This window comes from Bizionia myxarmorum (genome assembly GCF_008086205.1).
GTDB lineage: Bacteria > Bacteroidota > Bacteroidia > Flavobacteriales > Flavobacteriaceae > Algorimicrobium > Algorimicrobium myxarmorum.
The window spans coordinates 1-115,343 of record NZ_VSKK01000001.1 but is presented as its reverse complement, the minus strand read 5'-3'; the positions used below and the strand labels follow the sequence as shown (position 1 = coordinate 115,343).

At 34.1% G+C, this 115,343-nt stretch carries 100 protein-coding genes, 2 tRNA genes and 1 riboswitch (1 of these 103 running past the window's edge); of the genes, 58 read left to right on the top strand and 44 right to left on the bottom strand.

The features are described 5' to 3' along the window. A protein-coding gene (locus ES674_RS00510; protein WP_148402033.1) for a hypothetical protein crosses the window boundary here: on the bottom strand, positions 1-31 show its start. 269 nt of this gene lie to the left of the window's left edge; 31 of the gene's 300 nt are visible here — the first part of the coding sequence; it begins with the start codon at positions 29-31; the stop codon falls past the left edge of the window. 111 nt (positions 32-142) lie between these two features. Beyond that, a complete protein-coding gene (locus ES674_RS00505) occupies positions 143-1,375 on the bottom strand; it encodes a 3-deoxy-D-manno-octulosonic acid transferase (protein ID WP_246125943.1) in 1,233 nt (410 codons plus the stop codon). An 82-nt stretch (positions 1,376-1,457) separates the two neighbouring features. On the opposite strand from ES674_RS00505, the gene ES674_RS00500 reads away from it, so the two are divergent. From ES674_RS00500 to ES674_RS00490, 3 genes are all read left to right on the top strand, one after another. Continuing rightward, on the top strand, positions 1,458-2,615 hold the full coding sequence (locus ES674_RS00500) for a DegT/DnrJ/EryC1/StrS family aminotransferase (protein WP_148402032.1): 1,158 nt from the start codon (positions 1,458-1,460) through the stop codon (positions 2,613-2,615). Then, on the top strand, positions 2,608-3,630 hold the full coding sequence (gene galE, locus ES674_RS00495) for a UDP-glucose 4-epimerase GalE (RefSeq protein ID WP_148402031.1): 1,023 nt from the start codon (positions 2,608-2,610) through the stop codon (positions 3,628-3,630). The genes ES674_RS00500 and galE overlap by 8 nt, the downstream gene beginning before the upstream one ends. A gap of 186 nt (positions 3,631-3,816) precedes the next feature. Continuing rightward, on the top strand, positions 3,817-4,008 hold the full coding sequence (locus ES674_RS00490; RefSeq protein WP_148402030.1) for a hypothetical protein: 192 nt from the start codon (positions 3,817-3,819) through the stop codon (positions 4,006-4,008). A 118-nt stretch (positions 4,009-4,126) separates the two neighbouring features. Here the strand turns inward: ES674_RS00490 and lspA are convergent, their stop codons facing one another. The 11 genes from lspA to ES674_RS00435 form a co-directional block, all read right to left on the bottom strand. Beyond that, complete coding sequence (gene lspA, locus ES674_RS00485) at positions 4,127-4,630, bottom strand: signal peptidase II (protein WP_148402029.1); 504 nt, start codon at positions 4,628-4,630, stop codon at positions 4,127-4,129. Then, entirely contained in the window at positions 4,630-5,523 is an 894-nt protein-coding gene (gene fabD / locus ES674_RS00480; RefSeq protein ID WP_148402028.1) for an ACP S-malonyltransferase, read from the bottom strand. The genes lspA and fabD overlap by 1 nt, the downstream gene beginning before the upstream one ends. Positions 5,524-5,685: 162 nt before the next feature. After that, positions 5,686-7,236, bottom strand: coding sequence for an NAD(P)/FAD-dependent oxidoreductase (locus tag ES674_RS00475; protein WP_148402027.1), 1,551 nt, complete (start codon positions 7,234-7,236; stop codon positions 5,686-5,688). 29 nt (positions 7,237-7,265) lie between these two features. Next, positions 7,266-8,543, bottom strand: coding sequence for a chloride channel protein (locus ES674_RS00470; RefSeq protein WP_148402026.1), 1,278 nt, complete (start codon positions 8,541-8,543; stop codon positions 7,266-7,268). A 24-nt stretch (positions 8,544-8,567) separates the two neighbouring features. Next, positions 8,568-9,470, bottom strand: a complete 903-nt coding sequence (locus ES674_RS00465) for a dihydrofolate reductase (RefSeq protein ID WP_148402025.1) — start codon at positions 9,468-9,470, stop codon at positions 8,568-8,570. A gap of 58 nt (positions 9,471-9,528) precedes the next feature. Then, a complete protein-coding gene (locus ES674_RS00460; RefSeq protein WP_148402024.1) occupies positions 9,529-10,347 on the bottom strand; it encodes an energy transducer TonB in 819 nt (272 codons plus the stop codon). Between the two features lie 9 nt (positions 10,348-10,356). Then, the gene (locus ES674_RS00455; protein WP_148402023.1) at positions 10,357-11,181 is read right to left on the bottom strand and encodes a thymidylate synthase; all 825 of its coding nucleotides are present in this window, start codon (positions 11,179-11,181) and stop codon (positions 10,357-10,359) included. A 546-nt stretch (positions 11,182-11,727) separates the two neighbouring features. Then, a complete protein-coding gene (locus tag ES674_RS00450) occupies positions 11,728-13,449 on the bottom strand; it encodes a nucleoside transporter C-terminal domain-containing protein (RefSeq protein ID WP_148402022.1) in 1,722 nt (573 codons plus the stop codon). A 16-nt stretch (positions 13,450-13,465) separates the two neighbouring features. Continuing rightward, on the bottom strand, positions 13,466-14,083 hold the full coding sequence (locus tag ES674_RS00445) for a bifunctional nuclease family protein (RefSeq protein ID WP_148402021.1): 618 nt from the start codon (positions 14,081-14,083) through the stop codon (positions 13,466-13,468). Between the two features lie 118 nt (positions 14,084-14,201). Further along, complete coding sequence (locus ES674_RS00440) at positions 14,202-15,161, bottom strand: electron transfer flavoprotein subunit alpha/FixB family protein (protein WP_148402020.1); 960 nt, start codon at positions 15,159-15,161, stop codon at positions 14,202-14,204. Between the two features lie 108 nt (positions 15,162-15,269). After that, a complete protein-coding gene (locus ES674_RS00435; RefSeq protein WP_148402019.1) occupies positions 15,270-16,016 on the bottom strand; it encodes an electron transfer flavoprotein subunit beta/FixA family protein in 747 nt (248 codons plus the stop codon). Positions 16,017-16,176: 160 nt separating this feature from the next. On the opposite strand from ES674_RS00435, the gene ES674_RS00430 reads away from it, so the two are divergent. After that, a complete protein-coding gene (locus ES674_RS00430) occupies positions 16,177-17,154 on the top strand; it encodes a pyruvate dehydrogenase complex E1 component subunit beta (protein WP_148402018.1) in 978 nt (325 codons plus the stop codon). A 64-nt stretch (positions 17,155-17,218) separates the two neighbouring features. Then, positions 17,219-19,720 carry a DUF5686 and carboxypeptidase-like regulatory domain-containing protein gene (locus ES674_RS00425; RefSeq protein ID WP_148402017.1) on the top strand — a complete coding sequence of 834 codons (2,502 nt, stop codon included), beginning with the start codon at positions 17,219-17,221 and terminating at the stop codon, positions 19,718-19,720. A gap of 85 nt (positions 19,721-19,805) precedes the next feature. On the opposite strand, the gene ES674_RS00420 is transcribed toward ES674_RS00425, so the two are convergent. Further along, the gene (locus ES674_RS00420; RefSeq protein WP_148402016.1) at positions 19,806-22,034 is read right to left on the bottom strand and encodes a M1 family metallopeptidase; all 2,229 of its coding nucleotides are present in this window, start codon (positions 22,032-22,034) and stop codon (positions 19,806-19,808) included. Between the two features lie 212 nt (positions 22,035-22,246). Here ES674_RS00420 and ES674_RS00415 point away from each other — a divergent pair, with 212 nt between their 5' ends. From ES674_RS00415 to ES674_RS00405, 3 genes are all read left to right on the top strand, one after another. After that, positions 22,247-22,774, top strand: a complete 528-nt coding sequence (locus ES674_RS00415; RefSeq protein ID WP_148402015.1) for an inorganic diphosphatase — start codon at positions 22,247-22,249, stop codon at positions 22,772-22,774. A 115-nt stretch (positions 22,775-22,889) separates the two neighbouring features. Then, on the top strand, positions 22,890-25,328 hold the full coding sequence (locus ES674_RS00410) for a sodium-translocating pyrophosphatase (RefSeq protein ID WP_148402014.1): 2,439 nt from the start codon (positions 22,890-22,892) through the stop codon (positions 25,326-25,328). Between the two features lie 85 nt (positions 25,329-25,413). Continuing rightward, positions 25,414-26,412, top strand: coding sequence for an App1 family protein (locus ES674_RS00405; RefSeq protein ID WP_148402013.1), 999 nt, complete (start codon positions 25,414-25,416; stop codon positions 26,410-26,412). 95 nt (positions 26,413-26,507) lie between these two features. On the opposite strand, the gene ES674_RS00400 is transcribed toward ES674_RS00405, so the two are convergent. Together ES674_RS00400 and ES674_RS00395 are read right to left on the bottom strand one after the other, a co-directional pair. Further along, positions 26,508-27,122, bottom strand: a complete 615-nt coding sequence (locus tag ES674_RS00400; RefSeq protein ID WP_148402012.1) for a deoxynucleoside kinase — start codon at positions 27,120-27,122, stop codon at positions 26,508-26,510. Between the two features lie 5 nt (positions 27,123-27,127). Then, positions 27,128-27,904, bottom strand: a complete 777-nt coding sequence (locus ES674_RS00395) for a hypothetical protein (RefSeq protein WP_148402011.1) — start codon at positions 27,902-27,904, stop codon at positions 27,128-27,130. Positions 27,905-28,073: 169 nt separating this feature from the next. On the opposite strand from ES674_RS00395, the gene ES674_RS00390 reads away from it, so the two are divergent. The 3 genes from ES674_RS00390 to ES674_RS00380 all read left to right on the top strand — a co-directional run bounded on the left by ES674_RS00390 (position 28,074) and on the right by ES674_RS00380 (position 33,566). Beyond that, positions 28,074-28,991: a GLPGLI family protein gene (locus ES674_RS00390; protein ID WP_148402010.1), complete on the top strand. Its 918-nt coding sequence runs from the start codon at positions 28,074-28,076 to the stop codon at positions 28,989-28,991. Between the two features lie 135 nt (positions 28,992-29,126). Next, a complete protein-coding gene (locus tag ES674_RS00385; protein ID WP_148402009.1) occupies positions 29,127-31,859 on the top strand; it encodes a carboxypeptidase regulatory-like domain-containing protein in 2,733 nt (910 codons plus the stop codon). Positions 31,860-32,054: 195 nt separating this feature from the next. Next, on the top strand, positions 32,055-33,566 hold the full coding sequence (locus tag ES674_RS00380) for a M20/M25/M40 family metallo-hydrolase (RefSeq protein ID WP_394348495.1): 1,512 nt from the start codon (positions 32,055-32,057) through the stop codon (positions 33,564-33,566). A gap of 118 nt (positions 33,567-33,684) precedes the next feature. Here ES674_RS00380 and ES674_RS00375 read toward each other — a convergent pair whose 3' ends face one another. Further along, positions 33,685-34,473, bottom strand: coding sequence for a DUF547 domain-containing protein (locus ES674_RS00375; RefSeq protein ID WP_148402007.1), 789 nt, complete (start codon positions 34,471-34,473; stop codon positions 33,685-33,687). A gap of 94 nt (positions 34,474-34,567) precedes the next feature. Here ES674_RS00375 and ES674_RS00370 point away from each other — a divergent pair, with 94 nt between their 5' ends. After that, entirely contained in the window at positions 34,568-35,278 is a 711-nt protein-coding gene (locus tag ES674_RS00370) for a glycosyltransferase (RefSeq protein WP_148402006.1), read from the top strand. A 175-nt stretch (positions 35,279-35,453) separates the two neighbouring features. Beyond that, positions 35,454-35,535, top strand: a tRNA-Tyr gene (locus tag ES674_RS00365). Between the two features lie 546 nt (positions 35,536-36,081). Here the strand turns inward: ES674_RS00365 and metK are convergent. Further along, positions 36,082-37,371, bottom strand: coding sequence for a methionine adenosyltransferase (gene metK / locus ES674_RS00360; protein ID WP_148402005.1), 1,290 nt, complete (start codon positions 37,369-37,371; stop codon positions 36,082-36,084). Positions 37,372-37,696: 325 nt separating this feature from the next. Next, positions 37,697-37,841: riboswitch (SAM riboswitch) on the top strand. Positions 37,842-37,962: 121 nt separating this feature from the next. On the opposite strand from metK, the gene ES674_RS00355 reads away from it, so the two are divergent. The 6 genes from ES674_RS00355 to ES674_RS00330 all read left to right on the top strand — a co-directional run bounded on the left by ES674_RS00355 (position 37,963) and on the right by ES674_RS00330 (position 46,434). Next, positions 37,963-39,270: an O-acetylhomoserine aminocarboxypropyltransferase/cysteine synthase family protein gene (locus ES674_RS00355; protein WP_148402004.1), complete on the top strand. Its 1,308-nt coding sequence runs from the start codon at positions 37,963-37,965 to the stop codon at positions 39,268-39,270. A 10-nt stretch (positions 39,271-39,280) separates the two neighbouring features. After that, the gene (locus ES674_RS00350; RefSeq protein ID WP_148402003.1) at positions 39,281-39,730 is read left to right on the top strand and encodes an OsmC family protein; all 450 of its coding nucleotides are present in this window, start codon (positions 39,281-39,283) and stop codon (positions 39,728-39,730) included. A gap of 3 nt (positions 39,731-39,733) precedes the next feature. After that, positions 39,734-43,132 carry a bifunctional aspartate kinase/homoserine dehydrogenase I gene (gene thrA / locus ES674_RS00345; protein ID WP_148402002.1) on the top strand — a complete coding sequence of 1,133 codons (3,399 nt, stop codon included), beginning with the start codon at positions 39,734-39,736 and terminating at the stop codon, positions 43,130-43,132. Positions 43,133-43,286: 154 nt separating this feature from the next. Continuing rightward, a complete protein-coding gene (locus ES674_RS00340) occupies positions 43,287-44,546 on the top strand; it encodes a pyridoxal phosphate-dependent aminotransferase (RefSeq protein ID WP_148402001.1) in 1,260 nt (419 codons plus the stop codon). 44 nt (positions 44,547-44,590) lie between these two features. Beyond that, positions 44,591-45,682 carry an acyloxyacyl hydrolase gene (locus tag ES674_RS00335; protein ID WP_148402000.1) on the top strand — a complete coding sequence of 364 codons (1,092 nt, stop codon included), beginning with the start codon at positions 44,591-44,593 and terminating at the stop codon, positions 45,680-45,682. A 2-nt stretch (positions 45,683-45,684) separates the two neighbouring features. Beyond that, the gene (locus ES674_RS00330; RefSeq protein ID WP_148401999.1) at positions 45,685-46,434 is read left to right on the top strand and encodes a head GIN domain-containing protein; all 750 of its coding nucleotides are present in this window, start codon (positions 45,685-45,687) and stop codon (positions 46,432-46,434) included. Here the strand turns inward: ES674_RS00330 and gldA are convergent. After that, the gene (gldA, locus tag ES674_RS00325) at positions 46,421-47,335 is read right to left on the bottom strand and encodes a gliding motility-associated ABC transporter ATP-binding subunit GldA (protein WP_148401998.1); all 915 of its coding nucleotides are present in this window, start codon (positions 47,333-47,335) and stop codon (positions 46,421-46,423) included. The two genes, ES674_RS00330 and gldA, sit on opposite strands and share 14 nt — an antisense overlap. Before the next feature lie 311 nt (positions 47,336-47,646). Here gldA and ES674_RS00320 point away from each other — a divergent pair, with 311 nt between their 5' ends. The 10 genes from ES674_RS00320 to rlmN all read left to right on the top strand — a co-directional run bounded on the left by ES674_RS00320 (position 47,647) and on the right by rlmN (position 57,035). Further along, positions 47,647-48,471, top strand: a complete 825-nt coding sequence (locus ES674_RS00320; RefSeq protein ID WP_148401997.1) for a prephenate dehydratase — start codon at positions 47,647-47,649, stop codon at positions 48,469-48,471. Continuing rightward, positions 48,471-49,613, top strand: coding sequence for a pyridoxal phosphate-dependent aminotransferase (locus ES674_RS00315; RefSeq protein WP_148401996.1), 1,143 nt, complete (start codon positions 48,471-48,473; stop codon positions 49,611-49,613). Before ES674_RS00320 ends, ES674_RS00315 begins: the two co-directional genes overlap by 1 nt. A gap of 22 nt (positions 49,614-49,635) precedes the next feature. Then, a complete protein-coding gene (locus tag ES674_RS00310) occupies positions 49,636-50,487 on the top strand; it encodes a prephenate dehydrogenase (RefSeq protein WP_148401995.1) in 852 nt (283 codons plus the stop codon). Positions 50,488-50,587: 100 nt separating this feature from the next. Then, the gene (locus ES674_RS00305; protein WP_148401994.1) at positions 50,588-51,670 is read left to right on the top strand and encodes a bifunctional 3-deoxy-7-phosphoheptulonate synthase/chorismate mutase type II; all 1,083 of its coding nucleotides are present in this window, start codon (positions 50,588-50,590) and stop codon (positions 51,668-51,670) included. A gap of 59 nt (positions 51,671-51,729) precedes the next feature. Beyond that, positions 51,730-52,680: a ribosome small subunit-dependent GTPase A gene (gene rsgA, locus ES674_RS00300; protein WP_148401993.1), complete on the top strand. Its 951-nt coding sequence runs from the start codon at positions 51,730-51,732 to the stop codon at positions 52,678-52,680. Between the two features lie 50 nt (positions 52,681-52,730). Continuing rightward, entirely contained in the window at positions 52,731-53,183 is a 453-nt protein-coding gene (dtd, locus tag ES674_RS00295; protein ID WP_148401992.1) for a D-aminoacyl-tRNA deacylase, read from the top strand. Further along, positions 53,183-53,509, top strand: coding sequence for a nucleotide pyrophosphohydrolase (locus ES674_RS00290; protein WP_148401991.1), 327 nt, complete (start codon positions 53,183-53,185; stop codon positions 53,507-53,509). The genes dtd and ES674_RS00290 overlap by 1 nt, the downstream gene beginning before the upstream one ends. Positions 53,510-53,554: 45 nt before the next feature. After that, the gene (locus tag ES674_RS00285) at positions 53,555-54,784 is read left to right on the top strand and encodes a 3-phosphoshikimate 1-carboxyvinyltransferase (RefSeq protein ID WP_148401990.1); all 1,230 of its coding nucleotides are present in this window, start codon (positions 53,555-53,557) and stop codon (positions 54,782-54,784) included. Positions 54,785-54,885: 101 nt separating this feature from the next. Further along, positions 54,886-55,935, top strand: a complete 1,050-nt coding sequence (gene queA / locus ES674_RS00280; RefSeq protein ID WP_148401989.1) for a tRNA preQ1(34) S-adenosylmethionine ribosyltransferase-isomerase QueA — start codon at positions 54,886-54,888, stop codon at positions 55,933-55,935. Positions 55,936-55,994: 59 nt separating this feature from the next. Continuing rightward, a complete protein-coding gene (gene rlmN, locus ES674_RS00275) occupies positions 55,995-57,035 on the top strand; it encodes a 23S rRNA (adenine(2503)-C(2))-methyltransferase RlmN (protein WP_148401988.1) in 1,041 nt (346 codons plus the stop codon). Positions 57,036-57,081: 46 nt separating this feature from the next. Here rlmN and ES674_RS00270 read toward each other — a convergent pair whose 3' ends face one another. Next, positions 57,082-57,903 (bottom strand): T9SS-dependent choice-of-anchor J family protein, encoded by an 822-nt coding sequence (locus ES674_RS00270; protein ID WP_170233931.1) that lies wholly within the window; start codon positions 57,901-57,903, stop codon positions 57,082-57,084. A gap of 138 nt (positions 57,904-58,041) precedes the next feature. Between ES674_RS00270 and ES674_RS00265 the strand changes: the two genes are divergently transcribed. The 4 genes from ES674_RS00265 (at position 58,042) to ES674_RS00250 (ending at position 61,515) form a co-directional block, all read left to right on the top strand. Next, a complete protein-coding gene (locus ES674_RS00265) occupies positions 58,042-59,019 on the top strand; it encodes a polyprenyl synthetase family protein (RefSeq protein WP_148401986.1) in 978 nt (325 codons plus the stop codon). 61 nt (positions 59,020-59,080) lie between these two features. Next, complete coding sequence (locus ES674_RS00260) at positions 59,081-59,653, top strand: RNA polymerase sigma factor (protein ID WP_246125942.1); 573 nt, start codon at positions 59,081-59,083, stop codon at positions 59,651-59,653. Further along, on the top strand, positions 59,640-60,407 hold the full coding sequence (locus ES674_RS00255; protein WP_148401985.1) for a hypothetical protein: 768 nt from the start codon (positions 59,640-59,642) through the stop codon (positions 60,405-60,407). The genes ES674_RS00260 and ES674_RS00255 overlap by 14 nt, the downstream gene beginning before the upstream one ends. A gap of 28 nt (positions 60,408-60,435) precedes the next feature. Then, positions 60,436-61,515, top strand: a complete 1,080-nt coding sequence (locus ES674_RS00250) for a hypothetical protein (RefSeq protein ID WP_148401984.1) — start codon at positions 60,436-60,438, stop codon at positions 61,513-61,515. Between the two features lie 68 nt (positions 61,516-61,583). On the opposite strand, the gene ES674_RS00245 is transcribed toward ES674_RS00250, so the two are convergent. Next, complete coding sequence (locus ES674_RS00245) at positions 61,584-63,383, bottom strand: Xaa-Pro dipeptidyl-peptidase (RefSeq protein WP_246125998.1); 1,800 nt, start codon at positions 63,381-63,383, stop codon at positions 61,584-61,586. A 303-nt stretch (positions 63,384-63,686) separates the two neighbouring features. Here ES674_RS00245 and dnaG point away from each other — a divergent pair, with 303 nt between their 5' ends. Beyond that, complete coding sequence (dnaG, locus tag ES674_RS00240; protein ID WP_148401982.1) at positions 63,687-65,648, top strand: DNA primase; 1,962 nt, start codon at positions 63,687-63,689, stop codon at positions 65,646-65,648. On the opposite strand, the gene ES674_RS00235 is transcribed toward dnaG, so the two are convergent. Both ES674_RS00235 and nadE read right to left on the bottom strand, forming a co-directional pair. Beyond that, on the bottom strand, positions 65,643-66,269 hold the full coding sequence (locus ES674_RS00235; RefSeq protein ID WP_148401981.1) for a response regulator: 627 nt from the start codon (positions 66,267-66,269) through the stop codon (positions 65,643-65,645). The two genes, dnaG and ES674_RS00235, sit on opposite strands and share 6 nt — an antisense overlap. Positions 66,270-66,361: 92 nt before the next feature. Further along, positions 66,362-67,150: an NAD(+) synthase gene (nadE, locus tag ES674_RS00230; RefSeq protein ID WP_148401980.1), complete on the bottom strand. Its 789-nt coding sequence runs from the start codon at positions 67,148-67,150 to the stop codon at positions 66,362-66,364. Between the two features lie 94 nt (positions 67,151-67,244). Here nadE and gldB point away from each other — a divergent pair, with 94 nt between their 5' ends. Beyond that, a complete protein-coding gene (gldB, locus tag ES674_RS00225; protein ID WP_148401979.1) occupies positions 67,245-68,210 on the top strand; it encodes a gliding motility lipoprotein GldB in 966 nt (321 codons plus the stop codon). Further along, positions 68,203-68,535 carry a gliding motility protein GldC gene (gene gldC / locus ES674_RS00220; RefSeq protein WP_148401978.1) on the top strand — a complete coding sequence of 111 codons (333 nt, stop codon included), beginning with the start codon at positions 68,203-68,205 and terminating at the stop codon, positions 68,533-68,535. Before gldB ends, gldC begins: the two co-directional genes overlap by 8 nt. A gap of 83 nt (positions 68,536-68,618) precedes the next feature. Here the strand turns inward: gldC and ES674_RS00215 are convergent, their stop codons facing one another. The 8 genes from ES674_RS00215 to ES674_RS00180 form a co-directional block, all read right to left on the bottom strand. Further along, the gene (locus tag ES674_RS00215) at positions 68,619-69,419 is read right to left on the bottom strand and encodes a neuromedin U (protein ID WP_148401977.1); all 801 of its coding nucleotides are present in this window, start codon (positions 69,417-69,419) and stop codon (positions 68,619-68,621) included. Positions 69,420-69,758: 339 nt separating this feature from the next. After that, a complete protein-coding gene (gene rodA / locus ES674_RS00210; protein WP_148401976.1) occupies positions 69,759-71,036 on the bottom strand; it encodes a rod shape-determining protein RodA in 1,278 nt (425 codons plus the stop codon). A 5-nt stretch (positions 71,037-71,041) separates the two neighbouring features. Then, positions 71,042-72,973, bottom strand: coding sequence for a penicillin-binding protein 2 (mrdA, locus tag ES674_RS00205; protein WP_148401975.1), 1,932 nt, complete (start codon positions 72,971-72,973; stop codon positions 71,042-71,044). Beyond that, entirely contained in the window at positions 72,973-73,476 is a 504-nt protein-coding gene (locus ES674_RS00200) for a rod shape-determining protein MreD (protein ID WP_148401974.1), read from the bottom strand. The genes mrdA and ES674_RS00200 overlap by 1 nt, the downstream gene beginning before the upstream one ends. Continuing rightward, positions 73,469-74,293 (bottom strand): rod shape-determining protein MreC, encoded by an 825-nt coding sequence (gene mreC, locus ES674_RS00195; protein ID WP_148401973.1) that lies wholly within the window; start codon positions 74,291-74,293, stop codon positions 73,469-73,471. Before mreC ends, ES674_RS00200 begins: the two co-directional genes overlap by 8 nt. An 11-nt stretch (positions 74,294-74,304) precedes the next feature. Next, complete coding sequence (locus tag ES674_RS00190) at positions 74,305-75,333, bottom strand: rod shape-determining protein (protein ID WP_008637113.1); 1,029 nt, start codon at positions 75,331-75,333, stop codon at positions 74,305-74,307. Between the two features lie 235 nt (positions 75,334-75,568). Beyond that, positions 75,569-77,101, bottom strand: coding sequence for a bifunctional phosphoribosylaminoimidazolecarboxamide formyltransferase/IMP cyclohydrolase (gene purH, locus ES674_RS00185; RefSeq protein WP_148401972.1), 1,533 nt, complete (start codon positions 77,099-77,101; stop codon positions 75,569-75,571). Between the two features lie 112 nt (positions 77,102-77,213). Beyond that, positions 77,214-77,669 carry a GAF domain-containing protein gene (locus ES674_RS00180; protein ID WP_148401971.1) on the bottom strand — a complete coding sequence of 152 codons (456 nt, stop codon included), beginning with the start codon at positions 77,667-77,669 and terminating at the stop codon, positions 77,214-77,216. 94 nt (positions 77,670-77,763) lie between these two features. Here ES674_RS00180 and xrtF point away from each other — a divergent pair, with 94 nt between their 5' ends. The 7 genes from xrtF (at position 77,764) to ES674_RS00145 (ending at position 82,930) form a co-directional block, all read left to right on the top strand. Then, positions 77,764-78,312, top strand: a complete 549-nt coding sequence (xrtF, locus tag ES674_RS00175; protein ID WP_148401970.1) for an exosortase family protein XrtF — start codon at positions 77,764-77,766, stop codon at positions 78,310-78,312. After that, positions 78,309-78,743, top strand: coding sequence for an exosortase F system-associated membrane protein (locus tag ES674_RS00170; RefSeq protein ID WP_148401969.1), 435 nt, complete (start codon positions 78,309-78,311; stop codon positions 78,741-78,743). The genes xrtF and ES674_RS00170 overlap by 4 nt, the downstream gene beginning before the upstream one ends. 61 nt (positions 78,744-78,804) lie before the next feature. Beyond that, positions 78,805-79,194, top strand: a complete 390-nt coding sequence (locus ES674_RS00165; RefSeq protein ID WP_407921649.1) for an HYC_CC_PP family protein — start codon at positions 78,805-78,807, stop codon at positions 79,192-79,194. Positions 79,195-79,317: 123 nt separating this feature from the next. Further along, a complete protein-coding gene (locus tag ES674_RS00160; RefSeq protein WP_170233930.1) occupies positions 79,318-79,554 on the top strand; it encodes a heavy-metal-associated domain-containing protein in 237 nt (78 codons plus the stop codon). Further along, the gene (locus ES674_RS00155; RefSeq protein WP_148401966.1) at positions 79,551-81,788 is read left to right on the top strand and encodes a TonB-dependent receptor; all 2,238 of its coding nucleotides are present in this window, start codon (positions 79,551-79,553) and stop codon (positions 81,786-81,788) included. Before ES674_RS00160 ends, ES674_RS00155 begins: the two co-directional genes overlap by 4 nt. 55 nt (positions 81,789-81,843) lie before the next feature. Then, positions 81,844-82,200 carry a heavy-metal-associated domain-containing protein gene (locus ES674_RS00150; protein WP_148401965.1) on the top strand — a complete coding sequence of 119 codons (357 nt, stop codon included), beginning with the start codon at positions 81,844-81,846 and terminating at the stop codon, positions 82,198-82,200. Between the two features lie 523 nt (positions 82,201-82,723). Next, positions 82,724-82,930, top strand: a complete 207-nt coding sequence (locus tag ES674_RS00145) for a putative signal transducing protein (protein WP_148401964.1) — start codon at positions 82,724-82,726, stop codon at positions 82,928-82,930. 18 nt (positions 82,931-82,948) lie between these two features. On the opposite strand, the gene ES674_RS00140 is transcribed toward ES674_RS00145, so the two are convergent. From ES674_RS00140 to miaB, 10 genes are all read right to left on the bottom strand, one after another. After that, positions 82,949-85,303, bottom strand: coding sequence for a T9SS type A sorting domain-containing protein (locus tag ES674_RS00140; protein ID WP_148401963.1), 2,355 nt, complete (start codon positions 85,301-85,303; stop codon positions 82,949-82,951). A 331-nt stretch (positions 85,304-85,634) separates the two neighbouring features. Beyond that, positions 85,635-87,986 carry a hypothetical protein gene (locus tag ES674_RS00135; RefSeq protein ID WP_148401962.1) on the bottom strand — a complete coding sequence of 784 codons (2,352 nt, stop codon included), beginning with the start codon at positions 87,984-87,986 and terminating at the stop codon, positions 85,635-85,637. A 195-nt stretch (positions 87,987-88,181) separates the two neighbouring features. Beyond that, positions 88,182-89,807 (bottom strand): chaperonin GroEL, encoded by a 1,626-nt coding sequence (groL, locus tag ES674_RS00130; protein WP_148401961.1) that lies wholly within the window; start codon positions 89,805-89,807, stop codon positions 88,182-88,184. A 125-nt stretch (positions 89,808-89,932) separates the two neighbouring features. Beyond that, on the bottom strand, positions 89,933-90,208 hold the full coding sequence (locus ES674_RS00125) for a co-chaperone GroES (protein ID WP_148401960.1): 276 nt from the start codon (positions 90,206-90,208) through the stop codon (positions 89,933-89,935). Between the two features lie 156 nt (positions 90,209-90,364). After that, a complete protein-coding gene (secG, locus tag ES674_RS00120; RefSeq protein WP_148401959.1) occupies positions 90,365-90,721 on the bottom strand; it encodes a preprotein translocase subunit SecG in 357 nt (118 codons plus the stop codon). Positions 90,722-90,724: 3 nt separating this feature from the next. Continuing rightward, a complete protein-coding gene (locus tag ES674_RS00115; RefSeq protein ID WP_148401958.1) occupies positions 90,725-91,717 on the bottom strand; it encodes a hypothetical protein in 993 nt (330 codons plus the stop codon). A 1-nt stretch (position 91,718) separates the two neighbouring features. Beyond that, positions 91,719-92,225: an LptE family protein gene (locus ES674_RS00110; protein WP_148401957.1), complete on the bottom strand. Its 507-nt coding sequence runs from the start codon at positions 92,223-92,225 to the stop codon at positions 91,719-91,721. A 20-nt stretch (positions 92,226-92,245) separates the two neighbouring features. Next, the gene (locus ES674_RS00105; RefSeq protein WP_148401956.1) at positions 92,246-93,514 is read right to left on the bottom strand and encodes a sigma-54 interaction domain-containing protein; all 1,269 of its coding nucleotides are present in this window, start codon (positions 93,512-93,514) and stop codon (positions 92,246-92,248) included. A 4-nt stretch (positions 93,515-93,518) separates the two neighbouring features. Beyond that, positions 93,519-94,397, bottom strand: a complete 879-nt coding sequence (locus ES674_RS00100) for a hypothetical protein (RefSeq protein ID WP_148401955.1) — start codon at positions 94,395-94,397, stop codon at positions 93,519-93,521. A gap of 9 nt (positions 94,398-94,406) precedes the next feature. Beyond that, positions 94,407-95,846, bottom strand: coding sequence for a tRNA (N6-isopentenyl adenosine(37)-C2)-methylthiotransferase MiaB (gene miaB / locus ES674_RS00095; RefSeq protein WP_148401954.1), 1,440 nt, complete (start codon positions 95,844-95,846; stop codon positions 94,407-94,409). Between the two features lie 169 nt (positions 95,847-96,015). Between miaB and ES674_RS00090 the strand changes: the two genes are divergently transcribed. The 8 genes from ES674_RS00090 (at position 96,016) to ES674_RS00055 (ending at position 106,578) form a co-directional block, all read left to right on the top strand. Continuing rightward, entirely contained in the window at positions 96,016-96,780 is a 765-nt protein-coding gene (locus ES674_RS00090; RefSeq protein WP_211359261.1) for a hypothetical protein, read from the top strand. Positions 96,781-96,938: 158 nt separating this feature from the next. Beyond that, entirely contained in the window at positions 96,939-99,473 is a 2,535-nt protein-coding gene (gene topA / locus ES674_RS00085) for a type I DNA topoisomerase (RefSeq protein WP_148401952.1), read from the top strand. A gap of 6 nt (positions 99,474-99,479) precedes the next feature. Then, on the top strand, positions 99,480-100,646 hold the full coding sequence (locus tag ES674_RS00080) for a formimidoylglutamase (RefSeq protein WP_148401951.1): 1,167 nt from the start codon (positions 99,480-99,482) through the stop codon (positions 100,644-100,646). 163 nt (positions 100,647-100,809) lie between these two features. Continuing rightward, positions 100,810-102,180, top strand: coding sequence for a T9SS ring complex lipoprotein PorK/GldK (gene porK, locus ES674_RS00075; protein WP_148401950.1), 1,371 nt, complete (start codon positions 100,810-100,812; stop codon positions 102,178-102,180). Positions 102,181-102,239: 59 nt separating this feature from the next. Continuing rightward, entirely contained in the window at positions 102,240-102,884 is a 645-nt protein-coding gene (gene porL / locus ES674_RS00070; protein WP_170233929.1) for a type IX secretion system motor protein PorL/GldL, read from the top strand. A gap of 51 nt (positions 102,885-102,935) precedes the next feature. After that, complete coding sequence (gene porM / locus ES674_RS00065) at positions 102,936-104,486, top strand: type IX secretion system motor protein PorM/GldM (RefSeq protein WP_148401949.1); 1,551 nt, start codon at positions 102,936-102,938, stop codon at positions 104,484-104,486. A gap of 50 nt (positions 104,487-104,536) precedes the next feature. Continuing rightward, a complete protein-coding gene (porN, locus tag ES674_RS00060; RefSeq protein WP_148401948.1) occupies positions 104,537-105,436 on the top strand; it encodes a type IX secretion system ring subunit PorN/GldN in 900 nt (299 codons plus the stop codon). A 98-nt stretch (positions 105,437-105,534) separates the two neighbouring features. Continuing rightward, entirely contained in the window at positions 105,535-106,578 is a 1,044-nt protein-coding gene (locus ES674_RS00055) for an NAD(P)/FAD-dependent oxidoreductase (RefSeq protein WP_148401947.1), read from the top strand. Here ES674_RS00055 and ES674_RS00050 read toward each other — a convergent pair. Beyond that, complete coding sequence (locus ES674_RS00050) at positions 106,571-106,951, bottom strand: DUF983 domain-containing protein (RefSeq protein WP_148401946.1); 381 nt, start codon at positions 106,949-106,951, stop codon at positions 106,571-106,573. The genes ES674_RS00055 and ES674_RS00050 overlap by 8 nt on opposite strands. 83 nt (positions 106,952-107,034) lie before the next feature. On the opposite strand from ES674_RS00050, the gene ES674_RS00045 reads away from it, so the two are divergent. The 7 genes from ES674_RS00045 (at position 107,035) to ES674_RS00015 (ending at position 112,919) form a co-directional block, all read left to right on the top strand. Next, complete coding sequence (locus ES674_RS00045) at positions 107,035-108,942, top strand: ABC-F family ATP-binding cassette domain-containing protein (RefSeq protein ID WP_148401945.1); 1,908 nt, start codon at positions 107,035-107,037, stop codon at positions 108,940-108,942. A 113-nt stretch (positions 108,943-109,055) separates the two neighbouring features. Continuing rightward, the gene (locus ES674_RS00040; protein ID WP_148401944.1) at positions 109,056-109,796 is read left to right on the top strand and encodes a Two component regulator three Y domain protein; all 741 of its coding nucleotides are present in this window, start codon (positions 109,056-109,058) and stop codon (positions 109,794-109,796) included. 70 nt (positions 109,797-109,866) lie between these two features. Beyond that, on the top strand, positions 109,867-110,049 hold the full coding sequence (locus ES674_RS00035) for a CPXCG motif-containing cysteine-rich protein (RefSeq protein WP_148401943.1): 183 nt from the start codon (positions 109,867-109,869) through the stop codon (positions 110,047-110,049). 118 nt (positions 110,050-110,167) lie between these two features. Next, positions 110,168-110,240, top strand: a tRNA-Met gene (locus tag ES674_RS00030). Between the two features lie 55 nt (positions 110,241-110,295). Beyond that, entirely contained in the window at positions 110,296-111,621 is a 1,326-nt protein-coding gene (locus ES674_RS00025; RefSeq protein ID WP_148401942.1) for a tyrosine-type recombinase/integrase, read from the top strand. 17 nt (positions 111,622-111,638) lie between these two features. After that, complete coding sequence (locus ES674_RS00020) at positions 111,639-112,340, top strand: hypothetical protein (RefSeq protein ID WP_148401941.1); 702 nt, start codon at positions 111,639-111,641, stop codon at positions 112,338-112,340. An 18-nt stretch (positions 112,341-112,358) separates the two neighbouring features. Further along, complete coding sequence (locus ES674_RS00015) at positions 112,359-112,919, top strand: hypothetical protein (protein ID WP_148401940.1); 561 nt, start codon at positions 112,359-112,361, stop codon at positions 112,917-112,919. Between the two features lie 269 nt (positions 112,920-113,188). Here the strand turns inward: ES674_RS00015 and ES674_RS00010 are convergent, their stop codons facing one another. Together ES674_RS00010 and ES674_RS00005 are read right to left on the bottom strand one after the other, a co-directional pair. Continuing rightward, complete coding sequence (locus tag ES674_RS00010) at positions 113,189-113,605, bottom strand: UPF0158 family protein (RefSeq protein WP_148401939.1); 417 nt, start codon at positions 113,603-113,605, stop codon at positions 113,189-113,191. A 371-nt stretch (positions 113,606-113,976) separates the two neighbouring features. After that, on the bottom strand, positions 113,977-114,528 hold the full coding sequence (locus ES674_RS00005) for a hypothetical protein (RefSeq protein ID WP_148401938.1): 552 nt from the start codon (positions 114,526-114,528) through the stop codon (positions 113,977-113,979). Positions 114,529-115,343: the final 815 nt, after the last annotated feature.

The window sequence follows — 115,343 nt, the reverse complement described above, 5'->3', positions numbered from 1 at the left end:
ATAAAGCAGTACTTAATAATAATTTTTTCATTAGTTTAAAAGTTTTAGTGTTAATTTGATGGCGCGAATTTAATAACAAATTGTGAAACTTTGTATTTAATTTTAACATTTTTTAACAGCCCATTAAAAATCGCGATTCCAGTTATATACGTATGAACTCTATTATTTGGATTACGGCACCTGTACTTTTTTTTACGAAATTATAATTCTGATTTCCAGATATTTGACTGAATTTTTCATTTTCAATTAAATTATTTAGTGTGGACTCCAATCCTTTTTTATCTTGAATTGGGAACATTCCGCCTTCAGAAATCATTTGAAATGCTTCGGGAAACTTCTCAAAATGCTTCCCAATAACAATTGGAACACCAAAAACTGCAGGTTCCAACGTGTTATGTAACCCAGTTGAACCCATGGCGCCTCCAACATATGCAATATCAGCATAGCTGTAAATCTTTGTCAATAAACCGATAGTATCAATAATTAAAACCGAATAATCTTCTAAATTTTTATTGGCTTTTTTAGAAAAAAGAACTGTTTTCTTGGATATATATTCCTGTAATTTCTGAATTTGATTGGCTTTGATGTTATGAGGCGCAATTATAAACTTGATATCCTTATCCGTCCTATTTATATAATCAATTAATAAAACATCATCTTCTGGCCATGTACTTCCAGCTACCAAGCACAGTTTATAATCCTTAAAGGTTTCAATAAAATCCAGTGTATTGTTTTGAGATAGCTGACTGTATACTCGATCAAATCTCGTATCGCCAGTAACAGTCGTTGCTTTATAGTCTATGGTTGCTAATAAATGCTGTGTATTTACATCTTGAACAAAAATATGTTCAAAGGCAGAAAGAGCCTTTCGCATAAAAGCACCATAGAACTTAAAGTAGGATTGGTCTTTTCTAAATAAAGCAGAAATTAAAAGTGCGCGATGGTTTCGTTTTTTTAATTCTAATAGATAATTCGGCCAAATATCATACTTAACAAATAGCGTTAATTCAGGCTTTACTAAATTTAAAAAACGTTTAGCATTTCCAACAGTATCTAATGGTAAATACACAACAATATCAGCAATATCTGTGTTTTTCCTAATGTCATATCCGGAAGGAGAAAAGAAGGTAAGAATAATTTTATGGTCAGGATAAATAGTTCGTAATTCCTTAAAAACGGGTAAACCTTGTTCATATTCACCTAAAGATGCACAATGATACCAAAGCGTTTTGGATGAAGAAGTAAGCGCGTTTTCTAAAATTGCAAAGGTTTGAGAACGTCCAGAAACGCCTAATTTTATTTTACGATTGAACATGCCAATGATTGGCAAAATCAATTGGGCTAAATAAATACCAAGGTTATATAATATTCTCAATTGTTATTCTTTGATGCTAAAATACATTTCTTTAAAATAATTTCATTGCTTTGCGTTGATGAATTTCGTAATTTCGTAGCATATGAGAAAAATTCAAATGGTTGACCTCAAAGGTCAGTATAATGCGATAAAGGCTGTTGTAAATTCTGATATTCAGGAAATAATTGACAATACGTCTTTTATTAATGGTCCAAAAGTGCACGAGTTTCAGAAAAATCTGGAAACGTATTTGGATGTTAAACATGTTATTCCATGTGCTAACGGTACGGATGCCTTGCAAATAGCAATGATGAGTTTGGGTTTAAAGCCCGGCGATGAGGTTATTACTGCCGATTTTACTTTTGCGGCTACTGTTGAGGTTATTGCGCTTCTACAACTAACGCCAGTTCTGGTGGATGTGAATCCAGATGATTTCAACATTAATATTGAGGCCATTAAAAAAGCTATTACACCTAAAACAAAAGCGATTGTTCCGGTTCATTTATTTGGTCAATGTGCCGATATGGAAGCCATTATGGAATTAGCAAAAGCGCGTAATTTATATGTAATAGAAGATAATGCGCAAGCTATTGGTGCCAATTTCACCTACAAAAATGGCAAAAAAGTAAAAGCTGGAACTATTGGTCATGTGTCGTCTACATCTTTCTTTCCATCTAAAAATTTAGGTTGTTACGGTGATGGTGGTGCAATTTTCACTAATGATGATGCTTTAGCGCATAGCATTCGCGGTATTGTAAATCATGGTATGTATGAGCGCTACCATCATGATGTTGTTGGTGTTAATTCCCGTTTGGACTCTATTCAAGCAGCGGTGTTAAATGCGAAATTACCGCATTTAGATACTTATAATAAAGCCAGGCAAGCAGCGGCTATGAAATATGATGCCGTTTTTAAAAATCACGAAAAAATAGAGATTCCGTTTAGAAAAAGTGTGGATTGTGAAGGCAATTGTTCCACTTGTGATTGCCACGTATTTCATCAATATACTTTGAAAATAAAAAATTCAGATCGTGATGGTTTGGTAAAATTTTTAAATTCACATGACATTCCATGTGGCGTCTATTACCCAATTCCGCTGCATAAACAAAAAGCGTATGCTGATGAACGTTATAACGAAGCCGATTTTCCAATAACCAATGAATTGATTCAAAACGTAATTTCCTTGCCTATGCATACGGAATTGGATGATGATCAAATCAAATTTATCACTTCAAAAGTTTTAGAATTTATTAATGGATAGAATATTAGTTACAGGCGGTTTAGGTTTTATTGGATCGCATACCGTTGTTGAATTGCAAAATGAAGGTTTTGAGGTTGTTATAATTGATAATTTATCAAATTCATCTCTAAATGTATTAGAAGGAATTACAGCTATTACGGGCAAAACACCCATTTTCGAAAAATTAGATTTACGAGATAAAGCGGCTGTTCAAGATTTCTTTTTAAAGTATAATAATGTTACAGGCGTTATTCATTTCGCTGCCAGTAAAGCGGTTGGCGAAAGTGTGCAAGAACCTTTAATGTATTATGAAAATAATTTAAATACTTTAATTTATCTGTTGCAGGAATTGGCTGTAAAACCAGATTCAAATTTTATATTCAGTTCTTCATGCACCGTTTATGGTCAAGCTGATGAAATGCCAATTACTGAAAGCGCGCCTATAATAGCTGCGGAATCGCCTTATGGAAATACCAAACAGATAGGTGAAGAAATAATAAAAGACACCTGTAAAGTCAAACCCAATTTAAATGCGATTGCTTTACGCTATTTTAATCCAATTGGCGCGCACCAAACAGCTAAAATTGGAGAATTGCCAATGGGCGTGCCTCAAAATTTAGTACCCTTCATAACCCAAACAGGTGCTGGATTACGTGATTCATTATTGGTATTTGGTGATGATTATCCAACTTCTGATGGTACCTGTATTCGCGATTATATTCACGTAGTAGATTTAGCAAAAGCACATGTAGTTGCTTTAAAACGCTTATTGAATAAGAAGAATACAACCAACTATGAAACCTTTAATATTGGTACTGGTGTTGGAAGTTCGGTTTTGGAAGTTATTAATTCTTTTGAACGTGTTTCCAATAAAAACTTGAATTATCAAATTGCTGACAGAAGGGAAGGTGATGTTATTTCAGCTTATGCAGATACCACCAAAGCCAATAATGAATTAGGTTGGAAAGCACAGTCTACTTTAGATGAAGCCATGCTATCTGCTTGGATGTGGGAACAAAGAATTCGTAATTTGTAGGTAAAATCTCTCCTTTTGTCATTTGGGATCTCATAAAATTAGGCTTGTTTCATTATGAATATGATAGCAATACACTAATTTTACTATTAGATTGCTACTGTAAGTCTGATTCGCAGCATTTTAGCGTTGTTATTTTGCCTAATAGCTAAAAATTCCGTAACTTTGTATGAAATGATACGAGATAACATGAGACTGATTACAGTAAAACGCGTGACGAAAGTCGAAAAAAGATTCACACCAAAAATGGGTGAATTACTTACCAAGGTAACCTATATTAGGAAACATATTTTGAGTATTCCTATTCAAACGATTCACAAATATCGTGAAACTTACTACGGTAAAATTAAAGATTGCAAATCCTGCGAATTAGCAAGATAACGCATTAAGAAATTAGCTAAAAAATCACGTATTTAAATGATTTTTTAGATTTTGAACTTGTCGAAAGCATTTAGTTTAAATGAATTCGACAAGTTTTTTTATGTCTTAAAGTGAAACTTTATTGAGCGGTTTCTTTTACTGCTTTTTTACCTTTAAAAGTGGCGATCAATAAAAGTCCCATTCCAAACATAACAGACATATCTGCAACATTGAAAATACCGGTTCTAAAAACGCCACCTAAATCTATGTGAAAGAAATCTGTTACGGAACCGTAAACAATTCTGTCATAAACGTTAGCCGCTCCGCCGCCAACAATACAACAGAAACCAATTAAAGAAAACTTATCCAAGGATTTAGTTTTGATAATGTAATACACTACATATCCTAGTACTAAAGTTGGAAGAATTAGTAAAACTATCAGTCGTAAAGTAGGAGGAAAATCACTTCCCATTCCTAAAAAGGCCCCAGAATTTTCAACATTATGTAAGGTTAAATAATCACCAATTATAGGTGTTTGGCTGCCAGGAATAACATCAGCTCTTACAATGATTTTCGTAATCTGATCAATAGCTATATTAAAAACTATTAACAGTATAATCCAAGTTGTTCTTGATATTTTCATTAAGATTCTGTGCTAAAAGATGCTGAAGCTGTTTCCGCTTCTCTGTTGATTTTCCTAACCAAACCTTGTAAAACATTGCCAGGCCCAACTTCTGTAAATAAAGTAGCACCATCTGCAATCATTTGTTGTACGGATTGTGTCCATTTAACCGGTGCGGTTAATTGCGAAATAAGATTGGCTTTTATCGCAGCCTCATCCAAAATAGCAGATGCCGAAACGTTTTGATAAATTGGACAATTTGGTTTTCTAAAATTCGTAGCTTCAATAGCTGCGGCAAGTTCCTCACGAGCTGGTTCCATTAATGGCGAATGGAATGCACCGCCAACAGGTAATACTAAAGCACGTTTAGCACCTGCTGCTTTTAGTGCTTCACAGGCTCTATTAATGGCGTCTATTTCACCTGAAATCACTAATTGTCCAGGACAATTATAATTGGCAGCGACAACAATTCCATCAGTTTCCAAACAAATTTTTTCAACAAGGGCATCATCTAATCCTAGAACTGCCGCCATTGTACTTGGTTTCATTTCACACGCTTTTTGCATAGCTAAAGCACGTTTAGAAACTAGTTTTACCCCATCTTCAAAAGACATAGCGCCGTTGGCAACTAAAGCAGAAAATTCACCTAAAGAATGACCCGCAACCATATCTGGTTTAAAACTATTTCCTAAAACCTTCGCCAATATTACAGAATGCAAAAAAATAGCCGGTTGGGTTACTTTAGTTTGCTTTAAATCTTCAGCAGAACCTTCAAACATGGTATCGGTAATATTGAAACCGAGTATATCGTTTGCTATTTCGAATAATTCTTGTGCTATTGGTGATTTTTCATACAAGTCTAATCCCATTCCTGAAAATTGGGCGCCTTGGCCTGGAAATATATATGCGTTCATTTATTTCAATTTTTTAGTGTTGCAAAAATAAGAAATTTAAAATTAGTTTGCATGGAGGTTTTGAGTATTCATTGGAGATTAAGGTACGTCCTGAATACCAGTGTTCCCGACATAGAATTGCATATTTTTATGCGACTGCGACTGCGACTGAAAACTGTTAACTTAAACGCAAGCTGCTTCCGCACAACGCTCACCGTCCATAGCTGCTGAAACAATTCCGCCGGCATAACCGCCACCTTCGCCGCAAGGATATAAACCTTTAATTTGAGGGTGTTCTAATTTTTCAGTTCTTGGAATGCTAATAGGTGATGAGGTTCTAGATTCTACACCTACAATATTGGCTTCTTCTGTATAATAACCATGCATTTTTTCACCAAAAACTTTAAAACCTTGACGCAAACGACTTCCTATTAATTTGGGTAATAAGGAATGTAAAGGCGCTGAATTTAAACCGGGCTGATACGAGGTCGAATTTAAACTTGATGATAATTTACCTTGCACAAAATCTGTTAAACGTTGTGCTGGAGCTGCTTGACTGCGACCACCAGAGGTAAAAGCTAAACGCTCTAAATCCTCTTGATATTTTAAACCTTTTAAAACACCAAAATGTTCGTATTTTGGTAAATCTATATCTACATTTATTTCTACTACAATCCCCGAATTGGCAAATAAATTATTGCGTTTAGAAGGCGACATGCCATTTACTACAACTTCACCGTTTGCCGTTGCTGCAGGAACAATGAATCCGCCGGGGCACATGCAAAATGAATATACGCCGCGATCATTTACTTGCTGTACCAAACTATAAGAAGCGGCCGGCAATAATTCGCTGCGTTGCCCGCTGCAATGGTATTGAATACGGTCTATAATTTCTTGTGGATGTTCAGCACGAACGCCCATAGCAAAGGATTTAGCTTCCAATGCAATTTCTTTGTCATGTAATAAATAATAAATATCTCTGGCCGAATGTCCCGTTGCCAAAATAACCCGATTGGCAGTCATTTCATTGCCATTCTGTAATTGAATGGCCTGAATAGTATTATTCTTTACAGTGAAATTTGTAACGCGCGTTTCAAAATGAATTTCGCCTCCGTGTTTTAAAATGGTTTCACGAACATTCTGAACCACTTTAGGTAATTTATTGGTGCCAATATGTGGATGTGCGTCTACTAGAATTTGGTCCGTTGCACCATGATATACCAAGTTTTCAAAAATACGACGAACATCGCCACGCTTTAAACTTCGGGTGTAGAGTTTTCCATCACTATAAGTTCCGGCGCCACCTTCACCAAAACAATAATTGGAATCTTCATTTACAAAATGATCTTGATTTATAGCTTTTAAATCCCGACGACGATCCTGAACATTTTTACCGCGTTCTAAAACAATGGGCTTAAAACCTAACTCAATACAGCGCAAAGCAGCATACATTCCAGCTGGTCCAAAACCAATAATATGAATAGGTTTGGCATTGGAAACATCTTTATAATCAAAGGTGTATTCTGACGTCTCGGGTACCGGCTCGTTGATATAAACGGCTACTTTATAATTAAAAATAATTTTTGGTTTCCGGGCATCAATAGACTTTCGAAGTACTTTTATACCCGAAATTTTATCCCGACTCATATCAAGAAATTGGGATGATTTTATTAATAAAATATCAGCACGTTCTTCTTCTGCTAAAGTTACGCGCAATTGAATGTCTTTAACCATGTGGCGAAATTAGAGAAAAAATGGCAATATCACTCGTCTTTTTCATCGCTCATTTGCGATCCTATAAATGGAATGCGTGGCGCTAAAAAATATCCAGTTAAACTGGCAAAAAGAATGGGGATGAAATAGGTGAAACCTGTTAGAGTTGCTAAAAGAATGGTCGTACTCATCGGTGTTCTTGTCACACAAGCATTAATGGCCGCCATACAACTAACAATGGTTAAAGATAAACTTATAGACGGAATAAAATGATGAATTATTAAACCTAAAGTTGCACCAGTAAAGAAAAGTGGAATTATAAATCCACCGCGCCATCCAGACGTAACCGTTACGGAAATAGCCAATATTTTTAAAAATAAAATGGTGATGAGCATCTTTATAGAGAATTCACTTGTTAAAAGTGTTGAAAGCTCATAATGGCTAAAATAACGTGTAATTGGCACATAAAACACAATAATTCCTAGTAGAATACCACCAATACAGGTTCTAACATAAATGGGAACGTTAAGTTTAGCAAATAGATTTTTTAAGAATTTGGTGCAGAAAATAAAGAGCCAGCCAAAACTAGCCGCTATAATGGCGAATAGTACAGCGTATAAAAAATCGAATTTATTAAGCATTTCATAGGTTGGTAGAGTCCAAAGTGTACCAAGATCGAGTTTAGTAATTAACGCGAAAACAACATAACTAAAGCAACTGGCAACAAATGCAGGCATAATAGCTTTATAGTATTCAACAGCATGTTTATGATGTAAAATTTCTAAAGCAAATAAACTTCCCCCTAAAGGCGCACCAAACATAGCAGTAAAACCAGATGCCATTCCGGCAATACTCATGGAGCGCAAATCTTCACCTTTTAACCTAAAAAGTTTTCCTAAATAGGTTCCAGATGAACCAATAACCTGAACTAGAGGTGCTTCGGGACCCAAACTTCCACCTGAAGCGATACAAAGGAGAGAAGATAAAATCATGGATGGATTATTCTTTGGATCTAACTTTCCTTTATTAAAACGGATGTTGTTTACAATTAAATGGATTTCACCAGGATCACCAATAAAGTGAATAATTAATCCGGCTAATAAACCACAAATAGCCATGGTTGGAATAACAAGCCAACCTTCAAAAAAGGCTAATTGGTGCGTTAGAAATTCAAGGATAATCCAGTATAATCCAGCTATAAATCCGCCAAGTAAACCTAATAATGCCCACAGTAAAAACTTTCTACTAAATACAAATGGGTTAAATTGGATGGGTTGATCTAAAAGGTTAAGGTACGTTACGAGTTTCCTTTTTCTTTTTAGTTTCACTTTAAAGTTTTTTTAGAATAAGAATTATGATCGGATGTAGGTAATATATGAAAAGTTGTAGGCGTGATTTTCATCTTTAGAATGTTCTGTTCGGGTGACTTCTTTCCAATTCGTCATGTCAATTTCTGGGAAAAATGTATCGCCATCAAATTCAGCATGAACGCGGGTAATTTCTAATTTATCAGCAAAGTTTAAGCCTTGTTTATAGATTTCACCACCACCTATAATGAACGGTTGTTTGTCTGCACGAGCGGCATCCAAAGCATCTTCTAAACTATTTACAACAATGACACCATCTGGAACTTGGTAATTTGGTTGGCGTGTTATAACCACATTAGTTCTATTTGGTAAGGGTTTATCCAAACTTTCATATGTTTTACGACCCATAATAATATGATGTCCACTAGTTAAACTTTTAAAGCGTTTAAAATCATCTTTTAAATTCCAAATCATCTGATTGTTTTTTCCTATGGAATTATTTTCGCCAGCGGCCACAATCATGGTAATGTCGGTTTTTTTAGCTGCCGCTTTTAATGCTTTTTTTTCGGGAAATGACATATCGTTTTCAACTTGCGTTTCTAACTGGGCAATGCGCTCTTTTTGTTTCGCTACGATTAGATTTAATTGCTTTTCTTCCCACTTTTTACTTAACAATTTAGAGGTTATAAAGACATTGATTACATGATAAATAAATAAGAATAACCATATAGCTATAGCGTAAACAAACCAATTAACTCCAAATGGTTTAAAATCTAACCCGATCTTGAAAACGGTATTGGCAAGTATCAAAAAAACGGAACCAATAAGGAAAACAACAAAATGAGCGTATAAACGTTTCTTTTGTTTTATGCGTTTTTGAGCCGTTTTAAAGAGTTCTAATTGCTCTTTATCGATTTCTTGAGTGGATGCGTTTTTCTTACCGAACATGATCGTCTGAATTTTTACAAATTTACTAATTTCTACCGAAAAGCATTGATTAAATTATTTAGAAATAAATGGTCATCAAAAATTCAACAGGGAATTTTGCAGGTTTACCATTTATGAAGCCTGGTTTTTTCATTTTAGGCATGCGTTTTAGAATCCGGATAGCTTCTGCAGCCATTTCTTTGTGGTGGGCTTTTGCGGAAATATCTTCAGCTTTTCCTTTTTCATTAATCGTAAAGCTTACTTGAAATTGTGTGCTTTTTTCTAATGGAAATAAGGCATCTGCCAATTCATAATTGACGCTTACTTTAACATAATCCATTATTTTATTAATGGTACAGTTTTTTAAATCTTCGAAACTCACCGAATCTTCACAACCTCTAAAGCTTGGATATTGTGCATTTTTAGGTGCCTTAGTTACTGTAAATATTATAGGCACAAAAAACGGAACGCGAACAGCTTCGCCATCTATATAACCTGGTTCAATTTCAGGAACCAAGGTCATTACACGAATAGCTTCTGCTTCCAATTCAGGAAATGGCGCGCGCGCTTGAATATCAACTAATTGACCACTAGTAGATACTTTAAAAAATACATTTATTTTAACTACGCTTCCATCAGGTATATCTAATTGTTCCGCTATTTTCTCATTAAAATGGTGTCCAACATGCTTGTTTATTTTCTCGTTAAAACAAGCTTTTAGTGCTTTGTTATCTAGGGATTTATTACATCCTTTATATATAGGAACACGTTCATTAGGATTAACTTTAGAATCATCAGAGGTTTCTAGATTATCTGATTTATTTTTTTGATTTTTAGGCTCTTGTGAAAAGCTATTTAGGCTAAAAAATATAGCAATAGTACAAAGTAAATATTTCATGAAATTATTTTAAATAGCCACAATCCCTTTAATGTGAGGATGTGGGTTATAATCTTCTAACGTAAAATCTTCAAATTTAAAATCGAAAATATCGGTTACATCTGGATTTATGATCATTTTTGGTAGCGGTCTGATATCACGAGACAATTGAAGTTCTAATTGTTCTAGGTGGTTGTTGTAAATATGAGCGTCACCAAAGGTGTGGATAAATTCCCCAGCTTCATAGCCACAAACTTGCGCCATCATCATGGTGAATAAAGCATAAGATCCGATGTTAAAAGGAACACCCAAGAATATATCAGCACTACGTTGATATAACTGACAAGATAATTTTCCATCAGCCACATAAAATTGAAAGAAGGCATGGCAGGGTGGGAGCGCCACTTTTCCATTTGCCACATTCTCATCAAAAGATTTGGATGTGTCTGGTAAAACTGAAGGGTTCCAAGCCGAAACTAACATGCGTCGGCTATTTGGATTGGATTTTAATGTGTCAACAATATCTTTAATTTGGTCAATCTCGTCGTTATTCCAATTGCGCCATTGGTGACCATAAACAGGACCTAAATCGCCATTTTCATCAGCCCATTCATTCCAAATTCGCACACCATTTTCATTTAGGTATTTAATATTGGTATCCCCTTTTAAAAACCATAATAGTTCGTAAATAATGGATTTTAAATGGAGTTTTTTAGTGGTAATCATCGGGAAGCCTTCACTTAAATCAAAACGCATTTGGTAGCCAAATACACTTTTTGTTCCAGTTCCTGTACGATCTCCTTTTTCGTTTCCGTTTTCTAAAACGTGCTTAACTAGGTCGTGATATTGTTTCATAATGCTATTCCTGCGCAGGCAGGAATCTCTTTTTAATTACACAAATTATATATTCTGTTATACTTATAATTTTATAAGTATAACAGAATAGCAAAAGTAAAAAAAGAATTCAATGGAATAGGTTTAAATCTTAAATGATATTAGAAGTGGCTTGCGGAATTCATATGGTAGAATGCAAAATTGTTTTAAATCCTTATTTTTTGAAGGCTGTTCTAATTTTATGATGTATCTCAATTTATAATAATATACCTGCCTATGCAGGAATTGGGTTACTCAATAATCATTTCTTATTGTTGCGCAGTCAGGAATCTCTTTTTAATTACACATAATATGACATATGACGAACATATTATTATGGAAATATAATAGAAAAATAAAAAAGAAGTTCAATGGAATAGATTAAACTTTTTCATGATACGAAAAGTTGTTAACGGGATTTAAATGGCTGAATGCGAAATTGCCTGAAACACGTGCTTGTTAAAGGCTTTTTTTAATTCTATGGTGTATCCTTATTTATAATGAGATTCCTGCCTACGCAGGAATTGATTACCCAATAATCATTCCTGCTATAGTTGCAGAAATTAAGGAGGCTATCGTTCCACCAATTAAGGCTTTAATACCAAACTCCGAAAGTGTTTTACGCTGTCCTGGTGCTAATGAGCCAATACCACCAATTTGAATGCCTATGGATGCAAAGTTAGCAAACCCACAAAGCATGTACGTTGCCATGATTATGGATTTATTATAATTAAGATGCACCTCGTTTGCTACATTTTTTAAATCTGCTAATTGAATATAACCTACAAATTCACTAGCGGCTAATTTGATACCTAATAATTGTCCCATCATCATAATATCTTCCGTAGCAACCCCAATTAGCCACATTAATGGTGCAAAGATAGTTCCTAAAATAGCTTCGAGTGACAGAGCAGGATAGGGCGTATTATCTGCCATCCATGAGTTCATGGTTGAAAATTCGCCAACCCAACCTAAAATACCATTCACCATTGCAATAAAGGCCACAAATACTAAAAGCATGGCGCCAACATTTACTGCTAAACGCAAGCCTTCAGTTGTACCATTGGCTATGGCGTCTAATATGTTAGATCCTATTTTATCTGAAGATACCGATACATCTTTATTGATTTCTTCCGTTTGCGGATATAGTATTTTTGAAATAACAATAGCTCCGGGTGCGGCCATAACGGATGCTGCTAATAAATGTTTAGCATATACTAAACGCAAAGCAGGATCGTCTCCGCCTAAAAACCCAATATAGGCTGCTAATACGGCTCCAGCAACAGTTGCCATACCACCAATCATTACCAAAAGCATTTCTGATTTCGTCATTTTTTCTAAATAAGCCTTAATCAGTAGTGGTGCTTCAGTTTGACCTAAAAAGATATTCCCCGCAACACTTAAACTTTCTGCACCTGAAATTTGAAGGAGTTTACTTAATAGCATGGCCATTAATTTTACGGCACGCTGAATCAATCCTAAATAAAACAGAACCGAGGTCAAGGCTGAAAAGAATATAATGGTTGGTAATACTTGAAAAGCAAAAATAAACCCGAAGGTATCCATATCAACTACAAGTCCTTCAAATAGAAATTTACTTCCTGCTCGTGTAAAGTCTAAAATACTAATGAATAAACCTCCAACCCATTCAAAAGCACTTTGAATAAACGGAACTTTTAATACACCGATGGCAATAATTAGTTGAAAAGCTAAACCTATTCCAACGGTTCTCCAATTAATGGCACGTTTATTATTACTAAACAAAAAGGCTATTAAAATAAGAGAAATCATTCCTAAAACACCACGCCAAAGGCTGGTAAATGAAAATCCTTGACTTGGCTTAATGGTATTTTCATCTAAAATTTGTCCAATAAGTCCGGCTTGTTCCACTGTTTTGGCAGCGGTAAAACTGTAAACATTATCTTTTTCGGTAAAAACCAAGGTAGAGTCGGTAAGCTCGGAAATTTTATAACGTTTTAAGGTTTCCGTGGGTTGGGAATAGAAGAAAACCAGTAAATTATTCTGATGCATATAATCACCAGACGCATTTAAAGTATCATTATCTTTTGAAGAGAAACGAAATTCTCCATCATTAAGTTCTAAAATATCTGTATAGGGAACAATGGATTCTAACGTATCACTACCATTATTTTTAACAGATTCAAATTGCCAACTTTTAGAAATATCTTGAGCAACTAGCGCGTTTAAGGAAAAAATAATAGCTGTTAACGCTAAAAATAGCTTGTTCATGTGATAGTGAATTGGGTTATCGTTTAGATATTTCGTCTCTAATTTTTGCTGCCTTTTCGTAGTCTTCACTAGCAACGGCTTCTTCAAGCATACTATTTAACTCTTCAATAGATTTCGCTTTATAACCATCCGACGACGCACTTCCTGTTTCAAGTTCTTCAACAATAAGTTCGTCTACTAAAATGCTATCATGTTCGGCGTTATCTTCATCTTCAGGATTAATTTTAAGATAAATTCCTGCTTTGTCCAAGATGTTTTTATAGGTAAAAATTGGTGCTTGAAAACGTAAGGCTAAAGCAATGGCATCACTTGTTCGTGCATCAATTATTTCTTCAATTTTATCGCGTTCGCAAATAATACTGGAATAAAAAACGCCATCCACTAATTTGTGAATAATGACTTGTTTGATAACGATATCAAAGCGATCGGCGAAATTTTTAAATAAATCGTGGGTGAGTGGTCTAGGTGGTCTAATTTCTTTTTCTAAAGCAATGGCAATGGATTGCGCCTCAAAAGCACCAATAACAATTGGTAATTTTCTATCGCCATCTACTTCATTCAAAATCAATGCGTAGGCGCCATTTTGTGTCTGGCTGTATGAAATTCCTTTTATATTTAGTCGTACTAAACTCATAGTAAATTAAAAAACAAAGAACTGTTTAAATTAGGACTTTACCAAACCGTACGAAACAGTTTTAGTATTTTACACTAACTTAAACAGCCCTTTTATAAATACAATTTAAAAAATATATTTACTGTTGTGCTTTAAATTCCTTTAATTTTTCAATCAATTTTGGAACAACTTCAAAAGCATCACCTACAATTCCATAATCTGCAGCTTTAAAGAAAGGTGCTTCAGGATCTGTATTAATAACTACCTTAACTTTAGATGCGTTGATACCTGCTAAATGCTGAATAGCTCCAGAAATACCTACAGCAATATATAAATTGGCAGCAACTGGTTTTCCTGTCTGACCTACGTGTTCACCGTGTGGTCTCCATCCTAAATCACTTACAGGTTTAGAACATGCCGTTGCTGCACCTAAAACTTGAGCTAATTCTTCAATCATACCCCAGTTTTCAGGACCTTTTAAGCCACGACCACCAGAAACCACGATATCAGCATCTGCAATAGTTACTTGCCCGGTTATTTTATCAACCGATTCTACATGAACCCCAGATTCCGGCACACTAGGTGAAAAATCTTCAGCCGTTGCGCTTCCAGAATTTTCTTTAATTCCATAAGAGTTTTTAGAAACACCTACCAATTTTACATCTGTATCAATGGTGGTCATATTGAAAGCTTTATTAGTAAACGCGGTACGTTTCACTGTAAATGGTGAAACACTTGAAGGTGCTTCAACCACATTAGAGGCATAACCCGCATCTAAATTAATAGCTAACAAAGGTGCTAAATATTTACTATCGGCGCTTGAGCTGACAATAACTACTTTGGTACCTTCGTTTTTAGCTGCTTGAGAAATAACGTTTGCATATGCGTTGGCGTTAAATTTCTCTAATTCGCTTTTGTTTACTTTTAATACTTTATCAACACCGTGATTTCCAAGTACGCTTGTGTCATCAGCGTTAAAGGTAATTGCCGTTACGGTAGTACCCATTTGGTCGGCTACAGCTTTTGCATACGATGCAACTTCTAAAGCGACTTTTTTAAATTTTCCTTGTTCGGATTCTGTATATACTAAAACTGACATAATTTTATTTTTTCCTATCCCAACCCTTTCCAAAGGAAAGGGCTAAGAAACGTTAATAATTATTTGTTTTATCCTGTATTTCCCTTCTTTGGAGGGATAAAGGGAGGATTAAATAACTTTAGCTTCGTTATGAAGTAAGTTTACTAATTCTTCTACATTATCGGCATCTATTAATTTAACGGAACCTTTTGGAGCAGGTTTTTCAAATTTTATAGAAGCTGTTTCGGTTCCCGCGTCAATAGGTTCTTTAACCTCAAGTGGTTTTTTTCTTGCCATCATAATACCACGCATATTTGGGATACGTAAATCGCTTTCTTCAACCAATCCTTTTTGGCCACCAATAACTAATGGTAAACTTGTTGAAACGGTTTCTTTTCCACCGTCTATTTCACGCATTGCTTTAGCGTTTGTGCCATCAACTTCAAGACTTATACAGTTATTAACAAAGTTAGCACCAATTAAACCGGCTAACATGCCTGGAACCATTCCACCATTATAATCAATAGACTCACGTCCTGCAATAACTAAATCGTAACCACCTTCTTTAACGACGTTTGCTAATTGTTTAGCAACTTGAAAACCATCTTTAGCTTCCGTGTTAACCCGAATGGCATTATCTGCGCCAATTGCCAATGCTTTACGCAGTGTAGGCTCTGTTTCTGGACCACCAACATTTACAACAGTAACATCGGCACCTTGTTTTTCTTTAAACCACATGGCACGCGTTAATCCAAACTCATCATTCGGGTTAATAACAAATTGTACACCACTTGTGTCAAATTTGGTGTCGCCATCAGTGAAATTAATCTTGGAAGTCGTATCAGGTACATGACTAATACATACTAATATTTTCATATCTCTATATTTATATTAAAAAGTATATTTTTCTGGTTACGAAGTTAATTATTTTATTTTGAATTTTTGCTATGCACGCATAGTAAATTTTTAAATAGAAGTTTCGACTAAAGTTTTTATATTATTGTTATTTTTGTTGTTTCGTAATTAAGATAAGTAAATGAAGACAATACAATTTAGAGAAGCAATAGCGGAAGCCATGAGCGAAGAAATGCGTCGTGACGAAAGTGTTTATTTAATGGGTGAAGAAGTAGCGGAATATAATGGCGCTTACAAAGCATCAAAAGGTATGCTTGATGAATTTGGACCCAAACGTGTTATTGATACACCAATTGCCGAACTTGGTTTTGCCGGTATAGCTATTGGCTCTACTATGTCGGGAAACAGACCGATTGTAGAATACATGACATTCAACTTCTCCTTGGTTGGAATTGATCAAATTATAAATAACGCCGCAAAAATCAGACAAATGTCTGGAGGGCAATTTCCGTGTCCAATTGTTTTTCGTGGTCCAACAGGTTCTGCTGGTCAGTTAGGAGCAACCCATTCTCAAGCTTTTGAAAGTTGGTTTGCCAACACACCAGGCTTAAAAGTGGTAATTCCTTCTAATCCTTATGATGCCAAAGGACTTTTAAAATCTGCTATTCGTGATAACGATCCGGTTATTTTCATGGAAAGTGAGCAAATGTATGGCGATAAAGGTGAAGTACCAGAAGGCGAATACACCATTCCTTTAGGTGTTGCTGAAATTAAACGTGAAGGAACCGATGTAACAATCGTATCTTTTGGGAAAATTATTAAAGAAGCTTATATTGCAGCTGATGAATTAGCAAAAGATGGTATTTCTTGTGAAATTATCGATTTGCGTACCGTTAGACCAATGGATCGCGAAGCTATTTTGAAATCGGTTAAGAAAACAAATCGCTTAATAGTTTTAGAAGAAGCTTGGCCTTTTGGAAATGTTGCAACAGAAATAACCTATTTAGTACAATCGGAAGCGTTTGACTATTTAGATGCCCCAATTATAAAAATCAACACAGCAGATACACCTGCACCTTATTCACCAGTTCTTTTTGAAGAATGGTTGCCTAGCAGTAAAGATGTTATAGCGGCAGTGAAGAAGGTTATGTATAAATAACCACGTATATTTTACGTTTAATAAACTTCATTGGCTACATTGTTAATGAAGTTTTTTTGTCCTTATGAAATTTAATATACTCCTTTTCGTATTCTTTTTCGGTACCTTAATTGTTTGTGCGCAAACAAAAGTTAGCGGCCAAGTATTTGATGAATTCAAGCAACCTGTTGCGTATGCCAACGTTATCTTTAAGGACTCTTTTGAAGGCACTATTACGGATGAAAATGGACGTTTTTACATGGAGTCCACCAAAACATGGCCCATATTAATTGTGTCTTTTGTTGGTTATAAAACCATAGAGCTTCCTTTAGAAAAGCGTGTTAACTACGATTTGAAATTCATTATTGAAGAAGAAGCGGCTGCCTTAAATGAAATTTTTATTGTTACCGGAAAGCAATCTAAAAAAGCGGAAGAAAATCCGGCTATAGCCATTCTTCAAAAAATTTGGGAACGCAAACGTAAAAATGGTTTAAGCCAGTTCAAGCAATATGCTTACAATAGGTATGAAAAAGTAGAATTCGATTTAAATACCATTGATAGTTCTTTGATAAAAAGTAATCTTTTTAAAGGTATGGAGTTCATTTTTGAACAAGTGGATACATCCAAAGTTACCGGAAAAACATATTTACCTATTTTTTTAAATGAAGAAGTTGCTAAAGTTTATGGTGATAATGTATTGAATAAGGAAAAGATAGAGCTGAAGGGAAATAAAAATTCGGGATTTAATAACAATCAAAACATCATTGCCTTTATTAAAGATTTGTATTCCGAATATGATGTGTATGATAATTACTTGAAATTTTTCGATAAAAGTTTTGTCAGTCCTATTTCTAGAACAGGCGTAAACACCTATAATTATGTATTAAAAGATAGCGCCTTTATAGATGATAAATGGTGCTACAATATTATTTACTATCCAAGACGTAAAAACGAATTAACCTTTAAAGGCGATTTTTGGGTGAATGATTCCACTTTCGCTATTAAGGAAATTAATATGCAAGCCAGTAAAAGTGCCAATATAAACTGGGTAAAGGAAATTTATATTGAACAGGAATTTGATGTTTTAAATGATTCTGTATTTCTAATTAAGCGCGATTATTTTATGTCTGATTTCACCTTAAATAAAAAGGAGGAATCTCGCGGTGTTTATGGAAAACGAACTACACTTTATAATAATTACGAATTCGATAAAGTAAAAGACGACAAGTTTTACAAAGAGGAAGTTTTCGATTATAATTTGGATGCTTACAATCGTGAAGATGATTTCTGGAGTGAAAACCGCCTGGAAGCTTTAAGCAATGATGAAAAAGGGGTTTACAAAATGTTAGACACCTTAAAAACGGTTAAAAAGTTTAAACGACTTTATAGTTTAGGAAGTATTTTAGGTTCAGGATATATAGAGTTTGACGATTTGAATTTGGATTACGGCCCCATTTTTTCAACAGTTGGTTATAATGATGTGGAAGGTTTGCGTTTGCGTGCCGGAGCCCGTACTTATTTTGGCCCAAATGATTTATGGCGTATACAAGGTTTTATGGCCTACGGATTTAAAGATGATAAGGTGAAATATGGTTTTTCAGCTAAATATTTATTGAACCAACGTAACCGACTCATTATCTCCGCTGGACATAGACGTGACATCGAACAAATTGGCGCTAGTTTAACCACTTCTACAGATGTTTTAGGTCGAAGTTTAGCATCCAATGCTGTTTTTAGTACTGCTACAAATGATAAACTAACCAATATAAATTTAACGGCCTTGGCTGTGGAATTTGAACCGATTAAGAACATATTATTCCGCATTGGTGGCGATTATAGAACGTTAGAATCCGCTTCTCCAACCTTTAGTCTGGATTATGTGGATCCTGAATCTGCAACGGGTATTTCTTCGGAAATTCAACAGTTTGAAAGTACCATCGCTGTTTCCTATTTTCCAGGTCGAAAAATGATTGGTTATGGTGTAGAGCGCCAAAGTGCCAATGATACCTATGCCTCACTTTTTGCTCAATATACAGTAGGTGATAAAATATTTTTTGACAGTGATTTTAATTATACGAAATTTCAATTTTCTTACGTGCAACCTTGGCAGTTGGGCGGTTTAGGACGCTTATATTCTACTATTGAAGTGGGTAAAACATTCGGGACAGTTCCATTGGGCTTATTAAGTATTGTTCCTGGAAACCAGTCCTATTTCTCTATTTACAAATCGTTTTCACAATTAAACTATTACGAATTTGTAACGGATACGTACGCTTCGGTACATTTAGAGCATAATTTTAACGGCCGTTTGTTTTCAAGAATCCCTTTTTTAAGAAAATTAAATTGGCGAGAAATTGTTGGTGTCCGTGGTGTTTGGGGCGATTTGTCTGCTGATAATATGGCTATTAGTGCGCCATCCAATATTCCATTAATTGCGCCAACCGATGAAATTTATTACGAATACAGCGTGGGTATTGGCAACATTTTTAAAGTATTTAGAATTGACTTTAACTTTAGAGGAAATTATCTAGACAATCCCGATGCCCGAAATTTTGGTATTACGGGAAGTTTTGGATTTAATTTCTAAAAAATCTAAAGTACAATAACATAAAAAAAATAGCTCACTAATTAGTGAGCTATTTTTTTATTTCAATTTGAAAACGTTATTTAGTTTAATTTTTCTGTTTCTTTTTAAAGCTATCAAACTGCGAATCAGATTCCTGTTTCGGAAAGGTATTGTTGGACATATTCGTATCAGCAAATTCAAAATTAGGATCTAATTTTATAGCTTTTACTTCTTTAGTCTTTAAAAAGGTTTGCGTTGTTTCATATTCATTTCTACGCCAAACATCAGCTGGTAAACGTTCAATTTCGCTGGAGCCATCTGTATATTGCCATTCAATAGTAATAGGCATAACCAGTCCACCAACGTTTTTAATAGTTAGTGCATAAATATTTTTATTAGCTACTTGTTTTCTAACTTCAGGTTCATCCAATCTGGATAAAAATCCACCGTAATTTTCATCCGGCGTTTTAGTCATGGTTATCATTTCCGGTCCACCAGAAAAATCGGTAGCTTCCTTATTGGTGCTTTCACCTTTAATTCTAAAAGCAACTTTCTTGCTTTTATCTTCCATGTTTACATCTTTATCATATATTTTAAACCACTTTACGTTGGCTAATTCCATATCTACATTATCTGTTGTAAAAAACCAGCCTCGAAAAAACCAATCTAAATCGGTTGCGGTGGCGTCTTCCAATGTTCTAAATAAATCACCTGGATTTGGATGTTTGTATTTCCAACGGTTGGCGTATTCTTTAAAAGCTTGATCAAATAATTCTTCACCAATAATAGAATTGCGCAACATTTGTAAACCTACAGTTGGCTTTTGATAAAAGTTGGCACCAAATTGAGAAAGTAATTCACTATCTGAGGTCGTCATAATAGGACGAAGAATATTTTTATCGCCTTGCATAAATGGCACAATATCTTTAGGCTTGGTACTATGATATTGCGGATATTTTTCAGCCATAGTACGCTGGTGTAAAAAGGTGTTCAAACCTTCGTCCATCCACATCCATTTGCGTTCATCTGAACTAACAATCATAGGAAACCAATTATGCCCAACTTCGTGTATAATAGTTCCAATCATACCTGCTTTAGCATTTTCACTCATTTTACCATTTTTATCAGGACGTCCGCCATTAAAGCTAATCATAGGAAATTCCATACCAATATTGGAAGTGTTAACCGAAATGGCAACAGGATAAGGATATTCAAATGTAGCTTCTGAATATACTTCTAAAGCTGCAATAACAGCTTTGGTGCTTTCTTCTTTCCAAACAGGTAAACCTTCTTTTGGATAAAAAGACATGGCCATAGTAACATGATCTGAAAGCTGCAATGCTTGCGCGTCCCAAAGAAATTTCCGTGATGATGCAAATGAAAAATCGCGAACATTTTTAGCATGAAAAATCCAAGTTTTTTTCTTGATTGCTTTGGTTTTTTCATTTTGCCGTGCTTCCTCTTGGGTAATTATCATTACAGGTTTGTCAAAGGATTTTCTAGCCGCAATGAGACGTTCTTGCTGTGTTTTACTCAAAACAAGATCACTATTTTGCAATTCACCTGTAGATGCTACAATATGATCTTCTGGAACCGTTATTTCAACTTCATAATCGCCAAATTCCAATGCAAATTCACCCAAACGCTGAAATTGCTGATTCTGCCATCCTTCCGTATCATTATAAACCGCCATTCTTGGAAACCAATGTCCCATTAAATACACTGTATTATCGTCTTTCGGGAAATATTCATAACCTTCTCGGGATAACATAAATAAACTTCTATCTGTAATAGGATAGGACCAGCCTAAAGTAAATTTTAAGCTTTCACCAGATTTTAAAGGGCTGTCTAACATAACCTTCATCATGGTATTATTTACCAAGGCACGTAAATCTTTTCCTGAAGAATTTTTAATGAATTTTATCGTGTAACCCGCAGGGAAATCAATAGCGCGTGTAAGATATTGCATCTGTTGACTAGAAATAGAATCCCGTATTCCACCAGAAGCATCTCCAAAATCTTCACTTTCTTTTTTATTGACGTTTTGCTCCAACTGAATCCATAAATAACTCAAATTATCTGGAGAATTATTATAATAAGTGATGGTTTCTTCACCTATTAAAGTGTTCGTTTTTTCATTTAATTCAGCTTTAATTTTATAATCGGCACGTTGCTGCCAATAATCTTTCCCGGGTGCGCCACTAGCCGTTCTGTAAGTATTTGGTGGCGCAATTATATCATCTATAGGTTCAAACTTGCCTTGCCAAGGTTTTGTTTGTGCATGAAAAGTCGTTAGTGAGAACACGGCAATAAATAGCGTGAAAAATGCTTTCATAATTTTCGGTTTATTTAGTTTGGAATGGATTAACAAGGTACTAAAATTTAGATTTATCTTATTTATTTTGATTGGTTGATTATCCAAAATTAATTTTAGTTGCCCAAGCCCAATTACTTATGTATCTTTGCAGCCCCGAAATTTTTTCGGTGAAGTCTGATATAAACTATGATGTCACTTTAATTTGAGTGATTGATAACTATAAATTTACAATGAGTCCAAAAGGAAAAAAAACGTTCGATGTGTTAATCGAAATACCAAAAGGTAGCCGTAACAAATATGAATACGATTTTGAATTAAAAAAAATACGCTTTGACCGTATGTTGTTTTCATCTATGATGTATCCAGCAGATTATGGTTTTATTCCAGAAACTTTAGCATTAGATGGTGATCCATTAGATGTTTTAGTTTTAGGAGGTGAGCCAACTTTCCCAATGTGTGTGGTAGAAGTAAAGCCAATTGGTGTTTTTCATATGGCCGATGAGAAAGGCCCAGATGAGAAAGTTATTTGTGTGCCGGTTTCAGATCCTATTTGGAATATCTTAAATGATTTATCAGATATGAATCCGCATCAGATTAAAGAAATTGAACATTTTTTCCAAGTATATAAAGATTTAGAAAAGAAAAAAGTTGACGTTGGTGGATGGGGAAATGCCCAAGAAGCTTATGATATTCTTAATAAATGTATTGATCGATATGAAGATAGCGAACACAAAACAAATGGTAATTTTACTATTTAGTTTCAAGATATACAGTAAAATAAGGCCCTTCTATAATTAAATAGAAGGGTTTTTTAGTTTTAAGAGATTTCACTACTTTAGCGCCACTAATTAACAAATCAAAAATTAATATTTTATGGAATCAATGATGATTTATATGCCCATTGCAGCGGCACTTATAGGATTAATTTATATGGTCGTAAAGAAATCTTGGGTTATGAAACAAGATGCTGGTGACGGAAAGATGAAAGAAATTTCAGATCATATTTATGAAGGAGCTTTAGCTTTTTTAAATGCCGAATATAGGCTTTTAGCCATTTTTGTAGTTATAGTGAGTATTGCACTTTCTGCAGTAGCTTATTTTGTGCCAACAACGCATTGGTTAATTGTAATAGCCTTTATTTTTGGAGCTATTTTTTCTGCATTTGCAGGAAATATGGGAATGAAAATAGCCACTAAAACCAATGTTAGAACCACACAAGCAGCCAAAACAAGTTTACCAAATGCCTTAAAAGTATCTTTTGGTGGTGGAACTGTTATGGGACTTGGAGTTGCTGGATTAGCCGTTTTAGGATTAACTCTGTTTTTTCTTGGTTTCTTTCACTTCTTTATGGGTGGTGTTTGGACCAATACTATGGATATGACTATTGTTCTTGAAACATTAGCTGGATTCTCTTTAGGCGCTGAATCTATCGCATTATTTGCGCGTGTTGGTGGCGGTATTTATACCAAAGCGGCCGATGTTGGTGCCGATTTAGTAGGTAAAGTAGAAGCAGGAATCCCTGAAGATGATCCACGTAACCCAGCTACAATTGCTGATAACGTTGGTGATAACGTAGGTGATGTTGCGGGTATGGGTGCAGATTTATTCGGATCGTACGTGGCGACAGTTTTAGCAGCTATGGTTTTAGGTAATTATGTTATTAGAGATATGGGTGGTAATATAGCCGATGCCTTTGGCGGTATTGGACCAATTTTATTACCAATGGCTATTGCTGGTGTTGGTATTATTATTTCCATTATTGGAACTATGCTCGTAAAAATAAAAAGTAACGACGCTAAAGAATCAGAAGTTATGAGTGCCTTAAATATAGGTAACTGGGTTTCTATTGTTTTAGTAGCTATTACCTGTTATGGTTTAGTGATTTGGATGTTACCAGAAACCATGCAAATGAATTTCTTTGGTGAAGGTTTATTAGAAATCTCATCCATGCGTGTTTTTTATGCCACTTTAGTTGGTTTAGTTGTTGGAGCCGTGATTTCTTCGGTAACTGAATATTACACGGGATTAGGTAAAAAACCAATTTTAAAAATTGTTCAACAATCATCAACAGGTGCGGGAACCAATATTATTGCAGGTTTAGCAACAGGAATGATTTCTACATTCCCATCTGTTTTATTATTTGCAGGTGCTATTTGGGCATCTTATGCGTTTGCAGGTTTTTATGGAGTTGCTTTAGCAGCTTCTGCTATGATGGCTACCACGGCTATGCAATTAGCTATTGATGCTTTCGGACCTATTTCTGATAACGCTGGGGGTATTGCTGAAATGAGTGAGCAAGAACCAATTGTAAGAGAGCGTACTGATATTTTGGATGCGGTTGGTAATACAACGGCTGCAACTGGTAAAGGTTTTGCTATTGCTTCGGCTGCATTAACATCTTTAGCTTTATTTGCTGCTTATGTAACGTTTACAGGAATTGATGGTATTAACATTTTTAAAGCGCCTGTTTTAGCTATGTTATTCGTTGGTGGAATGGTGCCTGTAGTTTTTTCGGCATTAGCTATGAATGCTGTAGGAAAAGCAGCTATGGAAATGGTAGAAGAAGTGCGTCGTCAATTTAGAGAGATTCCAGGAATTATGGAAGGTACAGGGAAACCTGAATATGATAAATGTGTTGCTATTTCAACAGAAGCATCTTTAAAAGAAATGATGTTGCCAGGATTATTAACTATTGGTTTTCCTTTAGTAATTGCATTTGTTCCTATGATTTTTGGAATGAATAATTTAGCTATTGCTGAAATGTTAGGTGGTTATATGGCTGGAGTTACAGTTTCTGGTGTGCTTTGGGCTATTTTCCAAAACAACGCTGGTGGCGCTTGGGATAATGCTAAAAAATCATTTGAAGCGGGTGTTTTAATTAATGGTGAAATGACTTATAAAGGAAGTGAAGCGCATAAAGCTGCTGTAACTGGTGATACTGTTGGTGATCCATTTAAAGATACATCAGGTCCTTCAATGAACATTTTAATTAAATTAACCTGTCTAATTGGTTTAGTAATCGCACCAATTTTAGGAGGTCATGCTTCAGAAGATATTAATTCAAATGAACCTATTACAGTAACAGAAAATGCTGCAGTTAAGAAAGTTTATGTTGATTTTATTATCACTTCAGACGATTTTGCAAAAGCTGTTGTTAGCGTTACAAATGTTAAAAATGAAGAAATTTCTACAGAAGAACTTGTAATTTCTGGAACTAAAGAAGAGGTAGATGCTAAAGTAGCACAATTGAAAAGTGAATCCACTCAATTTAAAATGGACGTAACTGATAGCAGACCAGTTGATGTTAAATAATTAGTTGTCGATACAAATAGATTATAAAAAACCACGTTAATTAGCGTGGTTTTTTTATTTCCAAAATCTTTCCTAATTTTAAAAAATGTTTAAAAAAGATGCCCTTCAAATTATTACCTTTCATAGTTATGGAAGTGATAATCATTTTTATTTACGCGGAAGAGCGCTTGAAGATGAATCCATTGATTTGGAGGATAAAGGTTGGTTTAAGCTTCTTATTAATACCTTTAAACGCTTTGAAAGCGATGAGGTTAAACATGTTGAATTAAATTTGAGACTCCCTAATAACCAAGTTTTAACAGCGAAAACTGATAATAATGGTTATTTTAAATGCGAAGAGCAATTAGAAAATTTAAGTGCATTTACTAATGAAGAAGGGTTATTGCAACTTGTAGTTTCGTATAGTGATGTTAATATCAAACGAAATATTACGAATGACAATCGGTTTCCAGCCGAAATATTAATTCCTGCTGAAGATTCAGAATTCGGAGTAATTAGCGATATAGACGATACTATTTTGCATACAGGCGTTGTATCGCTTTTAAAATGGCGGGTTTTGGTGAATACGTTTTTAAAAGGCGCTTTCAACCGAATTCCCTTAAAAGGCGCGGCTAAATTTTATCATGGGCTGCATCGTGGATCGTCAGGCGAAAAGACAAATCCTATATTTTATGTGAGTCACAGTCCCTGGAATATGTATCGGTATTTAGAATATTTTCTTAAAGCGAATGATTTTCCAAAAGGTCCCATTTTATTGAGAAGTATGGGAAATATTTTTAGCAAAAAAAACCTAGATGAAAAACCTCAAAAACAGAAGGAAATTATTCATATTCTGAATGCCTATCCTAATTTAAAATTTATACTGATTGGTGATGCCGGTGAACATGATGCCGATATTTATATTGAAATTGCTGAAACACATCCAGACCGCATTTTGGCCATCTATTTAAGAACGGTAAAGCACAAAAAGAAAATGTTGCGTATAAGTGGTCTGTTTGATAATTATAAAACCGTACCAGTCTTATTAGTTGAAAGTAGCAAACACGCAGAACAACATGCCAGAGCACATGGTTTTATAAAATAGAATATGTCATAGGAAAAAATAAACCGACTAATCAAAAAAAGCTTTTTAATTCAAGCTTCCCAATTAGTCGGTATACGTAAATGGATAAAAAAGTCTTAAAACAACCCGTGAATTTGAGCTTCAATTTTGTTTATTATCGTACCTAAATCTTCTGGGTTAGCAACAAAATCCATGTTATCTACATCTATAATTAATAAATTTCCTTTGTCATAACCATGAATCCATGCTTCGTAACGTTCGTTCAAGCGGCTTAAATAATCGATGCTTATGCTGTTTTCATAATCACGACCGCGTTTGTGAATTTGACTCACCAAATTAGGAATTGAGCTTCGTAAATAAATCAGTAAATCCGGCCCTTTAACAAAAGATTCCATCAAGTCAAATAAAGAACGGTAATTTTCAAAATCCCTATTGGTCATTAAACCCATAGCGTGCAAATTTGGTGCAAAAATATGAGCATCTTCATAAATAGTACGATCTTGAATAATATCCTTTCCACTGGCTTGAATTTGATTTACCTGACGAAAACGGCTATTTAAAAAGTAAACCTGCAAATTGAAACTCCAACGCTCCATTTGGTTATAAAAATCGTCTAAATACGGGTTGTCCACAACGTCTTCAAGTTGCGGTTCCCATTTGTAATGTTTAGCTAATAATTTGGTAAGTGTGGTTTTTCCTGCGCCTATATTTCCGGCTACTGCAACATGCATACGCTTTAGTTTTTTATTTCGAATTCATGAAGAATTTTCGAATCGTAAATATACAGAGTTTCACCCGTTACTAAAAACTGATTTATTAACAAAATAGGTAGTTTAATTGGGCTTATTTCTTGGGTTTTATCATTTAAAAAATAGAGACTATTTTCTTTTTGAAGTAAAATATCATCATGGCGTTCCAAGATTTGCGTATAACCGGTATTCGGAATTTTAAAAAGTAAACTTCCAAAATAGCTGTATTTATAGATGTAGTTTTCCGTGAGCAACCAAACATAATTATAATTGCTGGTTACAGAAAGAGTGGGCGATACAATGGGCATCGTCGTTGCTCTAACGGTTTTTGCTTTATAATCATACAATTCCATTTGCTGCTTGTCCAGATTGAAAATCCAAATGGTATTATCATTTCCTAATGAAACAAAGCTGACATTTTTATATGGTTGAACCGTATTGAAATCAATTCTTAAAATTTCCGCTAGGCGATTATCTAAAATAATAACGGTATTGAAATCTTTATAATACAGGATAATTTTTAGTGGATTAAATACATCAACAGACGTTAATTGCCCTAATTGAACATTACTATAATTGATGGTTTTTTCATCTGTTTTTTTGTAAAAAACATTGTTTGTTTCATAATACTTGGTGCCAAAATTATCAACACCTATTATGGTTTCAACTTCTAAAGGAAATTTCGCCTTACTAAATGTGGCAATGCTATCCTGCGAAAATGCTGATAGTGATAAAAGAGTTATTAAAAATGTGATTGCTTTCATGAAGTTTGAAAAGTACAAAATTCAAACCAAACTCTGGATTATAAATTTTGAATTCAGAATACATTAATTTAAGAAAATATTAACAGTTTTAGGTTTTACATTTTAACAGTTTCAGAGTCTAACTGGTGACAATTAACGCTAATATTAATAAATCATATATAATTTTCACATGAATCAATTCTACAAATACATCGCAATTGTTTGTTTAATAGTAACGACTTCTACTTACAATTACGCGCAACAAGACTTCCAAGGCAAGGCATATTACCAAACTAAAACCACTATGGATTTAGATAATTTGGGTGGACGTGAAATGAGCGAACAGCAGAAAAAGCAAATCACGGAACGTATGAAAACCATGCTAGAAAAAACCTATGTTTTGACGTTTTCACAAACAGAATCAATCTATAAAGAAGAAGAAAAATTAGAAGCTCCTGGTAGTGGAAGAGGTTTTGGAATGATGGGTAGTTTTATTGGTGGAGCCCAATACAAGAATATTAAAGACAAACAAATGCTTCAAGAACAGGAGTTTTTTGGAAAGCAATTTCTTGTTGTGGATGAGTTAAAAGATTTGGACTGGGAATTAAGTGGAGAAACAAAACAAATAGGTCAATACCTATGCTTTAAAGCAACAGCTGTTAAAAAAGTGGATGAATTTGATTGGACAAGCATGCGCAGAGGAGGCAGAGATAATGACAATAATAAGGAAGATAAGGAGGCGAAAGAAACTGGTGTTGAAACGGCAAAAGATTCTACAAAAACCGAGTCAGCAACCAAAGACTTTATGGATGATATAGAAATACCAAAAGAAATTATTGTTACCGCTTGGTATACACCTCAAGTTCCTGTCAATAATGGACCAGGTGAATATTGGGGGCTTCCAGGATTAATATTAGAAATTAATGCGGATAAAACAACCATGCTATGTTCTAAAATCATCATGAATCCCTCAGATAAAGATGAAATTAAAAAGCCTTCTAAAGGAAAAGAAGTAACACGTGAAGAGTACAATACCATTACGAAACAGAAAATAGAAGAAATGCGCGAAATGAATGGCGGAAGAGGCGGTGGTGGTCGTGGACGTTAATTTTTTTATGCCAATTAATTACTGTCAACTTTATTTGTATTAAATAAAAAATGGCTGATATGTACTATATGTCAGGTATAGTATAGGCAGACAAAAGTCAAAATATTTTTTAAACAAACAACCAAAATAAATCTAATGAAACATGTACTAACGGCTATTCTACTTTTTGTAGGATGCGCCACTTTTTCCCAAGTAAAAATAGAAGGCGTTGTCAAAGATAGCATCGGAAATCCTTTAGAATTAGCTAATGTTATTGCTATTAATCAACTAACTAATAAACTAGATTCGTACGGAATTACCAGTGAACAAGGTCGTTACAAGTTGACTTTAGAAAAAAATACGGATTATAAAATTCAGGTGAGTTATATTGGTATGAAAACTACTGATGTCAGCGTAACAACTAAAGAAGAAACTATTACTAGAGATTTTACTCTAGAAAATGATAATGCTTTAGATGAAGTGGAACTCATTTACGAAATGCCAGTTACGGTTAGAGGTGATACACTTATTTATAATGCTGATTCTTTTAAAACAGGTACTGAACGAAAACTAGAGGACGTTCTTAAAAATTTACCAGGTGTTGAAATAAATGCTGACGGACAAATTGAAGTAGAAGGGAAGGTGGTTTCTAAAGTCATGATAGAAGGAAAAGACTTCTTTGATGGCGATTCTAAATTAGCTACTAAAAACATTCCGGCAAATGCTGTTGATAAAGTGCAAGTTCTTAAAAATTATGCCGAAGTTGGCCAATTAAGTGGTGTTCAAAACAATCAAGATAATATAGCCATTAATATTAAACTAAAGGAAGGTAAAGAAGCGTTTTGGTTCGGGACCATTACGGCAGGAGCAGGCGTTGCAGACGACAACGGTTTGTATTTGGCACAACCCAAATTATTTTATTATAGTCCCAAATATAGTGTGAATGTTATTGGAGACATTAATAATATTGGAGAATTAGCTTTTACGCGTCGTGATTATTTTAACTTCGCTGGTGGTTTTAATAGACCAAGTCAAAGCAGTGGAACCAATTTAAATTTAAGCGATAATGGTTTAGGTTTTTTATCCCTTCAAAATAATCGTGCTAAAGAAATAAATGCACGTTTTGGTGCGGCAAACTTTAGTTATTCGCCAAATGATAAATTGGATTTAAGTGGTTTTGGAATTTATACTGGAAACAAAATCCTTCTACAGGAAAATAGTAATGTTATTTATAATGATCCCGAACTTGGAATTCCAGACGAACGTACCGAAAGCAATACTACACAACGTAGCGATTTAGGGATGTTAAAGTTAAGTGCGAAATATAAGCCGAATGCTAGCAATCAGTTAGATTATGAAATATTAGGTCGCATGTCTCAAGAAACACAAGAGCAAAATGTGTTTTCTACAGTAGTTGGTGGTATTGCTCAAAATGAAGATACCAATCCGTTTAGTCTTAATCAGAATTTGAATTATTACTACACACTGAACGAAAAAAATATTTTTGCTTTTGAAGCTACACATCTTTTTAAAGATGAAGACCCCTTTTATAATGCCTTAATAGCGAATGATCCAACCAATAATATGGACATTCCAAATGACCCTTATGATGATACTGCTGAAGATTTAGGTATGAATCAGAATCAATCCAGATATGATTTATCACAAGACAAACGTGTCAAATCCAATCAATTAGATGCGAAGTTAGATTATTGGAATGTATTGAATAATAAGAGTAATATAAACGTGACGTTTGGTACTATTTTGAGTAATCAGAAATTCAACTCCAACATTTTTCAGACTTTAGATGATGGTTCAACAATTGATAATCAGCCAACAAATTATGATCCGGTAAATGATACGGACTACACCTTCACTGATTTATATGTTGGTCTACATTATCAATTAAAAGCAGGTATTTTTACTATAACACCTGGCTTATCTGCACATGCTTATAGTTCTAAAAACAGCCAATTTGGTGTGAGTTACACGGATAATTTCTTCCGAATTTTACCAGATTTTAATACACGTATTCAATTTAAAAAGAGTGAAACGTTAACCTTCAATTACCGTATGCAAACCCAGTTTACTGATGTTAATAAGCTTGCAGAAGGTTTGGTGCTTAATAGGTATAATTCTTTCTTTAGTGGTAATCAGGAATTAGAAAGTTCAATAGCGCACAATGTCAGTCTTTCCTATTTTAGTTTTAATATGTTCAACTATACCAATGTATTTGCGCGTGTTAACTACACAAAAAATATTGACCAAATTAGAACTGCCTCCGAGTTTCAACCTGGAAGTGTTATTAGTGTAGGAACACCTTTTAATTCGAATTTTACTGACGAAAGTTTTTCTGCAAGCGGTAGTTTTCAGCGTGCTTTCGGGAAGTTACGTGCAACTGCGCGTGCTAATTTTAGTTATAATAAGTTCAATCAGTTTATTAATAATAACCGTTCGGTTAATGAAAATTATAACCAGTCTTATACTGCATCTTTAAGATCAAATTTCAAAGAAGCACCAAATTTTGAAGTTAGCTATAACTATGGAATTCAGGATAACGATCAAGGAAGTAGACGTACAAAATTTTATACCAATGCGCCAAAATTAGAGTTTGATGCTTTAATCTGGAAAACCCTCACCTTGAAATCTAGTTATGAGTATAATTTATTGAGTGATGAAGCTGGGAAAATTAATAGTTTCGATTTCTGGGATGCATCTTTAGCCTATAGAAAAGATGCAGATGCAAAATGGGAATTTGAAATGAAAGCGACTAACTTATTGAATACAAAATCCCAGAGTCAAACAAGTACTGGCTCATTATCAGTTAGTACCAACGATTATTATATCCAACCTCGTTTTGTAACGTTACGAGTGGTTTATAATTTATAAAATTACAATTTCTAAATTTATTAAAGAGGCGTTAATTTTTTGACGTCTCTTTTTTTTTGAGGAATATTTCGCCTCGATTTTAACAGTTTTTCTTAAAGAAATGATGTATTTTGTAGAGTCATATATTAATAATTTAAACCAATCATTATGAAGACTATTTTTAAGTACGCATTAGCCACATTGGCAATGATTTCCATGACGTTTACGCAAGCACAAAACACAGATGCGGTTGTGGAAAGCATTGTAAAAGAAGCCACAGAAAATTCGCAATTAGAACGTTTAGCACATGAGATGCTAGATGTTATTGGACCTCGTTTAGTAGGAACACCACAAATGAAACAAGCCAATGATTGGGCTGTTGCACAATATGGTAAATGGGACATTTCTGCTAGAAATGAAAAATGGGGAGAATGGCGTGCTTGGGAACGTGGCATTACACATATTGATATGGTTCATCCTAGAATTCAAACCCTAGATGGTATGCAATTAGCATGGAATCCAAGTACAGGATCTAAAGGAGTAACTGCAGAAGTTATCATACTTCCAACCGTTAAGGATTCTCTGGAATTTAATAATTGGTTAAAGAGTGTTAAAGGTAAATTGGTAATGACTTCTATATATCAACCAACAGGTCGCCCAGATTATAACTGGGAAGAATTTGCAACGGAAGAATCTTTTGCGAAAATGAAAAAAGAACGCGATTCTTTATCGAAAGAATGGTATGCCAATATAAAACGTATGGGTTACAGTTCTCGAACTTTAGATCAAGCTTTAGAAAAAGCTGGAGCAGCTGGAATTATAGCATCGTATTGGTCTAAAGGCTTTGGTGCTAATAAAATTTTTAGTGCAAGAACAGAAAAAATCCCAACGGTAGATATTGAATTGGAAGATTACACCATGTTATACCGTTTGGTAGAATATGGTAGCAAGCCGAAAGTTAAAATTGTAGCCGAATCTAAAGATTTGGGTGTCGCTACAAATTATAATACCATTGCGGAAATAAAAGGATCTGAAAAGCCAGATGAGTATGTGATCATGTCTGCACATTTTGATTCTTGGGATGGTGGAACTGGTGCAACCGATAATGGTACAGGAACTTTGGTTATGATGGAAGCTTTGCGAATCCTAAAAAAAGTGTATCCAAATCCAAAACGAACCATTTTAGTTGGTCACTGGGGAAGTGAGGAGCAAGGTTTAAATGGCTCTCGTGCGTTTGTAGAGGATCATCCTGAAATTGTAAAAAATACGCAAGCAGTTTTCAATCAAGATAATGGAACAGGTCGCGTGGTTAACCTTTCAGGTGCTGGATTTTTACATGCTTATGAGTATTTGTCACGTTGGTTAGAGGCCGTTCCAAATGATATTTCCAAGCATATTGAAACCGATTTCCCAGGTTCTCCAAGTGGTGGTGGATCGGATAATGCTTCGTTTGTAGCAGCTGGAGCACCTTCATTTAACTTGAGTTCTCTAAACTGGTCTTATTGGAATTACACATGGCATACAAATAGAGATACCTATGATAAAATTGTTTTCGATGATGTAAGAAGCAATGCTATTTTAACGGCTATTTTAGTGTACATGGCTTGTGAAGATCCAAACAGAGCATCTTCTGAAAAAATTATCTTACCAGTTAATTCTAGAACTGGTGAGCAACGTACTTGGCCAGAATTGCGTTCACCAGAACGTAAAGGCGGTATTGATAAGTAATTTTCAAAGTCTTTTATTTAGTTAAAAAAAATCCTTCTCTGGTTATAAGAGAAGGATTTTTTAATTAAAATTGAGTTTCAATTAAAATGCGGAGTCAATTTTTTTAAGAAGTTATATTTTAAAATTCGGTCCAGTTATCCAAGTCTAAAGTCCAATCATAATCACCGTATTTTATTGAAATCTTTTCTGTTGAATCTAGAATAGCATAGGATTTTAAAATAGCTCTAATATCATTTTTACTTCCAAAATCGCCACGAAACCAATTGAATAAAGGTGAAATAGTTATTGTTTTCTCGTCTTCATTAAATGAAGTTGTTTTCATTAAATAATTCCTAGAACTCATGTCAAATTGGGCATCCAGTTTATCTGGAGAATAAATAGCCACAGGCGGACAGTTTTTAGCCCCACAATTTAAGGCAAAATGGATTCTGAAATCACGTGCATCTACTCGGAGTTTGCGTTCAAACTTATTAGGGAATAATTTTCGAACTTTCCCTAAACCTAATTTCCATTGCGATTTTCTAATAATGCCATGTTCAATTTTATCAAATGATAACATTTCGCCTGCAATAGCAATCTGCTTTTTTTTGAAAAACTCACCGCGATCTTTATATAAATCAGGGTTCTTTTGAAGAATAACTTGAATGTAACCGTTGTAAATATTCACCCAAAAGGCCAGCTTTTCTTGATCCGTTTTTAAACCGGCAATTAATGCTTCTAAAGTGGTGTTTTCTAATTTATCTTGAATATTTTCAGTGTCTTTTCCGTTTTTGATGTCTTTCAAAAACTGTTCAGATAGTTCATTAAAATCCGTTATTTTGTTTAAATTAGTTTGAGCTGCAGTACTAAACGATAGCGCAAGTAGCGTGATAAATAAGGTTAATTTGTTTAATAGGGTGGTTTTCATAAAATTATTTTTTATAAGGTAGGAATTTTAAAGCCGTCAATTTGTAGTCTGTATAGCAATCCCTATGTTATAAATTTACGTATATTTCTTGTATATGGTTTTAAATAATAAAATTTCGGTAATTATTCCCGCTCATAATGAAGCGGAAAATCTAGCCGTTTTAGTGCCGCGATTAGTAGCGCTTACTGAAAATTTTAATGTTGAAATTGTAATTGCCTTATCATCAGAATCTGCTGCTTTAAACACTTCCGGTTTTCCGTTTACGAATGTATTAATAGAAAAATGTCTGGAAAAAGGACGTGCTTTTCAAATGAATCAAGCTGCTAAAATAGCATCTGGAGATATTCTCGTTTTTCTCCATGCTGATGTTTTGCCTCCAAAAGGATTTTTTAATAATATTCAAGAAACAATAGCATCCGGATTTGATGCGGGATTTTTTTCCTATCAGTTTGATACCGATAATTTTTGGTTGAAAATAAACGCGCATTTCACAAAAACCGATGGTGTATTTACCGGCGGTGGCGACCAATGCTTATTTATTAAAAAAGCAGTATTTAAAAAATTAGATTCTTTTGATGAACACCAAGTGCTTATGGAAGATTTCGAGTTTTTTAAACGTATGAAAAAGGCGAAAACACCCTATTTAATTGTTAAAAATAATTTGATAGTTTCAGCCAGAAAATATGAGCACAATTCCTATGTGAAAGTCAATTTATGTAATTTACTGATGGTGGCTTTATTCAAATGCGGTTATAAACCCGAGAGGTTAAAGCTGCTTTACAGCCGAATATTGAAAACGGCTTGAAATAAAACCTTTCTAAATATTAAGTTTTTTAGACTATTTCTCTAAAAAAACATATTCCCAAACGTCTCATGAATTACTAACATTTTCAGGATGAGTTTTTTATGTTTTTGAAAGAAATAAGTCTAGTTTTTTGGCTAGAAAAGATAAAAACTATAATATATTTGCAATCGATTTTGGGGAGATACTCAAGCGGCCAACGAGGGCAGACTGTAAATCTGCTGACTACGTCTTCGCAGGTTCGAATCCTGCTCTCCCCACTTTAACTCGGAAAATCCACACGGTTGTGTGGATTTTTTTGTTTTCATAATTTATGATTGAGTTTACTCAAAATCATTTTTTATGGAAATAAAAAAATAAACTGCATAGCAGTTTGATTTTTCATTTTCAAGAAGTGTACTGTAGGATCAACGGAGTTAATCCTATTAGTTTTCTTTCAAATTTTTCTTTCTTTTGAAATCAAGAACAAATCGTTTTATTTTTCATTTTCAAATAGTGCCTAGCATGATCAACTGAGCTAATGTACTTATCTTTCCATTACAATTAATTGTAGGCATTTTAATTTTTCATTATTACGAAGTGCGGAAAAGGATATGAAATCCTGGTTTTATTATTAAATTATTAAATTAATGAATTTGCTACTTCAAGAAAGCTACATGAAAATCACAAATAAATATATTGTATTCTTATTAGGCTTACTGTCTATGAAACCTATTCAGATTTCATAGACATTCTAGAGCAAATTGCATAAAAAAACCTCAAAACTTAAGTTTCGAGGCTTCTTAAAATATGTTTTAAAAATAAGATTACAACCCAAAAGCTGCTTTTATATCATCCACATAATTTAATTTTTCCCAAGTAAACAATTCAACATCCATAGTTATTGGGCCGCCATAAAATTGCTCAAAGGTTTTGCTCACGGTTTCATTTTTACGACCCATATGGCCATAAGCCGCAGTTTCGCTGTACATAGGCTGACGCAGGTTTAAACGTTTTTCAATAGCAAATGGTCGCATATCAAAAATCTCTTTCACTTTGGTTGCTATTTCGCCATCGGTCATGTTAAACGGACAACTTCCATAGGTATCTACATAAATTGAGGTTGGTTCAGCAACGCCAATAGCATAACTCACTTGCACAAGTACTTCACTACAAACACCTGCAGCAACCAAATTTTTAGCAATATGTCGAGTTGCATAAGCACCACTTCTATCTACCTTACTTGGATCTTTTCCTGAAAAAGCACCACCACCATGAGCACCTTTTCCACCATAAGTATCCACAATAATTTTACGACCTGTTAAGCCCGTATCACCATGTGGTCCACCAATAACAAATTTCCCAGTTGGGTTGATATGGTATTTAATATTATCCGTAAACAATACTTGAATATGTTCTGGTAATTTAGCAATCACACGCGGAATTAAAATCTCTTTAATATCCTTGTTGATTTTTGCAACCATTTCTTCTTCAGCTACATTTTTATCTTCTTTGGATTGAGATTTCGGTAAAACAAATTCGTCGTGTTGAGTTGAAACCACAATGGCTTCAATACGTTGCGGCACATTATCATCGCTATATTCAATAGTTACCTGACTTTTTGAATCCGGGCGTAAATACATAATGTCTTTGTTTTCTCGGCGTATTTCTGCTAATTCCAATAATAATCGGTGAGACAAATCTAATGCCAATGGCATATAATTGTCAGTTTCATTGGTCGCATAACCGAACATCATACCTTGATCGCCGGCACCCTGTTCTTCTTTGCTTTCACGATCTACTCCGCGATTAATATCTTCGGATTGTTCGTGAATAGCTGAAAACACACCACACGAACTACCATCAAACATATAAGCACCTTTAGTGTAGCCAATTTTGTTAATGGTATCACGAGCAATTTTCTGAACGTCTAGGTAGGTTTTAGATTTTACTTCACCTGCCAATACAACTTGACCAGTTGTTACAAGCGTTTCACAAGCTACTTTTGATTCGGGATCAAAAGCTAAAAAATTATCAATTAATGCGTCACTTATTTGATCGGCAATTTTATCTGGATGGCCTTCAGAAACACTTTCTGAAGTAAATAAATAGGGCATAGTATCACTTATTTATGTGTTAAACATTGTGAAAAAAACCGAGTGATTACAAGAGCCTGCTAGAGTAGTAGAATAAAACTGCTTTAGCATTTAATTTCAATCCAAATCCGGCAGCATTTAAGCGAAAGCCAATGGTTTGAAGAGGTTGCAATCAGACAAATTTTTCCTCTTTAATATTACTTTGCAAAAGTATGAAATTAAAATGGAACAAACATTTTTTAGACTTTTTTTCACATTTAATTTGGTTTATAAACATTTGTGTTGCAATATTTGTGCTCACAAAGTTCAAAAATTTACTGAAGGAGTATTTTGTAATATTCCGAAAATGTTATCAAGAAAGGTGAAGGGATTAGACCCGTTGAAGCCTTAGCAACCCTTAAATACCTGCGGAAGCAGGAATCTCAAATTTAAGAAGGTGCTACATTCTACTTAATTTTTAATTCATTTATTAAAAATTGGATAGATAACGCAAACGTAATTACTCAATAGTAGTTCGTATTTTCTTTTTAACATTTTTCTATTAGGTATGCTTCAATTGAAGCCTATTTGACTTTTGGTTTAATCATTTATTAACTCAAAAAAACTAGAAAAATGAGTATTCAAAATTTCGCAACCAGAGCGTTGCATGCAGGTCACGATGTGACAAAAAACGGCGGTACACGTGCCGTGCCAATTTACCAATCTACATCCTATGTTTTCAATAATTCGGAACATGCAGCCAATCTTTTTTCTTTAAAAGAATTAGGGTTTATCTACACGAGATTAAACAATCCCACCAATCAAATTTTACAAGACCGTTTAGCCGCTGTTGAAGGCGGCATCGGAGCCGTGGTTTTCGCTTCAGGAATGTCTGCTATTTCCACAGGATTGCTAACGTTTTTAAAAGCAGGCGATCATATTGTTGCCGCTAGTAGTTTGTACGGTGGAACCTATAATTTATTGAATGTTACTTTACCACGACTAGGTATTACAACCACATTCGTGGATGCTTCCAATCCTGATAATTTTGCAGCAGCGGTTCAAGAAAACACCAGAGCATTTTTTGTAGAATCTTTAGGGAATCCGAAGTTAGATGTATTGGATTTAGAAGCTATCTCAAAACATTCAAAAGCAGCAAGAGTCCCTTTTATTGTGGATAATACCGTTGCAACACCAGCCTTATTAAATCCTATTAAACACGGTGCAAATATTGTTATTCATTCCTTGACAAAATATATTGGCGGACAAGGCACATCATTAGGAGGCGCTATTATTGATGGAGAAAATTTTGATTGGTCCAGTGGGAAATTTCCGGAATTTACAGAACCTTCCGCAGGTTATCATGGTTTGGTTTATCATGACGCTTTGGGTGCCGCTGCTTATACTTTCAAATTAATTTTAGAAGGATTACGTGATTATGGTGGTGCCATTAGTCCAACAAACGCTTTTAATATTATTCAAGGTTTAGAAACGTTAGAAATTCGGATTAAAAAACATAGTGAAAATGCTTTGGAACTAGCCAAATGGTTACAAGAGCAGCCTGAAGTTACGTGGGTAAATTATCCTGGTTTAGAAACGAGTGCATACCATGAATTGGCTAAAAAGTACTTGCCAAATGGACAAAGCGGGATGGTTACTTTTGGCGTGGAAGGTGGTTTTGAGGCCGCTAAAACCATAGCTGATAACACCAAGATATTTTCCTTACTCGCTAATATTGGTGATACCAAATCATTAATTATTCACCCTGCTAGTACCACTCATCAACAATTAGATGAAGCATCTCAAGCAAGTGCAGGTGTTTCTCAAGATTTAATCAGACTGTCGGTTGGTATTGAAAATATAGACGACTTAAAAGCCGATTTAAAAGCAACATTCAAAATAGTTACTGAAACGGTTTTGCAAAATGAAACTAACGTCTAGAAAGAGATTTATGAGCGATTTAATATTTAGTCTAAAGGGAGAAAGTTCTTCAGCAGCAAAATTTATTGCAAAAACAAGACAGTTTAAGTTGGTTATTGATGAGCCCGAAGATTTGGGCGGAACCGATGAAAATGCAAATCCCGTAGAATATTTATTAGCTGGTTTAGCCGGTTGTGTCAACGTTGTTGGTCATTTGGTAGCTAAAGAATTGGGGTTTTCAATTAGGAAGTTGACTATAGAAGTTACTGGAAATATCAATCCTAACAAATTATTCGGATTTTCTAATAGTGAAAGAGCGGGGTTTAAGGGTATTGATTTAAAGTTAATTCCTGAAACGGATGCCTCCATAGAAACATTAGTGGCTTGGTTAAAAATTGTTGAAGAGCGCTGTCCCGTTAAAGACAATTTAACCAATATAACGCCAGTAAAAGTGAGTGTACAAAAACAATATGCCATTTAATAAATGTCGAAACTAAAGTTTATTCCTATTTCAAACTTTACCACAGTTAGCGGTAAGACAATTTCATTAAAATTGTCTTACCAACTGTTTGGTAAACCTTTGGGCGCCGCGCCAATTGTGCTTGTTAATCATGCGTTAACAGGAAATAGTAATGTGTCAGGTGAAGAAGGTTGGTGGAAAGACCTTATTGGAACGAACAAAGCGATCGATACTAATTTCTATACGATTCTAGCTTTTAATATTCCTGGAAACGGGTATGATGATGTTATCATTAAAGACTACAAAAGTTTCATTGCAAAGGATATTGCAAATCTTTTTTTATGGGGTTTAAAAGCACTTCAAATAGATACGTTATTTGCTATTATTGGCGGCTCATTAGGAGGTGGAATTGCTTGGGAAATGTTAGCCGTAAAACCAGATTTAGCAATCCATTTTATTCCTGTAGCAACTGATTGGAAAGCGACGGATTGGCTTATTGCAAACTGCCAAATTCAAGAGCAGTTTCTCGTTAATTCTAGTAATCCGGTTCATGATGCCAGGATGCATGCTATGTTATGTTATAGAACGCCAGCTTCATTTAAAGAACGCTTTCAACGAACTAAAAATACCAATTTACAAATTTTTAATGTGGAAAGTTGGTTGATGCATCACGGTAAAAAATTACAAGAACGCTACCAATTGGCGTCCTATAAACTCATGAATCAATTGCTAAAAACAATTGACGTTACCAATGGAGGGGAACATAGTTTAGCTGTTTTAGATAACATTCAAGCCAACATCTATATTATCGGTGTGGATTCAGATTTGTTTTTTACAGCCGAAGAAAATCGAGAAACACAAAAACAACTGGCATTAACAAACCCGAATGTCACCTATAATGAAATCCATTCTATTCACGGTCACGATGCATTTTTGATAGAATTTGATCAATTAGAAAAAATTATTTCAGGAATTTTTAAACCTGAAACAAAACGAAAGAACATGAAAATATTAAAATTTGGAGGAAAATCTTTAGCAAACGGAAACGGCTTGAAAACAGTTCTCTCTATTATAGAGTCCAAAGTAAAAGACAAACAAAATATGGCGGTTGTTGTTTCTGCCAGAGGAAATGCGACCAATGAATTAGAGGCTATTCTTGAAAAAGCAGCAACTAATAAAGCATATAAAGAAGCATTAGAGGCTTTTAAAACCTATCAAACTGAACCTTTAAAATCAGTTGATTTTTCTGCAGAATTTTCAAAATTAGACACCCTTTTAGAAGGCGTAAGCTTATTGGAAGATTATAGTGAAAAAATTAAAGATGAAGTTTTGGCGCAAGGCGAATTACTAGCAACAAAAATCGTCGCGCAATTATTAATGGAACGCGGAATAAAAGCACATGCCACAGATGCCAGGCTTCTCATAAAAACAGATGCCAATTTTGGAGATGCGCAACCCATTTTAGCTATTTCAGAGCAAAATGTAAAAGCACATTTCGAAAAATATAATAGGGAAACGGTTCATATTGTATCCGGATTTATTGCTTCCAATTTAAAAAACCAAACCACTACTTTAGGACGTAATGGAAGTAATTATACAGCCTCTTTATTGGCGAATTATTTAGATGCTGAAGAGTTACAAAGTTACACACACGTAAATGGAATTTATACAGCCAATCCAGATTTAGTAGCAGATGCCAAGAAGATAGAGCAATTATCTTATAGTGAAGCCAATGAGTTAGCCAATTTCGGAATGACCATTTTACATGCTAAAACCATTGTGCCGCTTATTGAAAAAAACATCAATCTGCGAATTTTAAACACCTTTAATCCAGAGGATAAAGGCACTTTAATCACTTCAAAAACAACTGTTGAAGGCATTAAATCGCTTTCAGTTCTAGATAATGTGTCGCTTATTAATTTTGAAGGCCGCGGACTTCTAGGAAAAATAGGAGTAGATGCTAGAATTTTTAAAACGTTGAGTATTCATCATATTAGTGTGAGTATTATTGCGCAAGGATCATCGGAACGTGGCATTGGTTTTATGGTGGCTGCCAATCGTGCAAAGGATGCGGTGGCTGCTCTGGAGCAGGAGTTTGAAAACGACTTTTACACCAAAGACGTCCATAAAATCTCCATTATTGATGATGTTTCAGTCATTTCTATTATTGGATTGGATTTGAGCAAATTTCATCAGCCTTATAATGCGCTCATAAAAAACCACATAGTTCCGTTATTATTCAATAACACGATTTCGCGGAAAAATGTAAGTATAGTGGTTAAGAAGAATCACTTGCATAAAGCGTTAAACGTTATTCATGGACAAGTATTTGGGGTCGCAAAAAAAATAAACATTGCCATCTTTGGGAAAGGCTTGGTTGGCGGTACCTTAATTAATCAAATTTTAGAAAATGCGGAATCTATATTAAAGCGTAGAAACATTCAACTGCGCGTTTTTGCCATTGCAAATTCTAAACAGGTTCTATTAAATCAAAAAGGAATAGACCAAAATTGGAAACAAAATTTAGAAACCAATGGTATTCCCAATACGTCTGCTCAAGCGATTATTGACTATGCTGAAAAACACCATTTAGAAAATCTGATAGCGGTGGATAATACCGCTAATACTGATTTTATTGAGAATTATATACCTTTAGTAGAAGCTGGTTTTGATTTAGTATCATCTAACAAAATTGCCAATACTGTTTCTTTTAGTTTTTATAAAACGTTGAGAGAAAAATTAGTTCAAAACAAAAAGGAATATTTATATGAAACCAACGTTGGTGCGGGATTGCCTTTAATTGACACGATTAAATTGTTACACGAGTCTGGTGAAAATATTACACGTGTCCGCGGTATTTTTTCGGGATCTTTAAGTTATTTGTTTAATGCCTTTTCTTCGGAAAACAGACCGTTTCCAGAGATTTTACAGGAAGCTATTGATCAAGGTTATACAGAACCAGATCCCCGCGAAGATTTGTGTGGAAACGATGTGGCTCGGAAATTATTGATTCTGGCACGTGAGTTAGATTTAGAAAATGAATTTGAAGACATTCATATAGAAAATTTAATTCCTAAAGAGTTTAGAGATATTTCAGCTTCACAGTTTTTGGAGAATTTGTCAGATTTAAATGAAACATTTCAACATAAAAAGGAAGAACAAAAACCAGATCATGTTTTGAGATATATTGGTGATTTGTCTGGCGATTTATTTCAAAGTAAAGGTCAATTAGATGTGCAATTAGTTTCTGTACCTAAAAATTCGACACTCGGGTCTTTAAAAGGATCGGATGCTATTTTTGAAATATTTACAGAATCCTATGGCGAAAGACCTTTGGTTATTCAAGGCGCTGGCGCTGGAAAAAATGTGACAGCACGAGGCGTTTTTGGTGATATTTTGAGATTGGCGAAAAACACCAATTAAGCAGTTCAAGAAATGATTCATTAGGTCTTATATTCTTAATTTAAACATTAAAATAGTCACATATAATTATTGTTTCATTAGTATTTTAAAATTGATGAAGCATTTCAAATAATATGGTTTAGAAACCCTATTTTTGACAAAACACGTAAGAAACATGAAAATTTCAACATTAGCGGAAGGATTAAAAGGATCTGAAATTATTAAAATTGCTGGTGAAGTCAACGCCTTAAAAGCCCAAGGCGAAGTAATTTATAACCAAACAATCGGTGATTTTGATTCGGATATTTTTCCAATTCCCGAAGCGTTGAAAACTGAAATTATTTCAGCTTACAATGATAATCAAACCAACTATCCACAAGCTAATGGAATGGAAGCCTTGCGTATTGCGGTGTCAGATTATTTGACGGAAAATTTAAAACAGACCTATTCTAAAGAAGAAATTTTAATTTCTGGAGGCGCACGACCTTTAATATACGCCGCTTATCAAACCATTTTAGATATTGACGATTCGGTTCTATATCCCGTGCCATCCTGGAATAATGATGCTTACACCTATTTATCGCGAAATAAAGCAATGGTTTTAGAAACCAAAGCTGAAAATAAATTTATGCCAACTGCGGAAGATATAAAACCACATATTCAACATGTGAATTTAATAGCTTTATGTTCGCCTTTAAATCCAACCGGTACAACCTTTACTAAAAAAGCACTAACCGAAATTTCGGAATTAGTTATAACAGAAAATAAACGCCGGGATTCATTAAACGAAAAACCCGTTTATGTTTTATATGATCAGATTTATTGGCAATTAACCTATGGTGATACCGTGCATTATAATCCGGTAGAATTGGTTCCTGCCATGCATGATTACACCATTTTTATAGATGGTATTTCCAAAGCATTTGCAGCAACAGGCGTGCGTGTAGGTTGGGCTTTTGGTCCCGCTCATGTTATTAATAAAATGAAAGCTATGTTAACTCATATTGGTGCTTGGGCGCCAAAACCGGAACAATTAGCAACGGCTTCTTTTTTAAATCAAACTGAAAATGTACAAGCATATTTGACCCATATAAAAAGTGAATTGAACGACCGTTTAATTGCTTTTTATAAAGGCTTTAACGATTTGCAAACCAAAGGTTTTCCGGTTCGCGCCATTCAGCCAGAAGCCGCTTTATACTTAACGGTTCAATTTGATTTAATTGGGAAAACAACAGCAACAGGAACAATTCTTAAAACCATTCAAGATGTAACGGGCTATTTATTGCATAACGCTAAATTAGCGCTGGTACCATTTTATGCTTTCGGAACGTCTACTGATTCTAATTGGTTTCGCTTATCAGTAGGAACAGCCAAAAAAGAAGACATTGATACTGTTTTTGAACTTTTAGAAAACGCGCTTCAAAAATTAAAGTAATTTACTTTTAAGAAATTACATACATTTGCGCCACAAGTTTTAAAATGAGGTACTTTTTTACGTTTCTATATTGTTTAAGTTTTCCTTTGCTTTTTGCACAAGATAAACCCACGAATTCCTATTTCGATTTAAATCAATTTAAAGGCAATATTGCAGTTCATAATACGGATATTCTACACCTTATTAAAGGTCATCCGGAAGGTTTTATTTTCAGTTGGAATAAAAAAACCTTTGGGAATGAAGCGTGGGAGCAACGTTATGGCTATCCGGATTATGGTGTTTCTTTTGCCTATCAAAATTTAAAAAATGATATTTTAGGAACTAATTATTCGCTGTATGCGCATTATAATTTCTACTTTTTAAAGCGAAATGTCATGTTGCGAATTGGCCAAGGTTTAGGTTATACAACCAATCCTTATGACAAATATGATAACCCAAAAAATAATGCTTTCGGAACGGCGCTTTTAAGTAGCACCTATGTAATGTTGAATTATAAGCGCGAACGAATCTTTGAGCGGTTTGGTGTACAGGCTGGATTAAGCTTAATTCATTATTCCAATGCTAACGTAAAAGCACCAAATACCAGCGTCAACACTATTGCCTTAAATGTGGGTGTTACCTATAATATGGATGCGGAAGATTCAGAATATATTTACAATATAACCAAAGAAAAATTCACGGAACCTATTAAATTTAATATGGTTTTCAGGTCTGGGATCAATGAAAGTGATGTGGTTGGAAGCGGTCAATTTCCATTTTACATCGTTTCGGCTTATGCAGATAAACGCTTGAGCCATAAAAGTGCCATCCAATTTGGTGCGGATGTATTTTTCTCTAAATTTCTAGAGGAATTAATTTATTACAAATCCGTTTCTTTTCCTGAAGAAGATATTTCAGGTGATGAAGACTGGAAACGCGTTGGACTTTTTGTAGGGCATGAGCTTTTTATTAATAAGTCGTCAATTGTTACGCAATTCGGTTATTACGTTTATTATCCTTATGATTTTGAAGGACAAACCTATCTTCGAATTGGTTTAAAACGCTATTTTGGCGAAAAATGGTTCGGCGCTTTAACTTTGAAATCACATGGAGCAAAAGCCGAAGCTGTTGAATTTGGCGTCGGAATCCGTTTATAATTATGATGAATAAACTAACATATCTAGTTTTACTAATTACTATATTTTCATGCAGTAGTGAAGATGCAAATGACTGTTTTCAAAATGCAGGAACAACTATTCAGCACGAAGTAATAGTGCCAGAATTTGAAACTATTTTAGTAAATCGGGATGTGGAATTAATTGTCAAAGAAGCGGCCAATTTTAAAGTTATCATTCAAACAGGGGAGAATCTTTTAAATGACGTTGAAGTTCGTGTTGTGGGTAAAGAATTGCAATTAACCGATACAAACACCTGCAATATGGTGCGTGATTTTGGGATCACAAAAATATATGTGTCGGCACCCAATATAAAATCTATTAGAAATTCCTCGCAGTTTGAAGTATCTTCAGATGGTATTTTAAATTACCCGAACTTAAGTCTTATTTCCGAAAATTTCAACCAAACAGATGCATTCACCATTGGAGATTTTAGAATGGCTATAAACGCTACCAGTCTATCTATTACCTCAAATAATCTATCATCTTTTTATATTTCCGGAGCTGTTGAAAACGCTACAATTGGTTTTTATTCTGGAATTGGTCGCTTTGAAGGTCGAAATTTAATTGCTCAAAAAGTAAAAGTGTACCATAGAGGTAGTAATGATATGGTTGTAAATCCGCAGCAAGAACTTATTGGTGATTTATATGGAACTGGAAATCTTATTTCGGTTAATACGCCTCCAATACTGCAAGTGGTGCAGCATTATCAAGGACAACTTATTCTTGAATAGCTTTCGTATCAGCCGTTAATTCCCGAAACAAACTTTCCAAACTCGCGTTTTTCTGATTTAATTGCAGGATTTTTAATTCATTATCATGAGCGAAATCAAAAACATGAGAACGCATATCTTCTGAAGTTGCAAAGGTAATTTCATAAACAAAATCATGGATATTTACTACTTCTTTAACGTGTGGTAATTTCTCAAGAAAAATTATTTCTACACGATAATCAAACTCTACAAGAACCACTTGTTCCTTGTCGTCGCGCAATTCTTTCAAGGTTTTATTGGCTACAATTTCACCTTTACTAATAATAATCACACGGTCGCACATCGCTTCCACTTCCTGCATAATATGGGTAGAAAGAAATACCGTTTTTTCCTTACCTATACTTTTAATTAAATTACGAATTTCCACTAACTGATTCGGATCTAAACCCGTAGTCGGTTCATCTAAAATCAATACATCGGGATTATGTAATAAAGCATTTGCCAAACCTACGCGTTGTCTGTATCCTTTGGAAAGTTGACCAATTTTTTTATGAGCTTCTGGCGTTATCCCTGTTAATTTAATAACGTCATCAATACGCTTGGAATCAACACCGTAAATAGCTGCGTTAAAACCAAGATATTCTCTAACATATTGATCCAAATACAATGGATTATGTTCTGGCAAATAACCAACACTTTGCTGCACCTTTTGCTTGTCTAAATTTACATCAAAACCATTTACTTTAGCATGGCCTTCAGAAGCTTCAATAAACGTGGTTAAAATTTTCATCATCGTTGATTTTCCAGCGCCATTTGGACCAAGAAAACCGACAATTTCAGGTTTATTTACCTTAAAAGAAATGTTGTTTAACGCTTTTTGAGAGCCGTATAATTTGCTGATGTTTTCAACTTCAATAGACATAAAGAAAATCGTTTTTTCAAAAATAATGTATAATTACGAACCTAGAGATACCGAAGACTTATATTCTTAAAATAATTAAAAAATAGTTTGTTTTTTCAAATTATTAACTACTTTAGCCGTTCAAATTATGAACACAAGTATACAAAACGCATATCACAATTGGTGTTATTTCTTTTTTAACGAAAGAAACGAGACCTCGTATGTGTAATTTTTGATTGATAAAATTAAACTATATATAAAGTCTCGATGAAAATCGGGACTTTTTTTGTTTGTAATAGTTTGGTTTGAAACGTTTTTAAAATAATAAAGGCATGAAAAAGGCAATCGCCATACAGGGAATAAAAGGGTCATTTCATCATATTGCTGCCCAGCAGTATTTTGGAGATACCGTGGAACTCATTGAATGTTTATCATTTGATGACGTTGTTAAGCAGCTGCTAAATGAGACTTCGGACGCGGTTGTTATGGCGCTTGAAAATTCTATTGCAGGTTCTATAATCCCCAATTATGCTTTAATAGACAACCACCAATTACATATTGTGGGTGAACGTTATTTAGATATTCAGCACCATTTTATGGCTTTGCCAGGACAACAAATTCAGGATATTTCGGAAGTATATTCGCATCCTATGGCATTATTGCAATGCAAGGCTTTTTTTAAAAAGCAGCCACATATTAAACTCATTGAAGATAAAGATACGGCGGAAGTTGCGCAGCGTATTCAAAAGCAAAAGCTTAAAGGTGTTGCAGCCATTGGAAGTCAATTAGCGGCTAATTTATTTGAGCTGGAAATTCTGGCAGAAAGTATCCAAACTATCAAACAAAACGAGACGCGCTTTGTAATTGTAAAACGTGAAAATCAAGATTTTGAAGAAGCAGACATTAATAAAGCATCTTTAAAATTTGAGTTAGAACACAAACGCGGCAGTTTAGCGACTATTTTAAATGTGATGAGCGATTGTCAGCTGAATTTAACCAAAATACAATCGCTTCCAAAAATACAAACCCCATGGAAGTATGCTTTTTTTGTGGATGTCACTTTTGATAACTACAGCAACTTTAAAAAAGCCCAATCTATATTAGAAATCATGGCCGAAGAATTTAAAATTTTAGGTCAATACAAAAACGCAAAATAATGATTGAATTAGCCAATCGTTTACAGACTGTAGAGGAATACTACTTTTCGAAAAAATTACGAGAAGTGGGATTACTCATGGCAAATGGGAAGCCTATTATAAATTTAGGCATTGGAAGTCCGGATTTAAATCCGCCAAAAAAAGTTATTGAGGCTTTAACAGAAAGTTTCTCACATCCAAAAGCCAATCAATATCAAAGTTATCAAGGTTTACCAGAGTTTCGGGAAGCTATTGTGAATTTTTATCGCGAGCAATATGGTGTTTTCATGAGCTCTTCTACGGAAGTTTTACCATTAATGGGAAGCAAGGAAGGGATTATGCATATTTCATTGGCTTTTTTAAATCCAGACGATCAGGTTTTGATTCCAAATCCTGGGTATCCAACCTACACATCCGTTACCAAACTAGTAGGAGCAGAACCTGTTTTTTATGATTTAACGGCAGAATCCGATTGGCTCATAAATTTGGAAGTTTTAGAAAAAACAGATTTATCTAAAGTTAAAATTATGTGGGTTAATTATCCGCATATGCCAACTGGTACGAATGCTCCCGAGGCTTTTTTTGTAAAGCTCATTGCTTTTGCAAAACGTCATAATATTTTAATTATAAATGATAATCCGTACAGTTTTGTTTTAAATAAGGAGCCTAAAAGTATTTTGCAAATTCAGGGTGCCAAAGAAGTTTGTTTGGAGTTGAACTCTTTGAGTAAAACGTTTAATATGTCTGGTTGGCGCGTTGGCATGGTACTCGGAAAGTCTGAATATATCAACGCCATTTTAAAAGTAAAAAGTAATATGGATTCTGGAATGTTGTTTGGTATACAAAAAGCGGCAATTCAAGCTTTGAGTTGTTCCAAATTATGGTACGCAAGTTTGAACCAGGTTTATGAAGAAAGACGGGAACTCATTTGGAAGTTAGCAGATGCTCTTAATTGTACTTTTGACAAAAACACCAGTGGCATGTTTGTTTGGGCCAAATTACCGCCCTATCTAAAATCTGAAGAATTTATTGATTTATTATTAAAAGAAAGCAACATATTTATAGCACCAGGAACCATATTTGGTAGTAATGGCGAAGGTTATGTCAGGTTTTCATTATGTGCAACAACAGAAGTTATAGAAGAAGCTATTGCCAGAGTGTAAGTCTGAAAAAGTTAAAAACGAAATGAAAAATATATACATTATAGGCGTTGGATTAATTGGCGGAAGCATTGCTAAAGACATTAGACATTTAAATCCGGACCTCATTATTTATGGAATAGATTCTAATAACGCGCATTTAGATGAAGCTTTAACGCTTAAAATTATTGATGCTAAAGCTACTTTTACGGATTTGAAGAATGCAGATGCCGTAATTATCGCTATTCCTGTGGATGCAACCGTTAGCATATTGCCAAATATTTTAGATTTAGTAAATGAAGATACGTTGGTAATGGAAGCCGGCTCTACAAAAGCAGCTATTTGTAAAGCAGTTGAAAATCACCCGAAACGTCGGAATTTTTTAGCAACACATCCTATTGCAGGAACGGAGTTTTCAGGACCAAAAGCAGCTTTGGAAGGTTTGTTTCAAGGAAAAACAAATATTATTTGTGAAGTGGAAAAAACGGCTTTCAAATTGCAAGAACGCGCATTGGCTATTTTTCAAATTATGGGTATGCGCATTCGGTATATGAATCCGGAAGCGCATGATAAACATATTGCTTATGTGTCGCATTTATCACATATCAGCGCATTTATGCTCGGGAAAACGGTGATTGAAAAAGCAAAGAATGAATGCGATATTTTTGATATGGCAGGTAGCGGATTTGCATCAACGGTGCGATTAGCTAAAAGTTCACCCGCTATGTGGACTCCCATTTTTAAACAAAATAAAACGAATGTATTGGAAACTTTAGATGCGTATATTCAGAATTTAACCAATTTTAAAAATCATTTAGAATCGGATAATTATGAGAAAATTCATGATGAAATGGCCAATACAAATTACATTAAACATATTTTAAACGGAATACAATAAATACAGCATAAATAAGTGAACCATCAAATTTTAAACATTAAAATCCAATAATAATTGGCTTAAAAAGAGATTAGAATTTGATATTTTAAAAAGTAATATTATGGAAAATAAAAAAGAATTAAGAAACTGGTTAGATAAGTTCGGATTAGATCATCCTTTAGTTATCGCGGGACCTTGCAGTGCCGAAACGGAAGCTCAAGTTTTAAAAATAGCCCATCAATTAAAAGATACGGATGCCACAGTTTTAAGAGCTGGAATTTGGAAGCCGCGCACACGACCTGGAAACTTTGAAGGTGTTGGTGCTTTAGGCTTAAAATGGTTGCAAAAAGCTAAAGAAGAAACCGGCATGTTAACGGCTACGGAAGTTGCCAACGCCAATCACGTAGATTTAGCCTTGAAACACGATGTGGATGTTTTATGGATAGGCGCCAGAACTACGGTAAGTCCTTTTATTGTTCAAGAAATTGCGGAAGCATTAAAAGGAACCAATAAGACTATTTTAGTAAAAAACCCTGTTAATCCAGATTTGGCTTTGTGGTTAGGAGCTGTTGAACGTTTATATACGGCCGATATTAAAAATTTGGGTGTTATTCACAGAGGGTTTTCTACCTACGAAAAAACACGTTATAGAAATATTCCAGAATGGCAATTACCTATTGATTTACAGAATCGTTTTCCAGATTTACCTTTAATTTTAGATCCGTCACATATTGCGGGACGACGTGACATTATTTTCGATTTATGTCAAACCGCCCTCGATCTAAATTATGATGGTTTAATGGTGGAAACGCATTTTGATCCCGATAATGCTTGGAGTGATGCCGAACAGCAAATAACCCCAGCAACGCTTGTTCGATTTATGGACGATTTAAAAATCAGAAAAGAAACAGGCGAAGCCACGGAGTTTAAGAACAAAATCAACACGTTACGAACGCAAATTGATGTGATAGATCATCAATTAATTGATATGTTAGGCAAACGTATGAAAGTTGCGGATGATATTGGATCGCTTAAAAAAGCACACAACGTAGCCGTTTTACAAACCAAACGTTGGAATGAAATTTTAGGAAAAATGATTCTTCAAGGTGAAGAAAAGAATTTAAGTGAAGAATTTATTTTACGTGTTTTCAAAGCCGTGCATCAAGAATCTATTGTGCATCAAGAGCGCATTATCAAGCAGTAAAAATGTGTTTTATTAAGGATTAATTTTTCGATATAAATTAATATCGCATCTTTGTAATAATGACAGGAATAGTATACAAATCTACAGGAAGTTGGTACACCGTGAAAACGGATATGGGTGCGGTTTATCCATGCCGTATTAAGGGTAAATTCCGCATGAAGGGGATAAAAAGCACGAATCCTTTGGCGGTTGGCGATCGTGTAGATTTTGATTTGGATCATGATAACAACGAAGAACCTGTTGGTGTTATTAAAAAAATTCACGACCGAAAGAATTATATTGTTCGGAAATCGGTTAATTTATCCAAGCAAACACACGTCATTGCCGCTAATATTGATCAAGTTTTTTTATTGATTACTATTGATAATCCACCAACATTTACCAGTTTTATAGACCGATTTTTAGTGACTGCAGAAGCCTATTCCATTAAAACCGTTTTGCTTTTTAATAAAGTAGATACCTATGATGAAGATACGCTGAATGAAGTTCGTTATCTCGCGCATATTTATCGAAAAATAGGTTATGAATGCATTGGAATTTCCGCAGCAACAGGAAAAAATATAGATAAGGTAAAAGCGCTAATGACCGGAAAAGTAAGCATGTTTGCTGGACATTCGGGTGTTGGAAAATCGACTTTAGTAAATACCGTGGAACCGACTTTGGATTTAAAAACCAAAGCTATTTCAAACCAACATATGCAAGGTATGCACACCACAACTTTTGCAGAAATGTTCGATTTAACATTTGATGCTAAAATTATCGATACTCCCGGTATCAAGGGTTTTGGTGTTGTAGATATGGATAAAGCTGAAGTTGGCGATTATTTTCCAGAGTTTTTCGCTTTAAAACAAAATTGCAAATTTCATAATTGCATTCATGTTGAAGAACCACAATGCGCTATAAAAGACGCCGTGGAAGCCAATGAAATTGCTATTTCACGCTATCGTAGCTATTTGCAAATTCTAGAAGGTGATGATGAGCATTACCGAACTGAAGAATGGATGAAATAAGTACTCAAAACTTTAAAATGTAATTAATCAAATATAAATTTCCTATTCCCATGAAGGCAGTTATTCAACGTGTTTCACAAGCAAGCGTAACTATTATTGGTAAAAAAGTAGCGTCTATAAACGACGGTTTAGTAGTGCTTTTGGGTATTGTGAATGAAGACGTTTCTGAAGATATTTCGTGGCTATCTAATAAAATTGTCAACATGCGGATCTTTCCAGATGCGGAAGGCGTCATGAATAAATCCCTACTAGATATTAATGGTGATGTTATTATTGTAAGTCAATTTACGCTGCATGCCAATACTAAAAAAGGGAACAGGCCAAGTTATATAAAAGCGGCAAAACCAGATGTCGCTATTCCGCTTTACGAGAGTTTTATTAAGCAAATGGAATTGGATTTAGGAAAATCCATTCAAACTGGAGAGTTTGGTGCCGATATGCAAGTGGCACTTATAAATGATGGACCTGTTACAATTATTATTGACACAAAAAATAAAGACTAATGAATATTGAAAACGCACAATTAGCTGTTGATTCTTGGATAAAAGAACATGGTGTTCGGTATTTTAACGAGTTGACAAATATGGCACAGCTAACTGAAGAAGTAGGTGAGGTGGCCAGAATTATTGCGCGTCGTTACGGTGAACAAAGCGAAAAAGAAAGCGATAAAAATAAAGATTTAGGCGAAGAGTTAGCTGATGTTGTTTTTGTGGTGTTATGCCTAGCAAACCAGACAGGCATAGACTTGCAGGCTGCTTTCGATAAAAAATTAGATATCAAAACGAAACGTGACCATGAGCGTCATCAGAACAATCCGAAGTTGAAATAATAGTTACAAAATAGAATATTCGAGACCAAAATATTTAATAAAATCATGAATCTTAAACTCGAAAAATCAACTCTTCAAAGTCCACAGGCTGTTATAAAAATTACGGGTTCAAAAAGCGAATCCAACAGGTTATTATTACTTCAAGCTCTTTATCCTGAAATAAAAATTAATAACCTTTCCAATTCAGACGATACGGTTTTCATGAAAAAAGCCTTGTCTTCCAATTCAAATGCTATTGATGTACATCATGCTGGAACGGCCATGCGATTTTTAACGGCCTATTTTGCAATTCAAAAAAACCGAACGGTTTCTATAACTGGTTCGCAACGCATGAAAGAACGTCCCATTAAAATTTTAGTGGACGCTTTAAATCAATTGGGTGCCAGTATCACTTATTTAGAAAATGATGGATTTCCGCCAATGCAAATTAAAGGTGAAACTTTAAAGTGCAATCAGGTTACTATAGATGCAGGCGTTAGCAGTCAGTATATTTCTGCCTTATTGCTTATCGGTTCCAAATTAGAAAACGGATTAAATTTGACTTTAGCTGGTGAAATGACCTCGATTCCTTATATCAAAATGACGCTTCAATTATTAAATCAAATAGGGATTGAAACAGTTTTTGAAAATAATGAAATTCGAATTAAACCTTTAAAAGCTTTAAAGGAAACAGAATTAACAGTTGAAAGCGATTGGTCATCCGCTTCCTATTTCTACAGTCTAATGGCGATGAGCGCTATTGATACGGAAGTAACATTGTCATCTTATAAAAGTACTAGTTTGCAAGGCGATTCGGTTTTAGCTGATATTTATAAGCAATTTGGAGTTTCCACAAGTTTTCACGAAACTAGCATTACACTTAAAAAGATAGCGGAAATTAATAGCTCTACAGAAATAAAATTAAATTTAGTCAACGCCCCCGATATTGCACAAACAATTGCCGTTACCTGTTTCGGATTGGGTATTTCTTGCCATTTAACCGGTTTGCACACCTTAAAGATAAAAGAAACGGATAGGTTAGTAGCCTTGAAAACGGAATTAGAGAAATTAGGAGGTACCGTTATCATTACAGAAGATTCTTTGAAATTAGATGTTTCAACCAGCATAAAGAAAGACGTATCTATTGAAACGTATAACGATCATAGAATGGCTATGGCTTTCGCGCCATTAGCGCTAAAAACAGACATCATTATTAAGGATGCAGAAGTGGTTTCAAAATCTTATCCAACATTTTGGAAGGACCTAAAAACCTTGGGAATTAAGCATTTTGAATAATAAATGGCTAAATACTTGACAACGCCTACTTTCAGGTCGTATATTTGCAACCTTGCATTTACAATTTATGAACCCTTAAAACCTATACTGCTATCAAAAAAATGAAATTATCGCATTTTAACTTCGAGTTACCTGAGGAGTTATTAGCCGAGTATCCTTCTGAAAACAGGGATGAGTCACGTTTAATGGTATTAAACAGAAAAGATCAGACTATAGAACATAAAATGTTCAAAGATATTATTGATTATTTTGATGAGGATGACGTTATGATCTTAAACGACACCAAAGTTTTCCCAGCTCGATTATATGGAAATAAGGAAAAAACAGGTGCGCGGATTGAAGTATTTTTATTGCGTGAATTAAATGAAGAACAACGCCTTTGGGATGTGTTGGTAGATCCAGCTAGAAAAATCCGTATTGGTAATAAATTATATTTCGGTGAAGGTGAATCATTAGTAGCGGAAGTTATTGATAACACCACATCTAGAGGACGAACACTTCGTTTCTTATATGATGGTTCATACAGAGATTTTAGAGTGAAATTAACGGAATTAGGTGAAACACCACTTCCTAAATATATTAAGCGTGAGGTAGAGCCAGAAGATGAGGAGCGTTACCAAACTATTTTTGCTAAAAATGAAGGTGCTGTTGCAGCCCCAACGGCTGGTTTACATTTCTCTAAACACTTATTAAAGCGATTAGAAATTAAAGGTGTAAAATTTGCTGAAGTAACATTACATGTTGGTTTAGGAACCTTTAATCCTGTTGAGGTTGAAGATTTATCAAAGCATAAAATGGATAGTGAGGAAATCATTATTAAAAAACCGACAACAGAAATTATTAATAATGCTATTAAAAATAAAAGACGCATCTGTGCTGTTGGTACAACGGCTATGAGATCTGTGGAAAGCGCGGTGTCTTCAAGTGGTACATTAAATGAATTTGATGGGTGGTCCAATAAATTTATTTTCCCGCCATACGATTTTAGCATTGCTAACTGTATGATTACCAATTTTCATACACCAAAATCAACGCTTTTAATGATGGCTTCAGCTTTTGCAGGTCATGAATTTATTAAGAAAGCTTATGATGAAGCTGTAAAAGAAAAATACAAATTCTATAGCTATGGTGATGCCATGCTAATTATCTAATAAACATTTTTAAAAGCCTTGTTTTACAAGGCTTTTTTATTTTATTTTTTGCCTTTTATATGAGTGATAAAAAAGACATACGAGCACTAACCAAAGAGCAATTGCGCGCATTTTTTGAAAAAGAAGGTGATCAAGCTTTTCGTGGGAATCAGGTTTATGAGTGGCTTTGGAGTAAATCAGCACATAGCTTTGCGGATATGACAAACCTATCCAAAGAAACCCGAACTATGCTTGAAGCTAACTTTGTTATCAACCATATTAAAGTGGATGAGATGCAGAAAAGTAGCGATGGTACCATTAAAAATGCTGTAAAGTTACATGATGGCTTAACCGTGGAATCGGTTTTAATTCCTACAAAATCGCGTACTACAGCTTGTGTATCTAGCCAAGTTGGTTGTAGTTTGGATTGTTCGTTTTGTGCTACGTCACGTTTAAAACGGATGCGAAATTTAAATCCTGATGAAATCTACGATCAGGTGGTTGCTATAGATAAGGAAAGTCGTTTGTATCATGATAAACCTTTGAGCAATATTGTGTTTATGGGAATGGGTGAACCGCTTATGAACTACAATAATGTATTGAAAGCCATTGAAAAAATTACCTCGCCAGAAGGTTTGGGGATGTCGCCGAAACGAATTGTTGTTTCTACTTCAGGTGTGCCTAAAATGATTAAGAAAATGGCAGATGAAGACGTGAAATTCAAACTCGCTGTTTCTTTACATTCTGCTATTGATGAGGTTAGAACATCCATTATGCCGTTTAATGCCACATTTCCTTTAAAAGATTTACGGGAGGCTTTGGAATATTGGTATGCCAAAACAAAAAACAGAATTACTTACGAATATATAGTTTGGAAAGGCATTAACGATCAGAAAAAAGATGTAGATGCTTTGATAGAGTTTTGCAAGTTTGCACCAAGTAAGGTAAACTTAATTGAATACAACCCCATAGACGACGGGATGTTTCAGCAAGCAAATGAAGAAGCTATTGATATGTATGTAAAAATGCTAGAAAAAAATAATATTACCGTCACCGTTAGGCGCTCTCGCGGAAAAGATATTGACGCGGCTTGCGGCCAATTAGCAAATAAAAGTTCATAAAAAAAGCGGCTTATTTTCATAAGCCGCTTTTTACATTATTCAGATATTATTGAACAATAATTTTCTTTCTTTTTTGAGCATTTGAATTAGCATCCGTTACTTCTACAATATATATTCCAGAAGCTAAATTGCTTACGTCAATATTTTGAGATTCTAAACGTGTATTACCATTAAGAACATCTTGTCCGGTAATAGATAATACTCTATAATTCGCGTCTCCTTGAATATTAGAAATAGTAATAACTCTATCCTTACAACCAATAAATAAATTGTTTAAAGCAAATTCGTCAACACTTAATAATTGTCCTGAAACACTTACATCGTCAAAATTAATAATAAATTGATCTGAAACATCATGATGTCTAAAAGCAATATAAATAGTAGTTGCTCCGTCAAGTGCAGATAAATCTAAAACTCTATTCACAAATAATCCGGCTGCATTTGGATCATTTCCTATATTTTCATTAAAACTAACAGTAATAGCAGGATTCATAAAATCTGCAATTGTATTTCCAGTAGAAACATACACGGTATAAACCTCTGCATAAAAACTTGGATCTGCACCACCAACTAGGTAATTTAATTCTAAATCAATATTATCAGTAACATCGATGGCTGGAGAGATAACATAATTATTTGGAAAAAGGGCGCCTGCTGTAGGGTCCCAAGATTCAGAAGACATGTAATTATTGAGTCCATTTTGAGCAATACTAGGGTCATAAGCTTTAAAATTAAAGCCATCTCCATCCTCATCTAACAATGTCCAATCTGAGATATCTTGATCTTCAAAGTCATCAGAGAATAATTGCGCTTTCGCACTAAATGAAAAGGTTAGACAGATAATTAATAGTAATGTAATTTTTTTCATAGTATTATATGTTTGGGTTAAGTATGCAATATAAGAAAAATTTATCAAATTCATTTTTGTTCCCTAAACAATTCATATCCATAGTATCTTTGCTGCATTTTTAGTATTTTCGCTATAATATTTTAGCCAAATTCACTTTTGAAAATAGTAGAGCAAATAAAACAACCTGTAGCCTATGAAATGGAACTTTTCGAGCAAAAGTTTCAACTAGCTATGTCTTCTAAAGTGGCGCTTTTAAACCGAATTACGCATTATCTTGTAAACCGAAAAGGGAAGCAAATGCGCCCTATGTTTGTGTTTTTAGTAGCCAAAATGGTTTCTAATGGCGAAGTGAGTGAACGTACCTATCGCGGTGCATCCGTTATAGAACTGATTCATACTGCAACATTAGTGCATGATGATGTAGTAGATGATAGCAACAGACGCCGCGGATTTTTCTCTATTAATGCCCTTTGGAAAAATAAAATTGCCGTGCTTATTGGCGATTATTTATTGTCTAAAGGCTTGTTGCTGTCTATTGATAATAATGACTTCGATTTATTAAAAATCATCTCCATTGCCGTTCGTGAAATGAGTGAAGGCGAATTACTTCAAATAGAAAAAGCCCGAAAACTTGATATTACCGAAACTGTTTATTATGAAATAATCAGGCAAAAAACCGCGACGCTTATTGCCGCCTGCTGTAGTTTGGGTGCGGCTTCAGTGAAGCCAGCCTCGGATCATGTGGAACGCATGCGTAAGTTTGGTGAACTTATTGGTATGGCATTTCAAATAAAAGATGATTTGTTTGATTATGGTACCGAAAAAATAGGCAAACCAACAGGCATCGATATTAAAGAACAAAAAATGACCTTGCCATTAATTTATGTTCTCAATACGGTTTCTAAAAAAGATAAAAACTGGCTTATAAATTCTATTAAAAATCATAATAAAGATAGAAAACGCGTAAACCAAGTTATTACTTTTGTTAAAGATAACGGCGGTTTAGATTACGCCATTGTTAAAATGAAAGCCTTTCAAGCAGAGGCTTTAGAAATACTTAATACTTACCCAAAATCAGATTTTCGTGATTCATTAGAACTTATGGTGAATTATGTTATTCAAAGAAAAAAATAAATTTTTTCAACGTCAGGCAACCTTTCTTATAAAATTTGCGTCTTACTAAATAGAAGCTCTAATGAAAGCAATTTTGAAGGTTATCCAATTACATAAAAATAATACAAGTCTTATAAAAAAGGCAGCGACTAATAATCGGGAAGCGCAACAGCAGCTTTTTGATGCGCACGCTTCCAAAATGTTGAGCGTTTGTAGATATTATGTAAAAGATATCCATAAAGCAGAAGAAGTGATGCTAAACGGTTTTTTGAAAGCCTTTACAAATTTAGATCAATTTCAAGACATAGGAAGTTTTGAAGGTTGGTTGCGAAAAATTATGGTTCGTGAAGCTATATCCTATTTGCGCCAAGCTAAAAATATTGAATTTTCTATGGAAACCGTCGAGAGTTCAGATAGCTATAATAATGTTTATAGCAATATGGAGGTAGCGGAAATTCAACAACTTATTGATCAGTTGCCCGAAGGTTATAAAATGGTGTTTGTTATGTATGCTATTGAAGGCTACAAGCATCAAGAAATTGCTGAAATGCTTCAAATATCAGAAGGCACTTCTAAATCACAATTGTTTAAGGCACGAAAGCAGCTTCAACAAGAAATAAACGCATTAAATACTACGCATTATGGCAGCAAATAAATTCGAGAATAACATTAAAAAAATCATGGAGGAACGACAAATTCAGCCATCTGCCAATGCTTGGAGTCAATTATCCAATTCATTAGATAAGGCCGATAAAAAAACCACTCCAGTTTATATGTGGTTTTTAGGAATTGCCGCTAGTATTATTGGATTGTTGTTTGTTGTGAATTCGTTTCAGCCTTTTCAAAATATAGAGAATTCTGCTACACCATCTGTAGTGAATTCAACTTCTGAAATTATAATTAAAAATGAAATACCATCTGAAGAGCCACCAATTAAGAATACTTCTGAAGCTTTGGTTTCAACTTCGGAAAAAGAAAGTGATAATATTTCGGAAGTAAAAGAAGCTAAAATTTCGAAAAAACAAACCAAATCTAATGTTGAAAATAAGACCGAAACTCGCGTGGCATCAGCAAATAAGAGCTATAAAACACAACAATTAAGAAGGGATTTAGAAGAAGTAAATGCGTTACGCCCTATTAATTCTATAACGAGTCCAGAAAAAAGCGCTGTAGAACAGGCTATTGCCAACGCCTCTTTAAATAATGAAGTAGATGCATTATTGAGTCAAGCTAAAAACAAGTTAACGATTCAGGATATTTCTAATGAAAATACCTATTCTGTAAATGTGAATAATTTATTGCAAGATGTGGAAATGGATATAGACCAATCCTTTCGTGATAAAGTTTTCCAAACCATAAAAGAAAATTTCAAAATAGTAAAAACGGCCGTTGCCGACAGAAATAATTAATCATTCATCAATCTAAAATCAAACAGTTATGCAAAACATTACCAAATTTCTAGTAGGCTTTATGCTAGCCTTTTTCGTGCAATTTAATTATGCACAAGATGTTAAGAATAGTGAGGAAATTTCACAACTTCAGGAACAAAAAACGACTGTTCAAAATGAAGAAAAGGCACAATTAAAAGAAGCTGTCGAAGCCATCAATAATCGTTTAGATGCTAAAGAAATTAGCCAAGAAGAAGCTACAGAATTGAAACGAGCAGCAGCAGAGAAACATGCTTTAAATATTGAAAACCGATTAACTATCATTGACAACCAAATTGCTTTATTAGGTAGAAATGAAAGCGTTTCTAAAGATTCAGATATGTACGGTGACGGTATTGTAATTATGATTGGAAAAGATAAAGACTCTGACGCTTATGATATGGGTGGTATTTATATAGGCCCGAAGACAAAGAAGAAGCCAACGGTTTATGATAGACGTACTTCAAGCGATTTCGTTTTTGCTATTGGTTTTAATAATGCTATTATAGAAGGGCAATCTTTAAATGATTCACCTTATAAATTAGGTGGTTCTGGATTTGTAGAATTGGGTTGGGCTTGGAAAACACGTGTTTTTGAAAACTCAAATGCGGTTCGTTTTAAATATGGACTTTCAGTTCAATGGAACAAATTAGACATAAAAGATAATTTATATTTTGCTGAAGATAACGGCGTGGTTACTTTAGAAGAATTTCCTTTAAATGTAAATAAATCGAAATTTAGAACGACCAACTTGGTTATTCCTATGCATTTTGAATTTGGTCCATCTAAAAAGATAGAAGGCGATGATTATTTTAGATATTCTACGTATAAAAAATTCAAATTTGGAATTGGTGGCTATGGTGGTATTGTTTTACAATCGCTTCAAAAGTTGAAGTATAATGAAAATGGTAACAGCCAAAAAGATAAGTTTAAGGATTACAATACCAACAACTTTGTTTACGGAGTAAGTAGTTATGTTTCTTGGGGAAATGTGGGTATTTATGCGAAATATGATTTGTCAACTATGTTCAAAAATCAAGCAATAGATCAAAACAACATTTCATTAGGATTGCGTTTTGATATGGATTAGTCTTAAGTGTTAATTGAATTAGTAAAAAAAAAGGCTTCAATTTAATTGAAGCCTTTTTTTGTGTCTTATTATTTTGTTGCTTTTTTCAAAGCTTCTTCGCCGCCAACAATTGGCAGTTGTAAAGTTGTTTTGTCTAAATCTATAGTTAATTCCGTTCCTGGTTTAGGTAGAATTGTAAATTGACTATCACTAGAGAAAATCATTAATCCAATTTGCTGACCTTTAGGAATAACTTGATCATCCGGTTGTAAATCAAAAGTTACGGTATAAAATTTACCGGGTTTTAATGGTTCACTTTCGCTAATTGATTTATGGTTTTGCGGATCTGCCCAACCACGCGTAATAATATTTTCGGTTATTTTTGTTCCTTTTTCAGAGTTCCAAGGCAATGACACCAACCAAACGGATAAATTGGCGGCAGGCTTGCTACTTGCTAATGTTACCGAAATTTGTGGAACACCCGAAATATGTAAATCTTCAGTTAAAATAGGTGATACATATAATAAACGATTTTTAGACTTTTCGGCTTGTGCTAAATCGTTACCCGAAATAGTAGCATCATCCACTAAAACTTCTTTGCCTTGTTTTTTATCTTTATTGGCTTGTAAGTTACCTGCAATCATACCGCCTTTTCCTAAATACATGACTACTTGTTTAGCATCAGGATTTGGATAATCTTTATAGGCAGTTGGTTTTTGCATATTATCATTTTCACGAACAATCCAAGCTTTTGCATCATTTTCAACGCCGTTATCTACGCCATGTAAATAATGTGTAAACCAACGGTTCATCATAGACATTGGTGGTGGTCCACCATGACCAAATTGGTGATAATAAATTTGAGATGGCAAGCCTTGTTCTTTAGCTGCTTTATAAATTCGGTAACTATGCTCTGGCATCACATTCCAGTCATTAAAACCATGAGACATTAATAAGGCCGCTTTCATAGGTTTCATTTGATTCAAATAATCACGTCCAGCCCAAAAATCATTATAATCGCCAGTTAAACGATCTAGACCATTTTTCATTTCGGTATCTCGAACTGTTTTATTATTATAAGCACGTTTAGATTCGTCACCACTATGAATAAAATCATATAAAACATCAATATCTTCACCTAAATAGCCGCCTGGTGAACGTACCAAACCGTTTGATCGGTAGTAATGATAATAAGAGGTGTTTGGTGCAATTGGAATAATGGCTTCCAAGCCTTCAACACCCGTAGTTGCAGCAGCCAATGGAATGGTTCCATTATAAGACGTTCCTGTCATACCAACTTTTCCAGTACTCCAGAATGCTTCAACAGCCTCGTCACCATCTGGTGTTGTATAACCTTTAGCGCGGCCGTTTAACCAATCAATAACCGCTTTTGGCGCTAAAGATTCGTTAATTCCACCAACTGTAGGCGCACCTTGAGATAAACCTGTTCCTGGAGATGAAGAATGTACAACAATATAACCACGAGGAACCCAAGTACGTATTTGTGAATTAGAAATAATTGGTCGCTCGCCAGTTCTTACAACTTCTACATGCGTTCTTGGTTTTTCAACTTCACCCAGTTCATGATTAACGTCCCAAAAAAGTCCATCAGCATCACCAGCTACGCCAGCATAATAGGGGCTAGATTCATAAACTATAGGCAGTTTTAATCCTTCGGTATCTGTTTGTTTTGGACGCGTAACATCTACATGCATCCGATCTAGTTTTCCATCGCCATCAGTATCAAATGTGGTTTCTACCCATAAATCATGGCGAATCCAATCGTCAGGATTGCTGAATGCTTCTACTATTTGTGCTTCCCCATCTGTAAAAACGGGTACGGCTTTTTCTTGAGCGTTCGCTATAGTTATACTCAATAATGAGAGCATGCCAAAAACGAACCAATTTAAACGTGTTTTCATATAATATCTGCTTTATAATTTTAAAAAAATAGGATAACGAATTTAGTGTTTTTAAAGGCCAAATCAAATGCCTACATCTATTAAATTCTATATTCCTGATTTGTAAATATTCTATTTTCCTTGCTAGGAAAGGACTCTAATCCTGTTTATTGTTTTAAGATAATTAAAAGTGTAAATGTTTTACTATTCCTTGGTATGGATTTAACATATTTCAGCATTAAACCTATATTTGCATTACGTTTGTGTTCTAACCTTTAAAACTATATTTTTTTGATTTCAAAATCTACCATAGATCAAGTTTTTGAAACCTCTCGTGTTGAAGAGGTTATTGGCGATTTCGTACAATTGAAAAAATCTGGAAGTAATTATAAAGGCTTGAGTCCTTTTAGTGATGAGCGTTCACCGAGTTTTATGGTGTCTCCCGTAAAACAAATTTGGAAAGATTTCTCTAGTGGAAAAGGTGGGAATGCGGTTGCTTTTTTAATGGAACATGAGCATTTTACGTATCCAGAAGCTATTAAATATCTAGCTAAAAAGTACAATATTGAAATTGAAGAAACGCTGCAGTCCAATGAAGAGAAGGATCAGGCTGATGAGCGTGAGAGTTTGTATTTAGTAAGTGAGTTTGCCAGTACCTATTTTCAAAATATTCTGCATAAAACAGATCCTGGAAAAGCTATAGGTTTGAGTTATTTTAAAGAACGTGGTTTTACAACAGAAACCATTAAAAAGTTTGATTTAGGCTATTCACTCGATGAATGGCAAGCCTTTACTGACGAAGCTTTAAAAAAAGGCTATCAGCTGGAATTTCTTGAGAAAACAGGCTTAACCATTGTGAAAGGCGAAAAAAGATTTGACCGTTTTAAAGGACGCGTCATGTTTCCTATTCAGAGTATGAGTGGTCGTGTTTTAGGTTTCGGTGGTCGGATTTTAATTACGGATAAAAAAGCAGCCAAATATTTAAACTCGCCAGAAAGTGATCTTTATCATAAAAGCAAAGTGCTTTATGGTATTTTTCATGCGAAGCAAAGTATTGCGAAAGAAGATAATTGCTATTTAGTGGAAGGTTATACGGATGTTATTCAATTTCATCAAAGGGGTGTTAAAAACGTAGTTTCATCGTCTGGAACTGCTTTAACTCCAGAGCAAATTCGATTAATAAACCGCTTAACCAAAAATATCACTGTGCTGTTTGATGGTGATGCTGCAGGATTACGAGCTTCTTTACGTGGGATAGATTTAATTTTGGAACAAGGCATGAACGTTAAGGTTTGTACATTTCCCGAAGGCGATGACCCTGATAGTTTTGCCAGGAAAAATACTTTGGAAGAAATTTCAACTTACCTTGAAGATAAGTCTCAAGATTTTATTCAGTTTAAGGCGTCTCTTTTGGTGAAAGAATCCAAAAACGATCCTATTAAAAAGGCCGAAACTATCCGAGATATTGTAAATAGTATTGCTAAAATTCCAGATCGTATTAAAACAGAAATCTATATTCAAGAATGTGCGCGCATTATGGATATTAGTGAGGAAGTTTTGTTCAGTACTTTAGCCCAAATAACCAAAAAAGAATCTCAAGAAACAAACAAGCAATCCAATCAAGAACATAAAGCGTTCCAGGTTATAAAAAATCAAGAGCAGGGCACACAAAAAGTAGATGTTCAGTATGAATTAGAGCGAAAAATAATTCAAATTCTATTATTATACGGTTCAAAAACGGAAGATTTTGAAGATTTAATTTTGAAAGAAAGTGATACTAATGAGCTCATTTTAGAACCTATAAAGCATCAAGCAAAAGTATTTGAGAAAATATATCTGGATTTACAGGAAGACGAAATGCAGTTTACTAACGAAACTTTTCGAGATTTATATTATACCATTATAGATGCATTAAATCAAAATCCAGATTTTTTAATTGAGAATATAGTCAATACCGTAGAACCCAAAATGGCTATGGAAATAACCACCATTTTAATGGAAGATGAACGTTATTCTTTATCAGATTGGGAACGCCAAAATATTTTTCCAAAATCTAAAAATTCAACTATTGCACAATTGGTGAGTGAAACTATTTTAAGTTTACGTTGTTACTTAATAGATTTGAAGGTTCGAGAATTTCAACAAGAAACTCTGAATAATATAGCGGATACCAATCGCAATGTTTTGGAGGAAGTAAAAGATTACTCGGGATTGAAAATGTTGCTTTCTAGAAAACTCAATCGTGTTTTATAATTCTAATAATTTAGCTCGGCTAATTAAATCCACAATATTACTGACATTTAATTTTTTCATGAGGCGCGCTTTGTATGTGCTCACTGTTTTTTCATTAATATCTAGTTCTATGGCGATTTCCTTATTTTTTCTACCGGAAGCTAATAGTTTTAAAACTTCAATTTCTCGAGTTGAAAGTTTCTTATAATAAGATCCCGTTCTGCTGGAGCGTTTTTTATTATACATCTGTTCAGCAATTTCATCACTTAAATAGACCTTACCTTCAGAAACTTTTAAAATAGCTTCTTTAATAGTCATGATGTCTGCCGTCTTCATCAAATAGCCTTCAGCACCAGATTTTATCGTGTTTATAGCATAAATTTCTTCGGGCTGTGCGCTAAAGATAATGGTTTTAACATGCGGAAATTCTTTACGCAAACGCCGTAACGCTGTAATGCCATTCAGTTTGGGTAAATCTATTTCACTTAAAATAATATCTACTGAATTTTGCTTTAAGAAGTCGAAAATAGCTTCGCCATTATTAACACCTCCAACCACTTGAATTTGAGGAGAAGTAACAAATAATAACTCGAGACCTTTTCTAACTATAGGATGGTTGTCAACTACCAACAGTTTTATCATAATAATAACGTTTTGAAATTAATACTGTTGAGGCAATGCTATTGTTGAGAGTGTATTGTAAATATATATAATTATTAGTAGATTCTGAACTATTATCTTAAAATTTTTGGAATTTCACAAATAGGTATTGGATTCATTTTGTGTTTGTTAGCTTTGTTTAATTTTTGAAATATTAAAAAGACTTCGTGTTCTCTGCCTTCAAATTCTTCGGCTTTTTTACCAGATTCCATCATATTCATGGCCCATTCTAATTCTGGATAAGAAGCACCAATTTGATCTTCGTCACTTCGAGAATCGCCAAATAAACCATCACTTGGTGCCGCGTTAATAATAGAATCCGGCACTTCTAGATATTTTCCAATAGTATAAACTTCAGATTTCATTAAATCAGCTAACGGACTTAAATCTACACCACCATCACCATATTTCGTGTAAAAACCGACGCCAAAATCCTCAACTTTATTACCAGTTCCAGCCACCAATAATTTATCTATTCCAGCGTGATAATATAATGTCGTCATGCGCAAACGTGCGCGCGTGTTGGCTAAAGCCATGTCAATAATCTCTTTCTCGCCACTTAATGAAACCGCACTTTTAAATGTTTCAAATACAGGGGTTAAATTGGTTTGAGTATCACGGACATTTGGAAAATTATGTTTTAAAAAACGTATATGCTCTTTGGCTCGGGATACATGAGTTTCTGCTTGGTGAATGGGCATTTCAATACATAGAACGTCCAATCCTGTTTTTGCACAAAGAATGGATGCCACTGCCGAGTCAATGCCGCCAGAAATACCCACAACAAAACCATTAACTTTAGCGTTACCAGCATAGCTAGTAAGCCATGATACAATATGATTGACAATTTTTTCTGTTTGCATTTTAATGGATTTTTTAAACAAAGTGATGTACCTTTGCAGCACAAAAATAGCGTAATCGTTAAATTAATAAAAATTAACGACAGATAAGTTTATTATGAAATATTTAGTGAATCTTCTTGTCATTTTCTGTTTGTTTTCTTGTGGTCAAGAGAGTCAATTGGAAAAAGATATTGAAAAAGTTGATATTAATTTTTCAGTAGAACGTTTTGACGAAGCATTCGCTCAAGCTACTCCGGCTAACTTGCCGAAATTAAAGGAAGTTTATCCTTTTATGTTTCCGGAACAATATCCAGATGAATTTTGGGAAGCCCGAATGCAAGACACTTTGCAGCAGCAATTAATGGCGGAAACCAGTCGTGTTTTTAAAGATTTTAGCGCCGAGAAAGATGATATATTAAAACTTTTTCAACATCTGAAATACTATTTTCCTGAATTTAAAACGCCTCGCGTCATCACATCCACTTCTAATGTAGATTATAGGAATAAAGTTATTGCAACGGATACTATCGTTTTAATTTCCATTGATACGTATTTAGGAAAGGATCATGAATTTTATTTAGGCATCCAGAATTATTTAAAGACTAATTTTGAAAGGAATCAAATTGTTGTGGATTTGGCAGGCGCTTATGCCGAAAAATATATTTTTCAATCTGCTAGAAAAAGCTTACTGGATGAAATGATTTATTACGGGAAGCAGCTTTATTTTAAAGACATGATGATTCCATTTGTAAGCGATGCTGAAAAAATTGGTTATACAAATGCACAAATCCAATGGTCTCAAGAAAATGAATGGTTTATATGGAATCATTTTATAGGTGAAGAATTACTTTATGATACCAATGCCAAATTACCATCACGTTTTATTAACCCAGCGCCATTTTCTAAATTTTATTTAGAGCAAGTAGATAATGAATCGCCAGGTAGAATTGGACAATATATGGGCTGGCAAATAGTGAAATCCTATATGGATAATAACGCGGTGTCTTTAAAAAAGATGCTTTCCACAGAACCTTTAGAAATTTTTAATAATAGTAAATATAAACCGAAAGATAATGGCTAACATAAAATCAACCATAGAACTTCATGTTGAATTAGATGAAAACCGTGTTCCTGAAAAATTAAATTGGACAGCACCAGATGGCGGAATTGATAACGAAGAGGCAAAAGCCATGTTATTATCTGTTTGGGACAGTAATAAGCAAGAATCACTTCGTATTGATTTATGGACGAAGGATATGCCTGTTGATGAAATGAAAATATTCTTTCACCAAACTTTAGTAGCCATGAGCGATACGTTTAGTAGAGCCACTCAAGATGATAAAATGACGGCTACCATGAAAGATTTCTGCGATTATTTTGCTGAAAAATTAGATCTTAAAAAATAGGAGGAAGGTCTAAACCTTTTCTCCCATTTTTAAGCCAGTTAATTCTTTGAATGTATGGGTTTAAGACGATTATTAATTAGGCGTTATTTTGTGTTTATTAAGAACGAAACCTGCGCTTGTATTAACCAATCTGCATCCATAGGGTTTGCAATGTATCGGTAAAAACCAGCTTTTAAATTGAGTGGCAGATACCGATGGTTAACCAACTTGCCAATTCCAAGACCTAAAGGAACCGTCCATTGATTGTCACTATCTGCATTCCAATCCGCTGTAATTTGTGGATTCGAGTATACATACCAATCTTTTGAAAAGGTTTTAGATAGGATAATTTCAGCATATAAGATATTAACATCTGCTTTAGTACTAGAACCTACCACTGAAAAATAATTCTGAACTGCTAATCCGTAGGTGAAACCATATGTTTGTTTTAAAGCCACTAAAGAAGGTCCAATAGAAAACTTGTTATTTCCTAATGACTCTTTAACTGCGGGAAGCATAAATGCCGGACCAATTCCCCAACTAAAGCCGGTTTGTTTAACCGTGGTCAAGCTGGTAATAAAACGAATATTTCCAAGTCCACTATTATAACCGGATACTGTGGGCATGCTCAAAATGGGAATAATTGTTTCTGTTACCATCATCCACTTTTTAGTTATAAGAATGGGAATGCTGGGTTCTAGATTTAAGACATTTGCGTAATCATCTCCAAAAGAGAGCTGATAGCTAATAGGTAAATTAACTATATTGGCAAGAGGATTCTGAATTTTATCTGGTAAAAACTTACCGTCATCAAATGGTGAGTAATCAGGTTGCTCTTCTTCATCTTGAGCTTTTGCAAAAGTAAAACATAGCAAACACAACGCAAATAGTAAAAGTTTTCTCATAGGAACCTACATTTAAAGATTATTAAAACGATTATGAATATTACAAGTAATATTTAACTTTTGCTATTCTGAAAACTATCGGATGGAAATTAAAGATACATATTTAATTGATAAAATAATTAAAACGACAAATTAAATTATTTTTAATCACCTAGAAAACATTGTCTTATGGGATTTGAATGCTTTAGATGGGTTTTTATTAATAAGTGTAAGGAAGCGGAAACAAGTTAAGAATAGCTAATTTGCTTAAAAGGTATGAAAGATTTTAGGTTATTAAATTCACCATTTATTATTGGTAGTTTGGGCGAATTTTAAGAGAATAATTGAAATGATAAATTATTACCACTCATTAATCCGGTTGGAGTCTAATTTTATGAAAATAAACAATAAAATAGTGAAACCCCAAAGTCCAGAGCCACCGTAACTAAAAAATGGAAGTGGTATACCAATGGTGGGAATTAAGCCCATAACCATTCCTATATTAATTAAGAAATGGAAAAATAAAATGGCCGCAACGCTATAACCATAAACCCGACTAAATTGTAGCTTTTGAAGTTCTGCCAAATGCAGAATACGCAGCAAGAGTAGCACAAAAGCTACCACCACGAAAACAGTTCCCGCAAAACCCCATTCTTCACCAACGGTACTAAAAATGTAATCTGTATGTTGTTCCGGAACAAATTTACCTGTTGTTCTAGTGCCTTGCAAATAGCCTTTTCCAGTTAATCCGCCCGAACTAATAGCCTTTTCAGATTCGTATAAATTATACAAAATATCGCGCTGCATTTCTTGCAATTTCAATGGATCTTTTTCTAGTCTTAACCATAAGCTAATCCGATCTTTTTGATGGATTTGCAGAATATTATCATATAAAAAATCAACACCAAAGCTTAAAATTACACAAGCAATTAAGGCTAAAAGCGTTTTTAAAATCGCTGGTTTTTTACGTCTAGTAAAATGATAAGTTAGAATAGAAATGACAACCACGATGCTCGTAGCTATGTCTCCAAACTTCAAGGAACTCAAAGTAATTAAGGTTAAAAGAACGCCAAAAACCAAGTATGCTTTAGGTAGATTTTCTCTATAAAAAACGAAAATGAATGCCACGTAAACAATGGCACTTCCCGTGTCATTTTGTAGCAATATTAAAACTGCTGGAATAGCTATAATGATAAAGGCTTTAATTTGATCTTTAAAGAGCTTTAAATCCGTGTGTAAATCGCTTAAATGTTTGGCTATGGCAAGAGCTGTGGCCGCTTTGGCAAATTCACTAGGTTGTATGGTCATGCCGCCTATTCCATACCAAGCAGTGGCGCCATTTACATTTTTCCCAAATACAAATAAACCCAACATGGAAAGCATGGAGATAATGTAAATGACACTGGAAAAACGTTCATAGAATTTCGATTCTAATGAAAGGATAATGACAATTAGCCCTACGGTTAAACAAATAAACAAAAGTTGCTTGCCGTATGGTTGCGAAAAATCGGTATAATCAATGGTGTCGCCCATATGAGAAGCGGACAAAATATTCATCCAACCAAAACCGGTTAACATCAAAAACAAGACGATGGTAATCCAATCAAATTTAAAATACCTATTGGTCTCTCTTGTCATAAAAACTATAGCTTTTTAACTAATTGGCTTTTTAATATTTCTAATTCTTCTGGAGAAATAACTTGATAACCAGCTTCTCTGTTAATTTTGAAAGGTGTTCCAGAAAAAGGTTTTAAGTATTCATCTTCCAAACTATGGGCTAAAATCCAGTTTTCTAAATCGGTTCTTGAAATGTTATCATTGATATATTTCTCAATCATTAAACTAGCTATTCTACCAGCATAAGTAGAACCGTAATGGCCATTTTCAACAAATACGGCAATGGCAATAGTTGGGTTATCTTTAGGGGCAAATGCAATAAATAAAGAGTGATCGGACAGCTGCGTGCGCTTTCCTTGAATGATGGCAAAGTTTTCGGCAGTTCCTGTTTTTCCACAAATTTCTATCCCTGGAACGCGCAAAGATCGGGCTGTTCCATTGTTTTCATAAACATCAAAAAGGCCTTGAACTACGGGTTCAAAATATTTTTTATCTATTGTTGTGTAATTCGGTGTTGTAAATTTCGGATCCTTTTCCTGACTTTCAATACTTTTTATAATATGAGGTGTAAAGTAAAATCCTCTGTTGGCTATTGCGGCAGTCATATTGGCTAAATGAATGGGCGTTACTAAAATTTCACCTTGTCCAATGGAATTGGATATAATAGTTGTAGAACCCCAATTAAAATCGGGATACCATTTATCATAATAGGCACCGTCCGGAATATTTCCTTTTTTCCCGATAGGTAAATCAGTACCTAAATACTGCCCTAATCCAAAACTTTTTACATGGTCGCTCCAAATGTCCATGGATTTGCTAGCATTAGGAAAAAAATCGACACTTTTTCTATATACCGTTGCAAAATAGGAGTTACAGGATTTAGCAATACCAGTTATTAAATCGCGGTTTCCTCCACCACAGTGGCATCCCATAGTTCCACGACGGCCGTATCTATAAACGCCCGAGCAAAACACGTTAGTTTGTGGTGTAATGGCGCCTTCTTGTAAAGCAGTTAATGCAACAATAACTTTAAATGGTGAACCCGGCTCATGAACCCGCAACAGACCTTTGTCTATCAGTGGTAAATGCACACTGTCCCGATATAACTTGGTGTAATTCGCTGAACGCTTTCTGCCTACTAATAAATTAGGATCATAAGATGGGGCTGAAATAAGCGCTAAAATTTCTCCGGTACTAGGTTCAATAGCTACAATACTTCCACGTTTATTGGTCATTAATAACTCACCATAATCTTGCAGCTTTTGATTTATGGTAATGGTGATATCTTTTCCTGGTTTCGGAATAGTATCAAAAGCACCATCTTGATAGGGGCCAATATCTCTGTTGAAGCGATCTTTTTGAATGAATTTAATACCTTTTACACCGCGCAGTTCTTTTTCATAAGATAATTCCACGCCTTGTTTTCCAATTAAATCACCCATTTTATAATAGGGGTTTTCTTCAATTTGGCTTGGACTCGCTTCTGCAATGAATCCTAAAACGTTGGCGCCCACTGCTGTATGATAATCACGCAATAATCGTTTTTGAATATAAAAACCTTCATACTTTCGCATTTTTTCTTGTAAAACGGCATAATCTTCTTTGGAAAGATGCGCTACAAAAACATAAGGTAATCTGGGCGAATAGTTATAAGCGCGTTTATAGGTTTTTATAAATTGTTCTTTGGTGATTTTTAAAAGTGAACAAAATTCTAAAGTATCTAGCGGCTTAACTTCACGCGGAATAACCATGACATCATAAGAAGGCTGATTTCCTACTAGAAGATTATTATCCCTGTCATAAACAAAGCCACGTTTTGGGTAATCATAAACCTTTCTAATGGCATTATCGTCCAGAATATTGTAGCCGTCTGCTGTATAAACTTGCAAATAGAAGAGTCTTCCAATAAAGGTAAGACCTACAAGGATAATTATAAAAAAGAGTAAAAATTGTCGCATTAGGTTTTTCTACTGAATATGATGGTTGCCATTAAACAAAGTATAATAGTGAATATACTTGAGAATAACGTTTTTTGAAGGACTAAAATTATATCTCTTAAGTTAAAAATTTCCAGCGCGAAAAGTATAAAATGATGAATAACGATTAAGATGATAAAATAAATAACTTTCGCGCCAAAATCCACATTTTTAAATTTGATAGTTTGATGCTCATAAACGGAGCCAAAACAAAACTTAAGCACAACTGGTCTAATAAAAGCAATGCTTAAAGCGGCGGCAGCATGTACGCCTCCAGAATCTGAAAAAATGTCGATACCAAGCCCTAAAGCAAAACTAATTAACAGAAAAACCAAACGGTTGTTATTAATGGGAAATAAAAGTATAAACAAAACGTATAAATACGGATTAATATGTCCCAAAAAGTTGATATGGTTTAATACCAAAACTTGCGCTAGCATAAGCACAATAAACTGAACGCTAAATGAGATTGCCGTATTATTCATTGCTTGGTTTTATAAGGCTATTTATCTCACTTTTATCAACGTTTTCAATGATGTAAACATATTCTATGTTGGTCATATCATTAAAAAGTTGAATGTCTACGGTGTAGAAATTTTCGGCAGAATCCAATCTGAAATCTTTAATGGTTCCTACAGGAATTCCTTTCGGGAAAATTATAGAACGTCCGGAAGTAACAATCGTATCACCCTTTTTTAAAGGTGCAATTTTCGAAATTTCATGTAATTGAACAACTTGAGGCGATTTAGTATCCCACATTAAAGATCCAAAATGATTGGTGTTTTTTAATTGAGCACTAATTTTAATATTGGTATTTAAAATAGATAAAACGGTTGCGAATTTATTACTCGTTCTGTCTACAATACCTAAAATTCCTTTTTGAGTAATAACACCGAAATCCTGTTTTAAACTATCACGTTTTCCACGATTTATAAGTAACACGTTGTTTGTTGCTGAATAACTATTTTTAATAACCTGTGCTGGCGTAAATTTATAGTTAACGCCTGAATAGATTGTGTCTGTAATGAAACTACCATTTACGGTGTCATTAGGTGTATAAACTATGGAGCTTAAACGCGCATTTTCTTCCTGTAGAAGTAGATTTTGCGATTTTAAACTAAAATAAATGGACAAATTATTTGTGGAATTATAAATGCCTCCCGTAACAAAATTAGCCGAGTTTATAAATTTACTTTTGTGATATGAATGCGATTGAATGGTGAAAACAATGGCAATAGAAAGCAGGAATAAGTACAACAAAAAAGTTTTGTTTCTTAAAAAGAATTTAATGATTTGTTGCATGACCTAAATGGCTATTTTATCAAAATGCTTTTAAATTTCGATAAATTCTTCAATGTAATTCCTGTTCCACGAACAACGGCACGTAATGGATCTTCAGCAATATATACTGGTAAATCTGTTTTTTGAGACAAACGCTTGTCCAAACCACGTAACATAGAACCTCCACCTGCAAGATAAATACCGGTATTATAAATATCGGCAGCTAATTCTGGAGGTGTTTGAGATAATGTTTCCATTACAGCATCTTCAATTCGTAAAATAGATTTATCTAATGCTTTAGCAATTTCACGGTAGGAAATTTGCACTTGTTTTGGCTTCCCAGTTAGTAAATCACGACCCTGAACACTCATGTCTTCTGGAGGCAATTCTAAATCTTCAGTAGCAGCACCAATTTGAATTTTTATTTTTTCAGCTGTACGTTCACCCACATATAAGTTATGTTGTGTACGCATGTAATAAATGATATCGTTTGTAAAAACATCACCTGCAATTTTAACAGATTTATCACAAACAATGCCGCCTAAAGCTATGACAGCAATTTCAGTAGTACCACCACCTATATCAACAATCATGTTCCCTTTAGGTTGCATAATATCTACGCCAATACCAATAGCCGCGGCCATAGGTTCATGTATTAAATAGACTTCTTTACCATTAACACGCTCACAAGATTCTTTTACAGCACGCATTTCAACCTCTGTAATTCCTGAAGGAATACAAACAACCATACGCAAAGATGGCGGAAATAATTTTTTCTTTAAAGCAGGAATATTTTTAATGAACATACTAATCATTTGTTCACTGGCATCAAAATCCGCAATTACACCATCTTTCAGTGGCCTAACTGTTTTTATGTTTTCATGCGTTTTACCTTGCATTAAGCTGGCTTCTTTTCCAACAGCAATTATTTTTCCAGAAATTCTATCGCGTGCAACAATAGATGGACTGTCTACAACTACTTTATCATTGTGAATAATTAGTGTGTTTGCAGTTCCCAAATCTATGGCAATTTCTTCGGTTAAGAAGTCAAAAAATCCCATGCGTTTCAGAGGTGTATTAAAGGGTTGTTAATCAATTCTTGTAAATGTAATAAAAGTTTAGGCAATTATTATGATTGGTATTCTTTTTGAGTTTTTTTTATTTATAATTATTTTCTTACAACTTCTTGTTGTTAAACCACTTTTCACACTAACTGAAAATGCTGATGAAAAGTGGCTTTAAATATTATAAGAGATTCCCGAGAGATTCTCATGATATCCCACCTTAGTGAGGATTTTAATGTTTAAAATGACGTGTTCCTGTAAATACCATAGAAACATTATGAGCATTGCAATAGTCCACACTTAATTCATCTTTTATAGATCCTCCTGGTTGAATTACTGCTGAAATCCCTACGTTATCTGCTATTTCAACACAATCTGGAAACGGAAAAAAGGCATCACTAGCCATAACAGATCCTTTTAAATTGAATTTAAAAGATTGTGCTTTATGTATAGCTTGATTTAAAGCGTCTACACGACTTGTTTGTCCAGTTCCACTTGCACATAATTGTTTGTTTTTAACTAGCACAATTGTATTGGATTTGGTATGCTTGCAGATTTTTGATGCAAATATCAAGTCCTCTAACTCACTTTGATTTGGTTTATTGTTGGTAGCATAGGTTAAATTTTCAATGCTGTCTGTTAAACCGTCGCGATCTTGAACTAAAACACCATTTAAACAGGTTCTAACCGTAGTTTTTGGCAATTCAATTTCATTTTGAATTAATAAAATACGATTCTTTTTACCTTTTAAAACGTTTAAAGCGGTTTCAGAATATGAAGGCGCAATGACAACTTCACAAAATAAACTATGAATTTCATTTGCTGTTGATTCGTCAATTTCCGAATTGCTAATTAAAATTCCACCAAATGCCGAAACTGGATCGCCAGCTAATGCATCTGTATACGCTGATTTCACCGTATCTCTTTGTGCAAAACCACAAGCATTATTGTGTTTTAAAATAGCAAACGTTGGTGCTTCACCTTTAAATTCGTTCATTAAATTCACAGCAGCATCTACATCTAATAAGTTGTTGTAGCTTAATTCTTTTCCGTGAAGTTTGGTGAACATGGCATCAAAATCGCCAAAGAAATAACCTTTTTGATGTGGGTTTTCGCCATAACGCAATGTTTGACCATCCGTTTCACTTAATTTGAAACTTGCTATTTCTTTATCTTGATTGAAATAATTAAAAATAGCCGAATCGTAATGAGATGAAACATTAAAAGATTTAGCCGCAAAACGTTTACGGTCTTCTTCAGATGTTTCGCCATTTTTAGATTCTAATAATTCTAAAAATTCCTTGTAATCGTTAACTGAAGCAACACAAACTACATCAGCGTAATTTTTAGCGGCTGCTCGAATAAGAGAAATACCGCCAATATCAATTTTTTCAATTATATCCTGGGCGCTAGCTCCCGAAGCGACTGTTTTTTCAAATGGATATAAATCTACAATTACCAGGTCAATTTGAGGAATACCGAATTCTTCTAATTCAGCCACATCACTTTCGTTGTTTTGTCTGTTTAAAATACCACCAAAAACTTTAGGATGTAATGTTTTTACGCGGCCACCAAGAATAGAAGGGTAGGAGGTTACATCTTCAACAGGAACAACAGGAATGCCTAAATCCTTAATGAATTTCTCAGTGCCACCTGTGGAATATAAAGTAACGTTTTGTTCGTGTAATTTTTTTACAATAGGCGCTAATCCGTCTTTACTGAAAACAGAAATTAAGGCCGATTTAATAGTTTTTGTAGTATTCATTTCAGTTGTGTTGTTTTATGGGTGCAAAAGTAGGCAAATACATTAAAAAAAGCGGTTGTGTTTTTGCATAAAACACCACTGTTTTTCAACTTAAAAAAGAAGTTATTAACAACTATAAAATTGAAGCTGCTTTTTTACATACAAACTCCAAAAAACGTTCGTCCATATCTGTGAAAGGATCTGCTGTATTTGAATCGATATCAATTTGTCCAATGTTCTGATTATTGACAAAAATTGGCACGACAATTTCAGCTTTAACAGTAATACTACAGGCAATATAGTTATCTTGAGCAGAAACGTCCGGCACCACAAAATTTTTATTGCTAATAGCAACTTGGCCGCAAATACCTTTTCCAAAAGGAATAATTACATGATCTGTAGGTTCACCAACGTAAGGGCCTAGCTTTAGTTCATTTTTATCGCCATTTTTAAAATAAAAACCAACCCAATTGTAATAGGGAACTCTATGTTCTAAAAGAGCGCAAACCTCTAATAGTCTTTGGTTTACGGTTTTTTCAGTTTGCTCAACAATAGCAGTAACAGCAGGTTTTAATTCTTGAAGTGTCATTAGTTATCAAAGTTTCGGTAAAAGTATTTAAATTGCAGTGATTTTTAACAGACAATTTGAATAACTTTAACAGTGAAATCCTTAAAAATTTATAGTGAAAAAATTACTTGTGAAATATAAGTCCGTATTGAAGTTTATTATCACATTTTTGGTGGTTTATGCGGTGTTAACTTTTTCATATTCATTTTATTTAGAACTTTCAACGGGAGAAAAATATTACCCGGATTATATGACGCATTTGGTAGCGCAACAAAGCGCCGATATGTTAGAAACATTGGGTTATAATTCAGAAGTGATTCCGCACCCTAAAGAAGCTTCTATGAAGCTTATAATTAATGACAAATTTGTAGCTCGGGTTATTGAAGGTTGCAATTCTATAAGCGTCATAATTTTATTTATTTCCTTTATTCTAGGGTTTTCGGGACGCTTTAAAATTACGGCCATTTATATTTTGGCAGGAAGTGTTTTACTTTATGTGGCCAATTTGGTTCGTGTGGTGATACTTTCCATAGGTTTATATCATTATCCTTGGCGTAAAGATATTTTGCACACCGTAATTTTTCCCGCTATTATTTATGGAATGGTTTGTTTGCTTTGGGTAATTTGGGTTAATCGGTTTTCGTTTATAGCTTCCAAAAAATGAATAAAGCATTATCCTATATATCCGTCGGTTTTTTAGGTGTTTTACTCGTTTTGATTCGGGTTTATGAAGAGCAGCTATTCTACGATCCATTTCTCACGTTTTTTCAAAATGATTATTTGTACATCGATTCACCAAGACGCGAAGTTTTAAAATTAACAGCCTTCACCAGCCTGCGATATTTATTAAATACTGTTTTGTCTTTAGGTATTTTATTCGCGTTGTTTAAAGATTTTGGTATTGTTAAATTTTCGGCCATTATTTATGGGTTTGCTTACATAATTCTTATTGCACTTTTTCTTTATTTTGTAATTCATCCGGATCAGGAGGATTATTACCTCTTTTTTAATTTACGACGTTTTTTAATTCAGCCGCTTATTTTGCTGTTATTGATTCCAGCATTTTACTATTATAAAAAGCGCTTACAAGGATAATCTTTATTTTACACTATAGTTTATCATGTATTTTTTGTAAATTTGAACTGTGTTAAAAAAAATGGTGCATAAAGTGTTTTCTGCGAACATGGCTTTATTAGTCTTGTTTTCAACCGTTTCTTTTACGGTTGAAAAACATTTCTGTGGTGATGTTTTAATTGACACGTCTATTTTTAATTCTGCTGAAAAATGCACGCCTGATAATGCGGAAGTGAAAACAGCAGTGGATTGCTGTAAAGACATCTTGGACATTATTAAAGGTCAAGATGAATTAAGTGTGAAGGCATTACAAGATTTAGATTTTGATCATCAACTTTTTTTAAGCACATTAACCTATTCGTATTTAAATTTATTTGAAGGACTTCCAGAATTGGTTGTGCCTCATCAAAATTATTCTCCCCCTAATTTGATTGCAGATATACAGATTCTGGATCAGGTTTTCATTATTTGATTTTTTTTAACGCTACTTTTTTAGACTTTTTTTTAGTTTGAAAACGGTGTATATATTTTGTGTTCACATGCTGAATGGCTGTGAATGCGACTCACAAATTCGTTAAATTTTAATCACTATATAATGATAGATACATATACTATTTCGGGTATGACTTGCAGTGGCTGTAAAAAATCAGTTGAAGAAGCTTTACTTAAATTGGAAGCTATTGATGCTGTAAACATAAATCTTGAAACTGCCGAAGCAAAAATCACCATGAACAAAAAGGTGGAAATGGCTATTCTTCAAGATGCGCTTTCCGGTTCATACACCATTTCAAAAAAAGAAAAGTCTCATATTTTTAAACGTTTTAAAATATGAAAAAGCTGCTAATTATTTTAGGCCTTTTGCCTTTTGTTAGTTTTTCACAAAACGAGATTCAAGGTGTTATTTTAGAAGTAAATGAACAAAAAAAAGAAACTCCTATAACGGGTGCCAATGTGTATTGGTTAAACACGGCAGTTGGAGCAGTTACGGATTTTGATGGAAAATTCACCATTCCGTATCAACCTGATTATAAGAAACTCGTTGTTAGTTATGTTGGCTATAAAACGGATACCTTAACTGTAAATTCATTCAAACCTATCCTACATTTTCTGCAATCAACTAGCAATTTAGATGAGGTTATAGTAACCTCTAGAAAGCAAGCCACAGCAAAGTCCTATTTACAATCGGCCAATGTTATGATGGTAAGTAGTGACGAATTGCTAAAGGCAGCCTGTTGTAATTTATCTGAAAGTTTTGAAACCAATCCGTCAATTGATGTCAACTTTGCTGATGCGGTTTCAGGAACAAAGCAAATTAAAATGTTGGGTTTAACAACACCTTATATTTTAATTGCTACTGAAAATATTCCATCCGTTCGTGGCGCAGCTCAAGCTTATGGTTTAAGTTTTATTCCAGGAACTTGGGTAGAAAGTATTCAAATAACTAAAGGTGCTGGAAGTGTTGTAAACGGTTATGAAAGCATTGCAGGGCAAATAAATGCGGAATTGGTAAAACCATCAACCGATAAAAAACTCTTCGTTAATTTATATGGCGGAAGTAATGAACGCTTGGAATTAAACACCCATTTTAACACTAAAGTAAGTAATAGATGGGATACTGGTTTATATGTTCACGGTAGTACGCAGAATAAGAAACATGATAATAACGGTGATAATTTTATGGATATGCCAATCTACGATCAAATTAATTTAATGAATCGTTGGCAATACACGAATCCAGAAAAGGGCTTTGTTAGTTTTATTAATTTGAAGTATTTAAATGATGCCAAACAATCGGGTGAAATAAATTTCAATCCAAACACCGATAAGGGCACTACCAATGCTTGGGGAAGCAAAATTAATACCGAACGTTTTGAGGTTTCCGCAAAATTAGGCTATGTTAATCCCGAAATACCTTATCAAAGTATTGGCGTGCAAACCGCGTTTAGTAGACATGATCAGGATTCGTATTTTGGCTTGAATCAATATGATATTGTTCACAATAGTTTATATGCAAATGTTATTTACAACACGTTAATTGGTGATACGCGACACAAAGTTAAAACGGGTTTAACCTACGCTTATGATGATTATGATGAAATGGTAAACACGCAAGATTATAAGCGAATTGAATCTTCTGTTGGTGCTTTTTTTGAATATAATTATGACAATTTAGATAATCTGAACCTAACGGCTGGAATACGCGTAGATCAGCATAATTTATTTGGGTTTTTTGTAACACCAAGATTGCATCTACGCTATACGCCATGGGAGAAATCTGCTTTTAGAGCATCTATTGGACGCGGAAAACGAAGCGCCAATATTTTTACTGAAAATCAGCAAATATTTGCCACGTCTAGAACTATCAATATTTTAAATACAGGCGGCGATATTTACGGATTGGACCCAGAAATTGCATGGAATTATGGTGTTTCTTTTTTACAAGGCTTTAATTTGTTTGGTAAAAAGGGCGACTTAATTATCGATTATTACCGCACTAATTTTAAAAATCAAATTGTTGTAGATTATGAAAATCCGTTGGCTGTAAGCTTCTATAATTTAGAAGGCGAAAGTTATGCCAATAGTTTTCAAGCAGAAATTGGGTATAACCTATTCAAAGATTTTGATTTACGCTTGGCCTATAAGTTTTATGATGTAAAAACGACCTATCAAACTGGTAAGTTAGAAAATCCATTAACACCTAAACATCGTTTATTTGCCAATGCAGGCTATGAAACGAATTTGAAAGACAAAGGTGCGCATTGGAAATTCGATGCTACTTATAACTGGTTAGGAAAACAACGATTTTCATCAACACGAAGCAATCCGTTAGTATATCAATTACCAGATTATACACCAACCGTAGGAACTTTAAATTTGCAAGTAACCAAAGTATTTTCACCTAAATTTGAAGTATATTTAGGTGGCGAAAACGTAACAAATGTGCGCCAGGACAATCCTATTTTAGCCGCAGATGATCCTTTTGGAGCGAATTTTGATTCCACATTTGTTTACGGTCCTGTTTTTGGTAGTATGTATTATGCGGGATTACGATTTAAAATTAATTAAGAATTATATATAATAATAGAATTTCTGCCATTGCAGAATTCATAAAAACAAGAAAATGAAAAAATTAGGAATTGTATTTATAATGCTTTTTGGCTTAATGGCTTTTTCACAAGATAAAAACGCCAGAGCATCTATAGAAGTGGACGGCGTTTGTACTATGTGTAAAGAACGTATAGAGAAGGCTTGTATTAGAACTAAAGGTGTGAAATCGGCTGTATGGAGCGTTGAAACTCATGAATTAAAATTGATTTATGATGCCCGCAAAACAGATTTAAAAACTATTAATCAAAGTATTGCGGATGTTGGTCATGATACGAAAGAAATAGTAGCAAGTGATGTTGCTTACAATAGTCTTCATGCCTGTTGTTTATATAGAGATGATGTGGTCAAAGAAGACCACAAAGAGAAGTAATATTCTCTAAATTAGTTACAAAAAAACCCATACCACTCGTTTGGGTTTTTTTATGTGCCTTTTAACTTTTTTATCTTTAAAAAATACAGTGAAAGTTACATGTTGAACCTAGAGAAAAAATGAAGATAAAAAATATATATATTCTGTTCATAACAATCCTGAATGTCTACTATTCCCTGTTGTGGTTATGGATATTAAATACTTATTCTGGTCATCAAGAAAGAGTTCAGGTTTTTTTAGACTTGTTTATTTTAACCGAAGATATAACGCCTCTAAATATTTTATTGGCTGGTTTGACAGGTATTTCTTTATGCCTCGCCTTATATAGGTTTAAACGGAAAATATTTTTAGTCAGTATTATAATTCACATAATGTTCTTACTATTCCTGATGTGGTCTTACTTATAAAAACTTTTTTTAAGCAAGAATTAATGAGTTAGGAAATTTCAGGTTATGTTGAAACTTTAATAGGGATTATTTCCATTTAAATAACTAACTTACTTATCATTTAAAAAAAGAAAACTATGTCCAGAAAGTTAATATTATATAGCAATTCCCAAGTGCAGGCTTCGGGTGTTAAAAATGCATTAGATGAAGCGCAGATTGCATATTTCGAAATCAATAAGTCCGATTCTTCCTATCCTGGAATTTTAGGTCAGATTGAAATTTACGTAGAAGAAGCCGATGAAGCCAAAGCGTTACTTACTATTGAAGACTTAATAAACAACTAATTCTCTTTTACTTTTAGGTTATTTTAATTGAATAGATTCAACTTTCGAAATCAAACTGCCATCTTCACTCATGCCTTCAATATAAAGGTTTACGGACTCATAGAAGTAGTTTGGTACCTTAAAAACAAACTCACCATTTTCATTAGCTTCTACATTAGAAATCCAATTTAAAACACCTAATTTAGAAAATATTTCACGCTTGGAAGTATTGTATAAAGGGGAGTAGTAGCTTTTAGGTGCAGAAAACCCAATTTTGATATCGTTACTAATAAAGTTGCTATTTAGTCTACTTTTAGAGGTTCCTCCACCTTTTTTAAATATATTTATAGTTCCACCTGAACCATCTATTCCATAACCAGTTTTCGCAATATATAATTCTTCAACATCGGAAACTGTTAAATGAAAAATCAGGTATAACTGGCCTGAAACAAGAACGCCATCTAAATATACCTCCGGGCTTAACCTTCCTTGTAAATTTGGGCTCCGTCTAGCCAAAATTGTAATGTTTTCTCCGCCTCTATCTATAATATCAAATCCGTTACTCCCTATTACTTCTAGTATTCTAGTGGAAAAGGAATAAACCGTTTTTAAATCTATGTTGCGATTATTAACACCACCAGTCGGCATAAATTTTTCTTTTTTCTCATATTTTTTAACATCCAACATAACGGTGTCTAATTCTGTAAAAGAATCATCATATATAAAATCAGTGTTGTTAACTACTAATTTTATTTGCTTCTTCTTTGCCTTCTCTGTGTTAATGGAGTCCACAATGTAGGTTGGATACAGATTATAATAAACTTTAGGATTTATTAATTTATCTTTTTTGTTTTTAGCACTTAAAGATAAGATGGCATCATTGGTTAAAAATAAACGATCAAAACTAAACAACGAATCTTTTACATCTGCCGTCAACATGATTTCGTTTTTTGGTGAGAAAAGTACCATTTCTTTGAAATCACTAACATTTTCATCATCAACTTTTCCTTGTAATTGAAAACCAGCTTCAAAAGCATATTTATCAATTTGCGGTTTATTGAAAATGTCTTGCCATTCATAGCGACTCCAACCTTGTGTAAGAAGCAATAAATCTAAATTATAATTTGTTTTACTATCATTACTTGTAAAATAGGCTCTCGCGTTTTCAATATCTCCTTTTATATAGGGTTTCAATAGAAATGCAGAAATAATGGTATTATTGCTGCTGTAGGATTCTGTAGACGTTGGTAAAACCGATACACTTATTGTTTTTTTAAGTCTGTTTGCTTTGCTAGACTTTAAGCGAATTTGTGTAGAATCATTTCCGACCTTTTTACCTAAAAGAGACATGTCTTCCGTTAAGTTTTCTGTCTTATGAAAGACCAAGCGTTCTAATATTGCTTGATCTTTTTCATTAAAAACCGTTAAAATATTCATACCACTATATAATTCTTGTTTCGGAACCGCTAAGGTGTAATCTAAAGTTTCGGCCTCAAATCTTATGTCAATTTTTTTAAGAAGCCCATCACGATGAATCAATAAATAGTGCGGTTTATCTAATAAATAAGGCAATGTTTTTTTGTTCGTTTTTATAATTATAAATAACATGTTTTGGTTAAGTGTATTTACAGATAAGGCTAAACCTATTGCTTCAGGTTTCGCTATTTTTTCTGTAATTATAGACCCATCGTCAACTGTAGCTTCCACATAATAAGATTCGTTTTCAGAAAGGATTACGCTAAATTTCCCAATACCAAATTCATTGCTCTCAAATGTAGAGATTGTGTTTTTCTTACTATCTAAAACTTTTCCAGACTTTATAATTAATGGTTCTCCATTAGCGTTCCTGGCTTTAAATCCAATGGTATTTTTAGTGTTTTCTAACAAATGTCCGCCTTCTGGTAAAAGTTGGAAATCATATTTCTGATCTGTTTTTTCAACGCTATTAAAATCTGTTTCAGATCCTAAAACTTCGAATTGTTGCAAACTGTAATTGGGATCATTAAAGTTTTTCATCCAATTGGTACTTACTTTTAAAAAATATATTCCAGGCTCATAATTTTCTTTTAAGTTGAAATTTCCATGGGTGACACCATTTTCGGCATAATATATTTTCTTCTCTACTAATTGACCATCAGCGTTGTAAATACTTGCGTAAACATTGGACGTCGTTATATAAGGTTTTTGAGTCTGCGTATTATAAATGTAACTTTTAAACCATAGTTCTTCAGATTTTAAATATTTTGATTTATTTACCTGCGTATAAATGGTTTCAGGTTGTAAGTTGAAGTAATTGAGGTATTTATTTTCTACTGAATCAGATTTTGGGTTCTGGGCTATTCCCGAGGTAGAACAAAGCACGGATAGGCATAAAAGCAGAAAATTCTTAATCATAATTGGCGTTTTAATTTGTAAACGAGGTGTTTATGAATTTGAATATAGTGTTTTTAAATAAAATATAAGTAAGAAAATTCAGATAAAAAATTTATTGCTAGATTGCAAAACAAAAAACCAGTACAGTTTCTTGAGATGCTTTTGTTCTAATTTCCTTTCTCTAAATAGCAATTCACTAAAGCATTCAAGTAATGAAACCAATAGAGGAAATAATCTAAACGATCTTAAAAAGAACTCATCAATTTCAAATTTATGTAGAAGAGTCCAGTTAAACCAAAGCTTTGCTACTTATAGAATTCTATTAAACAACTAATTCAAATTTGGTTATTTTTTATTTTAATTGAATGGTTTCCACTTTCGAAATTAGACGGCCATCCTCTGTCATGCCTTCAATATATAAGTTTATAGCATCATAAAAGTAATTGGGTACCTTAAATATATACTCACCGTTGGAATTAGCGGATACATTTGGAATCCAATTTAAAACACCTAATTTTGAAAAAACTTCACGTTTGGAAGTATTATATAAAGGCGAATAGTAACTTTTAGGTTCCGAATATCCCAGTTTAATTTCGTTGCTATTAAAATTACCCTTGAATTTTCTATTTGAGTTCCCACCTACTTTTCTAAATATATTAATAGTGCCGCCAGCGCCATCCATACCATAGCCAGTTTTTGCAACATACAATTCTTCAACCTCGCCAACAGTTAAATTCTGAATCAAGTCTAACTGATCCGACACTACCATGCCATCCAAATAAATTTGCGGTCGCAATTGGCCTTGTAGGTTCGTGCCGCGTCTAGAAAGAATTTTAACTTCAATTCCACTTTCCATAACATCAAAACCATTGCTTCTAATGACATCTATAATTCTTGTGGAAAAAGAATACATGATTTGTAAATCTATTGCGCGATTATTAACGCCACCAGTTGCCATAAATTTTTCCTTTTTCTCGTATTTCTTTACGGAAAGCATAATAGTATCAAGTTCGGTGATGGAATCATCATAAATAAAACTCTCGTTTTTTCCAGTAATTTTTACGGGTTGCTTTAGTACATTTTTAGTTTCAATGGAATCTAAAACAAAGTTTGGATATATATTATAATAGACTTGTGGGTTTATTAATTTTCCTTTCTTGGTTTTAGCACTTAAGGAAACGATAGAGTTGTTCATTAAGGATAAGTTTTCAAAGCTGAAATAAGAATCTTTAACATCTGAAGTTAGCATCAATTCATTTTTAGCCGAAAACAGTACGACCTCTTTATAATCTTCAGCGTCTGCATTATTAATTTTCCCTTGAAGTTGGAAACCGGCTTCAAAATTATATTTCGCTATTTGAGGGGAATAGAAAATATTTCGCCATTCATAACGACTCCAGCCTTGCGTAATAAGCAGTAAGTCTAAATTATAATCAGTTTTTCTATCAGAATTCAAAAAATAAGCATTCGGATTTTCTATAGGTCCTTTAATATAAGGCTTTAGTAAAAATCCAGACGTTATGGTGTTATTGGTATTGTAGGCTCCAGTTAAGGCAGGTAAAACGGACACACTTATGCTTTTTTTAAGAGTATTACTTTTGTTGGTAATTAAGCGAATTTGTGTAGAATCATAACCAACATCTTTTCCTAAAAAAGAAATATCTTCTATTAAATTTTCAGTTTTATGAAATATTAATCGTTCTAAAACGGCTTGGTTTTTCTCATTAAACACCGTTAAAATATTCATGCCACTATATAAATCTTGTTTTGGAACGGCTATGGTATACTCTAAAGTCTCTGCTTTAAATTTAATGTCAATTTTTTTAAGAAGTCCGTCTCTATGTATCAATAAATTATAGGACTTATCTAACAAATAAGGCAGCGTTTTTGTGTTGGTTTTGATACTTATAAATACTGTATTTTGGTTCAAAGTATTTACGGACATGGTTAAACCAATCACGTCTGCTTTAGGAATTATTTGATTGATTATAGATTCATCTTCCAAAGTAGCTTCAACCGAATAGGTCTGGTTTTCAGAAATTAATAAACTAAATTTTCCGATGCCAAATTCATTACTTTTAAAAGTGGAAACTGTGTTTTTCTGGCTATCTAATACTTTTCCAGAGGTAATAAGAAGTGGATTCCCATTGACGTCCATAGCTTTAAAGCCAATACTATTAGTAGCATTTAATAATAAGTGGCCACCTTCAGGTAGTAATTGGAAGTCGTGCTTTTCAGTGGTTTCTTCAGTATATTCTGATGAACTACTATCTCCTAAAATTTCAAATTGATCTAAACTATAATAAGGTTCATTAAAATTCTTCATCCAATTGGTAGATATCTTTAAAAAGTAAATACCAGGTTCATATTTTTCTTTTAGGCTGAAACTCCCATGAGTCACGCCGTCTTCGGCATAGTAAATTTGTTTATCCATTAAGTGTCCATCTACATCATAAATACTGGCGTAAACGTTACTAGTGGTTAAATAGGGTTTTTGGGTATGTGTATTGTAAATGTAACTTTTAAACCAAAGTTCCTCTAAATTTAAATATTTGGTTTTATTTATTTGCGTGTAAATGGTTTCAGGCCTTAATTTAAAATAATCTAAATAAGCTTTTTCAACAAAATCGAATTCTGGATTTTGTGCCATTCCAGAGGAAAAGCAAAGTAAGATTAGGGATAAAATAAATAAATTTTTAATCATTTTTTTGAATTAAAGTTAACAGTTACGTATTTGAGGATGAAATATAATATTTTCTGGAATTAACAGAAAACGGTTTTCCTTTAAATTCATTTTTTTTGTTTGAAAACGGCATGTAAACCTGACATAAATAAAAAAAAACGCCTCAAATTTTTGAGGCGTTTTTACTATAAATTTATAATTCGAAGATTTTTCGACTTACATCATACCTGGCATACCGCCGCCCATTGGCATAGCAGCAGCATCTTCTTTAATATCAATTAAAGCGCATTCTGTTGTTAAAATCATTCCTGCAACCGATGCAGCATTTTCTAATGCTATACGTGTTACTTTTTTAGGATCTATAATTCCAGCTTTCATCATATCTACATAGGTTTCTGTTTTTGCATCAAAACCGAAGTCTTTTTTGCCTTCTAGAACTTTTGCAATTACAACGCTACCTTCACCACCTGCATTTTCAACAATAGTTCTTAAAGGTGCTTCAATAGCGCGTGCTATAATTTGAATCCCTGTAAGTTCATCTAGATTAACACCTGTTAATTTTTCAAGTAAGCCTTTTGCTCTTACTAGCGCCACGCCACCACCGGCAACAATACCTTCTTCAACAGCTGCTCTAGTAGCGTGAAGTGCATCATCTACACGGTCTTTTTTCTCTTTCATCTCTACTTCACTAGCAGCACCAACGTAAAGAACAGCAACACCTCCAGCTAATTTAGCTAAACGTTCTTGAAGTTTCTCCTTGTCATAATCACTAGTGGTTGTTTCAATTTGAGCTTTAATTTGGTTTACACGTGTTTTGATATCATTAGCGTCACCAGAACCATTTACAATAGTTGTTGTGTCTTTATCAATTGTTACTGTTTCTGCAGTACCTAACATGGTTAAATCGGCATTTTCTAATGAAAAACCGCGTTCTTCAGAAATAACAATACCTCCAGTTAAAATAGCAATATCTTCTAACATCGCTTTACGTCTGTCTCCAAAACCTGGTGCTTTAACAGCAGCAATTTTTAATCCACCACGTAATTTATTTACGACTAAAGTAGCAAGGGCTTGACCTTCTACATCTTCAGCAATAATTAATAAAGGTCTTCCAGATTGAGCAACTGGCTCTAAAATTGGAAGAATCTCTTGTAAGTTCGAAATTTTCTTGTCGAATAATAAAATGTATGGATTTTCTAAATCGGCAACCATTTTATCAGAATCTGTAACAAAATAAGGTGATAAATAACCTCTGTCAAACTGCATACCTTCTACAACATCTACATAGGTATCTGTTCCTTTAGCTTCTTCAACCGTAATAACACCTTCTTTTCCTACTTTGTTGAAAGCTATAGCGATCAAATCTCCAATAGTTTCATCGTTATTAGCAGAAATAGATGCAATCTGCTTTATTTTTTCAGAAGAGTTTCCAACTTGTTTTGCTTGTTTAGCAAGGTCTTCAACTATAGCTGCAACAGCTTTGTCAATTCCACGTTTTAAATCCATTGGGTTTGCACCAGCGGCAACGTTTCTTAGGCCTTCTTTTACAATGGCTTGCGCTAAAACAGTAGCGGTAGTTGTGCCATCACCAGCTAAATCGTTGGTTCTGCTTGCTACTTCTTTTACCATTTGAGCACCCATATTTTCAAGCGGATCTTCAAGTTCTATTTCTTTTGCAACCGTTACACCATCTTTAGTAACTTGTGGTGCACCAAAGCTTCTACTGATGATTACGTTACGACCTTTTGGTCCTAATGTTACTTTTACTGCGTTCGCTAATGCATCCACACCACGTCTTAAACCGTCGCGTGCATCAATATCAAATTTTATGTCTTTTGCCATAATGAAAAATTATTTTTAAAATTTTTAAATTCCAAAACCCAAAGACTAAAATTCCAAAAAGGAATTCGAGTATCTCAATTTAAAATGTTTGGAATTTTATTTTTGTTGTTTTTGAAAATTTGCAATTAGATTATTGCCAGAATATCACTTTCACGCATTATTAGGTAATCTTTACCTTCTAATTTTAATTCTGTTCCAGCATATTTACCATAAAGTACGGTATCGCCAACTTTTACTGTCACAGGCTCGTCTTTGGTGCCTTTTCCAGCTGCCATAACTTTACCTTGTTGTGGTTTTTCTTTGGCGTTATCAGGAATAATAATTCCAGATGCTGTTTTAGTTTCAGCCGCTTCTGGTTCAATAAGAACACGATCTGCTAATGGTTTAATTTTTAATGCCATTTTTATGTTGTTTTATTATTTATAAAATTGTTTAGTGCTTAAGACAGTACTAAAAATGTGCCAATAGCTATATACTGACAAAATTACACGGTGAGATTTTTGGGCACAAAAAAAGCCAACTGAAAAGTTGGCTTTTTTAATTTTTTATAAAACGTTCTAATTAGAATCGTTTTGAGGGTCTGTGTTTTCATTAGTTTGCACGGGTGCTGCAGGTGCAACAGGTACAGATGGTTGTTGCGTATTGATTTGATCAATAGCTTTAGACTCTGCAGTCCCTGATTTATTAATTGCAACGTTTGAAACTAAAATTAACACCAACATTATTGTTGCTAGTGTCCAAGTACTTTTGTCTAAAAAGTCAGTTGTTTTTTTAACGCCACCTAACTGCTGTGTTCCACCACCGCCAAACGATGAAGATAATCCGCCACCTTTAGGGTTTTGAACCATTATTACTACAATAAGTAAAAACGCAACTACTACAATTAGTGCTAAAAAGATGGTAAACGTACTCATGGGTTATTCGTTATTTTGTTCTTGTAATTGTTTTACTGCCTTAATTTGGTCTGCAAAGAAACCACTTTTTTCTGGATATTTCAAACTTAAAATGTTGTAAGATTGAATTGCCTTTTTATAGTTCTTTTGCTCCAAGTAAATTCGTGCCAATGTCTCCGTCATTAAAGCTTCGGGCTGAATCATTTGCGCGTCAGCAATATTGGTGTTTTTTACGGGTGTTTTATTGGGTTTAAGCTTGGGATTGTTGCTGATAAATTGGTCTATTAAATCGAATTTTTTATGACGTTCTATTTCAGATTTATCAGCCTCTTCTGTTGACTTTTCATCTTTTTTTTTACTGACTTCTTCTTCTTTTTTGCGTTCAATTGGATCAAAACGGGCTAACATCAGCCATTCATTAAATGAATGTTTTTCCTGATGATCAAATTGCAAAGGTTGCCCGATTTTTAATATGCCATCTGGAGTTTCTGTTACTTCTGTAATGTCTACAGTTTTTGAATCTCCCTCCGTTTCATCAACTGTAAAAACGGTTTCTACTGGCAGTTTTTCATCAAGTTGAAAATGGGCAATAGGAGGTCTGCTGAATTTAGGTTGAAATAACTCGGGATCTAATGTGCCTTCTGTATCGGTAATTTGCTGTTTTAAAATGGCGTCATCTCGCTGTCTTTTATCAACGGAGATATCTTCAGAATCCACATCCATGGATTTTATATGATCCAAATGTTGTTTAATGTGTTGCGAAATTTCATTTTGCAGGAATGCTTCCGAAGTAATAAAATCGAATAAAATACTTCGGTCAGTTGTGTAAGCAGCCGTTACTTTTAATTCATGATTATATTTTACACTAGCTCTATTTTTTAAACCTTTTAAATAACTAGCCCGAGCCGATTGAAAATAAGGAAAGGCTTCCAAAACTTCTTTTATTTGCGAAGTTTGGTTGGCCGTTATATGTTGCGGTTGTTGTATTATTTTAGAAAATTCAGCAGCTGTGATCATGTTACCATTTGGCTAAAGTTGCATTAAAAATATCTTGTGTTAATCGCTCAAATATTTCAGCCAAAGCGGTGTCTTTTTGGGCACCTGTGAGTAGGGCTGATCCCGCATAATCAAAGAAAAATGAAAAACGTTGCTCCAAATTATCTTCTTCATTCTTCATATTAAAAAAACGAACATTAACCGTTACTGATAACCGGTTTTGTGCAGCGGTGTTATTAGCTGTAGCAGTGGTTGGTGAAATACGATACTCGGTGATTTCTCCTTCATATATTAAATCGCCACTTGATTTCACCAAGTTTAAATTGGTTTGATTGATTAACAAATCTGTTAGTGCGTTAGTGAAATCCCTATCTAAACCCGGTTCCACTAAAATAGCATTATTTTGAAAATAATTAACCTGAAATGTTTTAACATTTGGAGAAATGGAAGCGCCTGTAAACGAATAGGCACCACAACCTACAAGGGTTATTAAAACTGCCAAGGATAAAACTATTTTTATAATTTTCATAAATATAGGGTTATGATACATTACAGATCATATTGTTTAATTTTTCTGTATAAGGTACGCTCACTGATGCCTAATTCGGCTGCCGCTAATTTGCGTTTTCCGCTATGGCGTTCCAAAGATTTTTTTATTAATTCCAACTCTTTGTCGTGCAAAGAAAGCGTTTCCTCTTCTTCAATTTCTTCAGCAAAATGATATTTGTCGGGAACTAATTCTGGGGAAGTATCCAGCGTGTCTTCTTCATTTGATTCTCCAATGGATAAAACTTCTAAATCCTCATAAGCTTCCTGCATATCTTCGTCCGTCTGACCATATATTTTTTCAATAAGGCCTTCGTTTTTCTTCTGAACTTCAGACCCGTTGCCGGTTTTCATCAGTTCCATAGTGAGTTTCTTTAAGTCTTTTAAGTCGCTTTTCATATCAAAAAGCACTTTGTATAAAATTTCGCGCTCGCTACTAAAATCACTTTCCGATTTGGTGTTGCTAATTACGGCGGGTAACTGGCTACTTTCTGAAGGTAAATACTGTCTTAAAGTTTCGACAGTAATAACCCTAGTTTGCTCTAAAACGGAAATTTGTTCGGCTACATTGCGTAATTGTCTAATATTTCCATTCCAGCGAAATTTTAATAAAACGTTCACCGCGTCATCATCTAACTTAATGGTTGGCATTTTATATTTTAAAGCGAAATCACTAGCAAATTTTCTAAAAAGTAAGTGAATATCATCTTTCCTGTTACGCAATGGTGGTAAATGAATATCAACGGTACTTAAACGATAGTATAAGTCTTCACGGAATTTATCTTTTTTAATGGCTTCAAACATATTCACGTTGGACGCTGCAACAATGCGTACATTGGTTTTTTGTACTTTACTAGAACCTACTTTTATAAATTCGCCATTTTCTAAAACACGTAAAAGTCGTACTTGCGTTGTTAAGGGTAATTCACCCACTTCGTCTAGGAAAATAGTTCCACCATCGGCCACTTCAAAATACCCGCTTCTGGTGGCTGTTGCGCCTGTAAAAGAGCCTTTTTCATGACCAAAAAGTTCTGAATCTATGGTTCCTTCTGGAATGGCACCGCAATTTACGGCAATATATTTCCCGTGTTTTCTGTGTGATAATTGATGAATAATTTTAGGAATACTTTCCTTACCCACACCAGATTCGCCAGTAACTAAAACAGAAATATCTGTTGGCGCTACCTGAATGGCTTTTTCTATGGCACGATTAAGTGTTGGGTCGTTTCCAATAATGCCGAAACGTTGTTTGGTTGCTTGTACTGATTCCATAGGGCTAATAATAGGTAAACGTTAATGTTTCAAAATCTCGTTGCGTCTGTATTTCAATTATGTTTCCTGAATAGGGGTGATTAAAAATATTATACTTGTAACTGTAAGCTTTTTGATGATAATTGTCTCTGATAATGTTATTGGGTGAAATCAATACTAAATTTTTGATGTTAATTCTGTAGTATCCCTCCATAAGGATAAGGGGAATGGCATTTTGGTTTAGAGATGCAGCAAAAGGGTTGATGGAATCATCATAAGTAAACGTAAAAGAATCATTGACATGACGTCCATACATAATTTCCTTTCCATAACGTGATAAATTCCCTTTAGAATCATATTCAAAATTAGTTAAAATATAAATAGTTGTATTTCCTGGCTCCAATTTATTCATGCGATATTCAATTATTTTCTTTAATTGATCCGTTTCAAAGGTAATTATTACTTCCGCGTCTAAACTATCAAAATATTCATAATCGGGGATTATATAAGATAATACATTATTATTTATGGTTATGGCGGATTCGTAATGAACGTTGTTTTTACTGTGGCCTATACGGCTAGGAATACCGTTAGAATAACTTAATATAGAAGTTAAGGTATCTGTTTCGAAAAATTCTTTATATTCTGTTAATAGATTATTAGTGTTGTATGAATAATTAATGAAACTATCAGGGTCATAGTAATTTGTGGCAATGCTACTAAAAGAATTTAATTCCCCTGATACATTGAAATAATAATTTTCAGTGGCGCTATCATCAACACGTTCTTTGCGCATATTTTTAAAGATTGGCGTTTCTAATTCTTCATTAATATAAATTGGATTGTCATCCGACGAACAAGAAAACAAAGAAAAAACTACTAAAAGTACGATTGAATATTTCATGGTTTAAATCTAGTTTGAATAACCAACTGCTTCGCCAATAAGCGTAGCCGTGGTACAATCGTTTATTTTTACATTTACAAATTCGCCTACTTTATACTGTTCTTTAGGAAATACGACCACCGTGTTTTCTGAAGTACGTCCTGACCATTCTAAATCTGATTTTTTAGATTCCTTTTCAATTAATACTTCGCGAATGGTTCCTAAATTATTTTGTGTTCTTATATGGCCATGAGCACGTTGTGCATCAATTATTTCTTGTAAACGGCGTTTTTTAACGGGTTCAGGAACATCATCTTCCATATTTCGTCCCGCCATAGTTCCTGGTCTTTCTGAATAAGAATACATAAAAGCGAAATCATATTTTACAAATTCCATTAAGCTCAACGTATCTTGATGATCTGCTTCTGTTTCTGTTGGGAAACCTGCAATCATATCCATGCTAATTGAGCAATTTGGTAAAATTTTTCTGATGTTGGTTATCAATTCCATGTATTCTTCACGCGTATGCAAACGATTCATTTCCTTTAAAATACGGTTGCTACCACTTTGAACTGGTAAGTGAATGTGCTTACATATATTTTTATATTTAGCCATGGTTTCTACCACATCTAAAGTCATATCCTGCGGATTAGAGGTTGAAAAACGAATGCGCATTTGGGGTTGTGCTTCCGCGCAAAGTTCTAATAGTTTACAGAAATTAGTAGCCGTCGCTTTTTCCATATCGCTAGCTTTCTCAAAATCTTTTTTAAGTCCGCCGCCATACCATAAATAACTATCCACGTTTTGACCAAGAAGGGTAATTTCCTTGTACCCTTTATTCCATAAATCGTTTACTTCCTCCAAAATACTTTGAGGATCACGGCTGCGTTCGCGACCACGTGTAAAAGGAACTACACAAAAAGTACACATATTGTCGCAACCACGTGTAATGGAAACAAAAGCGGTAATACCATTCGTGTTTAACCGAACGGGGGAAATATCGCCATACGTTTCTTCTTTGGAAAGCATCACATTAATAGCGTCTCGTCCAGCTTCCACTTCAGAAAGTAAATTGGGTAAATCTTTATAAGCATCTGGTCCAACAACGAGATCAACAATTTTTTCTTCTTCAAGAAATTTGCTTTTCAAGCGTTCTGCCATGCAGCCTAATACGCCCACTTTCATTTTTGGGTTTATTTTTTTTACCGCGTTGTATTTTTGCAAACGTTTCCGGATGGTTTGTTCGGCTTTATCACGAATAGAACAGGTGTTTACCAAAACTAAATCGGCTTCCTCTAATTTATTTGTCGTATTATAACCTTCCTTAAATAGAATGGAAGCTACTATCTCACTGTCGCTAAAATTCATAGCGCAGCCATAACTTTCAATAAAAAGTTTACGTGTATTGGTTTCTTTAGCCTCTAAAATTAAGGTTTGTCCTTGTTTATTTTCGTCTTGTATCTTCTCCATAAATGTGTCTGAAAATCAGGTTCACTCAATTGATTTGCAAAGTTACAATTATTTTTTACACTGTGACAAAGTGTCATATAATATTAAATATTTTTACCAATGTATATAATTACCTGTAAATTGATATCTTTCAGCAACTAATCATCTACCTATAAATATTATGAATACCATGAATTCTATTTTAGAAAAAATCGTAAATGCACCCATGCTAGATTTTGGAACTATTTTTAACGACGCTATTGAATTGTTTAAAAAAACTTGGTTGCAAGGATTTTTATTACAAATTTTTACTGCGCTAATTGCTTTACCGCTTATTATCCTATTGTATTTACCCCTAATAGGTATTATTATTTCACAAGCAGCTGCCGGAGATCAAGACCCTGATGCGCTTCAAGCTTATTTTGCTGGTTTAGGAATACTCTATGTTATGTTTTTTGTTTTAGGAATTATGGTTATTTCGGTCATTTCTATGGCGCTTCAAGCTGGTTTTTACCGAATCATGAAACAGTTGGATTATAATGAGTCTGTTCAAACAGCAGATTTCTTTTATTATTTTAAAGGAAAGTATTTAGGAAAACTATTTATTTTAATGCTAGCAGCGGTGTTTATTGGCTCTATAGCAGCCATGTTGTGTGTGTTACCCATATTTTATGTAATTGTACCTCTATCGTTTTTCACCGTAATGTTTGCTTTTAATCCAGAATTATCTGCTGGCGATATTATTTCAGCTAGTTTTAAATTAGGAAACAAAAAATGGCTTTTAGCTTTTGGTTTAATCATAATCTCTTCCGTATTATCCCAAATGGTTGGAATGCTGTTGTGCGGAATAGGTTTGCTTTTTACGGCTGCATTTGCATATCATCCGCTTTATCTTATTTATAAAAATGTTATTGGTTTTCCAGAAAAGGAACCAACAAGTCATATCGTATCATAATTATAAAAAGTGATATTTTCATATTCAAAACCTGTATTTAAAAGTATTTAAATACAGGTTTTTTATTGGTGTCATTGGAAAAATAAAGCATAGGAAATTTTAAAAATTAGGTTCATGTCTTTTTTTTCATATACATTTGTAGCCTTAAAAAACGTGAAATGGCAAAGAATTTAGTAATTGTGGAGTCCCCTGCAAAGGCAAAAACAATCGAAAAATTTTTAGGAAAAGATTTTAAAGTAGAATCCAGTTTTGGACATATAGCTGATTTACCTTCCAAGGAATTAGGTGTAGATGTAGAAGGTGATTTTAAACCTGTTTATGAGGTTTCTAAAGATAAAAAAGCAGTTGTAAAAAAACTGAAAGATTTAGCGAAAAAAGCAGAAATGGTTTGGCTAGCAAGTGATGAGGATCGCGAGGGTGAAGCTATTGCTTGGCATTTGGCCGAGTCTTTAAATTTAGATAAAGCGAAAACAAAACGTATTGTTTTTCATGAAATCACGAAAACGGCCATTCAAAAGGCTATTGAAAATCCACGTGGTATAGATTACGATTTAGTGGATGCGCAACAAGCGCGTCGTGTTTTAGATAGAATAGTAGGATACGAATTATCGCCTGTTTTATGGCGAAAAGTTAAAGGTGGATTATCAGCTGGACGTGTACAATCGGTTTCTGTGAGACTTATTGTAGAGCGTGAACGCGATATTCAAGGTTTTAATCCAGTAGCATCTTATAGAATTGATGCGGAATTTTCGAACGAAGCAGGACACACCTTTAAAGCGAAACTTCCTAAGAACTTTAAATCCAAGAAAGAAGCTCAAGCCTTTTTAGAAAAAAATGCAACTGCTACTTTTAAAATTGGTGAATTAGAGAAAAAGCCGGCTAAAAAATCGCCAGCAGCACCATTTACAACGTCTACCTTACAACAGGAAGCGGCTCGTAAATTGTATTTCTCGGTAAGTAAAACCATGAATATGGCGCAGCGCCTATATGAAGCGGGTTTAATTACTTATATGAGAACCGATAGTGTGAATCTTTCTGATGAAGCGCGTAAAGGCGCTCAAGCTGAAATTGAAAGCGCTTATGGTTCTAAATTCAGTAAACCACGTACGTATAAGAGTAAAGCGAAAGGTGCTCAAGAAGCGCATGAGGCTATTCGTCCTACCGATTTTGCAAATCATTCGGTAGATATAGACAGAGATCAATCTAGATTATATGATTTAATTTGGAAACGCGCTATCGCTTCGCAAATGAGTGATGCCGAATTAGAACGTACCAATTTAAAAATTGATGCGTCTACACATAACGAAAACTTTACAGCAAATGGTGAAGTCATTACATTTGAAGGTTTCTTAAAAGTATATTTAGAAGGAACAGATGATGAAGACGAAGAGCAAGATGGTATGTTGCCAGCCATGAAGGTTAATGAAATCTTGCTAAACAATTATATAACAGCTACTGAACGTTATACAAGACCTCCAGCACGATATACTGAAGCCGCTTTGGTTAAGAAATTGGAAGAGCTTGGTATTGGTCGTCCGTCTACTTATGCGCCAACAATTTCTACGATTCAAAATAGAAATTATGTTGAAAAAGGAATGGTTGATGGTGTAGAACGTGAATATACCTTGCTAACTTTAAAAAATGGTACGGTTGAAAGTAAAGTGCTTTCAGAAAAAGTAGGATCTGATAAAGGTAAATTAGTACCAACAGATATTGGAACTATTGTTACGGATTTCCTAGTGAATCATTTTGCAACCATTTTAGATTATAATTTCACAGCGAAAGTAGAAGAAGATTTTGATGAAATTGCGGAAGGAAAAGTGAACTGGACGCAAATGATGAAAGATTTTTACAAGGATTTTCATCCTATAGTTGTGGATGTTCAGGAAAATGCAGATCGCGAATCTGGTGAACGTATTTTAGGTAAAGATCCTGAAACAGGAAAGCAAGTAAGTGTGCGTTTAGGTAAATTTGGTCCTATGGTTCAAATTGGTACTGTAGATGATGAAGAGAAACCACAATTTGCAAGTTTATCTCAAGATCAGCAATTAGGATCTATTACTTTTGAAGAGGCTATGGATTTATTCCAGCTTCCAAAATCTTTAGGTACTTATGAAGAAGAACCTATTGAAGTAAATAATGGTCGTTATGGCCCGTATGTTAAATTTGGTGAGCAGTTTGTTTCTTTACCTAAAGGAACGGATCCATTAAGTGTGGAATTGGAAGATGCTATTGTTTTAATTAAAGAAAAGCAAAAAGCCGATGCACCTATATATATGTATCAAGATAAACCGGTTCAAAAAGGTAAAGGACGTTTTGGTCCATTTATTAAGTGGAACGATATGTTTATTAACGTAAATAAAAAATATGATTGGGATGATTTATCAGATGCTGATATCGTTCAACTTATTGAAGATAAAATTCAAAAGGAAATAGATAAGGTTATTCATAATTGGGAAGATGAAGGTATTCGTATAGAAAAAGCACGTTGGGGAAGGCATAATATTCTAAAAGGTAAAACAAAAATTGAATTACCAAAATCAGAAGATGTTACTAATATGACTTTGGAAGACGTACAAGCCATTATAGAAAAAAACGCTCCCAAGAAAAAAGTAGCCAAAAAGAAAGCACCTGCAAAAAAAACGGCAACTAAAAAAGTTGCCACCAAAAAAGCAACGACTAAAAAGAAGTAATAGCAAATGAACTTTAATTTTTTGACTCCAGTACCGGATAGTGTTTTAGCTCATAATGAATTATTATCAACGCAAGCGCTTGGGAGAAAAATTAATATTCATTCTGCCCAAAGCGGCATAACAGATTTAGAAGGTGTAGATATAGCCATAATTGGTGTATTGGAAAACAGAAATGATTTGCATTACATAGGTGAGGATTTCAATTTAAACGAGATTCGTAAATCACTTTATGCCCTTTTTCCTGGAAACTGGCATACTAAAATTGCCGATTTAGGCGATATTCATAAAGGTGAATCTATTGAAGATACGTATTATGCCTTAAAAACAGCGGTGGCTTTATTAATTCCAAAAGGTATTATTCCGGTAATTATTGGTGGAAGTCAGGATTTAACCTATCCAATCTATCGCGCTTATGATGCATTGATGCCTATGGTAAATATAGCCAATATAGATTCAAAATTTAATTTGGGTGATTCTGCGAAGCCCATGAAAAACAATAGTTTTGTTGGAAAAATTATTTTAGACGAACCTTATAATTTATTTAACTACGCTACTATTGGGTATCAAACTTATTTTAATTCTCAAGAAGAAATAGATTTAATGGATAAGCTTTTTTTTGAATCTTATCGATTAGGATCTGTTTCAAAAGATATTACTTTAGTAGAGCCCGCTTTGCGTGACGCTAATATTGTTAGTGTGGATTTAGGATCTGTTAAAGGTTCTGAAGTTGGCTTAAATCAACAAGAATCTCCAAACGGCTTTGATGGCAAGGAAATCTGTGCCATTTCCCGCTATGCAGGAATTAGTAATAAAGTAACCACTTTTGGAATTTTTGAGTATAAACCCTCTAGTATTGACGATTTAACCTCTGGTTTAATAGCACAAATGTTGTGGTATTTTGTAGAAGGCGTGAATTATAGGGTAAAAGACGATGATTTTTCAGATGACGATAACTATCAAAAATTTATTACCTTAGTAGACCTCCAAGAACTTATTTTTTATAAAAGCACGAAAACAGGTCGTTGGTGGATAGAAATACCTTTTTTAGAAAAGATAAATAATAAATTAAAGAGACATACGTTATTACCTTGTACGCATCAAGATTATCAAGATGCTTGCCAAAATAATGTTCCAGAAAGATGGTACAAAGCATTTCAAAAGAATTGTGTTTAAAACTTTAACGTTCTAAGATTGCGTTTTATCGACAAAATGCACTTTTTCGCGACGAAACGAGTAGTTTTAGTAAAAAAAAGTTGTTTTTTACAAAATATATAAATATGTTTACGCTCTTAAAAATTTTAAGACCGAATTAATTAACCTCGAGTATTCAATGGATATGAAAAAACTAATTTTATTAACTGCAATTTTAGCTGTGCTAACTAGCTGCGGATCTGGTGACAGAGGTCAGCTTGTGGGAGTTAAAGGAAAAAAATGGCATCCCGAAAAACCTTTTGGTATGGAACTCGTTCCTGGTGGTGCATTTATTATGGGTAAAGCAGACGATGATCTTGCTGGAGTTCATGATGCGCCGGCTAAAACCGTTACGGTTCGTTCTTATTATATGGATGCTACGGAAATAACAAATAGTGAGTATAAACAATTTGTTAATTGGGTTCGCGATTCAACCATTAGAACGCGTATGGCAATTTTAGCTGATGAGGTTGGTTTAACACAAGCAGATGCAGGTACTATTGGCGATTTTGCCTTTGTAGATGCAGATCCTGCTGATATGTCTGTATATGAAAAGTATATGTATGATAATTATTCTGGTTTAGGCCCAACTGGTTATGAAGGCAGAAAATTGAACAAAGATATTGATATTGAGTTCGATACTGCTGGATATATTGACGAGTATTACGCGGAGGTTATGGATACTATGTATTTACCTATAGAAGAATCTTATAACGGGCAACGCACTTGGGATGTTAAGAAATTTAAATTCCAATATACGTACATGGATATCGAGAAAGCTGCCAAAATGAGCAATAAAGGTAAAAAGCGTTCTGATTTCTTAATTACGGAAGCTGTAGAAATTTATCCAGATACAACAGCTTGGATTCGTGATTTTGCGTATTCTTATAATGAACCAATGCACAACGATTATTTCTGGCATGCTGCCTATGATGATTATCCAGTTGTAGGTGTTACTTGGAAACAAGCTAACGCATTCTGCGAATGGCGTACACTTTACCACAACGCATACAGAAAGAGTACAAAAAAACATAACGTTGCAAAATACCGTTTACCTTCAGAAGCTGAATGGGAATATGCTGCACGTGGTGGCTTACAGGCTGCAACATTTCCTTGGGGTGGACCTTATACTAAAAACGACAGAGGTTGTTTTATGGCAAACTTTAAACCTTTGCGTGGTGATTATGCTGCCGACCAAGCATTATATACTGTAGAAGCAAAATCTTACGAAGCTAACGATTATAATTTATATAACATGGCAGGAAACGTTTCAGAATGGGTGCACGCCTCTTATGATCCATCTTCTTATGAATTTGTATCTAGTATTAACCCAAGTGTAAATGATATTAATAATAACCGTAAAGTAGTACGTGGCGGATCTTGGAAAGATGTTGCATATTACTTACAAGTAAGTTCAAGAGATTATGAGTATGCTGATTCTGCAAGAAGCTACATTGGTTTCAGAACGGTTCAAGATTACTTGGGCACAGATATTACACTTAACGGTCTTAATTAACTCGAGGAAAACCAATTTAAACTAAACTAATTATTAAACTAAACTAAAAATTAAAAATTATGGCACAATCAAGAGGATTCAAGAAATTTATGGCAATGGCTTACGGGTTAGGAGCATCTGTTGTAATTATTGGAGCATTATTCAAAATTATTCACTTTGAAATAGGTCCATTAACAGGTAACGTGATGTTAACTATCGGTCTTGTTACAGAGGCAATAATTTTCGCGCTTTCTGCTTTCGAACCAGTAGATAATGATTTAGACTGGGCATTAGTATATCCAGAATTAGCTGGTGGTATGACTACTACTAAAAAGAAAGAACAACCTTTAGAAGCTCAAGGATTGTTGTCTCAAAAATTAGATAATTTATTAAAAGAAGCAAAAATTGACGGTGAGTTAATGGCTTCTTTAGGAAACAGTATAAAAAACTTTGAAGGTGCTGCAAAAGGAATTGCTCCTACAGTAGACTCTATGGCTGCAACTAGAAAGTATGGTGAAGAGTTATCTTTAGCAGCTGCACAAATGGAATCTTTAAATAGCTTATATAAAGTACAATTAGAAAGTGTAAACCGTCAGGCCACCATTAACGAAGAGTCTGTTGAAAATGCACAGAAATTAAAAGAGCAAATGCAAGCATTAGCCTCTAATTTATCTTCTTTAAACGGCGTTTACGGTGGTATGTTATCTGCAATGAATAAAAACTAATTAAGTTTAGAAGTATAAATTATAACTAATTAACACAAAACTCAATTAGAAATGGCAGGAGGAAAATTATCTGCAAGGCAGAAAATGATTAACTTGATGTATTTAATCTTCATTGCAATGTTAGCATTGAATATGTCAAAAGAAGTGCTTTCAGCATTCGGCTTAATGAATGAAAAATTAGTCGTTTCAAACCAAGCAACAACAGAAAGAAACGATGCATTTATGACTGGTTTAGCTGAAAAAGTTAGCGAACAACCAGCAAAATACCAACCGTTAAAAGCGCAAGCAGATCAAATAAGTGTATTATCCAATAATTTAAATTCTTATTTAGCTGATTTGAAAAATCAAATGACCGGAACGGTTGATGATGCGAATGATTACGAAGTTATGGATAAAGCCGACTTTTTAAACAATCATTGGTTTAAAGGTGATAAGTTAAAACCAGAAGGTCAAGAGTTCTTAAATCAAATCAATACCTATAGAGATGGTGTGGTTGCTGTATTAAGCGAGAATCCTGATATGAAAGGTATTGCTGAAGACGTAAAGGATAAGTTTGCCACAGAAGTTGTTACAAATAGAGATGGTAATAAAGTGGATTGGATTAGCTACCATTACAAAGATTTTCCATTGGTAGCATCTTTAACTAAAATGACGCAATTGCAAGCAGACGTTAAAACAACACAATCTGAAGTTTTATCATCTATGTTAGCTGGGAAGTTAAAAGTTGAAGCATCTTTAACGAACTTTGACGCGATTGTTGTACCAAGTAAAACGGCTTTCTTTTCGGGAGAAAACTTTACAGGTACCATTATTTTAGGTAAAAAGGATAATACCTTACAAGCTGATAAAGTAATTATCAACGGACAAGAATTGGATAAGTCTTCTATGCAAGCGGGTAAAACTATTTTAGATTTCCCTGCAGGTGCTGTAGGTGAAAGAGAAATTGTAGGTGAATTCCAATTTAAGGAAGGTGATTCAATTATATCTATTCCAGTTAAATCAACTTACGCAGTTGTACCAAAACCAAACTCAGCAACTATTTCAGCTGATAAAATGAATGTAGTGTATCGTGGTGTTTCAAACCCAATGACTATTTCTTTTGCTGGTGTATCTGATAATAATGTATCAGCTAACGCTGCAGGATTAAGTAAAGGTTCTGGAACTGGAAAATATACTATGAATCCAGGTTCTGGTAGAGAAGTAACTATTAATGTTTCTGGAACATTACCAGATGGTTCTAAAGTAAATGATAAAGCTACGTTTAGAATTAAGGATATTCCAAAACCAACAGGATCTGTAAGTGGTCAAACTGGTATTGTAAAATTACCACGTAACAGTGTTGAAATTTCAACTATTGGTGCATTGTTAGACGATTTCGATTTTGAATTACCAATCCAAGTAACTTCATTTAAAGTGAAAGTACCTGGACAACCTTCCGTAAATGTTAGCGGAACAAAATTAAACGAACAAGCTAAAAACGCATTGCGTAAAGCAAGACGTGGCGATCAAATATCAATTTTCGATATTTCAGCTCAAATTAAAGGAAACACATCTTACAAATTAAAAGGTGTATCGCCAGTAATTGTTGAATTATCAAATTAATATAGGATTTACCATTTCATGTTAAGCCCTAATAATTAAAATTAGAACCGATGAATTATAAAAGTTTTTTATTAACCGTTTTAGGTATGTCTTTTATGACTGCTACCTTTGCACAAGCAAACTTGTTAAGTGCAAAAACGCCAAGTGAAATTGGTGTGCGTACAGAAGCGCAAAAAGCAGTGGATAATGATAAGCCATTGGAGTATGGTTATGTGGATGATAGAGACATTCTGTATTCTAAAATGACATGGGAACGCGTTGTTCTTGATGAGCGTGTTAATTTTCCGTTTTACTATCCTGTGGATACGAACAACATTGGAAAAGAAAGACGTTCTTTATTTGATGTTATTTGGAAGAATATTAAGAACGGCAATTTAGAAACCGTTTATGATGATTCGTATTTTACAGCTGAACGCACCATTAAAGATTTACGTGCAAGTATGAGTAAAGTAGATACTTTGGATATTGGTTATGAGCAGTATAATGCTGATGGTTATGTAGACCCAGAGTATGTTGTTAAGCGTGATATTACATCTTATGATGTAAGTGCTTATCTAATTAAAGGTCTTTGGTATTTTGACAAGCGTCAAGGTGAATTGAAATATCGTTTAATTGGTATTGCACCAGCAGCACCAGATGTTAACTTTATTGATTCTGATGACATGGCAAATAAAGAGCCGATTCCATTATTCTGGATCTTTTATCCAGATGCTAGAAAATTCTTGCATGAGGCAAAAGCTTTCAATAATGAAAATAGTGCTGTACCATTTTCGTTTGATCATTTGTTAAACTCTAGACGTTTTAACGGCTATATTTACAAAGAGGAAAATGTATATGGTGACCGTAAGGTTTCAGAATACGTTGCGGAAAATGCGCTGATGCAATTATTAGAATCTGATAGAATCAAGGAGCAAATTAGAAACTTTGAATTAGATATGTGGGCTTACTAATAAAGCTTATTAATACAATTATAAACGCTCACTTTTTTAAGTGAGCGTTTTTTGTTTAAACCGGCTATTAATTTAAAAAGCATAGTACCTTTGCGCTTATGAAAGTAGATTATTTTATTGTAGGGCTCGGTTTGGCAGGAATTGCATTTTGTGAGCAATTACGAAAAGCTAATAAAACGTTTTTGGTTTTTGATGATGGTTCTCAACAATCGTCCATCGTGGCGGCCGGTATGTATAATCCGGTAATTCTAAAACGTTTTACAGAGGTCTGGATGGCAGATGAGCAATTGATTCTAGCTTTGCCAGTATATAAAGAATTGGAAGAATTACTTGAGGTTAAAATTGATCATAAGTTAAAAATCTACAGGCGTTTTGCTTCTATAGAAGAACAGAATACCTGGTTTACAGCTTCTGATAATCCGAAGTTAGAAAAATACATGTCCACTAAAATAGTTTCAAATTCAAATCCGCATATTGATGCGCCTTTTGGATATGGAGAAGTGCTGGAAGGAGGTCGCGTGGATACGGATCTTTTAATTTCAGCCTATAAAAAGTATCTAGAAAAAAATTCAAAATTAATAAGTGATTCGTTTCAATATGATGATTTAGCATTAGAAGGAACTAAACTTCATTATAAAGATCATGAAGCAAAACAGCTAGTTTTCTGTGAAGGTTTCGGCTTATTGAAAAATCCATTCTTTAAGCATTTACCATTAAATGGAACGAAAGGCGAAGTTATCACTATAAAAGCACCCAGTTTGAAAATTGATTTCGCCGTTAAATCATCCGTGTTCATCATGCCTAATGGGAATGATGAATATTATGTGGGAGCAACTTATAATTGGACGGATAAAACAAACATACCAACTGAATTAGCAAAAGTAGAATTGGTTTCAAAATTGAAAACATTTCTTAAATGTCCGTTTGAGGTGGTGAGTCACTTTGCTGGTATAAGGCCAACCGTAAATAATAGAAGACCTCTAGTAGGAACGCATGCAACCTATAATAATTTACACGTATTAAACGGTTTAGGAACTCGCGGTGTTATGATTGCACCTTATGTGGCACAAGAACTTTTTAATTTCATTGAAAATAAGCAAAATATGAATCCTGAAATTTCAATAAATAGATTTATTATTTAGCTTTTTCTTTGTCGTAATCCACAAACATATTAATCCAAATATTTCGAGAAATACGCATTATAATAGGCGAAAAACCGATTAGGGTAACAACAATAGCTATAAATGCCGTTATTAATCCGGTTCCTATAAAATTGTAACTAATTATAAACGCCGCCATGGCAAAAGCAATTCCAACGCCATAGCTTACATACATGGAACCATAAAAGAAGGCTGGTTCAATATGAAATTTAAAACCACAATGCTTACAGTTTTCGTGCATTTTTTGTATGTCTTTTAGTACATACGGGTTTTTATTTACGTACATGGATGCTTGATGACATTTAGGGCATGCTCCTGTAAAAATACTATAAAGCTTCGTTCCTTTTTTTATCATATTTATTAGTTTATTTTTGCACTTTGTAAGAAATGCAAAATTAGCCATTTATTTTAACATAGTTCAGTAATAATTGTAACATAATGCTCAATATCCATAATCTTTCAGTGTCCTTTCAAGGTGATTATCTCTTTGAAGAAATTACCTTTAAAATTACCGCTGGTGACCGTATTGGACTCATCGGAAAAAATGGCGCAGGAAAATCGACCATGCTAAAAATTTTAGCAAAGGAAATGGAGGCAGATTCCGGACAGTTGGCAGCTGATAAAAATCTACGTATTGGGTTTTTAAAACAAGATATTGATTTTGTTTTGGGTCGAACCGTTCTGGAAGAATCCTATGAAGCTTTTAAAGAGATTAAGGAAGTTGAAGCAAAGTTAGAGCATATTAACACCCAACTTGTTGAACGTACCGATTACGAAAGTGATGTGTACCATCAATTAATGGTGGATGTAAATGATATGCAACACCAATATGAAATTTTAGGCGGTTATAATTATCAAGGTGAAACAGAGAAGATTCTCCAAGGTTTAGGTTTTAGGCGCGAAGATTTTAATAAACTTACTGATACATTTTCCGGTGGATGGCGTATGCGTATAGAATTGGCAAAACTATTATTACAAAACAACGATTTGTTGCTTCTTGATGAGCCAACCAACCACTTGGATATAGAATCTATAATCTGGTTAGAAGGTTTTTTAACGAACTATTCAGGTGCTGTGGTGATAGTTTCGCATGATAAAATGTTTTTGGATAATGTAACCAACCGAACTGTTGAAATTTCCTTGGGTCGTATTTACGATTATAATAAACCCTATTCTCAATTCTTGGTATTGCGTAAGGAAATAAAGGAACAGCAGTTAGCAACGCAGAAAAATCAACAAAAAGAAATTGAACAAACCGAAAAACTCATTGAAAAGTTTCGTGCCAAAGCTTCCAAAGCTACCATGGCTCAATCTTTAATCAAGAAGTTGGACAGAATGGACCGCATTGAAGTGGATGAAGACGATAATAGCGTTATGACACTTAAATTCCCGGTATCAATAGTTCCTGGTAGAGTAGTTGTAGAAGCTACAAATATCACGAAGCGCTATGGCGATTTAACCGTTTTAAAAGATATTGACTTGCATATAGCACGCGATATTAAAACGGCATTTGTTGGTCAGAATGGTCAAGGGAAATCCACTTTGGCTAAAATTATTGTGGGTGAATTAAAACATGAAGGAGAATTAAAACTCGGTCATAATGTGCAGATTGGATATTTCGCACAAAATCAAGCAGAGTATTTAGATGGAAACAAAACCGTTCTAGATATTATGATAGATGCTGCAAATGAAAAAAATAGAAGTCGGGTTCGTGATATTTTAGGATCGTTTTTATTCCGCGGTGATGAAGTAGACAAGTATGTGCGGGTATTATCAGGAGGTGAAAGAAACCGTTTGGCCTTAGCCAAATTATTGCTTCAGCCTTTTAATGTTTTGGTAATGGATGAGCCTACAAACCACTTGGATATAAAATCGAAAAACGTTTTAAAAGATGCGTTGAAAAAATTTGAAGGTACTTTAATTCTGGTTTCTCATGATAGAGATTTTCTTCAAGATTTAACAGATACCGTTTATGAGTTTAAAGATCATAAAATAAAAGAATACCTCGGGAACATTGATTTCTATTTACAACAGCGTAATGTAGAAAACTTGCGTGAAGTTGAAAAGCGCGATGTTGAAAAGTTAGCACCAAAAGAAAGTAATAAAGAGAGTTATGAATATCAGAAGAAATTCAAATCCTTAAATAATAAGTTAAGCAATATTGAATCTAAAATCCAGCAGTTAGAAAAGGGCATTAAAGAAATTGATGTGGAATTAGCGACTAATTATGATAAAGCAGTTTCTAATCCGCAGTTTTTTGATAGCTACCAAGGTAAAAAAGATAAATTAGAAGTGTTGATGAAGGACTGGGAACAAGTACAAGAATCATTGGAAGCTCTAGATTAAATTTTATTTTTTTATTTCGATATGTTAATGAAATAAGCATTTCGTCGAATTATTTTGTTTTTAATCTATTTTCTCCTTAATATTGTTGTAGATTTATTCTAAAATCACCAATTATGAAAGCTATTAAACTAACCATCCTTTGCTTATTTGTAACAGCCATGTCTGTTGCAAACGTTACAACTGGCGAAAAACAAGCACTTATTGCTCTATACAATGCTACTAACGGGGCACAATGGACAAACACTTGGGATTTAAACGCACCAATACAAAACTGGTATGGCGTAACGGTTAAAAACAATCAAGTAGTTGGGTTAAGTTTAGAATTTAACAACTTACAAGGATCTCTTCCTCAAGAATTGGGAGAATTGGCTTACTTACAGCATTTAAACTTCGGATTGAATAAAATAAATGGAACAATTCCTTCTTCATTAGGAAACTTGAAAAATTTAGAAACTTTAAACCTGTCCATGAATATGTTGGAAGGTCAGATTCCTTCATCTTTAAGCAATTTATCAAACTTACGTATATTAGAACTAGGCAGTAACAACTTATCAGGCCAAATACCTACAGAATTTAGTGGTCTGAATAAATTAGTGAAATTAAGTTTAATCGACAATAAGATAAGTGGTGAGATTCCAGTTGAAATTATGGCTTTAACCCAATTAGAAGAATTGGTTTTATCGAGTAATGAATTGACAGGAGATGTGCCATTTGAATTATCTTATTTCCCCAAATTAAAAACATTTATGGTGAGCGACAACAAATTGAACCAAGACTACATTAGCGTTATTAATGGTAATAACCCTAATATGCTAGATTTAAATTCAGGATCTGTTATTACAGATAATGACTAAAATCTACTATTAAAATTATTTTTCAAAGAGGTTATGTTTTAAATGACCTCTTTTTTTGTACCTTAAATTTATGGAAGAACACGAATTTCTATGTCCGCATTGTTGGGAAACTATTTCAATGCTTTTAGATAGCTCACAGTCTGAACAAGAATATATTGAGGATTGTGAAGTATGTTGTAACCCCATCCAAATTTCGGTAACATTTGAAGACCAAAATGTAGTTAGTTTTAGAGCTGAAAATATAGATCAATAAATTTATTTAAAATATTATTGTTATATCTAAAAAGCATTGTATATTTGCAGTCCGAAACGGTTAAGTCGCCATTATGAAGCGATTTGTTAAGAGCTAAATAACCACAAGGAAATTATATCGCGGGATAGAGCAGTAGGTAGCTCGTCGGGCTCATAACCCGAAGGTCACTGGTTCGAGTCCAGTTCCCGCTACTAAATTTGAATCGTACTAAAAACAGCGGTTTGGCTTTCGTCAAACCGTTTTTTTATGCATACAATTTTTGATTATCTTGCAGGCGAATTGCAAAATGAATACGAAAGTGAATACGATTTACATTTGAAAAAAAACTTTTCCGCCCCCAAAATTTATTCAGCCAATGGCGATTTAACGAAGCGTTGGTACATCTACTTTTCTTATCGAGACCCAAACTCTGGGAAGCTTAAAAGGCAAACGCCCGTATACGCTAATGCCAATAAATATAAAACCAAAGAAGATAGACTTTCCGTTTTAGTCACCTATAGAAAGGCATTAATTAAACTCCTTAAGAAAGGATACAGTCCCTATTCAGATAATAAAGCCGTTTATTCAAGTCTGAACGAAAATATAAAGACAGCTTCTTCAAAAGCCAAACAAGAACCAATTACCTTAAAGACGAAAGTAGTTGAAAGGGAAAATACAGCTCCAGTTGAAGTTTCCAGCATGCCTTATCAAGAAGCGTTCGCTTTTGGTTTAAAACAGAAAGAGAAGCTAATAAACGACACTACCAGACGCAGTTTCGAAAACAGATTAAAGAACTTTATCAAATGGGTAGAAGAAACGCATCCTAAAATTGAAGGAATCCATGAAATTGACAAAAAAGTAGTTTCAGGATTTTTAAGTGATACGTTAGAAAGAACCAGTCCAAGAAATAGAAATAATTTCAGAACAGATTTAGGAAGTATCATGCAAGTTTTGTTTGATAATGATATTATACAGACTAATATCATTAAACAAATCCCTGTATTAAAAGCCATACCCAAACGTAATAAAACCTATACCCAAGATAAGCAGGAAGAAATCTTTGAGTATTTGGAAAAGGAAGATACCAACCTGTTATTGTTCATTAAATTTATTTCCTATAATTTTTTAAGACCTATAGAAGTCTGCCGACTTAAAGTAGGGGACATCGACTTAAAAAATAAAACGATTAAGTTTCAGGCGAAAAACAGTCCGATGAAAACCAAGATAATTCCTGATCTACTAATAAAGGAATTACCCGACCTTTCTAAATTAAAGAAAAGAGATTCACTGTTTACGCCAGACGCCATAGGAGCGGAGTGGGATACCGATTTGGAGAATAAGCGGAACTATTATTCCAAGCGATTTAAACGCGTTGTAAAAGACCATTTTGGATTAAGTAGTGATTATGGTCTATATAGTTTTAGACACACGTATATCACTAAATTATACAGACATTTGGTAAAAGAATCCTCACCCTTTGAAGCTAAAAGTAAATTAATGCTTATTACAGGACATACGTCTATGTCAGCACTAGAAAAATACTTGCGAGATATAGATGCTGAATTGCCAGAAGATTATTCACACATGTTATAATTCCAAATAGAAATATAATGAAAGAAACATTCAATCAGATATACGAAGCTATGACCAAACGTTTATATGTGCCAATGGTTTTCTATATGCCAAGACGTATTTGGAATCAATTTGATAAAGAAAAGTGGAATGACAAGGAGTATGACAATCTATTCGATAAAGTGGTGCTCATCAAACCAGATGGTTCAAATGCACTGCTGAATAATGAACAGTCAAGCCATTATATCATGGTTAAAAAGGAGTGTTTGGATTTAAATACATTCAAGCTTCTTGAATTACAAAGTGATTTAGATGCGAAGCAATTCGAATTTATATTGAATAAGTATATCACGCAATTAGATTTCATAAAACGAATATCTATTTGGATGTTTGAGAATGTCCAAAAGGATATAGAAAGTCTAAAGCAAGAAACCTATTTATCATTTCAGTTGCAACAAAAAGCAATTATAGAGCATTGGACCTATGTTCAAGAAAACTTTGTAGGTATTACCCAAATTGATAAAAAAACCAATGAGATTGTATTAAATAAAAAGGATTTTAAAACCTTTAAAGATTTGATGAATCCATCTGGTGAATTTCCGAGTATTACTCAAACTAAATCAAACATCAAAGAAGAAGACGAGAAACCACAGCAGCTCAAAAAAGAAAAGAAGATACTGGTCACTGAAGAAGAAGCAACAGACGTTCTTTTAAGAACTGTATTTAATATGAAATCATAAAACCCCAAATCTACAAGCATGGCTAAAAAACAAACCATTAAGAATAATGACCCCTCAATTAACTTTAGGTTGTCCAATAAATTAAAGGGCATTATTGAGAATAAAGCACAGGAGAAAAACATAACAACGTCCGCTTATGTTAGAGATTTGCTGGAGCGCGTTCACAATGGAGACTATTGCCATGCAGAACACGTGAAAGAAGAAATCAATTCGTTTCTTTTTTCAAAGGAGTTTATGCAATTGATGATATGGATTTACTCAAAAAAAATAAATAGAGATAAGACGGAAAGCGCTGTTGATCTTGATAAATACATCAAAACCTTAAAAAGGATTGAGGGTCACATGCCAAAAGAATTAGTGAAGGAGTTTGATAAGGTGTTGTTTGATATATATCGTGTAATGGATGAGGAGTATTTCACATATTATTCTTTTCATAGTTCGTCTACAGAGGATAAAAAAACATTCAATCTAATAGAGGTAGAACGGTTTTTATTGAGTGATATGAATCTAAATTTGTTTGTTAATATGAAAGGAATGAAGGATTTTAAGTTTCCGGTTGTTTCAAAAATCAAAGAATAATTTTTGTGATTTTTTATGTGATAATTTTGTGATAAAAAATTATCACAAAAAAATAAAATAAATTCTCACCGTTGATTTTGACAAAAGATGCCGTCGAATATGGCTATTTTTGAGTGCAAATCTCAAAGAAGTGTCGAATTATTTTAAATGCGTGTGATACAAATTTTAAGTAATTTCTGTGTTCGTATCTGTAAAAATCTAAATATTAGTTTTATTGAGTATGTTTACCCATGCATTTACATGAAATTAATTTTAGTCATCAATCAATTTTATGCTAATTTTTGATATATCATTTCTTCCATTTCTTGACGTTTAAAATCAAACCATAGTTTTCTATATTCTGAAGTTTCAACAGTCAACTTAAAATTTTGGAATGGCTTTTTATTTAGTAAAATTGTTTCAAATTTAATCTTAAATTGTGAATTAGGCAGCTTATGTGTAAATCGTTCCATAATTTTAAATGATTCATAGCTTTTTAAAACTTCTATCTTAATGCAAGTTGAAGCTTGCTCTGCAACCTTCATTAAATCCTCTTTAAATAGTTCTTGAAACTCTACTTCATCAGGAAAGTTACCGAAATTTGGAATGGCTATAATTTCGTGAGTTTTACTATTGAGGTAACAATCGCAACCAGAATCTAATTCTTGGACGATTTCACTTATGATTTCTGAATTAGGTTTGTTCATTTTTAATAATAATTAACCTGATCTAATAAGATGAATTAAAATTACAAATTTCTAAAATAAGACTATGATAAAAGTAGTTTTTCAATTTATCTATTTTAAAATTCTAAAAAATTCGAAATAGTAAACCAGCCAAAATAATTTACGTGAATACATGTGTATCTTATAATTTGCTTGATAATTCTATTGGATTTTATTTAATTATGTAGCCTTTATTCAGGACGGGTCACAATGGTTGCCAACGGTTTTGTGTATGAAAAGTGCGTGTTTGTGTCAGCGGATTTTCGGAACGAAAATCGGATGAAAGCAAACACGCACTTTCCTTTTGATTTAGAACTAAACTACGCATTTTTTATACACAGTGTTGTATGCAGTTATTTTATCAGACGAAATGATTTCATAAAAGAATCCACGTTTTTGTCATCTTGCCCAACATAAGTAATTGTATAAATTCGGTTTCCTTTTCTAAATATTTTTCCTTGAATATGACCTTTAATCCCTTTATCTAAAGCGTTCTTTTTAAGGTTTAAAACGAAATATTGTCCTTTCAGTCCGTGTTGCTCTATAGCTTCTTGAAACTCTAATTTAAACGATTCAGCCATTTTATTTGAGAAATTAGTAACTCCTTGTAAATAAAGTTGTTCGTCAGTCATAGATTTAGATAGATATTCAGGATAATCGTAGTATTCTATCGAGAATATTTTATTTTGATTTAAAGCCGAACGGTATAAATGTATTTGGAATTTATCGAGTCCCATTTGATTGTCAATTGCAGTGTAGTTTGGTTCAAATGGAAAGGCAGCTATAAAATTTCCTGTTTTTGAAGCATATTCGCCAGATTTGGTTTTATAAATAGTTTCATTCGATTTATTTCCACACGATATGAAAGTCAGAATTGTTAAAATCAGAAGTAGGTTTCTTGTCATAGATGAGTTTTTTTTAATTGCATACAACGTCCTTGTGTATGAAATGTGCGGGTTTGTGCTCGAGGATTTTCCGAAGGAAAATCGGAAGAACCAAACACGCACTTTCTTTTGATTAAGCACTAAAGTAAGCATTTTTTATACACGTTGTTACCTGCTGTTGTTTTTTTGTTTTCAAAGGATCTGGCTAAATTCCGCATTCTATTTTTTCGCATTTGAGTGAAATCGGTAGTTTTAATCCGCAAACTTTTATCAATTCCGTTTCAGTGAGAAAACCGAAAGAGTAATTTTTTATGTTTGGTTTTTCGTGAAGTTTATAAATTCCGCTTTAATGATTTTCGGCAGAGTAGAATGGGCAAATTGGCTAAAATTAGGTTTGTTTTGTACGTTCGAGTGATAAATCGGCAGAGTGTAATCAGCTTAAAGTCAGTTTAATAATTGAGAAAAATCCGAAGCGTTTCGATTCCGTGTTGCTTGCGTTTGAGTGGTTTTTCAATGGCAGGTAACGGTCTTGTATATGAAAAGTAGCGCTGAAAATAAGCGATAATTTTCGGATGAAACACAAGCCAAATTTTTAAATTTTACTAATTATTTTATTTTTGGGAATTTGTCAAATTTAAAAATTTGGCGACTTCCCAAAAATGCCCGAACCTTTGTGTTAGCAACAACTCGCGCTATTTTTTATATACGGCTTAAGTTAGCGTTTTAATAAAAACACTAAATTAAGGTCTATAAATAAGAAAGCACAAAAGAGAGGAGTAAGGTTATTATATACGCAGAGACTTTGATCTCGTCAACATTGAAAATCCCCTCTCTTT

Coding starts and splice junctions, on each gene's coding strand:
- ES674_RS00500 (WP_148402032.1), top strand. CDS start 1,458: ATGAGAAAAATTCAAATGGTTGACCTCAAAGGTCAGTATAATGCGATA.
- galE (WP_148402031.1), top strand. CDS start 2,608: ATGGATAGAATATTAGTTACAGGCGGTTTAGGTTTTATTGGATCGCAT.
- ES674_RS00490 (WP_148402030.1), top strand. CDS start 3,817: ATGAGACTGATTACAGTAAAACGCGTGACGAAAGTCGAAAAAAGATTC.
- lspA (WP_148402029.1), bottom strand. CDS start 4,630: ATGAAAATATCAAGAACAACTTGGATTATACTGTTAATAGTTTTTAAT.
- fabD (WP_148402028.1), bottom strand. CDS start 5,523: ATGAACGCATATATATTTCCAGGCCAAGGCGCCCAATTTTCAGGAATG.
- ES674_RS00475 (WP_148402027.1), bottom strand. CDS start 7,236: ATGGTTAAAGACATTCAATTGCGCGTAACTTTAGCAGAAGAAGAACGT.
- ES674_RS00465 (WP_148402025.1), bottom strand. CDS start 9,470: ATGTTCGGTAAGAAAAACGCATCCACTCAAGAAATCGATAAAGAGCAA.
- ES674_RS00460 (WP_148402024.1), bottom strand. CDS start 10,347: ATGAAATATTTACTTTGTACTATTGCTATATTTTTTAGCCTAAATAGC.
- ES674_RS00455 (WP_148402023.1), bottom strand. CDS start 11,181: ATGAAACAATATCACGACCTAGTTAAGCACGTTTTAGAAAACGGAAAC.
- ES674_RS00450 (WP_148402022.1), bottom strand. CDS start 13,449: ATGAACAAGCTATTTTTAGCGTTAACAGCTATTATTTTTTCCTTAAAC.
- ES674_RS00445 (WP_148402021.1), bottom strand. CDS start 14,083: ATGAGTTTAGTACGACTAAATATAAAAGGAATTTCATACAGCCAGACA.
- ES674_RS00440 (WP_148402020.1), bottom strand. CDS start 15,161: ATGTCAGTTTTAGTATATACAGAATCCGAACAAGGAAAATTTAAAAAA.
- ES674_RS00435 (WP_148402019.1), bottom strand. CDS start 16,016: ATGAAAATATTAGTATGTATTAGTCATGTACCTGATACGACTTCCAAG.
- ES674_RS00430 (WP_148402018.1), top strand. CDS start 16,177: ATGAAGACAATACAATTTAGAGAAGCAATAGCGGAAGCCATGAGCGAA.
- ES674_RS00425 (WP_148402017.1), top strand. CDS start 17,219: ATGAAATTTAATATACTCCTTTTCGTATTCTTTTTCGGTACCTTAATT.
- ES674_RS00420 (WP_148402016.1), bottom strand. CDS start 22,034: ATGAAAGCATTTTTCACGCTATTTATTGCCGTGTTCTCACTAACGACT.
- ES674_RS00415 (WP_148402015.1), top strand. CDS start 22,247: ATGAGTCCAAAAGGAAAAAAAACGTTCGATGTGTTAATCGAAATACCA.
- ES674_RS00410 (WP_148402014.1), top strand. CDS start 22,890: ATGGAATCAATGATGATTTATATGCCCATTGCAGCGGCACTTATAGGA.
- ES674_RS00405 (WP_148402013.1), top strand. CDS start 25,414: ATGTTTAAAAAAGATGCCCTTCAAATTATTACCTTTCATAGTTATGGA.
- ES674_RS00400 (WP_148402012.1), bottom strand. CDS start 27,122: ATGCATGTTGCAGTAGCCGGAAATATAGGCGCAGGAAAAACCACACTT.
- ES674_RS00395 (WP_148402011.1), bottom strand. CDS start 27,904: ATGAAAGCAATCACATTTTTAATAACTCTTTTATCACTATCAGCATTT.
- ES674_RS00390 (WP_148402010.1), top strand. CDS start 28,074: ATGAATCAATTCTACAAATACATCGCAATTGTTTGTTTAATAGTAACG.
- ES674_RS00385 (WP_148402009.1), top strand. CDS start 29,127: ATGAAACATGTACTAACGGCTATTCTACTTTTTGTAGGATGCGCCACT.
- ES674_RS00380 (WP_394348495.1), top strand. CDS start 32,055: ATGACGTTTACGCAAGCACAAAACACAGATGCGGTTGTGGAAAGCATT.
- ES674_RS00375 (WP_148402007.1), bottom strand. CDS start 34,473: ATGAAAACCACCCTATTAAACAAATTAACCTTATTTATCACGCTACTT.
- ES674_RS00370 (WP_148402006.1), top strand. CDS start 34,568: ATGGTTTTAAATAATAAAATTTCGGTAATTATTCCCGCTCATAATGAA.
- metK (WP_148402005.1), bottom strand. CDS start 37,371: ATGCCCTATTTATTTACTTCAGAAAGTGTTTCTGAAGGCCATCCAGAT.
- ES674_RS00355 (WP_148402004.1), top strand. CDS start 37,963: ATGAGTATTCAAAATTTCGCAACCAGAGCGTTGCATGCAGGTCACGAT.
- ES674_RS00350 (WP_148402003.1), top strand. CDS start 39,281: ATGAGCGATTTAATATTTAGTCTAAAGGGAGAAAGTTCTTCAGCAGCA.
- thrA (WP_148402002.1), top strand. CDS start 39,734: ATGTCGAAACTAAAGTTTATTCCTATTTCAAACTTTACCACAGTTAGC.
- ES674_RS00340 (WP_148402001.1), top strand. CDS start 43,287: ATGAAAATTTCAACATTAGCGGAAGGATTAAAAGGATCTGAAATTATT.
- ES674_RS00335 (WP_148402000.1), top strand. CDS start 44,591: ATGAGGTACTTTTTTACGTTTCTATATTGTTTAAGTTTTCCTTTGCTT.
- ES674_RS00330 (WP_148401999.1), top strand. CDS start 45,685: ATGATGAATAAACTAACATATCTAGTTTTACTAATTACTATATTTTCA.
- gldA (WP_148401998.1), bottom strand. CDS start 47,335: ATGTCTATTGAAGTTGAAAACATCAGCAAATTATACGGCTCTCAAAAA.
- ES674_RS00320 (WP_148401997.1), top strand. CDS start 47,647: ATGAAAAAGGCAATCGCCATACAGGGAATAAAAGGGTCATTTCATCAT.
- ES674_RS00315 (WP_148401996.1), top strand. CDS start 48,471: ATGATTGAATTAGCCAATCGTTTACAGACTGTAGAGGAATACTACTTT.
- ES674_RS00310 (WP_148401995.1), top strand. CDS start 49,636: ATGAAAAATATATACATTATAGGCGTTGGATTAATTGGCGGAAGCATT.
- ES674_RS00305 (WP_148401994.1), top strand. CDS start 50,588: ATGGAAAATAAAAAAGAATTAAGAAACTGGTTAGATAAGTTCGGATTA.
- rsgA (WP_148401993.1), top strand. CDS start 51,730: ATGACAGGAATAGTATACAAATCTACAGGAAGTTGGTACACCGTGAAA.
- dtd (WP_148401992.1), top strand. CDS start 52,731: ATGAAGGCAGTTATTCAACGTGTTTCACAAGCAAGCGTAACTATTATT.
- ES674_RS00290 (WP_148401991.1), top strand. CDS start 53,183: ATGAATATTGAAAACGCACAATTAGCTGTTGATTCTTGGATAAAAGAA.
- ES674_RS00285 (WP_148401990.1), top strand. CDS start 53,555: ATGAATCTTAAACTCGAAAAATCAACTCTTCAAAGTCCACAGGCTGTT.
- queA (WP_148401989.1), top strand. CDS start 54,886: ATGAAATTATCGCATTTTAACTTCGAGTTACCTGAGGAGTTATTAGCC.
- rlmN (WP_148401988.1), top strand. CDS start 55,995: ATGAGTGATAAAAAAGACATACGAGCACTAACCAAAGAGCAATTGCGC.
- ES674_RS00270 (WP_170233931.1), bottom strand. CDS start 57,903: ATGAAAAAAATTACATTACTATTAATTATCTGTCTAACCTTTTCATTT.
- ES674_RS00260 (WP_246125942.1), top strand. CDS start 59,081: ATGAAAGCAATTTTGAAGGTTATCCAATTACATAAAAATAATACAAGT.
- ES674_RS00255 (WP_148401985.1), top strand. CDS start 59,640: ATGGCAGCAAATAAATTCGAGAATAACATTAAAAAAATCATGGAGGAA.
- ES674_RS00250 (WP_148401984.1), top strand. CDS start 60,436: ATGCAAAACATTACCAAATTTCTAGTAGGCTTTATGCTAGCCTTTTTC.
- ES674_RS00245 (WP_246125998.1), bottom strand. CDS start 63,383: ATGCTCTCATTATTGAGTATAACTATAGCGAACGCTCAAGAAAAAGCC.
- ES674_RS00235 (WP_148401981.1), bottom strand. CDS start 66,269: ATGATAAAACTGTTGGTAGTTGACAACCATCCTATAGTTAGAAAAGGT.
- nadE (WP_148401980.1), bottom strand. CDS start 67,150: ATGCAAACAGAAAAAATTGTCAATCATATTGTATCATGGCTTACTAGC.
- gldB (WP_148401979.1), top strand. CDS start 67,245: ATGAAATATTTAGTGAATCTTCTTGTCATTTTCTGTTTGTTTTCTTGT.
- gldC (WP_148401978.1), top strand. CDS start 68,203: ATGGCTAACATAAAATCAACCATAGAACTTCATGTTGAATTAGATGAA.
- ES674_RS00215 (WP_148401977.1), bottom strand. CDS start 69,419: ATGAGAAAACTTTTACTATTTGCGTTGTGTTTGCTATGTTTTACTTTT.
- rodA (WP_148401976.1), bottom strand. CDS start 71,036: ATGACAAGAGAGACCAATAGGTATTTTAAATTTGATTGGATTACCATC.
- mrdA (WP_148401975.1), bottom strand. CDS start 72,973: ATGCGACAATTTTTACTCTTTTTTATAATTATCCTTGTAGGTCTTACC.
- ES674_RS00200 (WP_148401974.1), bottom strand. CDS start 73,476: ATGAATAATACGGCAATCTCATTTAGCGTTCAGTTTATTGTGCTTATG.
- mreC (WP_148401973.1), bottom strand. CDS start 74,293: ATGCAACAAATCATTAAATTCTTTTTAAGAAACAAAACTTTTTTGTTG.
- ES674_RS00190 (WP_008637113.1), bottom strand. CDS start 75,333: ATGGGATTTTTTGACTTCTTAACCGAAGAAATTGCCATAGATTTGGGA.
- purH (WP_148401972.1), bottom strand. CDS start 77,101: ATGAATACTACAAAAACTATTAAATCGGCCTTAATTTCTGTTTTCAGT.
- ES674_RS00180 (WP_148401971.1), bottom strand. CDS start 77,669: ATGACACTTCAAGAATTAAAACCTGCTGTTACTGCTATTGTTGAGCAA.
- ES674_RS00170 (WP_148401969.1), top strand. CDS start 78,309: ATGAATAAAGCATTATCCTATATATCCGTCGGTTTTTTAGGTGTTTTA.
- ES674_RS00165 (WP_407921649.1), top strand. CDS start 78,805: ATGGTGCATAAAGTGTTTTCTGCGAACATGGCTTTATTAGTCTTGTTT.
- ES674_RS00160 (WP_170233930.1), top strand. CDS start 79,318: ATGATAGATACATATACTATTTCGGGTATGACTTGCAGTGGCTGTAAA.
- ES674_RS00155 (WP_148401966.1), top strand. CDS start 79,551: ATGAAAAAGCTGCTAATTATTTTAGGCCTTTTGCCTTTTGTTAGTTTT.
- ES674_RS00150 (WP_148401965.1), top strand. CDS start 81,844: ATGAAAAAATTAGGAATTGTATTTATAATGCTTTTTGGCTTAATGGCT.
- ES674_RS00145 (WP_148401964.1), top strand. CDS start 82,724: ATGTCCAGAAAGTTAATATTATATAGCAATTCCCAAGTGCAGGCTTCG.
- ES674_RS00140 (WP_148401963.1), bottom strand. CDS start 85,303: ATGATTAAGAATTTTCTGCTTTTATGCCTATCCGTGCTTTGTTCTACC.
- ES674_RS00135 (WP_148401962.1), bottom strand. CDS start 87,986: ATGATTAAAAATTTATTTATTTTATCCCTAATCTTACTTTGCTTTTCC.
- groL (WP_148401961.1), bottom strand. CDS start 89,807: ATGGCAAAAGACATAAAATTTGATATTGATGCACGCGACGGTTTAAGA.
- ES674_RS00125 (WP_148401960.1), bottom strand. CDS start 90,208: ATGGCATTAAAAATTAAACCATTAGCAGATCGTGTTCTTATTGAACCA.
- secG (WP_148401959.1), bottom strand. CDS start 90,721: ATGAGTACGTTTACCATCTTTTTAGCACTAATTGTAGTAGTTGCGTTT.
- ES674_RS00115 (WP_148401958.1), bottom strand. CDS start 91,717: ATGATCACAGCTGCTGAATTTTCTAAAATAATACAACAACCGCAACAT.
- ES674_RS00110 (WP_148401957.1), bottom strand. CDS start 92,225: ATGAAAATTATAAAAATAGTTTTATCCTTGGCAGTTTTAATAACCCTT.
- ES674_RS00105 (WP_148401956.1), bottom strand. CDS start 93,514: ATGGAATCAGTACAAGCAACCAAACAACGTTTCGGCATTATTGGAAAC.
- ES674_RS00100 (WP_148401955.1), bottom strand. CDS start 94,397: ATGAAATATTCAATCGTACTTTTAGTAGTTTTTTCTTTGTTTTCTTGT.
- miaB (WP_148401954.1), bottom strand. CDS start 95,846: ATGGAGAAGATACAAGACGAAAATAAACAAGGACAAACCTTAATTTTA.
- ES674_RS00090 (WP_211359261.1), top strand. CDS start 96,016: ATGAATTCTATTTTAGAAAAAATCGTAAATGCACCCATGCTAGATTTT.
- topA (WP_148401952.1), top strand. CDS start 96,939: ATGGCAAAGAATTTAGTAATTGTGGAGTCCCCTGCAAAGGCAAAAACA.
- ES674_RS00080 (WP_148401951.1), top strand. CDS start 99,480: ATGAACTTTAATTTTTTGACTCCAGTACCGGATAGTGTTTTAGCTCAT.
- porK (WP_148401950.1), top strand. CDS start 100,810: ATGAAAAAACTAATTTTATTAACTGCAATTTTAGCTGTGCTAACTAGC.
- porL (WP_170233929.1), top strand. CDS start 102,240: ATGGCACAATCAAGAGGATTCAAGAAATTTATGGCAATGGCTTACGGG.
- porM (WP_148401949.1), top strand. CDS start 102,936: ATGGCAGGAGGAAAATTATCTGCAAGGCAGAAAATGATTAACTTGATG.
- porN (WP_148401948.1), top strand. CDS start 104,537: ATGAATTATAAAAGTTTTTTATTAACCGTTTTAGGTATGTCTTTTATG.
- ES674_RS00055 (WP_148401947.1), top strand. CDS start 105,535: ATGAAAGTAGATTATTTTATTGTAGGGCTCGGTTTGGCAGGAATTGCA.
- ES674_RS00050 (WP_148401946.1), bottom strand. CDS start 106,951: ATGATAAAAAAAGGAACGAAGCTTTATAGTATTTTTACAGGAGCATGC.
- ES674_RS00045 (WP_148401945.1), top strand. CDS start 107,035: ATGCTCAATATCCATAATCTTTCAGTGTCCTTTCAAGGTGATTATCTC.
- ES674_RS00040 (WP_148401944.1), top strand. CDS start 109,056: ATGAAAGCTATTAAACTAACCATCCTTTGCTTATTTGTAACAGCCATG.
- ES674_RS00035 (WP_148401943.1), top strand. CDS start 109,867: ATGGAAGAACACGAATTTCTATGTCCGCATTGTTGGGAAACTATTTCA.
- ES674_RS00025 (WP_148401942.1), top strand. CDS start 110,296: ATGCATACAATTTTTGATTATCTTGCAGGCGAATTGCAAAATGAATAC.
- ES674_RS00020 (WP_148401941.1), top strand. CDS start 111,639: ATGAAAGAAACATTCAATCAGATATACGAAGCTATGACCAAACGTTTA.
- ES674_RS00015 (WP_148401940.1), top strand. CDS start 112,359: ATGGCTAAAAAACAAACCATTAAGAATAATGACCCCTCAATTAACTTT.
- ES674_RS00010 (WP_148401939.1), bottom strand. CDS start 113,605: ATGAACAAACCTAATTCAGAAATCATAAGTGAAATCGTCCAAGAATTA.
- ES674_RS00005 (WP_148401938.1), bottom strand. CDS start 114,528: ATGACAAGAAACCTACTTCTGATTTTAACAATTCTGACTTTCATATCG.